The 110466-nt window shown below is 66.1% G+C and carries 108 protein-coding genes, 1 tRNA gene, 1 pseudogene and 1 riboswitch (2 of these 111 only partly in view); of the genes and pseudogenes, 42 read left to right on the top strand and 68 right to left on the bottom strand.

Annotation, left to right across the window (positions count from 1 at the left end):
• Window positions 1–61, top strand: partial view of a hypothetical protein gene (locus SIDU_RS16760; RefSeq protein ID WP_007681896.1) — the 3' end only. Its footprint begins 272 nt before the window's first position; only the last 61 of its 333 coding nucleotides appear in the window; its start codon lies beyond the left edge, outside the window; the stop codon is at window positions 59–61.
• Between the two features lie 51 nt (window positions 62–112).
• Here the strand turns inward: SIDU_RS16760 and SIDU_RS16755 are convergent, their stop codons facing one another.
• Complete coding sequence (locus SIDU_RS16755; protein ID WP_007681894.1) at window positions 113–430, bottom strand: hypothetical protein; 318 nt, start codon at window positions 428–430, stop codon at window positions 113–115.
• A gap of 524 nt (window positions 431–954) precedes the next feature.
• Window positions 955–1719, bottom strand: coding sequence for an IS6-like element IS6100 family transposase (locus SIDU_RS16750; RefSeq protein WP_001389365.1), 765 nt, complete (start codon window positions 1717–1719; stop codon window positions 955–957).
• Window positions 1720–1747: 28 nt separating this feature from the next.
• On the opposite strand from SIDU_RS16750, the gene SIDU_RS19885 reads away from it, so the two are divergent.
• Complete coding sequence (locus SIDU_RS19885) at window positions 1748–1906, top strand: hypothetical protein (protein ID WP_174550398.1); 159 nt, start codon at window positions 1748–1750, stop codon at window positions 1904–1906.
• Window positions 1907–1930: 24 nt separating this feature from the next.
• Here the strand turns inward: SIDU_RS19885 and SIDU_RS16740 are convergent, their stop codons facing one another.
• From SIDU_RS16740 to SIDU_RS16710, 7 genes are all read right to left on the bottom strand, one after another.
• Window positions 1931–2155 carry a DUF2188 domain-containing protein gene (locus SIDU_RS16740; protein WP_007682468.1) on the bottom strand — a complete coding sequence of 75 codons (225 nt, stop codon included), beginning with the start codon at window positions 2153–2155 and terminating at the stop codon, window positions 1931–1933.
• Window positions 2156–2217: 62 nt separating this feature from the next.
• A complete protein-coding gene (locus tag SIDU_RS16735) occupies window positions 2218–4587 on the bottom strand; it encodes a TOTE conflict system archaeo-eukaryotic primase domain-containing protein (protein ID WP_007682469.1) in 2370 nt (789 codons plus the stop codon).
• Between the two features lie 122 nt (window positions 4588–4709).
• Entirely contained in the window at window positions 4710–4895 is a 186-nt protein-coding gene (locus SIDU_RS16730; protein WP_007682470.1) for a helix-turn-helix transcriptional regulator, read from the bottom strand.
• A 237-nt stretch (window positions 4896–5132) separates the two neighbouring features.
• Window positions 5133–6284, bottom strand: coding sequence for a tyrosine-type recombinase/integrase (locus tag SIDU_RS16725; RefSeq protein ID WP_007682471.1), 1152 nt, complete (start codon window positions 6282–6284; stop codon window positions 5133–5135).
• Window positions 6285–6543: 259 nt separating this feature from the next.
• On the bottom strand, window positions 6544–6984 hold the full coding sequence (locus SIDU_RS16720; protein WP_025772784.1) for a hypothetical protein: 441 nt from the start codon (window positions 6982–6984) through the stop codon (window positions 6544–6546).
• The gene (gene thiC, locus SIDU_RS16715) at window positions 6985–8844 is read right to left on the bottom strand and encodes a phosphomethylpyrimidine synthase ThiC (RefSeq protein WP_025772785.1); all 1860 of its coding nucleotides are present in this window, start codon (window positions 8842–8844) and stop codon (window positions 6985–6987) included.
• An 11-nt stretch (window positions 8845–8855) separates the two neighbouring features.
• On the bottom strand, window positions 8856–9263 hold the full coding sequence (locus tag SIDU_RS16710) for a DUF2065 family protein (protein WP_025772786.1): 408 nt from the start codon (window positions 9261–9263) through the stop codon (window positions 8856–8858).
• Window positions 9264–9318: 55 nt separating this feature from the next.
• Window positions 9319–9429, bottom strand: a riboswitch (TPP riboswitch).
• An 83-nt stretch (window positions 9430–9512) separates the two neighbouring features.
• Here SIDU_RS16710 and SIDU_RS16705 point away from each other — a divergent pair.
• The gene (locus SIDU_RS16705; protein WP_007684383.1) at window positions 9513–9809 is read left to right on the top strand and encodes a hypothetical protein; all 297 of its coding nucleotides are present in this window, start codon (window positions 9513–9515) and stop codon (window positions 9807–9809) included.
• A gap of 281 nt (window positions 9810–10090) precedes the next feature.
• On the opposite strand, the gene SIDU_RS16700 is transcribed toward SIDU_RS16705, so the two are convergent.
• Both SIDU_RS16700 and acs read right to left on the bottom strand, forming a co-directional pair.
• Window positions 10091–10603, bottom strand: a complete 513-nt coding sequence (locus SIDU_RS16700) for a cytochrome b (RefSeq protein WP_007684382.1) — start codon at window positions 10601–10603, stop codon at window positions 10091–10093.
• A gap of 20 nt (window positions 10604–10623) precedes the next feature.
• Window positions 10624–12567 (bottom strand): acetate--CoA ligase, encoded by a 1944-nt coding sequence (acs, locus tag SIDU_RS16695; protein WP_007684381.1) that lies wholly within the window; start codon window positions 12565–12567, stop codon window positions 10624–10626.
• A 504-nt stretch (window positions 12568–13071) separates the two neighbouring features.
• Here acs and SIDU_RS16690 point away from each other — a divergent pair.
• Window positions 13072–13743: a glutathione S-transferase family protein gene (locus tag SIDU_RS16690; protein WP_007684379.1), complete on the top strand. Its 672-nt coding sequence runs from the start codon at window positions 13072–13074 to the stop codon at window positions 13741–13743.
• A gap of 42 nt (window positions 13744–13785) precedes the next feature.
• Here the strand turns inward: SIDU_RS16690 and SIDU_RS16685 are convergent, their stop codons facing one another.
• Both SIDU_RS16685 and SIDU_RS16680 read right to left on the bottom strand, forming a co-directional pair.
• Window positions 13786–14949, bottom strand: coding sequence for a GGDEF domain-containing protein (locus SIDU_RS16685; RefSeq protein ID WP_007684378.1), 1164 nt, complete (start codon window positions 14947–14949; stop codon window positions 13786–13788).
• Between the two features lie 77 nt (window positions 14950–15026).
• A complete protein-coding gene (locus SIDU_RS16680) occupies window positions 15027–15908 on the bottom strand; it encodes a LysR substrate-binding domain-containing protein (protein ID WP_013041435.1) in 882 nt (293 codons plus the stop codon).
• A 338-nt stretch (window positions 15909–16246) separates the two neighbouring features.
• Here SIDU_RS16680 and SIDU_RS16675 point away from each other — a divergent pair, with 338 nt between their 5' ends.
• The 3 genes from SIDU_RS16675 to SIDU_RS16665 all read left to right on the top strand — a co-directional run bounded on the left by SIDU_RS16675 (window position 16247) and on the right by SIDU_RS16665 (window position 20883).
• Window positions 16247–18538 (top strand): CDC48 family AAA ATPase, encoded by a 2292-nt coding sequence (locus SIDU_RS16675; protein WP_025772787.1) that lies wholly within the window; start codon window positions 16247–16249, stop codon window positions 18536–18538.
• 149 nt (window positions 18539–18687) lie between these two features.
• Window positions 18688–19332 (top strand): class I SAM-dependent methyltransferase, encoded by a 645-nt coding sequence (locus SIDU_RS16670; protein ID WP_007684375.1) that lies wholly within the window; start codon window positions 18688–18690, stop codon window positions 19330–19332.
• Window positions 19333–19617: 285 nt separating this feature from the next.
• Entirely contained in the window at window positions 19618–20883 is a 1266-nt protein-coding gene (locus tag SIDU_RS16665; protein WP_007684374.1) for a glutamate-5-semialdehyde dehydrogenase, read from the top strand.
• 109 nt (window positions 20884–20992) lie between these two features.
• On the opposite strand, the gene kdsA is transcribed toward SIDU_RS16665, so the two are convergent.
• Both kdsA and SIDU_RS16655 read right to left on the bottom strand, forming a co-directional pair.
• The gene (gene kdsA, locus SIDU_RS16660) at window positions 20993–21820 is read right to left on the bottom strand and encodes a 3-deoxy-8-phosphooctulonate synthase (RefSeq protein ID WP_037509538.1); all 828 of its coding nucleotides are present in this window, start codon (window positions 21818–21820) and stop codon (window positions 20993–20995) included.
• Window positions 21821–21825: 5 nt separating this feature from the next.
• The gene (locus SIDU_RS16655) at window positions 21826–22119 is read right to left on the bottom strand and encodes a hypothetical protein (protein ID WP_007684372.1); all 294 of its coding nucleotides are present in this window, start codon (window positions 22117–22119) and stop codon (window positions 21826–21828) included.
• Window positions 22120–22141: 22 nt separating this feature from the next.
• Between SIDU_RS16655 and SIDU_RS16650 the strand changes: the two genes are divergently transcribed.
• Together SIDU_RS16650 and SIDU_RS16645 are read left to right on the top strand one after the other, a co-directional pair.
• Window positions 22142–23269, top strand: a complete 1128-nt coding sequence (locus tag SIDU_RS16650) for a hypothetical protein (RefSeq protein ID WP_007684370.1) — start codon at window positions 22142–22144, stop codon at window positions 23267–23269.
• The gene (locus tag SIDU_RS16645) at window positions 23266–24654 is read left to right on the top strand and encodes a cytochrome P450 (protein ID WP_007684369.1); all 1389 of its coding nucleotides are present in this window, start codon (window positions 23266–23268) and stop codon (window positions 24652–24654) included. The genes SIDU_RS16650 and SIDU_RS16645 overlap by 4 nt, the downstream gene beginning before the upstream one ends.
• Before the next feature lie 41 nt (window positions 24655–24695).
• Here SIDU_RS16645 and SIDU_RS16640 read toward each other — a convergent pair whose 3' ends face one another.
• Together SIDU_RS16640 and SIDU_RS16635 are read right to left on the bottom strand one after the other, a co-directional pair.
• Window positions 24696–25904 carry an FAD-dependent monooxygenase gene (locus SIDU_RS16640; RefSeq protein ID WP_007684368.1) on the bottom strand — a complete coding sequence of 403 codons (1209 nt, stop codon included), beginning with the start codon at window positions 25902–25904 and terminating at the stop codon, window positions 24696–24698.
• A gap of 163 nt (window positions 25905–26067) precedes the next feature.
• On the bottom strand, window positions 26068–27159 hold the full coding sequence (locus SIDU_RS16635; RefSeq protein WP_007684367.1) for a branched-chain amino acid aminotransferase: 1092 nt from the start codon (window positions 27157–27159) through the stop codon (window positions 26068–26070).
• A 154-nt stretch (window positions 27160–27313) separates the two neighbouring features.
• On the opposite strand from SIDU_RS16635, the gene SIDU_RS16630 reads away from it, so the two are divergent.
• Both SIDU_RS16630 and SIDU_RS16625 read left to right on the top strand, forming a co-directional pair.
• Window positions 27314–28330: a threonine aldolase family protein gene (locus SIDU_RS16630; RefSeq protein ID WP_007684366.1), complete on the top strand. Its 1017-nt coding sequence runs from the start codon at window positions 27314–27316 to the stop codon at window positions 28328–28330.
• Window positions 28327–29211 (top strand): DMT family transporter, encoded by an 885-nt coding sequence (locus SIDU_RS16625; protein ID WP_007684365.1) that lies wholly within the window; start codon window positions 28327–28329, stop codon window positions 29209–29211. The genes SIDU_RS16630 and SIDU_RS16625 overlap by 4 nt, the downstream gene beginning before the upstream one ends.
• Here the strand turns inward: SIDU_RS16625 and SIDU_RS19840 are convergent.
• The 12 genes from SIDU_RS19840 to SIDU_RS16575 form a co-directional block, all read right to left on the bottom strand.
• Complete coding sequence (locus SIDU_RS19840; RefSeq protein WP_007684363.1) at window positions 29208–29363, bottom strand: hypothetical protein; 156 nt, start codon at window positions 29361–29363, stop codon at window positions 29208–29210. The two genes, SIDU_RS16625 and SIDU_RS19840, sit on opposite strands and share 4 nt — an antisense overlap.
• A 90-nt stretch (window positions 29364–29453) precedes the next feature.
• Window positions 29454–30251: a Rossmann-fold NAD(P)-binding domain-containing protein gene (locus SIDU_RS16620; RefSeq protein ID WP_025772789.1), complete on the bottom strand. Its 798-nt coding sequence runs from the start codon at window positions 30249–30251 to the stop codon at window positions 29454–29456.
• A gap of 14 nt (window positions 30252–30265) precedes the next feature.
• A complete protein-coding gene (locus SIDU_RS16615) occupies window positions 30266–30628 on the bottom strand; it encodes a HesB/IscA family protein (RefSeq protein ID WP_007684358.1) in 363 nt (120 codons plus the stop codon).
• Between the two features lie 34 nt (window positions 30629–30662).
• Window positions 30663–31127 (bottom strand): SUF system Fe-S cluster assembly protein, encoded by a 465-nt coding sequence (locus SIDU_RS16610; RefSeq protein ID WP_007684356.1) that lies wholly within the window; start codon window positions 31125–31127, stop codon window positions 30663–30665.
• Entirely contained in the window at window positions 31120–32403 is a 1284-nt protein-coding gene (locus SIDU_RS16605; RefSeq protein WP_007684354.1) for an aminotransferase class V-fold PLP-dependent enzyme, read from the bottom strand. Before SIDU_RS16605 ends, SIDU_RS16610 begins: the two co-directional genes overlap by 8 nt.
• Window positions 32400–33152 (bottom strand): SufD family Fe-S cluster assembly protein, encoded by a 753-nt coding sequence (locus tag SIDU_RS16600; protein WP_007684353.1) that lies wholly within the window; start codon window positions 33150–33152, stop codon window positions 32400–32402. The genes SIDU_RS16605 and SIDU_RS16600 overlap by 4 nt, the downstream gene beginning before the upstream one ends.
• A gap of 67 nt (window positions 33153–33219) precedes the next feature.
• Window positions 33220–33966, bottom strand: coding sequence for a Fe-S cluster assembly ATPase SufC (sufC, locus tag SIDU_RS16595; protein ID WP_007684352.1), 747 nt, complete (start codon window positions 33964–33966; stop codon window positions 33220–33222).
• Window positions 33967–33969: 3 nt separating this feature from the next.
• Window positions 33970–34425, bottom strand: coding sequence for a hypothetical protein (locus tag SIDU_RS16590; RefSeq protein WP_007684351.1), 456 nt, complete (start codon window positions 34423–34425; stop codon window positions 33970–33972).
• 13 nt (window positions 34426–34438) lie between these two features.
• Window positions 34439–34579, bottom strand: a complete 141-nt coding sequence (locus SIDU_RS19695; RefSeq protein WP_158514637.1) for a hypothetical protein — start codon at window positions 34577–34579, stop codon at window positions 34439–34441.
• 118 nt (window positions 34580–34697) lie between these two features.
• Window positions 34698–36182 carry a Fe-S cluster assembly protein SufB gene (gene sufB / locus SIDU_RS16585; protein WP_007684350.1) on the bottom strand — a complete coding sequence of 495 codons (1485 nt, stop codon included), beginning with the start codon at window positions 36180–36182 and terminating at the stop codon, window positions 34698–34700.
• On the bottom strand, window positions 36179–36643 hold the full coding sequence (locus tag SIDU_RS16580) for an RrF2 family transcriptional regulator (protein WP_007684349.1): 465 nt from the start codon (window positions 36641–36643) through the stop codon (window positions 36179–36181). The genes sufB and SIDU_RS16580 overlap by 4 nt, the downstream gene beginning before the upstream one ends.
• Window positions 36644–36746: 103 nt before the next feature.
• Window positions 36747–37577 (bottom strand): helix-turn-helix domain-containing protein, encoded by an 831-nt coding sequence (locus SIDU_RS16575; protein ID WP_007684348.1) that lies wholly within the window; start codon window positions 37575–37577, stop codon window positions 36747–36749.
• Window positions 37578–38046: 469 nt separating this feature from the next.
• Between SIDU_RS16575 and SIDU_RS16570 the strand changes: the two genes are divergently transcribed.
• Together SIDU_RS16570 and ggt are read left to right on the top strand one after the other, a co-directional pair.
• A complete protein-coding gene (locus tag SIDU_RS16570) occupies window positions 38047–39096 on the top strand; it encodes a quinone-dependent dihydroorotate dehydrogenase (protein WP_007684342.1) in 1050 nt (349 codons plus the stop codon).
• Window positions 39097–39144: 48 nt separating this feature from the next.
• On the top strand, window positions 39145–40845 hold the full coding sequence (gene ggt / locus SIDU_RS16565) for a gamma-glutamyltransferase (RefSeq protein ID WP_007684341.1): 1701 nt from the start codon (window positions 39145–39147) through the stop codon (window positions 40843–40845).
• Between the two features lie 117 nt (window positions 40846–40962).
• Here ggt and SIDU_RS16560 read toward each other — a convergent pair whose 3' ends face one another.
• From SIDU_RS16560 to SIDU_RS19835, 9 genes are all read right to left on the bottom strand, one after another.
• Window positions 40963–41457: a hypothetical protein gene (locus tag SIDU_RS16560; RefSeq protein WP_007684339.1), complete on the bottom strand. Its 495-nt coding sequence runs from the start codon at window positions 41455–41457 to the stop codon at window positions 40963–40965.
• A 64-nt stretch (window positions 41458–41521) separates the two neighbouring features.
• On the bottom strand, window positions 41522–41935 hold the full coding sequence (locus SIDU_RS16555; RefSeq protein WP_007684337.1) for a SufE family protein: 414 nt from the start codon (window positions 41933–41935) through the stop codon (window positions 41522–41524).
• A gap of 139 nt (window positions 41936–42074) precedes the next feature.
• Window positions 42075–42308, bottom strand: coding sequence for a hypothetical protein (locus SIDU_RS16550; protein ID WP_007684335.1), 234 nt, complete (start codon window positions 42306–42308; stop codon window positions 42075–42077).
• Window positions 42309–42336: 28 nt separating this feature from the next.
• The gene (locus SIDU_RS16545) at window positions 42337–42588 is read right to left on the bottom strand and encodes a hypothetical protein (RefSeq protein WP_007684332.1); all 252 of its coding nucleotides are present in this window, start codon (window positions 42586–42588) and stop codon (window positions 42337–42339) included.
• Window positions 42575–42757 (bottom strand): hypothetical protein, encoded by a 183-nt coding sequence (locus SIDU_RS20370; RefSeq protein ID WP_037509511.1) that lies wholly within the window; start codon window positions 42755–42757, stop codon window positions 42575–42577. The genes SIDU_RS16545 and SIDU_RS20370 overlap by 14 nt, the downstream gene beginning before the upstream one ends.
• A gap of 130 nt (window positions 42758–42887) precedes the next feature.
• On the bottom strand, window positions 42888–43262 hold the full coding sequence (gene pspC / locus SIDU_RS16535; RefSeq protein WP_007684330.1) for an envelope stress response membrane protein PspC: 375 nt from the start codon (window positions 43260–43262) through the stop codon (window positions 42888–42890).
• Between the two features lies 1 nt (window position 43263).
• The gene (gene pspB / locus SIDU_RS16530) at window positions 43264–43530 is read right to left on the bottom strand and encodes an envelope stress response membrane protein PspB (RefSeq protein ID WP_007684328.1); all 267 of its coding nucleotides are present in this window, start codon (window positions 43528–43530) and stop codon (window positions 43264–43266) included.
• Between the two features lie 3 nt (window positions 43531–43533).
• On the bottom strand, window positions 43534–44202 hold the full coding sequence (gene pspA, locus SIDU_RS16525) for a phage shock protein PspA (RefSeq protein ID WP_007684326.1): 669 nt from the start codon (window positions 44200–44202) through the stop codon (window positions 43534–43536).
• 38 nt (window positions 44203–44240) lie between these two features.
• A complete protein-coding gene (locus SIDU_RS19835) occupies window positions 44241–44414 on the bottom strand; it encodes a hypothetical protein (protein WP_007684324.1) in 174 nt (57 codons plus the stop codon).
• Window positions 44415–44589: 175 nt separating this feature from the next.
• On the opposite strand from SIDU_RS19835, the gene pspF reads away from it, so the two are divergent.
• Complete coding sequence (gene pspF, locus SIDU_RS16520) at window positions 44590–45606, top strand: phage shock protein operon transcriptional activator (protein ID WP_007684323.1); 1017 nt, start codon at window positions 44590–44592, stop codon at window positions 45604–45606.
• An 83-nt stretch (window positions 45607–45689) separates the two neighbouring features.
• On the opposite strand, the gene SIDU_RS16515 is transcribed toward pspF, so the two are convergent.
• Window positions 45690–46568: a 3-hydroxybutyryl-CoA dehydrogenase gene (locus tag SIDU_RS16515; protein ID WP_007684322.1), complete on the bottom strand. Its 879-nt coding sequence runs from the start codon at window positions 46566–46568 to the stop codon at window positions 45690–45692.
• Window positions 46569–46745: 177 nt separating this feature from the next.
• On the opposite strand from SIDU_RS16515, the gene ybgC reads away from it, so the two are divergent.
• From ybgC to pal, 6 genes are all read left to right on the top strand, one after another.
• Window positions 46746–47216, top strand: a complete 471-nt coding sequence (gene ybgC / locus SIDU_RS16510) for a tol-pal system-associated acyl-CoA thioesterase (protein ID WP_007684321.1) — start codon at window positions 46746–46748, stop codon at window positions 47214–47216.
• Window positions 47213–47932: a protein TolQ gene (gene tolQ, locus SIDU_RS16505; RefSeq protein WP_013041466.1), complete on the top strand. Its 720-nt coding sequence runs from the start codon at window positions 47213–47215 to the stop codon at window positions 47930–47932. The genes ybgC and tolQ overlap by 4 nt, the downstream gene beginning before the upstream one ends.
• 22 nt (window positions 47933–47954) lie before the next feature.
• On the top strand, window positions 47955–48413 hold the full coding sequence (gene tolR, locus SIDU_RS16500) for a protein TolR (protein ID WP_007684319.1): 459 nt from the start codon (window positions 47955–47957) through the stop codon (window positions 48411–48413).
• A gap of 18 nt (window positions 48414–48431) precedes the next feature.
• Window positions 48432–49352 (top strand): hypothetical protein, encoded by a 921-nt coding sequence (locus SIDU_RS16495; RefSeq protein WP_007684318.1) that lies wholly within the window; start codon window positions 48432–48434, stop codon window positions 49350–49352.
• A 104-nt stretch (window positions 49353–49456) separates the two neighbouring features.
• Window positions 49457–50791 (top strand): Tol-Pal system beta propeller repeat protein TolB, encoded by a 1335-nt coding sequence (gene tolB / locus SIDU_RS16490; RefSeq protein ID WP_007684317.1) that lies wholly within the window; start codon window positions 49457–49459, stop codon window positions 50789–50791.
• A gap of 214 nt (window positions 50792–51005) precedes the next feature.
• Entirely contained in the window at window positions 51006–51518 is a 513-nt protein-coding gene (gene pal, locus SIDU_RS16485) for a peptidoglycan-associated lipoprotein Pal (protein ID WP_007689541.1), read from the top strand.
• Window positions 51519–51677: 159 nt separating this feature from the next.
• Here pal and SIDU_RS16480 read toward each other — a convergent pair whose 3' ends face one another.
• The 7 genes and pseudogenes from SIDU_RS16480 to SIDU_RS16450 all read right to left on the bottom strand — a co-directional run bounded on the left by SIDU_RS16480 (window position 51678) and on the right by SIDU_RS16450 (window position 60220).
• Window positions 51678–53030 carry an efflux transporter outer membrane subunit gene (locus tag SIDU_RS16480; protein ID WP_007689538.1) on the bottom strand — a complete coding sequence of 451 codons (1353 nt, stop codon included), beginning with the start codon at window positions 53028–53030 and terminating at the stop codon, window positions 51678–51680.
• Between the two features lie 124 nt (window positions 53031–53154).
• Complete coding sequence (locus tag SIDU_RS16475; RefSeq protein ID WP_007689537.1) at window positions 53155–54069, bottom strand: efflux RND transporter periplasmic adaptor subunit; 915 nt, start codon at window positions 54067–54069, stop codon at window positions 53155–53157.
• Window positions 54066–54281: a DUF1656 domain-containing protein gene (locus SIDU_RS16470; RefSeq protein WP_007689534.1), complete on the bottom strand. Its 216-nt coding sequence runs from the start codon at window positions 54279–54281 to the stop codon at window positions 54066–54068. Before SIDU_RS16470 ends, SIDU_RS16475 begins: the two co-directional genes overlap by 4 nt.
• Window positions 54278–56337, bottom strand: a pseudogene (locus SIDU_RS16465) (FUSC family protein). Before SIDU_RS16465 ends, SIDU_RS16470 begins: the two are co-directional and overlap by 4 nt.
• A 1-nt stretch (window position 56338) precedes the next feature.
• Window positions 56339–56788 (bottom strand): MarR family winged helix-turn-helix transcriptional regulator, encoded by a 450-nt coding sequence (locus SIDU_RS16460; protein ID WP_007689529.1) that lies wholly within the window; start codon window positions 56786–56788, stop codon window positions 56339–56341.
• 235 nt (window positions 56789–57023) lie between these two features.
• Entirely contained in the window at window positions 57024–57326 is a 303-nt protein-coding gene (locus SIDU_RS16455; protein WP_007689527.1) for a hypothetical protein, read from the bottom strand.
• Between the two features lie 23 nt (window positions 57327–57349).
• The gene (locus tag SIDU_RS16450; RefSeq protein ID WP_007689525.1) at window positions 57350–60220 is read right to left on the bottom strand and encodes a M16 family metallopeptidase; all 2871 of its coding nucleotides are present in this window, start codon (window positions 60218–60220) and stop codon (window positions 57350–57352) included.
• A 131-nt stretch (window positions 60221–60351) separates the two neighbouring features.
• On the opposite strand from SIDU_RS16450, the gene SIDU_RS16445 reads away from it, so the two are divergent.
• Both SIDU_RS16445 and clpB read left to right on the top strand, forming a co-directional pair.
• A complete protein-coding gene (locus SIDU_RS16445) occupies window positions 60352–61986 on the top strand; it encodes a M28 family metallopeptidase (RefSeq protein ID WP_007689523.1) in 1635 nt (544 codons plus the stop codon).
• A gap of 197 nt (window positions 61987–62183) precedes the next feature.
• On the top strand, window positions 62184–64763 hold the full coding sequence (gene clpB, locus SIDU_RS16440; RefSeq protein ID WP_007689522.1) for an ATP-dependent chaperone ClpB: 2580 nt from the start codon (window positions 62184–62186) through the stop codon (window positions 64761–64763).
• Window positions 64764–64852: 89 nt separating this feature from the next.
• On the opposite strand, the gene SIDU_RS16435 is transcribed toward clpB, so the two are convergent.
• From SIDU_RS16435 to xseA, 4 genes are all read right to left on the bottom strand, one after another.
• Window positions 64853–67867, bottom strand: a complete 3015-nt coding sequence (locus tag SIDU_RS16435) for a TonB-dependent receptor plug domain-containing protein (protein WP_007689521.1) — start codon at window positions 67865–67867, stop codon at window positions 64853–64855.
• 320 nt (window positions 67868–68187) lie between these two features.
• A complete protein-coding gene (locus SIDU_RS16430; RefSeq protein ID WP_007689520.1) occupies window positions 68188–69015 on the bottom strand; it encodes a M23 family metallopeptidase in 828 nt (275 codons plus the stop codon).
• A gap of 15 nt (window positions 69016–69030) precedes the next feature.
• On the bottom strand, window positions 69031–69240 hold the full coding sequence (locus tag SIDU_RS16425) for a DUF2093 domain-containing protein (RefSeq protein WP_007689519.1): 210 nt from the start codon (window positions 69238–69240) through the stop codon (window positions 69031–69033).
• Between the two features lie 31 nt (window positions 69241–69271).
• Entirely contained in the window at window positions 69272–70771 is a 1500-nt protein-coding gene (gene xseA, locus SIDU_RS16420) for an exodeoxyribonuclease VII large subunit (protein ID WP_007689518.1), read from the bottom strand.
• A 7-nt stretch (window positions 70772–70778) separates the two neighbouring features.
• Here xseA and purD point away from each other — a divergent pair, with 7 nt between their 5' ends.
• Together purD and SIDU_RS16410 are read left to right on the top strand one after the other, a co-directional pair.
• Window positions 70779–72062, top strand: a complete 1284-nt coding sequence (gene purD / locus SIDU_RS16415) for a phosphoribosylamine--glycine ligase (RefSeq protein ID WP_007689517.1) — start codon at window positions 70779–70781, stop codon at window positions 72060–72062.
• Between the two features lie 64 nt (window positions 72063–72126).
• Window positions 72127–72609, top strand: a complete 483-nt coding sequence (locus SIDU_RS16410) for a hypothetical protein (RefSeq protein WP_007689516.1) — start codon at window positions 72127–72129, stop codon at window positions 72607–72609.
• Window positions 72610–72715: 106 nt separating this feature from the next.
• Here the strand turns inward: SIDU_RS16410 and SIDU_RS16405 are convergent, their stop codons facing one another.
• The gene (locus tag SIDU_RS16405) at window positions 72716–74884 is read right to left on the bottom strand and encodes an AsmA family protein (RefSeq protein ID WP_007689515.1); all 2169 of its coding nucleotides are present in this window, start codon (window positions 74882–74884) and stop codon (window positions 72716–72718) included.
• A 158-nt stretch (window positions 74885–75042) separates the two neighbouring features.
• Here SIDU_RS16405 and rpmI point away from each other — a divergent pair, with 158 nt between their 5' ends.
• From rpmI to SIDU_RS16370, 7 genes are all read left to right on the top strand, one after another.
• Window positions 75043–75246, top strand: coding sequence for a 50S ribosomal protein L35 (gene rpmI / locus SIDU_RS16400; RefSeq protein ID WP_007689506.1), 204 nt, complete (start codon window positions 75043–75045; stop codon window positions 75244–75246).
• A gap of 14 nt (window positions 75247–75260) precedes the next feature.
• Window positions 75261–75623, top strand: coding sequence for a 50S ribosomal protein L20 (rplT, locus tag SIDU_RS16395; RefSeq protein WP_007689504.1), 363 nt, complete (start codon window positions 75261–75263; stop codon window positions 75621–75623).
• A 197-nt stretch (window positions 75624–75820) separates the two neighbouring features.
• Window positions 75821–76441, top strand: a complete 621-nt coding sequence (locus SIDU_RS16390; protein WP_007689501.1) for a LysE family translocator — start codon at window positions 75821–75823, stop codon at window positions 76439–76441.
• A gap of 60 nt (window positions 76442–76501) precedes the next feature.
• Window positions 76502–76849, top strand: coding sequence for a GIY-YIG nuclease family protein (locus tag SIDU_RS16385; protein ID WP_007689499.1), 348 nt, complete (start codon window positions 76502–76504; stop codon window positions 76847–76849).
• Window positions 76850–76871: 22 nt separating this feature from the next.
• Window positions 76872–77975: a phenylalanine--tRNA ligase subunit alpha gene (gene pheS, locus SIDU_RS16380; protein ID WP_007689497.1), complete on the top strand. Its 1104-nt coding sequence runs from the start codon at window positions 76872–76874 to the stop codon at window positions 77973–77975.
• The gene (gene pheT, locus SIDU_RS16375; RefSeq protein ID WP_007689495.1) at window positions 77972–80386 is read left to right on the top strand and encodes a phenylalanine--tRNA ligase subunit beta; all 2415 of its coding nucleotides are present in this window, start codon (window positions 77972–77974) and stop codon (window positions 80384–80386) included. The genes pheS and pheT overlap by 4 nt, the downstream gene beginning before the upstream one ends.
• Entirely contained in the window at window positions 80383–81093 is a 711-nt protein-coding gene (locus SIDU_RS16370) for a DUF4386 domain-containing protein (protein WP_007689493.1), read from the top strand. Before pheT ends, SIDU_RS16370 begins: the two co-directional genes overlap by 4 nt.
• Here SIDU_RS16370 and SIDU_RS16365 read toward each other — a convergent pair.
• Entirely contained in the window at window positions 81041–81565 is a 525-nt protein-coding gene (locus SIDU_RS16365; RefSeq protein ID WP_007689492.1) for a hypothetical protein, read from the bottom strand. The genes SIDU_RS16370 and SIDU_RS16365 overlap by 53 nt on opposite strands.
• A gap of 161 nt (window positions 81566–81726) precedes the next feature.
• On the opposite strand from SIDU_RS16365, the gene SIDU_RS16360 reads away from it, so the two are divergent.
• The 3 genes from SIDU_RS16360 to SIDU_RS16350 all read left to right on the top strand — a co-directional run bounded on the left by SIDU_RS16360 (window position 81727) and on the right by SIDU_RS16350 (window position 84578).
• Window positions 81727–82617: an aldose 1-epimerase family protein gene (locus SIDU_RS16360; protein WP_007689490.1), complete on the top strand. Its 891-nt coding sequence runs from the start codon at window positions 81727–81729 to the stop codon at window positions 82615–82617.
• 61 nt (window positions 82618–82678) lie between these two features.
• Entirely contained in the window at window positions 82679–84244 is a 1566-nt protein-coding gene (locus tag SIDU_RS16355) for a peptide chain release factor 3 (protein WP_007689488.1), read from the top strand.
• Window positions 84245–84263: 19 nt separating this feature from the next.
• Entirely contained in the window at window positions 84264–84578 is a 315-nt protein-coding gene (locus SIDU_RS16350) for a hypothetical protein (protein ID WP_007689486.1), read from the top strand.
• A 37-nt stretch (window positions 84579–84615) separates the two neighbouring features.
• Here the strand turns inward: SIDU_RS16350 and SIDU_RS16345 are convergent.
• A tRNA-Ser gene (locus SIDU_RS16345) sits at window positions 84616–84707 on the bottom strand.
• A gap of 230 nt (window positions 84708–84937) precedes the next feature.
• Here SIDU_RS16345 and SIDU_RS16340 point away from each other — a divergent pair.
• Window positions 84938–85747: a DUF1134 domain-containing protein gene (locus tag SIDU_RS16340; RefSeq protein ID WP_007689483.1), complete on the top strand. Its 810-nt coding sequence runs from the start codon at window positions 84938–84940 to the stop codon at window positions 85745–85747.
• Between the two features lie 171 nt (window positions 85748–85918).
• Here the strand turns inward: SIDU_RS16340 and dinB are convergent, their stop codons facing one another.
• The 3 genes from dinB to SIDU_RS16325 all read right to left on the bottom strand — a co-directional run bounded on the left by dinB (window position 85919) and on the right by SIDU_RS16325 (window position 88118).
• Entirely contained in the window at window positions 85919–86998 is a 1080-nt protein-coding gene (gene dinB / locus SIDU_RS16335; protein WP_007689482.1) for a DNA polymerase IV, read from the bottom strand.
• Window positions 86999–87081: 83 nt separating this feature from the next.
• Window positions 87082–87606 (bottom strand): DUF177 domain-containing protein, encoded by a 525-nt coding sequence (locus tag SIDU_RS16330; RefSeq protein ID WP_007689480.1) that lies wholly within the window; start codon window positions 87604–87606, stop codon window positions 87082–87084.
• A complete protein-coding gene (locus tag SIDU_RS16325; protein WP_007689478.1) occupies window positions 87603–88118 on the bottom strand; it encodes a ubiquinol-cytochrome C chaperone family protein in 516 nt (171 codons plus the stop codon). The genes SIDU_RS16330 and SIDU_RS16325 overlap by 4 nt, the downstream gene beginning before the upstream one ends.
• Before the next feature lie 87 nt (window positions 88119–88205).
• Between SIDU_RS16325 and SIDU_RS16320 the strand changes: the two genes are divergently transcribed.
• Complete coding sequence (locus SIDU_RS16320; RefSeq protein ID WP_007689476.1) at window positions 88206–88772, top strand: outer membrane protein assembly factor BamE; 567 nt, start codon at window positions 88206–88208, stop codon at window positions 88770–88772.
• 182 nt (window positions 88773–88954) lie between these two features.
• Here SIDU_RS16320 and SIDU_RS16315 read toward each other — a convergent pair whose 3' ends face one another.
• The 11 genes from SIDU_RS16315 to SIDU_RS16265 all read right to left on the bottom strand — a co-directional run bounded on the left by SIDU_RS16315 (window position 88955) and on the right by SIDU_RS16265 (window position 101061).
• A complete protein-coding gene (locus tag SIDU_RS16315; protein ID WP_007689475.1) occupies window positions 88955–89827 on the bottom strand; it encodes an NAD-dependent epimerase/dehydratase family protein in 873 nt (290 codons plus the stop codon).
• On the bottom strand, window positions 89824–90807 hold the full coding sequence (locus SIDU_RS16310; RefSeq protein ID WP_007689473.1) for an ATP-grasp domain-containing protein: 984 nt from the start codon (window positions 90805–90807) through the stop codon (window positions 89824–89826). Before SIDU_RS16310 ends, SIDU_RS16315 begins: the two co-directional genes overlap by 4 nt.
• Window positions 90804–91520 carry a metallophosphoesterase family protein gene (locus SIDU_RS16305; RefSeq protein WP_007689471.1) on the bottom strand — a complete coding sequence of 239 codons (717 nt, stop codon included), beginning with the start codon at window positions 91518–91520 and terminating at the stop codon, window positions 90804–90806. Before SIDU_RS16305 ends, SIDU_RS16310 begins: the two co-directional genes overlap by 4 nt.
• Complete coding sequence (locus tag SIDU_RS16300; RefSeq protein WP_007689468.1) at window positions 91511–92647, bottom strand: glycosyltransferase family 4 protein; 1137 nt, start codon at window positions 92645–92647, stop codon at window positions 91511–91513. The genes SIDU_RS16305 and SIDU_RS16300 overlap by 10 nt, the downstream gene beginning before the upstream one ends.
• Window position 92648: 1 nt before the next feature.
• Window positions 92649–93506, bottom strand: a complete 858-nt coding sequence (locus SIDU_RS16295) for a sulfotransferase domain-containing protein (RefSeq protein WP_233431845.1) — start codon at window positions 93504–93506, stop codon at window positions 92649–92651.
• Window positions 93507–93508: 2 nt separating this feature from the next.
• Window positions 93509–94645: a glycosyltransferase family 4 protein gene (locus SIDU_RS16290; protein ID WP_007689465.1), complete on the bottom strand. Its 1137-nt coding sequence runs from the start codon at window positions 94643–94645 to the stop codon at window positions 93509–93511.
• A gap of 134 nt (window positions 94646–94779) precedes the next feature.
• Complete coding sequence (locus SIDU_RS16285; protein ID WP_007689463.1) at window positions 94780–96030, bottom strand: outer membrane beta-barrel protein; 1251 nt, start codon at window positions 96028–96030, stop codon at window positions 94780–94782.
• A complete protein-coding gene (locus SIDU_RS16280) occupies window positions 96030–96605 on the bottom strand; it encodes a polysaccharide biosynthesis/export family protein (protein ID WP_007689461.1) in 576 nt (191 codons plus the stop codon). Before SIDU_RS16280 ends, SIDU_RS16285 begins: the two co-directional genes overlap by 1 nt.
• Window positions 96606–96821: 216 nt before the next feature.
• Window positions 96822–97664 (bottom strand): sulfotransferase family protein, encoded by an 843-nt coding sequence (locus tag SIDU_RS16275; RefSeq protein ID WP_007689459.1) that lies wholly within the window; start codon window positions 97662–97664, stop codon window positions 96822–96824.
• A 16-nt stretch (window positions 97665–97680) separates the two neighbouring features.
• A complete protein-coding gene (locus tag SIDU_RS16270) occupies window positions 97681–98919 on the bottom strand; it encodes a DegT/DnrJ/EryC1/StrS family aminotransferase (RefSeq protein WP_007689457.1) in 1239 nt (412 codons plus the stop codon).
• A gap of 15 nt (window positions 98920–98934) precedes the next feature.
• Complete coding sequence (locus SIDU_RS16265) at window positions 98935–101061, bottom strand: polysaccharide biosynthesis protein (RefSeq protein ID WP_007689455.1); 2127 nt, start codon at window positions 101059–101061, stop codon at window positions 98935–98937.
• Window positions 101062–101462: 401 nt separating this feature from the next.
• On the opposite strand from SIDU_RS16265, the gene SIDU_RS16260 reads away from it, so the two are divergent.
• From SIDU_RS16260 to SIDU_RS16235, 6 genes are all read left to right on the top strand, one after another.
• Window positions 101463–102647: a glycosyltransferase family 4 protein gene (locus tag SIDU_RS16260; protein WP_007689450.1), complete on the top strand. Its 1185-nt coding sequence runs from the start codon at window positions 101463–101465 to the stop codon at window positions 102645–102647.
• Window positions 102644–103240 carry a sugar transferase gene (locus tag SIDU_RS16255; protein WP_007689448.1) on the top strand — a complete coding sequence of 199 codons (597 nt, stop codon included), beginning with the start codon at window positions 102644–102646 and terminating at the stop codon, window positions 103238–103240. The genes SIDU_RS16260 and SIDU_RS16255 overlap by 4 nt, the downstream gene beginning before the upstream one ends.
• The gene (locus SIDU_RS16250) at window positions 103203–104117 is read left to right on the top strand and encodes a formyltransferase family protein (RefSeq protein WP_007689446.1); all 915 of its coding nucleotides are present in this window, start codon (window positions 103203–103205) and stop codon (window positions 104115–104117) included. Before SIDU_RS16255 ends, SIDU_RS16250 begins: the two co-directional genes overlap by 38 nt.
• 3 nt (window positions 104118–104120) lie before the next feature.
• The gene (locus SIDU_RS16245) at window positions 104121–104804 is read left to right on the top strand and encodes a PIG-L deacetylase family protein (protein WP_007689444.1); all 684 of its coding nucleotides are present in this window, start codon (window positions 104121–104123) and stop codon (window positions 104802–104804) included.
• 344 nt (window positions 104805–105148) lie between these two features.
• The gene (locus SIDU_RS16240) at window positions 105149–105901 is read left to right on the top strand and encodes a LuxR C-terminal-related transcriptional regulator (RefSeq protein ID WP_013041516.1); all 753 of its coding nucleotides are present in this window, start codon (window positions 105149–105151) and stop codon (window positions 105899–105901) included.
• 27 nt (window positions 105902–105928) lie between these two features.
• Window positions 105929–107311, top strand: coding sequence for a lipopolysaccharide biosynthesis protein (locus SIDU_RS16235; RefSeq protein WP_007689437.1), 1383 nt, complete (start codon window positions 105929–105931; stop codon window positions 107309–107311).
• 216 nt (window positions 107312–107527) lie between these two features.
• On the opposite strand, the gene SIDU_RS16230 is transcribed toward SIDU_RS16235, so the two are convergent.
• Window positions 107528–110466: the 3' portion of a calcium-binding protein gene (locus SIDU_RS16230; protein ID WP_007689435.1), read on the bottom strand. It continues 799 nt past the right edge of the window; the window shows 2939 of its 3738 coding nt (coding positions 800–3738); its start codon lies beyond the right edge, outside the window; it ends in the stop codon at window positions 107528–107530.

Genomic DNA, 110466 nt, shown 5'->3' with positions numbered 1-110466 from the left:
ATGGTATGAGACCGACACCCGCCGCGCTTTGGCGGAAATATGGGAGACCTTGGCGCCTTGATGCTCCTCCGGGGTTCTAGCGTCCCCGGAGTGCTCTGAGATATTCAGCGGCTCAGGCAGCGGCCAACATTGCCGTTACGTCATTCGCGCCCAATACGACGCTCTGCGGTTTACCGTTGAGGCTGTTGGTCTGAAACAAACACCAGTAGCCGGCGCCCGCATACTCGGCTCGGCCGTCCTCTAGTTCCACTGAAAGAGACGGAACGGTCTCCAGGGTACTCAGGTCTTCCGAGCAAACCACTACGCTGTCTTCTGCGCTCCGCCCCGCGCCCTTCTGGAACACCACAAACATTCCCCCGCCCATGCGCTCGGCATAGCCCTCTTCGAGGTCCATAAGAAAACTGGCGGCGCCCGTACCTTTTACGTCCATCACTTTACTTCACTCTTTCTAACTGCTTGCCCCCCATGGGCTTGCCTGTGGTGCCGAGATCGCTTCAGGCGCTCGGCGGAATTTCTGTAGATGCTGGTGGAGGCCAAGGGCCTTCTGTCCACCCGAAGGTGACGCGGCAAAGGCCCCCCACGTGCCATTCTAAATCTATGGTTCCGGCAGGCCAGTTGATGATAGCCCGCTTGAAAATGCCCCGCAGAGCCGCGTTGGCGGCTACGCGATCTAAATCGCCGTCTTCGGTGGGCTGTAATGCCCCAACAGCCTTTTCAATTCGTGAACCGACCAGCGGCCCAGCCATAATGTCCCTGTGTTCTTTAAGGCCGGCTAGGTGGCTCTGCATTTCCGAAACGGCCCGCTCTTTCTCACGAACTCGGGCGGCCAAGGCAGGGGAAGGACCCTCAAGGAGTTCATCCACGAGGACATCAATGTCCTGCCGCTGGGCAAGTAGGACGGGCTCTGTTGCAAAGATTGGCGGCAGTCAGAGGTAGGCTGTCGCTCTGCGCCGATCAGGCGGCTGCTGCGAAATGGTGGTTGAGCATGCCCATGGCCTCCGTCAGCGCCGAGGGCCCAATGCCAAAAGCTCTCTCCACAAGGCGCACCTCGCCCCTGATGCCGGGCTGCAGGCACCAGGGGCGAGCCTGTCCTTTGCGCAGGGCTCGCATGACTTCGAATCCCTTGATCGTGGCATAGGCCGTGGGGATCGATTTGAAACCGCGCACCGGCTTGATCAGTATCTTGAGCTTTCCGTGATCGGCCTCGATCACGTTATTGAGATACTTCACCTGCCGGTGGGCCGTCTCCCGGTCCAGCTTTCCTTCGCGCTTCAATTCGGTGATCGCTGCACCATAGCTCGGCGCTTTGTCGGTATTGAGCGTGGCAGGCTTTTCCCAGTGCTTCAGGCCTCGCAGGGCCTTGCCCAGGAACCGCTTCGCTGCCTTGGCGCTGCGGGTCGGCGACAGGTAGAAATCGATCGTGTCGCCCCGCTTGTCGACTGCCCGGTACAGGTAGGTCCACTTGCCCCGCACCTTGACGTAGGTTTCATCCAGGCGCCAGCTCGGATCAAAGCCACGCCGCCAGAACCAGCGCAGCCGCTTCTCCATCTCCGGGGCGTAGCACTGGACCCAGCGATAGATCGTCGTATGGTCGACCGAAATGCCGCGTTCCGCCAGCATTTCCTCAAGGTCGCGATAGCTGATCGGATAGCGACAATACCAGCGCACCGCCCACAGGATCACATCACCCTGGAAATGGCGCCACTTGAAATCCGTCATCGTTCCGTCCGTCCAATCTCCGCCAAGCATGCTCAAGCTTCACGATTTTTGCAACAGAGCCGGCCGCGGCATTGTCGGCATTCTCCGGCGCGAGGCGGGGATGGAATCCGAGATCGGCGACGCAGAAGCAGATCGCCTGGAGGATGGGCGCAAACTCGGGATCGAACGGGCAGTTTACGAAGACTGACCGTTCAAAGGGCGGCGGCAAGGCCTATCCCTTCGGCGGATGCGGATCGTGGCCGTAGGAATTGCGCTCTCGGATGCGGCCGTCTCGGCCATGCACGTAAAGCTCAGTGCCTTCCTTCTTTGCCCGCTGCGTGCCTGCCTTGATGGCTTCGGCCTGTGTTTTGTGGGTGCTGCTGGCACGCGATGCGCCAGCAGTCTTCACACTCCACTTGCCGCCGTTCGGCACAACGTGCTGACCCTTCTTCGCCACAGCTGAAACTCCTTTCTCAAGGAAGATAATCATCCCCGGCGGCCAGCGCTAGGCAGCTTTCTTCAGAAAGTCGGCTGGATCGACGCGAACACCTCCTCGTCCGTGGCAACGCGCGGCGGAGACATGCGCCAACGCCGGTCATGCGAGTTCTGACTGATCTCGATGCCTTTCAGGTGACGAAGCGGCTCAATGATCCGGCGGACACGGTTGCTCATGCCCCGGGCGCTGGTCGGCGTGTCCGCTTGTGCAGCGATCACGGTCCCGGTCTTAATCTCGACGTGCAGCCGTTCGAGCAGCTCGGCCGAGCTGATCTCGAATCGGCGATCTTCGTTGGCGACGAGCATAACAAGCAGGTCGAAGACGCAATCGCCGCCAGCGGCTTCTTCCGCGCAAGCCGTCAGCATGTCGCCATACCGTTCGGCAAACCAACCTTCGTCGCGGCCGAGGTGCCGGGCGACGACTTCCCCAATCTTAGCGAAGCCGACCATCCGCATGCGAGGGTCGGTGACTTCGATCTGCTCATACTCAGGCAGCACAGCCGTTACGACGTCGAGCAGCCAGCCAAGTAGGCGCGGACGTGCCTCACTAACCATGGCAGCGAGCGTTTCATCGTCGATCCGTCGTTCGGGCCGATGCAGTTCGATCATGACCAGCCGCTCGATCAAGTCCTGCTGGTAAGCAGTCGGGTCGATCCCGGCGATGATCACAGGCCGGATCACGTCAATCGCCGTCACGTCCTTGTCGGTGTAGAGCGTCCGCTTTCGCAGCCCCCCGCCGGTCGCGAGGCGGCATAGCTCGTCCGACAACTTTGCGAGCGTGGAGGCATTGTCGAAGGACACAACTGCGCCCTGATGGGCAGCAACTACGAGGTCGTCTTCCTTGGTCGGCATGCCGGCGCGGAGGCCCGCCTTTGGATCGAGAAGATCAACCACGATCTGCAAGAGGGAGGACTTGGCCGATCCGGCGGGACCGGTGAGGATCGCGATTGGACACGCAAGGCCAGGTCGAATGAGGCAGTGCACCATCCACGCGAGCAGGAAGGGCAAGTTATCGTCGTCCACGTTCGCAAACGCGCGGAAATCGGCAAGCGTGCCGCCCTGCACCGGCAACGGCAGCGGACGATCTAGTCCCTGCCTGAACTGGACCGGAGGCTCCTCACAGATGCGCCAACCAGCGGCGTCGATCTCTATCACGGTCGCGGCCTCGTCGCCGAGGAATAAGAACCGCTTGTCCCGACCATGCGCCGCAAAGCGAAGCGCAAATTCCGTTCGAGGCTGGACGAGGGCCTGTGCATCGAGGGTTTCGATCACGGTGTTAAGGTCTTCCGCCTTCAACATGCGGCCAGCATCGAGGGCGGCACGGCGGATGCAGGCTTTGAACTCGCGGGACTTGATTGGGACGAAGTGGCGCGGCCCAATGCAGGCGAAAGTCTCGCTGTCCTGAGAGCGGTAGATCGGGAACGCGGCGGCGAAGTCGAGAACCTGATACTTATCGAGTTCGGGCTTCGAGAACGGGAGGTCGCCGGAGTAGCCATTATCGCGAGCCTCCAGCCAGAATGTGGCGGGCGACAGGCGAGAATTCCGGCACTGCTGCCACTTCTTCTCCTGCTCGTGCTCGCTGTCTGCTCCCGGCGCGGTCTGCGACCATTCGATCCATTTCGCCTTCGCCCAAGGATCATCGACACCGAAGGCGGCGATGAGGCGCATCGCGACATAGACCCAATGATCATAGTTGGCAGGGTCGCGGTTCGATACGAGCGCCACGAACGCCGCATCGCGGTCAGGCGACTTTGCCGTTTTGCCTTTCGGGCCGGGAGCGGCCTTCTTGATCAGCGGAAGTTGATGATCGTTGCCGTAGTGCGGCAGGGACAAGACTCCGTTCGAGTCCTTGAGGCGCACGAGAACGGACTTGCGGGCTAACGGCAACGCAATCGCGTTCTTGCCGCCGCTCCCGTCGCCTTTGGGGAAGATTTCGATCTGACCCTTCTCGACGCCATCTGTGCCTTCGGTGAAGGTCCGTTCCTGAAACTCGAACGAGGCGAGCAGCCTCTTCGCGCTGTCGCGTAAGACGTCCTTGCGCTTGGGAGAGTCGAAGACGAGCCAGACATGGTAGCCATGCCCGCCGCCCGATTGGACGACGGTGTGGGGAATCTTGCGCTTGCCGAGCATGGCGCAGAAGGCGGCGACCAACTGATCCATGCTTTTGAACGTGCCCGCGTGATCGTCGAAGTCGAAGACGATCACCTGACCCTTGTTCTCGTCGGGGTGCGACAAGACGTAGGCGGCAATCGGCTGCTCACCGGATAGGTGGCGGTCGATCACCTCCTGCGAAAGCGGAGCGTCGGCGGGAAGATACTTGGGCTTCGCCTTGCCCGTGAACCAAGCGTAGTTGCTCTGGTCCATCCGGGCGGCGAGTTCGTGAACCCACTGCATTTGTCGTTACCTCACAGATTGAGGCAACAGTCGGCGGAGCGGTTGTAGGGATCGGTATGACTCCCTTATGAAAACCGTGCTCATTCTCTTGCTGACTGTTGCGATCTGAGGGCGTGATGGGTTTACCGACCCGTCGCGCCCTCGTTTATTTCAGCCAGCCAGCTTTCCACGTCGGCGCGGCGATACCTGACCTGTCTGCCGATCTTGCAGAAAGCGGGGCCGCGGCCTTCGAGCCGCCAGTGTTCGAGGGTGGTGATAGCGAGGCGAAGATAGCCCGCCGCTTCACGGGTGGTCAGTAGTTCAGCCATAGCAAAGGTTTCCTTGAACCGATTTCTCGATCCCAAGCCGGTCGTTTGACTTTTCCTTTGCTATGGCTCGCTCACGCGTGGCGGCGGCCTGAGGGCTTAGGTGCCTCGATCCCCAAGGGCTTTGACCGTCACAGCAACCGCCTTGGAAAGCTACTGTGGTAGGGGTCCGCCAACTGCGACGGACCCCGATTCGATATTTCAGCTAGAGACAGGACGCAACAAGAAGTTTCCCTAAAATTAGGCAGCGAGCGGAAGTTCTTGCTGCTCCTCTTCGTCGGACGCTTCAGTCACTGCGTTTAAACGCTTCATCAGTTCGTCCACGATTTTCTGCATCGGTTCGCGAAGCGCCTCCACATCAACCGCGATGTAGCGACTCGTGATCTTCGAACTGCTGTGATTGAGCAGCCGCCCGATAATGTCGTCCGGGATGCCGATCTCAGCGCCGACGCTGGCGAACGTGTGCCGCAGGCTGTGCATCGTCCCCGGCACCTCCTCATGGCGCGGATCGACAGTCGGCCCGCTGTTCGAGCGATCGGGGAAGACCCACTGCTTGTGCATCCCCTTCATCGCCTTGATCACGGCGCGGTGCTCGTCGAGCAGCGGCAGGTAGAAGGGGCGATTGGCTTTGTTCTCGCGGATGAAGATGCGATCCGGGAGCACCCGATCCCATTCGAGGCGACAGGCCTCCGTCTTACGCAATCCTGTGAGCAGACAGAGCAGATAGATTTGCCGATGCGTCGGGTTTTCGAGCGCACCGACCGCCTTCTTCCATTCAGCAAGGTCGCGGATCGCGCCGTTCCGCTCGTTCGCCTCAGTGTACCATCTGCCGCGAAGGGCGATGGTCGGGCAGACCGGCAGGACAGCTTTCTCGTACTCGGCAAGGGCGTAGTTATAGACGGTGCGGAAAGCGCGCAGCGTGTCGTTTGCCATAGTCTTGCCCTCCTTGCCGAGTGTCGAGTGCTTCGTGCGGACCATGCCGCGAGTGAGGTCGCGCAACGGCTGTTCGAGCCAGTCCTTCAACCGAACCTCGCAAGCGCGCTTCACATAGGTTTTGTGCTGCTCGCAGGCGCTAGACGCCGCAATATATCCGTCGAGGGCGTGGCGCAGCGTCGGGTTCTCGCGTTCGAGGTATCGGGCTTCGCCGCGCCGCATTCCGTGGATAACGTCTTCAGCAGCTTTGCGCGCTTCCGGCACGTTGATGTCTGGATGCCGCCCGAGGAAGACCTTGTGCGTCTTTCCGCGAACGTCGCGCTGGGCATAAAAGGACCGAGACTGCTTGCCGACGACTACCGAGAAGCCCTTGAGCTTCGTGTCGGTGAAGACGGCGCGGCCAGAGGCGGGCGGAGCAAGTCGGCGCAACGACTCTTCGGTGATGTTAAGTGCGGGCATCTTGAGTTCTCCTGCGTAGGCATTGCGTAGGTTTTCCGTCGCAACGGCATACAGTTCGATACACCGCTGCAGACCATTTTGTGCAGGAAACTCAGGTACTTATACAACCAGCTACAACAGCAGACAGCCTATCAATTTAGGTTGCCAAGGTTGGGGTCGAGGGTTCGAATCCCTTCGCCCGCTCCAGTTTTTCCGAAATGGACACGAAGTTTCCCTGTAGCGACGGACGCATGTTCGCCCGCAGGCGGGCAGCCGCCCATTACCAGATCTGGATCGTCGGCTCGAAACTGCCGGGCTTGCTGCTGTGCCAGGCGCGCAGGGTGATCGCCGCCGGAACAAGGCTGCGCCCCTTATAGGCCGGCGTCACTTCCATCTTGTCTACGCTGCCCTCGCTTATCAGCCGGACGAGAGTCCCGATCACCAACTCCCGCGCCGCCGCCGCTTCGGGCGTGATATAGATCATATTCTCCCGGACTGCCCGCCCGCCGACCTCCGCGGGAAAGAGCAGCACCCGGACAAGCCGCCCTTGCGCTGCCAGCGCCTTCGCCGCGCCGGCGGTCTCGATGGAGGAAAAGTCCGGCTTCACCGTCTCCTCGCTGGCCCCCTTCCGGGGCGCAGCGTCAACCGGAGCGCTGGCCAGGAGCAGGAGCGCCCCGGCCAGCGTTGCGGTCAATCCATGCCCGGTCAAAGGCGGCCGCACTCAATCATGCTCCCGCCCACCGGCGCCCATGTAGAGCTCGCTGCCGGTCTGCCGGAAGATTTCGCTCATCTCGGCCATGCCCTTTTCGGCATCCTCCGCCGCGATGAAGCTGTCCGCAGGCTGGTTCTGCTTGGCGGCGAAATCGCGCACTTCCTGGGTGATCTTCATCGAGCAGAATTTGGGACCGCACATGGAGCAGAAATGCGCGCTCTTCGCGCCCTCCGCAGGGAGGGTCTGATCGTGATATTTCTCCGCCGTGTCGGGGTCGAGCGACAGGTTGAACTGGTCGCGCCAGCGGAATTCGAAGCGGGCGCGGGACAGCGCATCGTCGCGGACCTTGGCGGCGGGATGGCCCTTGGCCAGGTCGGCGGCGTGGGCGGCCAGCTTGTACGTGACCACCCCGACCTTCACGTCGTCGCGGTCGGGCAGGCCCAGATGCTCCTTGGGCGTGACGTAGCAGAGCATCGCCGTGCCGTACCAGCCGATCATCGCCGCGCCGATGCCGCTGGTGATATGATCATAGCCCGGCGCGATGTCGGTGGTGAGCGGCCCAAGCGTGTAGAAGGGCGCTTCGCCGCAGGCCTCCAACTGCTTGTCCATATTCTGCTTGATCTTGTGCATGGGCACATGGCCCGGCCCTTCGATCATCACCTGCACATCCTGTTCCCAGGCGCGCTTGGTGAGTTCGCCCAGCGTGTAGAGTTCGGCGAACTGCGCCTCGTCATTGGCGTCGGCGATGGAGCCGGGGCGCAGGCCGTCGCCCAGCGAATAGGCGATGTCATAGGCCTTCATGATCTCGGTGATCTCGTCGAAATGATCGTAGAGGAACGATTCCTTATGATGGGCGAGGCACCATTTCGCCATGATCGATCCGCCGCGACTGACGATGCCGGTGACGCGCTTCGCCGTCATCGGGATATAGGGCAGGCGCACGCCCGCATGGATGGTGAAATAGTCGACGCCCTGTTCGGCCTGTTCGATCAGCGTGTCGCGGAAGATGTCCCAGGTCAGTTCCTCGGCGATGCCGCCAACCTTCTCCAGCGCCTGGTAGATGGGCACGGTGCCGATCGGGACCGGCGAGTTGCGCATGATCCATTCGCGGGTGTCGTGGATGTTGCGGCCGGTCGACAGGTCCATCACCGTGTCGGCGCCCCAGCGGATCGACCAGACCAGCTTGTCGACTTCGCTCGCCACGTCGGAGGCGACGGCGGAATTGCCGATATTGGCGTTGATCTTCACCAGGAAGTTGCGGCCGATGGCCATCGGCTCCGATTCCGGGTGGTTGATGTTGCTGGGGATGATGGCGCGGCCGCGGGCGACCTCTTCGCGGACGAATTCCGGCGTCACATAATCGGGGATGGACGCGCCCCAGTCATGGCCGTCGCGGACATATTCGGCCAGGCGGGCGCGGCCCAGATTCTCGCGCTCCGCCACATATTCCATCTCCGGCGTGATGATGCCGCGCCGGGCATAGTGCATTTGGGAGACGTTCGCTCCAGCCTTGGCGCGCAGGGGACGCTTGATCGTGTTGGGGAAGGGCTGAACGCCGCCGCTGCGGTCGGGGCCTTTCAAGCCGTTATCCTCAGGCTGGATAGCGCGGGCGTCATATTCCTCGACATCGCCGCGACCGATGATCCAGTCTCGGCGCAGTGCGGGAAGACCGGCCATGATGTCGATGCGGGCGTTGGGATCGGTATAGGGACCGGACGTGTCGTAAACGCGGACCGGCGCTTCGCCGCTGCCGGGTTCCAGGTCGATTTCCCGCATGGCGACCTTGAGCGGGCCGACATGGATCTTGCGCGAACCACGGATGGGGCCGGTGGTGACGCGCATCTCTGTTCGTGCTGGTATGTCTGCCATTTGGGTTCCTTTCAGGCGATGACGGTGACGCGGCCCGTGAGACCGGCGAGGAAGAGGAGGACGCCGAGGACGATGCTGACCATCGCCCAGGCGCGGGTGAAGTTGAGCGACCAGCGGCCGATCTTGATGAGGAGGCCGGGAACGGCGAGCAGCAGCGCGCCTTCGACCAGCGCGGCATAGCCAATGACCGAGACGATGATGGACAGCGGGTCGCGCCAGATGCTGTGGATCAGCACCAGCGCCGCGCCGACCGCGAAGACCGGAAAGCCCAGCGCCATCACCAGGCCCGGCGAGCGTTCCAGATCGTCCATCACCTGCCGCCAGCGCCGGGGCGCGGTGAGGCCGCCCATGCCGACGACGATCATGTAGAGGCCGATGGCTTCGGCCAAGCGCAGGGTCAGAACGGAAATCGTGTCCATGTCGTGCCGTCCTCCTTTCGCGCTCTGGGGCGGAGGACGGGCGCGGGCTGCCGGATGCGGACGGCCCTTCCCTCCCTACGCCGGTCTTATCCGGATCAGGTTCAGCGGGTCGCGGCCACGTCAGCCGCCTCTCAACCGTCTGTGGACGGTCCCCCGGGGATGTCCCGCATGTAGCCGATGCCGGGCGCGAGCGAAAGCCCCGTTGTGGCGCTGGACAGCAGACGGGCTTTTCCGCTTTAACGGCCCGCGATGAAGCATCCCGATCTGTCGACGAAGGAAGGGCGCAAGGCGCACCGGCATGAGATGCGCATGGTGGCGGTCAGGCCGCGCCGATGGGGATTATGGCTGCTGACGGCGGGGTTCCTGCTGGTGCTGGCGCCTTCCGCCTTGAACCTGCACAGCCTGTTCGGACTTTGGCCGCCGATGTTGGGGGCGCTCTGCATCATCATGGGCGTTCCGTTGCTGGCGGCGAGCGTGGTGCTGAAGCGGCGCTATCTGCGGCAGAGGATGGCTGGGCAGGCGATGGTGGGGCGGATCAAGGGGTGAGATTTCGGCCGTTTTCCGCCGAAGTTCACACCATATGCGCGCGCGTGCCCGCGCGCGCGTGAGCATGGGCGCCATGCGTCCGGACGTTTCAAAGAGAGATGCCGCCTATGCCGGCCGGAGCGGGATAGGACAGGCTAAATCCGCCTGCGTTGGAAAAATAGGACGTTTTTTCAGGGGACTGTCGCCTTTGGGTTACGCATGATCCGGGTCTGCGATGAGGGGAGGAGAAGGCGGTTCCGGTCGGGGCGGGAAGAAGGTCGGCCGTCCGCCCATCGCCCCGTTCAGATCATCCGCCGCAGCACGCCATCCTTCAGGATGAAATGATGCCGCATCGCCGCCAGCCCGTGCAGGACCAGCAGCGCCGCCCAGGCGAAACCCAATATCTCATGCGCTTCGCCTGAAATTCCGACGATCGCGTCGCCCTTCGAAACGGCGAATTTCGGCACATCGAACAGGAAGAACCAGCTCAAGGGCCGGTCCCCGGCGGAGGTCATGATCCATCCGGTCAGCGGCAGGACGAGCATGAAGGCGTAGAAGGCGAAATGCGTGGCATGGGCCGCGCCCCTTTCCCAGGCCGGCATTCCGGCGGGCAGCGCCGGCGCCCTGCGGGTGAAGCGCCACAATATGCGCGCGACCGCCAATGCCAGGACGGTGAGCCCGATCGATTTATGGACGGGCATCACCTTCCAATCCCGGGGCAAGGCATCGTGCGCGAAGCCCAGGAACAGGTTGAAGAGGATGAGGATCGCCATGATCCAGTGCAGCGCGCGAGCGACCTTACCGTAGCGATCCATCCCTTACTCCTGTCTGATCGTTACCCCTGACGATTGGCGACCAGATTATCCACCACCGACGGGTCGGCAAGTGTACTAATGTCCCCCAGCGCCTGTGCCGACACCTCGCCCTCCGCGATCTTGCGCAGGATGCGGCGCATGATCTTGCCGGAGCGTGTCTTGGGCAGGCCCGGCGCGAACTGGATGACGTCGGGCGTCGCAATCGGCCCGATTTCGCCGCGCACCCATTTGACCAGCGCCTGGCGCAGTTCGTCGCTCGCTTCCTCCCCGCTGTTCAGCGTCACATAGGCGTAGATGCCCTGCCCCTTGATGTCGTGCGGGAAGCCCACCACCGCCGCCTCGGCCACCGCCTCGTGCAGCACCAGCGCGCTTTCGACCTCCGCCGTGCCCATGCGGTGGCCCGACACGTTGATGACGTCATCGACGCGGCCGGTGATCCAATAATAGCCGTCCTCGTCCCGCCGCGCCCCGTCGCCGGTGGTGTATTTGCCGGGAAAGGTGGTGAAATAGGTCTGGAAGAAGCGCTCATGATCGCCCCAGACGGTGCGCATCTGCCCCGGCCAGCTTTGTGCGATGACCAGATTGCCCTCCGCCGCGCCGTCCAGCACCTTGCCCTCCGCGTCGACGATCTGCGGCACGACGCCGGGCATAGGCAGAGTGGCGGAGCCGGGCTTGAGGTCGGTCGCCCCCGGCATCGGCGCGATCATCGCCGCGCCCGTTTCCGTCTGCCACCAGGTGTCGATGATCGGGCAGCGGTCCTCGCCCACGACATGATGATACCAGCGCCAGGCTTCGGGATTGATCGGCTCGCCGACGGTGCCCAGCAGGCGCAGCGACCGGCGGCTGGTGCGGGTCACGAACCCGTCGCCTTCCTTCATCAGCGCGCGCAGCGCCGTGGGCGCGGTGAAGATGGTCTGCACCTGGTGCCGGTCCACCACTTCCCAGATGCGGCTGGGCGTCGGCCAGTTCGGCACCCCCTCGAACATCAGCGTGGTCGCCCCGTTCGCCAGCGGCCCGTAGACGATATAGCTGTGGCCCGTGACCCAGCCGATGTCCGCCGCGCACCAGTAGATGTCGCCGGGCCGGTAGTCGAAGCACAGTTCATGCGTCAGGCTGGCCCAAAGCAGATAGCCGCCGGTCGAATGCAGCACACCCTTGGGCTTGCCCGTCGAACCGGAGGTGTAGAGGATGAACAGCGGGTCTTCCGCGTTCATCGGCTCGGCCGGGCAGTCGGCGGAGACCCTGGCCGCTTCTTCATGCAGCCACAGGTCGCGGCCTTCCTCCATGGCGATGGCGCCGCCGGTCGCCTGGACGACGATGACCTTGCGGACGCTGGTGCACAGCTTGAGCGCCGCGTCGACATTGGTCTTGAGCGGCACCTTCCTGCCGGCGCGGCAGCCCTCGTCGGCGGTGATGACCAGCGTCGAATCGCAATCGGCGATGCGCCCGGCCAGCGCCTCGGGCGAGAAACCGCCGAACACGACGCTGTGGATCGCGCCGATGCGGGCGCAGGCGAGTAGGGCGAAGGCGGCCTCCGGTATCATCGGCATATAGACGGTAATGCGGTCGCCCTTCTTCGCGCCCGCGGCCTTCAGCACATTGGCGAAGCGGCAGACCTGCTCATGCACCTCCGCATAGGTGAAGCGGCGCGGCTGCGCGTCCGGCGAATCCGGTTCCCAGATGATCGCGGTCTGGTCGCCCCTGGTGGCCAAATGCCGGTCGATGCAGTTGGCGCTGACGTTCAGCACGCCGTCGGCAAACCATTTCACGCCGAAATCGGCCTCGTCGAAGCTGCTCTCATTGGTCTTCGCGGGAAAGTTCACCCAGTCGAGCCGCCCCGCCTGCTCCAGCCAATAGACGTGGGCATCCTCGACCGACCGCGCATAATCCGCCGCGCGCCGATCCCGGTCGAACAGCGCGGAGGCCGCCCATTCGGCAGGAACCGGGAAAAAATCGTCAGACATGGAGCGCATCCTTTCCTTTGCGAAACCCTCGCTTGCGCAACTCCCTAGAACATCGCGCGGAAAAGTGGGAATTGGTTTTCCGCTTGAAACGACGCGACGCCAAAAAGGCGGAGCGCCACTTCCTGCCCCTTCGACATGCTCAGGACAGGCTTGATCCGGGGTTCCGCTGCCTTTTGGGCGCTGGGTTACAAGAAAAGCGGGACCCCGGGTCAAGCCCGGGGTGACGAATAGGGGCCGGGGTGACGAATAGGGGCCGGGCTGCGAATAGGGGCCGGGCTGCGAATAGGGGCCGGGTTGCGAATAGGGAAACGTCCGCCGATGGCCCGGATCACTCGGTCCGCCCCGTCTGGAATTTGTCCACGCACCCCAGCCAAGGGGGCAGCCGCAGGAAGATGGAATCTCGCTTCCCGCGCCGCGGTTTCGACCGTGGCCGGGCGGGATTTGAGCGGCATCCGCCATTTGCCGCTTTTCGCAAGGGCCTGCCCGGCCTAACAGGAGGGGAATATGTGGCAACTTTTCCAATTTCCGCTCTGCCCCTTTTCCCGCAAGGTCCGCCTGCTGCTCGGCGAGAAGGGCGTGGGTTACGACCTTGTGCGCGAATCGCCCTGGGAGGGGCGCGACGAATTCCTCGACCTCAATCCGGCCGGCACGACGCCGGTGATGGTCGATCAGGAAAAGGGCGTCACCCTGATCGACAGCCAGGCGATCTGCGAATATTTCGAGGAGACGGTGGAGAAATTCCCGCTGATCTCCGGCACGGCGGCCGGCCGGGCGGAGGTGCGGCGGCTGACCGCCTTTTTCGACCAGAATTTCTACGGCGACGTCGTCGGCCCGCTGCTGCACGAGCGGATGAAGAAGCGCCTGATCGAGCGCGCGCCGCCCGATGCCCGCGTGCTGCGGGAGGCGATGAAGCGGGCCAACGTCCATATGGACTATATGGACTATCTGCTCGACCATCGCGCCTGGATGGCGGGGGGAACGCTGAGCCTGGCCGACATCGCGGCGGCGGCCCATCTTTCCGTGGCCGATTATCTGGGCGGCATCGACTGGGCCGGGCATGAGACGGTGAAGCGCTGGTATGCCGGCTTCAAGTCGCGTCCGTCCTTCCGGCCCCTGCTGTCGGAGCGGATGGAGGTGATCACCCCGCCGCCCCATTATGAAAAGCCGGATTTTTGAGGCAGGCATTCCCCTCCCGCCCGCGGGAGGGGGAGAGGGCGGTCAATCCAGTTCGGCGGCCAGGTAGACCCGGTTGCGGCCATGTTCCTTGGCCAGGTAGAGCGCCCGGTCCGCCGCTTTGAGCGCGGCGCGGGGGTCTTCATAGGCCAGCACATTGGCGACCCCGGCGGAAAAGCTGACCCTTTCCATCCGCTCGCCATTGGAACGATTGACCAGGCTGCGGGTGGACAGATCCTGCCGCACGCCGTCCACCGCCTCGCAGGCTTCGGCCGCCGTCTTGCCGCGGAACAGCATGACGAATTCCTCGCCGCCATGGCGCGCCACATGGCATTGGTCGTTGCTCGCCTTCGACAACAGTCCCGCCACGAATTTCAGCACCCGGTCGCCGGTGTCGTGGCCATGGGTGTCGTTGATCAGCTTGAAATGGTCGATGTCGCAAAAGGCGACGGCCAGCGGCTGCCCCTCCTTCTGCGCCTGGGCCAGTTCCTCGCGCAGCGTGCCTTCGAAGGCGCGGCGATTGGGCAGGCCGGTCAGATGGTCGTGCTCGGCGGCGCGGCGCGCGCTTTCCAGATTGGATTTCAGGAGCTGCGTCTGCTTCTGATTGTCGCGAAGCTGTGTTTCGACCTGCCGGGTCTTTTCCACCATGGACCGGGTCAGCGCCACCAGGCGCGCCAGCACCGGCTGGCTGTCCGATCCGGCGGCCAGGCCCTTCACCTCTTCCTGCAACGCCGCGCCATAATCCTTGGCGGAATTGCGCGATTCGGTCATCAGGCCGGTGAATTGCGACAGATTTTCCTCGACCTTGTCGAGCATGGAGGCAAGCGCTTCGGGCGTGACTTCGTCGTTGCGCTGTTCGGCGGCGACATTTTCGACCCAGCCGTTGGTGATCTTGCCGCGTTCGGTCAGAACCGCCTTCACGGCCTTTTCCACGCCCATATGCGATCCGGTCAGATAATCATGGGCCACGCCGAAATTGAGCGGCGTCAGGTCCAGGTCATGGGCGAACAGGAAATCGCCTATATCCTCGTACAGCTTGCGGCGCCGGATGATTTCCCGGCTGGAAGCGCTGCCGTGCCGGGCGCGCTGCGGCTGCTCCGGCAGGTCCATGGCTTCGTCGTCGGCCTTGCCGGACAGGCCGCGGGCCCAGCGGGCCAGGCGGTCGGTCAGACCATGTTGCGCGTTTGCGGAAGATGATGCCCCAGTCATGTCCGCTAGAACGACCGGGAATAAACAAGGTTAAGGACGCCCCAAGCGAAAAGCGCCAAGGCCTTGATCGACCATGATTATATGTCCGCGCCGATCAGCCAGTCGCGGAAAATCCGCACCGCCCGGGTTTGCAGCGCGCGCGGGCGGCAGACGAAGAAATAGCGATAGGGGCTTTCGACCCGATGTTCGGGAAACAGCCGGACCAGCCGCGAATCCTGCGCTTCATTATAATGGCTGGCGTGCATGACGGCGATGCCCAGGCCCTGGGCCGCCGCCTCCAGCATCAACTGGCCGGAATCATAATTGTCGATCGCCAGCGGTTGCAGGTCGGGCAGGTGCACCGTGTCCTTCCACGCATCGAAGGCGAGCGCCATGTCGCGATGCAGCAGCACCGTGTGGTTGGCCAGCTCCTGCGGGGCGGTCAGCGCGTTCGGCGCCTCCAGCAATGCCTTGCGCCCGATCAGATAGACCTCGTCATGGTCCAGTTCATGGGCGTAGAGCGCGGGATCGATGTCCTTCGCCAGCACGATCGCCGCGTCCAGCCCCTCGCCCAGGCGGGCCACGGCATAGGGGGTGGTCTCTATGTCGATGTGAAGCTGCGGATGCCGCTGGCGCAGCGCGCCCAGGTGCGGAAACAGCCGCTGCGTCGCGAACAGCGGCATGACCGCCAGCCTGAGGCGCAACTGGTTGCCGCCGCTCTGGATATTCTCCAGCGCCTGGCTCAGCGAATCGAGCGCCGGGGCGATGTCGTCCAGCAGCCGCTGCCCGTCCGCGTTGATCTCCAGCGCCTGATGCTTGCGGTCGAACAGCGGGCGGCCGATGAACCGCTCCAGCGCCTGCACCCGCCGGCTGAGCGCGGGTGTCGAGAGCGCGAGTTCCTCCGCCGCCGCCTTGACCGATCCAAGGCGGGCGACCTGAACAAAGGCCTCCAGGGCCGTAAGGGGCGGCAATCTACGCATAAACCGTCATGTTCATCCGGCCGGTCCGCTGCGACGCGTCATTGCTTCTTTTCGAACGGCGCGCAAACCGGCTCCAAGCATCCTTCTTCCACTGAGCAGCAAAACAGGGTGGTTGGCAAGATGCAAAAATTGCAACTCCTCTATTCTTTTCGCACTTGCGAAAATACATCCCGCAGTGCACATAGAAAAGGCCTTTCAGGCATCCTCTCCTAGAAACTTTCAGGGCTGGCCTTCGGACCAGCCCTTTTTTTATTCGTCCCGGGGCTGTCCATGGCCCCTTTCCGTCCGCCGCGACGTTCCCTATCTCGTTACGCAGCGAACGGAACGGGGAAGGCGAAGTGGCCGAAGAAGACACCGCAGGACGCAGGATACAGGTGGCCAACGCCCGGCCGGAGGATGCGGGGCGCGGCCTTGCCCGGCTGCCGCTGGCGGTGATGGCGGAACTCCACCTTGCCGAAGGGGATGTGGTGGAGATCGCGGGCAAGCGGTCCACCCCCGCGCGCGTGGTCCGGCCCTACAAGGAGGATGAGGGGCTGGACGTCCTTCGCCTCGACGGGCTTCAGCGGGCCAATGCGGGCGTCGGATCGGGCGACTTCGTGGTCATCCGGAAGGTCGATCCCCGCCCCGCCCAGCGCGTCGTCTTCGCGCCTGCACAAAACAATCTGCGGTTGCAGGGCAATCCCGAAGCGTTGAAGCGGGTTTTCTTCCAGCGGCCGCTGGCGTCCGGCGATGTCGTCGCCACCGCCGGGCAGCAGCAGGTGCCCCCCGGCGACATGCCGCCCCAGTTGCGCCAGATGCTGGCCGCGCCGGCCTATGCCCTGCAGGAGATTCGCCTGGTCGTGGTGTCGACGGTGCCCAAGGGCGTCGTCCATATCGATGCGGAGACCGAGGTCGAACTGCGCGCCGAATATGAGGAGCCCCGCGAATCCCGCCGGGCCGACGTCACCTATGACGATGTCGGCGGCATGGCCGAGGCCATCGACCAGTTGCGCGAGATGGTGGAACTGCCGCTGCGCTATCCCGAACTGTTCGAGCGGCTGGGCGTCGATCCGCCCAAGGGCGTGCTGCTCCACGGCCCGCCCGGCACCGGCAAGACCCGGCTGGCCCGCGCCGTCGCCAATGAATCGGAAGCCGAATTCTTCCTGATCAACGGGCCGGAGATCATGGGGTCGGCCTATGGCGAATCGGAAAAGCAGCTTCGCGAGATTTTCGAGGCGGCGGCCAAGGCGGCCCCGTCGATCCTGTTCATCGACGAGATCGATTCCATCGCGCCCAAGCGCGGCAATGTGACCGGCGAGACGGAAAAGCGCCTCGTCGCGCAATTGCTGACGCTGATGGACGGGCTGGAGCCGCGCACCAACCTGGTCGTCATCGCCGCCACCAACCGGCCGGAGGCGATAGACGAGGCGCTGCGCCGTCCCGGCCGCTTCGACCGGGAGATCATCGTCGGCGTGCCCGACGAGCGCGGACGGCGGGAGATATTGGGCATCCACACCCGCGGCATGCCGCTGGCCGACGGCGTCGACCTGGGCGAACTGGCGCGCATGACCTACGGCTTTGTCGGTGCGGACCTAGCCGCGTTGACCCGCGAGGCGGCGATTGAAACCGTGCGCCGCTTCATGCCCCGGCTCAACCTGGAGGAGGGAACGATCCCGCCCGACGTGCTGGAGGAACTGTCCGTAGCGCGCGACGACTTCATGGCCGCGATCAAACGCGTCCAGCCCTCCGCCATGCGCGAGGTGATGGTGCAGGCGCCGAACATCGGCTGGGCCGACATAGGCGGGCTGGACGACGCGCAGATGCGGTTGAAGGAAGGGGTGGAACTGCCGCTGAAAGACCCTGACGCCTTCCGCCGCATCGGCATCCGCCCGGCCAAGGGCTTCCTGCTCTACGGCCCGCCCGGCACCGGCAAGACCTTGCTGGCGAAGGCCGTGGCGCGGGAGGCGCAGGCCAATTTCATCGCCACCAAATCGTCCGACCTGCTCAGCAAATGGTATGGGGAGAGCGAGCAGCAGATCGCCCGCCTCTTCGCCCGCGCCAGGCAGGTTGCGCCGACCGTCATCTTCATCGACGAACTGGACAGCCTGGTCCCGGCGCGGGGCGGGGGCCTGGGCGAACCGCAGGTGACGGAGCGGGTGGTGAACACCATATTGGCCGAGATGGACGGGCTGGAGGAATTGCAGTCCGTGGTCGTCATCGGCGCGACCAACCGGCCGACCCTGATCGATCCGGCGCTGTTGCGGCCGGGGCGGTTCGACGAGCTGATCTATGTCCCGGTTCCGGATCGGACGGGGCGCAGGCGGATATTGTCCATCCATACGGGCAAGATGCCGCTGGCCGACGATGTCGATCTGGACCTGCTGGCCGAGCGGACCGAGCGCTTCACCGGCGCCGACCTGGAGGATCTGGTCCGCCGCGCCGGCCTGGTCGCGCTGCGCCAGTCGCTGTCGGTCGACAAGGTCAGCCAGGCGCATTTCGAAGCCGCGCTGGAGGACACCCGCGCCTCCGTCACGCCGGAGATGGAGCGCGAATATGAGCAGATACAGGCGACGCTGAAGCAGAGCGTGATGCAGATCGATCCCATCGGCTTCGTGTCGCCGGGCATGCTGCGGGGGCGCGCCAGGGATTGACCCTGCGGTTCCCCCCGCACCACATGTTCCTGCGAAGGCAGGAACATGTGGCGCTTAACTCCTATCGATTTCAGCCCTCCCCCGCGAAGGCGCTTGCATGCCCGTGCGATTTTTGCGAGTCGACGGGCAAGGCAGACAGGCGAGAATGAATGGCCTCCATTCCTTTGAAGAAGAAAAATCGGGTTCTTCCCGGCAAGCGATCCTCCACCTTCCTGGGTCAATGGAGCATGTTCTTCCGGCAGTTCATCAAGCATCCGGGCATGATCGGGTCGGTCATCCCGTCATCGCGGCAGCTGGTCGACAGCATGCTGGAGGGGGTGGATTGGCAGCGGACCCGGCTGTTCGTGGAATATGGGCCGGGCGTCGGCACCTTCACGCGGCCCATATTGGACAGGCTGCATCCTGACGCGACGCTGCTCGCCATCGACCTCAATCTCGATTTCGTCGCCTATCTGGAGGCGGAGATCGCCGATCCCCGGCTGCGCATCGTCCACGGCTCCGCCGCCGACGTCCGCCGCTTCATCAAGGAAGCGGGCTATGCCCAGGCGGACTATGTCCTGTCCGGCATTCCCTTCTCCACCCTGCCCGACGGCGTGGGGCAGGCGATCTGCGCGGAAACCCGGTCGGTCCTGAAGGATGGCGGGGCTTTCCTGGTCTATCAATATTCCGGCTATATGCGCCGCCTGCTCTCCCCCCTGTTCGAGGAGATTCGGGAGCGGGTGGAATGGCGCAACATCCCGCCCTGCCGGATGTTCGTCGCGATGAAGCGGGAAATCCTGGCCCAGGCAGCCTGATGCTTTCGGCCTGATGCTTTTGCTTCCCCATTGAATTAACTATATTTTTGCGAATTTTTCGCGGCGTCGGCGCGCCTATACCCTGTTTGGGGTATGCGCCAGCCTGGGCAGGTCGCTAGGCGAGCAGAATAGGCAGTTCCTTCTGCCTGCTGGCAGCCGGGCCATATTGCGACCCATGGCCCGGTTGTCGGCTTCAGGCTTCATCGACCTGCCGCAGCCGCAACGACGGTTTCGCTTTGCCACGCTTCATGATAAGCCCCGGCGCGAAACACGGCGAGATAGTTGATGAACGACCTGACCCAGACTCCTGAAATGCTGATAGCGACCCTTGGCGCGCGCGCGCGCGCCGCGGCGGCGCAGCTTTCCACCGCCAGCGACGCGCAGAAGATCGACGCGCTGCGCCGCGCCGCGCAGGCGCTGAGGGACCAGGCGCCGCAGATCATCGCCGCCAATGCCCGCGACATGGAAAATGCCGCCGCCAACGGCCTGTCGCCCGCCATGCTCGACCGGCTGAAGCTGGACGAGGACCGCGTCCTCGCGACGGCGGCGGGCGTGGATCAGGTGGCCACGCTGGACAATCCGCTGGGCAGCGTGATCGACAGGCTGGTCCGCCCCAACGGCATGGAGCTTTCCCGCGTCCGGGTGCCGCTGGGCGTGATCGGCATCATCTATGAAAGCCGCCCCAATGTGACCGCCGACGCGGCCGCGCTCTGCCTGCGCGCCGGAAACGCCGTGATCCTGCGCGGCGGCAGCGAAGCGAAGGAAAGCAACCGCGCCATCCACGCCGCCATGGTGGAGGGCATCGTCGCCGCGGGCCTGCCCGCCGACGCGGTGCAACTGGTCCCCACCACGGACCGCGCCGCCGTGGGCGCGCTGCTGAAGGCCGCCGAGTTCATCGACCTGATCGTCCCTCGCGGCGGCAAGAACCTGGTCGCCCGCGTGCAGGAAGAGGCGCGGGTGCCCGTGCTCGCCCATCTGGACGGCATCAACCACAGCTATGTCGACGGCGCGGCCGACCCCGACATGGCGCAGAAGCTGGTGGTGAACGCCAAGATGCGCCGCACCGGCATTTGCGGCGCGACCGAGACGGTGCTGATCGACAAGGGCTTCGCGCAAGCGCCCTCCATCGTGAAGGCGCTGCTCGACGCCAAGTGCGAAGTGCGCGGCGATGACGCCGTGCAGGCGCTGGACAGCCGCGTGGTCGCGGCTTCGGACGAGGATTGGGATACGGAATATCTCGACGCCATCGTGTCGGTGCGGATGGTGGACGGGCTGGACGAAGCGCTCGCCCATATCGCCGCCCATGCCAGCCATCATACCGACGCCATCATCACCGAGGATGCGGAAAAGGCCGAGCGCTTCCTGAACGCGGTCGACAGCGCCATCGTGATGTGGAACGCCTCCACCCAGTTCGCGGACGGCGGCGAGTTCGGGCTGGGCGCGGAGATCGGCATCTCGACGGGCCGCCTCCATGCAAGAGGCCCGGTCGCGCTGGAAGGGTTGACGACCTACAAATGGCTGGTGCGCGGAACGGGTCAGGCGCGGCCTTAGCCTTGACCGCCTAACCTCACCTCCGTTCGCCCTGAGCCTGTCGAAGGGCAAGGCTGAGCGAAGCCGAAGCCTTCGCTGCGCTCAGCCCGAACGGAGGGGATTGGCTCGCTTACCCCTTCACCACCTCATCGATCGCCTTCAGCTTTTCCAGCAGCGGCCCGACCCACTCGATGGGCAGCATCACCGGCCCGTCGGATGGCGCGTTGTCCGGGTCGTCATGCGCCTCGGCAAACACCGCCGCGACGCCTGCCGCTACGGCGCTTCGCGCCAGCACCGGCGCGAATTCGCGCTGCCCGCCCGAAGCCGATCCCAGCCCGCCCGGCTGCTGCACCGAATGGGTGGCGTCGAACACCACCGGATAGCCGGTCTGCGCCATCACCGGCAGCGACCGCATATCGCTGACGAGCGTGTTGTAGCCGAAGCTCGCCCCTCGCTCCGTCAGCAGGATGCGCTCATTTCCGGTCGATGCGACCTTCTGCGCCACCGCGGCCATGTCCCAGGGGGCCAGGAACTGCCCCTTCTTCACATTGACCACCACCCCGGTCCGCCCTGCCGCCAGCAGCAGATCGGTCTGGCGACACAGAAAGGCCGGGATTTGCAGGATGTCCACGGCCTCTGCCGCCGCCCCGACCTGCCCGGCCTCATGCACGTCGGTCAGCACCGGGCAGCCGAAGGCCGCCTTTACCTCCGCCAATATCGCCAGCCCCGCATCGATCCCGACGCCCCGCCGCCCCGACACGGACGTCCGGTTCGCCTTGTCGAAGGAGGATTTGAAGATGAACGGCACCCCGGCTCGTCCCGCCGCGCCGGACAGCCGCTCCGCCATCATCATCGCATGGTCGCGGCTCTCGATCTGGCAGGGGCCGGAGATCAGGACGAAGGGCAGGTCGTTGCCGACCGTCAGCGACCCGATGGAAACATGCTTGGCTGTCATCATGCCGCTCACTTCGGCGCTTTCACGAAGCGGCGCAAGAGCTGCCCCCGCCACAGCCCCTTGCCGGGGTGATAATTCCAGCAGAACCAGCCGAAACACAGGCAGGCCAGCAGCGAAGGCAGGGCCATGGGATCGCCATTGTCGCGCATGTGCCGGTAAAAGGCGAAGTCCGCCCGCCACCGATCCCGCTCGCTGCCGCCGCCATTGATGCCATAGGCATTGTCATGGCGCCGACAGCCGATGTTTCGGTTGTATTTGCGGTGGTCTATGAAATAGCAGTAATCGCGTTCGGGTGTCGTCATGGCCCGATGTGGAACAGGGGCCATGGAAAAGTTCAAGCGCAAACTCTTCTATCTCGGCGGATTCGACCCGCGCGGGGTGCGTTTCTACCATCAGATGTATCGCGAGCAGGCGGAAAGCTACGCGCGCCTGTCGGGCGAAGCCGTGGAGGTGAGCGCCCGCCGCTCCGGCCCCGCCTCTTCAGCCCGCTGGACCGTCACCAACCATAGCGCGGGTGTGGAGACCGACTATGAATTCCTCCGTTGGGAGGATCTGGTCGGCAAGGTGTGGATTCGCAATCCGCTGCTGCTGGCATGGCGCTCCATCGCCACCTATGCCGCCCATGCCCGCCACATGCAGTTCCTGCGCATGCGAAAACTGCGTCCGGGGCCGGTCATCACCATCCTCTATCCGCCGCTGCTGGGGGTGCTGATCCCGCTGGCGCTGGCGCTGATCCCGGCGCTGTTGCTGTCGCTGCTGATGCCCTTCTGGGCCGCCGCTTTGATCGGCATCGGCATCAGCGCGCTTTTCTCCGGCCGCCTGCTCGACAAGCTGATCGTGCCCTGGCTGCTGCGCTTCATGGTCTACAACCACGGCGTCGCCGCCGACGGCCCCGGCGCGGAGATGGACGCCCGCCTCGACCAGTTCGCCGCCCGCATCGCGGAGGAAATGGACGGCCCCTGGGACGAGGTCGTCTTCGTATCCCACAGCAACGGCACCATCTATGCGATGAGCGTGCTGCGCCGCCTGTTCGAACTGCGCGGGGACAGGCAGTTGCCCGCCAATTTCACCGTCCTGACGCTGGGCCAGGTGGTGCCCGTCATCGCGCTGCGCAAGGATGCCCGCTGGTATCATGCCGACCTCAAGGCGCTGGACGACAAGCCCTTCCGCCTGGTCGACTTTTCCGCCCCGCCCGACGGCGCGGCCTATCATGGCGTGCATCCGATCCGGCTCGTCTCGGACCGATGCGCGGCCCGCGTGGACATGCTTTCGCCGCGCTTCCACCTCTTCTACGATCCGGAAAATTACCATGGCGGTTGGTCGAACAAATATGAGGCGCATTTCGACTATCTGCGGGTGGGCGACCGCCTCTCGCCGGTGGACTATGTCAGCCTGACCGCAGGCCGCCGCACCATAGACGAAGCCATAGCGCAGTTCAGGACCATCCCGTGACGCAGCCCTTCACTCCGCCCTATCCCGAACCGCCCCGCACCCGCCGCGGCCTAGTCAAGCGCTTCTTCCGAGGCTGGCATAGCTGGATCCATGTCCTGTTCGAGAAGAGCTACACGATGAAGCTGGGCGAAATCCGCATGCCCGGCCAGACCATGTATATCGCCAACGAACTGCCGCTGGTGGACCAGATATTGCGCGGCGGCACAGCCTATCCCAAGCATCGCGAGCTGGTGCGCAACCTGTCTCCCCTGATCGGCAATTCGGTCTTTTCCGCCAATGGGGAGGATTGGGAAAGCCAGCGCGCCATGGTGAATCCCGCCTTCGCCCACACCGCGCTCAACCGATCCATGCCGCTGATGGCGGCGGCGGCCGACGACCTGCTGGCCCGGCTCGACGCGGCGGACCGCTCGAAGCCGGTCGACATCGACCCGATGATGACCCATGTGGCGGCCGACATCATCTTCCGCACGCTGTTTTCGGAGGCGCTGGACGAGCGCCGCTCCAACATCATCCACACCGCCTTCGGGAAATTCCAACGGCTCGCCCACAGCGCCTCCATGCTGCGCCTCTACGGCTTTCCGGCGCGCTGGTTCGAGAAGCGGTCGCTTGGACCGGCCAAGGCGATCCACGACGTCTTCCGCCCCATTGTCGAGGCGCGCCACGAAGGCTTCCACCAGCGCGGGGAGGCTCCGCACGAGGACATACTCCAGTCGCTGATCGAGGCGAAGCATCCCGAAACCGGCGATCCCTTCACCTTGCAACAGGTGATGGACCAGGTCTCGACCATCTTCCTCGCCGGGCATGAGACGTCGGCCAGCACCATGACCTGGGCGCTCTACATGCTGGCGGAATGCAGCCATATCCAGAATGCCGCCCGCGCCGAAGTGACGGAAATCGCCGGGAATGCGCCGTTCGCCGCGACGATGCTCAAGGATATGGGCGCGATCCGCAACATCTTCCGCGAGACGCTGCGCCTCTACCCGCCGGTCGCCTTCTTCCCCCGCGAAGTGACCTGCCCGATGCCGATGCGCGACAAGCAGTTGGAGGAGGGTGCGATGCTGGTCGTCGCCCCCTGGCTCACCCAGCGCAACGAGGATAATTGGGCCTGCCCGCACAGCTTCGACCCTGCCCGCTTCGACGACCCCGCCAATGCGGAAATGGTGCGCCAGGCCTGGTTTCCCTTCGGCCGTGGCCCCAGGGTCTGCATCGGCGCCGGTTTCGCCCAGCAGGAGGTGATGACCGTGATCGCCGCCGTGCTGCGCCGCTATCGCCTGTCGGTGCCCGAAGGGTTCAAGCCCGAACCGATCAGCCGCCTGACCATCCGGCCGAGGACGGGAATGAAGCTGATATTCGACGCCGTCCCCGTGGATCGTCGCACCGCTTGAACCGCCCTCCCGCACGGGGCGCCTGACGTCGTCGAGCGGACCTAGACCATCTCGCCCGTCAGCAGGCGCGGCAGGGCGCCGGATTGACCGCGGGCTTCGGCCATGAATCGATTCTTGAGCAGGGAGGTGCGCTGCACCGCCGCCAGCCCGGCGCGGCGGACGAGCGAGGGGATGCGGCCCGGCACGTCGAACAGCCGCACCAGCCCATCCATCGCCACGCTGGTCATCATCGCGTCCAGCCCGCGCCAGCGCTGATAGCGTGCCAGCAATTGCGCGTCGCCCGGATCGAGGCCGAGCCGCATGCCCTCCACCAGCACCTCCACCAGCGCGGCGACATCGCGGAAGCCCAGATTGAGGCCCTGCCCGGCGATCGGGTGGATCGCATGGGCGCTGTCCCCGACCAGCGCGAGCCGCGTGCCGGTGATCCGCGCCGCATGGTGGAAGCCGAGCGGATAGCTGGAGCGCGGCCCCGCCAGCGCGATTTCGCCCAGGAAGCCGCCCATGCGCTTCTGCGCCTCCGCCAGCCAGGCGCGCTCGGACAGTTTGAGCATTGCCGGGGCCTGATCCGTCGGCACGGTCCAGACGATGGCCGACCGCGTGCCGGGCAGCATCGGCAGCAGCGCGAAGGGGCCGCCGGGGTAGAATATCTCATAGGCCGTGTTGGCGTGCGGCACTTCATGGTCGATGGCCGTCACCATCGCGACATGCCTGTAGTTCCAGCGCGTGGTGCGGATGCCCTCCACCTCGCGGGTCGGGCTGTTGCGGCCCTCCGCCGCGACCAGCAGCGCGCCGTGGATCGTCTCTCCGCCGGCCAGGGTCAGCGTCACGCCATCGGCATCCCGGTCGACATGCAGCGCCCGGTCGGGCTGGAAGCGGGTGAGGTTCTCCGCCTTTTCCGCCGTCTGCGCCAGGGCTACGCGCAGGTCGCGATTGGGGAACATGATCCCCATCACCCCGTCATCCGCGTCCGGCGCGAAGTCGAGCGCGCCCGGTTCCAGCCCGTCGCTGACCCAGATGCGGTCGATGGGGCACCCCTTGCCCTCCAGATGGTCGGCCACGCCTATCGCCGACAGCATGGCGTAGCTGGTCGAACTGATGGCCGAAACGCGACCGTCGAACCCGGCGGCGGTGGTCTCCACCGGGTTGGCCGGATCGATCACGGCGCAGCGCACGCCATGGCCGGAAAGCGCGATGCCCAGGGTCAGGCCGACAAGGCCACCGCCCAATATGACGACGTCGAAGCGTTGCATGGCGGCGGTTCTAGGCGGTTGCGAGGGGATTGGGAAGGGCATCCCATCCCCGTTCGCCCTGAGCTTGTCGAAGGGTTTTACTTTCTCCCCAGCACAACGCTTGAAAAGAAAAGTAAAGGGCTTCGACAGGCTCAGCCCGAACGGGGCGACGTGGTTTCGTCGTTTACAGCTTCCGCACCCAGTTCGCCGGGTCGGCCACCGTACCGCGCTGGATGCCGGTCAGGTCGGCGCGCAGCGCTTCGGTCACGATGCCGCCGTCGCCATTGCCGATGGTGAAGTCGCCATTGACGCTCTTCACCGTGCCGATGGCGGTGACGACCGCCGCCGTGCCGCAGGCGAAGGCCTCGCGCAGCTTGCCGCTGGCGGCGTCGGCGCGCCATTGGGCGAAGCTGTAGGGTTCCTCCCGCACCTCATGCCCCTTGGCGCGGGCAAGCGAAATGATGCTGTTGCGGGTGATGCCCGGCAGGATCGTGCCGGAGAGCGGCGGGGTGACGATCGACCCGTCGTCCATCACGAAAAAGACGTTCATGCCGCCCAGTTCCTCGACCCACTTGTTCTCCGCCGCGTCGAGGAAGACGACCTGGTCGCAGCCATGGCTGATCGCCTCCTTCTGCGCCACCAGCGAGGCGGCATAGTTGCCGCCGCATTTGGCCGCGCCCGTGCCGCCGCGCGCGGCGCGGGTGAAATGTTCCGACACCCAAAGCGTGACCGCCTTCTTCCCGCCCTTGAAATAAGCGCCGGCGGGCGAGGCGATGACGCAGAAAATATATTCGTTCGCCGGACGCACGCCCAGGAAGGTCTCGCTGGCGAACATGAAGGGGCGCAGGTAGAGGCTGCCCTCCCCGCCCGGAATCCAGTCGGCGTCGGTCTTCACCAGCAATTCGACCGCTTCCAGGAAGAGCTCTTCGGGCAGGACCGGCATGGCCATGCGTTCCGCCGATTCGGCGAAGCGGCGGGCATTTTCCTCCGGCCGGAACATGGCGATGCTGCCGTCCTCCAGCCGATAGGCCTTCATCCCTTCGAAGATTTCCTGCGCATAGTGCAGCACCGCGCAGGCGGGATCGAGCTGGAAGGGTTCGCGGGGACCGATGGCGTGGCTGTGCCAACCCTGCCCCTCCGTATAGCGAATCGTCACCATATGGTCGGTGAAGAGCTTTCCGAAACCGGGGTCCGCCAGCAGCACGGCGCGCTGGTCAGCCGGTACGGCCTTGCCGCTGCGGGTGACGGTGAAGCGCGATGTCTGCTGGACGTCCATGACGAAAAACTCCTTTGGGTTGGACGGGGCCGCCTATGTCACAGTTGGCGGTACGAAACAATCGGTCAATATTACTGACCCATGTGCATGGCCATAGCCGATCCCGTCAGGGTGGCATCTTGGCGCTGGACCCCGGCGCGGCTATCCCAGCCCCATGCACTTTTTTTCCGACAATGCGACGCCGGTCTGCCCGGAGGCGATGGCCGCCATCGCGGCGGCCGACCGGGCCGACCACGGCTATGACGGCGATGGCTGGAGCGCCCAGCTGAACGGCGCCTTTTCCGACCTGTTCGGGACGGAGGCTGTGGCGCTGTGGATCGCTACGGGCACGGCAGCGAACAGCATCGCGCTGGCCTGCCTCTGCCCGCCCTATGGCGGCGTGATCTGCCATGAGGAGGCGCATATCGTCGTCGACGAATGCGGCGCGCCCGGCTTCTACACCCATGGCGCGAGCCTGATGGCGCTGCCCGGCGCGGGCGCGAAACTGTCGCCCGACGCCGTGACCGAGCGGCTGAAGGCGATCCGCCCCGACGTGCATCAGGTGCCCGCAAAAGCGATCAGCATCACCCAGGCGACCGAATATGGGTTGGCCTATAGGCCCGACGAGGTCGCGGCGCTGGGCGATCTGGCGCGGAAGCATGGGCTGGGTTTCCACATGGACGGGGCGCGCTTCGCCAATGCCGTGGCGCATCTGGGCTGCCATCCGGGCGACGTGACCTGGCGGGCCGGGGTCGACATCCTCTCCTTCGGTTGCGTCAAGAATGGCGGGATGATCGGGGAGGCCCTGGTCTTTTTCGGGGACCGGGCGCAGGCGCGGGCGGCGGAGGCGGCGCGCTGGCGCAAGCGGGCCGGGCATCTGTTCTCCAAGGGGCGCTATCTGGCGGCGCAGTTGCTGGCGATGGTGGAGGACGACCTCTGGCTGCGCAATGCGCGGGCGGCCAATGCGGCGGCGCTGGCGCTGGCGGAGGGGGCGGCGGGACGGTTGCTGCATCCGGTCGAGGCCAATGAGCTGTTCCTGCGCCTCAGCGAAGCGGAAAGGGCGCGGTTGCGGGCGCAGGGCTTCGATTTCTACGACTGGGGCGCGGATGCGGCGCGGATCGTCACCAACTGGTCGCAGGACGCCGCCAGCGTGCGGCCCCTGGCCGACGCGCTGAGGGCGTTGCAGGAATGAGCGGGGGCAAGGGCATCGTCCTGCCCTTCATCCTCGTCACCTTGATCTGGAGTTCGACCTGGATCGTCATCCGCGACCAGTTGGGCAGCGTGCCGGCAAGCTGGTCGGTCTGCTACAGATTCCTGCTGGCGGGGGTGGCGATGGCGATCTTCGCCCGGCTGCGCGGCGTGCCGCTGAATATCGGCGGCAGGGGGATGGTCTTTGCCGGGCTGCTGGGGGTGGCGCAGTTCGTGATGAACTTCAACTTCGTCTATCGCGCCGAACATTATCTGACGTCCGGCGTGGTGGCGGTGGTCTATGCGATGCTGCTGATCCCCAACAGCATCCTCGCCTATCTCTTCTTCCGCCAGCCGGTGAGCCGGGCCTTCGTCGCGGGATCGGTGGTGGCGGTCGCGGGGATCGCGCTGATGCTGGCGCATGAGGCGGCGAGCGTGCGGTCGGACAGGGTGCTGCTGGGCGCGGCCTTGGCGGTCGCCGGGCTGATGAGCGCTTCGGTCGCCAATGTGATGCAGGGGATGGAGATCGCCCGGCGGCTGCCGATGGTGGCGGTGCTGGCCTGGGCGATGCTGATCGGCGCGGCGGTGGATGCGCTGTTCGCCTGGATCACGGCCGGGCCGCCGGTGGTGGAGGCGCGGTGGAGCTATCTGGCGGGGATCGCCTGGCTGGGGCTGGCGGGTTCCGTCGTGACCTTCCCGCTTTATTTCCGGCTGATCCAGAGGATAGGCGCGGGGCGGGCCGCCTATACCAGCGTGCTGATCCCGGTGATCGCGATGCTGATCTCCACGCTGGCGGAGCGTTATCGCTGGACGGCGCTGGCGGGTGCCGGCGCGCTGCTGGCGATTGCGGGGATGGTGGTGGCTTTGCGGAGCAAGCGGGTTTAGCGGCGGACGCCCTGCTGATAGAGGCGCTTGGCCGCGTTCACCCGGTCGATCAGGCTGGCGAGCGGGACCGGCGCGGATGCGGCGCGTTCAGGTGGGGTCAGGCCGTTGATGCGCTGGCCGAGGGCGGTGAAGGCATGATCGAAGCGGTCCATCTCTTTAATCCCCGAAAGCTGAGGGGACAGCCATCGGGCAGGGATGGTTAAGAAGGCGTTAGCGATGTTCGGGCTTTGCGGCAGGCCGAGTCAGAGGCAGGCGCGCAGTCCTTCCCGATAGGTCGGATAGCGGGGGGACCAGCCGAGCAGGCGCTTTGCCCGCCCGTTCGCGACCCGCCGGTTTTCGGCATAGAAGGACTGCGCCATGGGCGACAGCGCCGCTTCCTCCAGCGTCAAGAGCGGCGGGAGGGGCATGCCCAGCATGGCGCAGGCGGCTTCGACCAGCCGGTTCTGCGCGCAGGGCAGATCGTCCGAGAGATTGTAGATGCCCGGCGGCCCACGGTGCAGAGAGGCGGCGATGCCCGCGACGATGTCGTCGACATGGGCGCGGCTGAAGACCTGATCGGGCAGGTCGATGCGATGCGCCCGCCCCTGCCGGACGCGGTCCAGCACCGAGCGTCCGGGGCCGTAGATGCCGGGCAGGCGGAAGCGCCGCATGTCGGGGCGCAGTTCGCCCCAATCGGCATCGGCCTGCGCCCTGACGGCGCGGCGGCCCTGGCGGAGAGGGGTGGCTTCGTCCACCCATGCGCCCGCCGCATCGCCATAGACTCCGGTGGAGGAGAGATAGCCGGCCCAGATCGCGGGAGCAGCAGCTATGGCGCTGCCGTAGCGGGCGAGGACGGGGTCGGCATCGCCTTCGGGCGGGACGGAGGAGAGGATGTGGCTGGCCTGCGCGATGGCGGCGCGGACGGCGCTTTCGTCATCGAAGGCGAGCGCTTCGGCATCGGCGGCGCGGCGGATGCCGGTGACGTGCCAGCCCTCCGCGCGCAGGCGGGCGGCCAGGCGGGAAGCGGTGTAGCCCTGCCCCAGAATGAGCATATGGGGCATGAAACGCTATTCCCTCAGACCGTGAAGCTCTCGCCGCAGCCGCAACTGCCCTTGGCATTGGGGTTGTTGAAGACGAAACCGGCGGCGAAGTCGTCCTCCACCCAGTCCATGGTCGATCCGACCAGATAGAGGACCGACGCGCCGTCGATATAGAAGGTGCCGCCGGGAGTTTCGATCTTCTCGTCGAACTTGGCTTCTTCGCTTACATAGTCGACCGAATAGGCAAGGCCCGAACAGCCGCGGCGGGGCGTCGACAGCTTCACGCCGATGGCGCCTTCGGGAGCCTGCGCCATCAGGTCGGCAATGCGCCGTTCGGCGGCTGGCGTCAGGATGACGGCGGCGGGTCGGGTGCGGATCTTGGTCGTCGTTTCGGTCATTTCCGTTCCTTCTTCCCTGCGGGAGGGGAGAGCGTTACAACATCCCCAGTTCGAGCTTGGCTTCGTCCGACATCTTCTGCGGATCCCATGGCGGATCCCAGACCAGGTTTACCTGCGCGTCCCCCACGCCCGGCACCGCGCCGACGCGCAGTTCGACTTCGCCCGGCATGGACTCGGCGACCGGGCAGTGCGGCGTGGTCAGCGTCATGGTGACAACGGCATGGCCGTCCTCCGTCACGTCGACGCCGTAGACGAGGCCCAGATCATAGATGTTGACCGGAATTTCCGGGTCGTAGATCTCCTTGAGCGCATCGATGATCGCGTCGTAGAGGCTGCCGCCCGGTTCGCCGACCGGCGTTTCCGCGGGTTTTTGCGCAAGGAAGCCGTCGAGATAGTCGCGCTGACGAGGCTCTTCCTCGACACGCACCTTCGGGGGCGTTTCTACCACCTCGACCTCTTCTACTAATATCTTCCGCTCTTCGCGATTACCTTCAGTCATTGGCGAAGATTTTCCTTACCCGTTCTATGCCCTTGACCAGCGCATCCACATCGCTTTCGTCGCTGTAGATGCCGAAGCTGGCCCGCGCGGTCGCCTCGACGCCCAGATGGCGCATCAGCGGCTGCGCGCAATGATGCCCCGCCCTTATGGCAACGCCCGTTTCGTCCAATATGGTGCCGACATCGTGCGGATGAACCCCCTCCACCTCGAAAGAGAGGATGCCCGCCGAATCCTCAGGCCCGAAGACGCGGACGCTGTTGAGGCTTTCCAGCGCTGCCCGCGCTTTGCCGACCAGCGCGCATTCATGGGCGTGGATCGCGTCCAGCCCGATGGCCTGCACATAGTCGATCGCCGCCGACAGGCCGACGACGCCGGTGATGTGCGGCGTTCCCGCCTCGAACCGGGTCGGCGGGGGGGCGTAGGTGGTTTTTTCGAACGTCACCTTGTCGATCATCGATCCGCCGCCCTGATAGGGGGGCATGGCGTCCAGCAATTCCTTCCGCCCCCAGAGCGCGCCGATGCCGGTCGGGCCGTAGAGCTTGTGCGCGGAAAAGACGTAGAAATCGCAATCCAGCGCCTGCACGTCGACGGCGAGGCGCGGCACTGCCTGGCAGCCATCGATCAGGATTTTCGCGCCGACGCTGTGGGCGATGTCGGCGGCGCGGCGAACGTCGAGCACGCTGCCCAGAACGTTCGACACATGGGCCAGCGCCACCATCCTGTGCGCGGGGGTGATCATCGCCTGCATGGCGTCGAGATCGATCCTGCCGTCCGGGGTGAGCGGCACGACGTCGATGGCGGCTCCGACCTTCTCCGCCGCGATCTGCCAGGGGACGATGTTGCTGTGATGCTCCAGCATGGAGAGCAGGATGCGGTCGCCGGTCTTGAGTTGCGTGCCCGCCCAGCATTGCGCGACGAGGTTGATGCCCTCCGTCGCGCCGCGGACATAGACGATCTCGCTGTCGGAAGCCGCGCCGATGAACTGCGCGACCTTGCGCCGGGCGGCTTCATAGGCGAGCGTCATGTTGGCGGAGCGCTCATAGACGCCACGATGGACCGTCGCATAGTCCGGGCCATAGGCGCGGGCGATGGCCTCGATCACGGCGTTGGGCTTCTGCGCGGTGGCGGCGCTGTCGAGATAGTGCCAGTCGCCGACGCCGGGGAAATCGTGGCGGAGGTCCAGAAATCCGTTCGGGCTGAGCGAAGGCGCTTCGCTGCGCTCAGCGGAGGGCTTCGACAGGCTCAGCCCGAACGGGGGGGGAGCGGGTTCCGTCATACAAGCGTCTCCAGCTTGGCGAGCGCTGCGGCTTCGAGGCTGTCCTTTACAGCTTCGTCGGCCATATCGTCGAACACGCCAGCGACAAAGGCCTTCAGCAGCAGCGTCTTGGCCGTCGCCGGGTCCATGCCGCGGCTGGCCATGTAGAAGAGGGCCTGCTGGTCCAATTCCCCGACCGTCGCGCCATGGGCGCATTTCACGTCGTCGGCGTAGATTTCCAGTTCCGGCTTGGCATTGGCCGTGGCGGTGCGGTCCAGCAGCATCGCCTTCACCGACTGGAAGGCGTCGGTGCGCTGCGCGGCGCGGGCGACGTTGATGCTGCCGAGATAGCTGCCGGTGGCATGCTGGCCCAGTATGGAGCGGATCGTCTGGCCGCTGGTCGCGTCCGGCTGCGCATGGGTGACGGCGGTGACGATTTCCAGCACCTGGTCGCCGCCGCCGATGATCGCGCCGTTCAGTTCGAAATGCGATCCCTTGCCCAGCGTGACGGCGAAGGTCACGCGGCCCAGCTTGCCGCCGATATTGAGGATATGGAAATCGCAGCGCGCTCCATCCGCAACGGTTATCGCATAATCATGCACCGCCGCCGCGCCGTCCGCCGCGTCCTGCAACAGATGATGGCGCGCATTTTCCCCGGCGGCGACATCGATGCGCGTCGGCGCGGGCGTGGGCCAGATGGCGGCCAGCGCGTCGAGGTCGCTGTAGCGCCATTCCTCGGCCTTGCGCGTGGGAAGGGTGAGAGCGTTCATTTCCCGCCTCCGTTCGCTTCGAGCGAAGTCGAGAAGCGGCCAAGGAACGGCTGTTGTTGCCAGACCATCACGCGGCCACCACCTCCGCATAGCCTTCGCGTTCCAGTTCCAGCGCCAGTTCGGGGCCGCCCGACTTCACGATCCGGCCGCCGGCGAGCACATGGACATAGTCCGGCTTCACATAGTCGAGCAGGCGCTGATAATGGGTGATCAGCAGAACCGCCTTGTCGGGCCTGCGCATGATGGCGTTGATGCCCGCGCCCACGATCTTGAGCGCGTCGATGTCCAGGCCGGAGTCGGTTTCGTCCAGGATCGCCAGCTTCGGGTCGAGGATGCCCATCTGCACCATTTCGGCGCGCTTCTTTTCGCCGCCCGAAAAGCCGACATTCACCGGGCGCTTCAGCATCTCCATGTCAAGGCCGAGCAGGGCCGCCTTCTCCTTGGCGAGCTTGATGAATTCGCCGCCCGACAGCGGTTCCTCTCCCCGCGCCTTGCGCTGGCTGTTGAGGCTCTCGCGCAGGAATTGCAGGTTGGAGACGCCGGGGATTTCGACCGGATATTGGAAGCCCAGGAACAGGCCCGCGGCGGCGCGCTCGTGCGGGTCCAAGCTGAACAAGTTCACACCGTTGAAAGAGGCAGTGCCGCCGGTAACCTGATACCCTGGACGGCCGCCCAGCGTATAAGCCAGCGTGGATTTGCCCGCGCCGTTCGGGCCCATGATCGCGTGGATCTCGCCCGCCTTGATGGAGAGCGACAGACCCTTCAGGATCGCCTTGCCGTCGATTTCGTTGGTGAGATTGTCGATGGTCAGCATTGCTTATCCCTTATGCGCGCGCTGGAGCGTCCGCGCTGTCCAGAAGGCCATGTCCCGCACGTCGCCGGGCGCGGGGAACAGCGTGTCGATATGGCGCTTGATCGGCATATAGGGCCACCAGTCGGCGCCGGGTTCGGGCGCGCCCTTTTCCAATATGCCGGTCACGAATTCGGTCACCGGACCCATGCGGGCGAGATTGGGGGCCTTCGCCTTGTGGAAGGCCTTGTCTGTCTTGAGGCGCTCCGTGAAGGCGGCGTCGCCCTTGTCCAGCGCTTCGCGGCATTCGGCCTGATAGGCGTCCAGGTCGCCGAAATCCTTGACCGCGCGGGCCTGGAGTTCGCCCTCCTCCAGCTCATAATCCTCCGTCAGGATGCGGATCGCGGCGGTCCATGACTGGCCGTTGCCGACATCCTCCGCGAAATCGGCGAGGGCGTCCTGGATATCGTCTTCGTCGCTCAAGAGTCTTGGTCCTTCAACTTCTCGGTTCAGCGATGATCTCGCGAATTTCATCGGCATCCATCCAGCCGTCGTCTTGCTCAAGAAGAGGTTGACGGGACGGCTCCAGTTCGGGGCTCGCCTTCACGAAGCGCTCCGACACTTCCGCAAACTCCATCCTCGTCATCATTCGTCACCCCGGACTCGATCCGGGGTCCCGCTGCCCTCGACCGTCGCGCAGACAGAAGCGGGATGCCGGATCAGGTCCGGCATGACGTAGGGGGAGGACGCAAGGATCAACCGACCGACCCTTCCAGCGATATGCCCAGCAGCTTCTGCGCCTCTACCGCAAATTCCATCGGGAGTTGTTGCAGCACTTCGCGGGCGAAGCCGTTGACGATCAGGCTGACGGCTGCTTCCTGGTCCAGGCCGCGCTGCATCGCGTAGAAAAGCTGGTCGTCGCTGATCTTGCTGGTCGTGGCTTCATGCTCGATCTGCGCGGAAGGATTGCGGACCTCGATATAGGGCACCGTATGCGCGCCGCACTGGTCGCCCAGCAGCAGGCTGTCGCATTGGGTGAAGTTGCGCACGCCCTCCGCGCCCGGCGCGACGCGGACGAGGCCGCGATAGGTGTTGTTGCTGCGGCCCGCCGAAATGCCCTTCGACACGATGGTCGAGCGGCTGCCCTTGCCGTTATGGATCATCTTCGTGCCGGTGTCGGCCTGTTGCAGATTGTTGGTGAGCGCGACGGAATAGAATTCGCCGACGCTGTTCTCGCCGTTTAGGACGCAGCTAGGATATTTCCAGGTGATGGCGGAGCCGGTTTCGACCTGGGTCCAGCTTACCTTGCTGTTGCGGCCCTGGCAGAGCGCCCGCTTGGTCACGAAATTATAGATGCCGCCCTTGCCGTTCTCGTCGCCGGGATACCAGTTCTGGACGGTCGAATATTTGATCTCCGCATCGTCCAGCGCGACCAGTTCGACGACCGCCGCGTGAAGCTGGTTCTCGTCGCGCATCGGGGCGGTGCAGCCTTCGAGATAGGAGACATAGCTGCCCTCGTCCGCGACGATCAGCGTGCGTTCGAACTGGCCCGTATTTTCCGCGTTGATGCGGAAATAGGTGGAAAGTTCCATCGGGCAGCGGACGCCCTTCGGGATGTAGACGAAGGTGCCGTCGGAAAAGACGGCGCAGTTCAACGTGGCGAAATAATTGTCGTGCATCGGCACGACCTTCCCCAGCCATTTCTTCACCAGGTCGGGATATTCGCGCACCGCCTCGCTGATGGAGCGGAAGATGACGCCCGCTTCCTCCAGTTCCTTGCGGAAGGTGGTGGCGACCGAGACGCTGTCGAACACCGCGTCGACCGCGACCTTGCGGCTGTTCTTCACCCCGGCCAGCACCTCCTGTTCGGCGATGGGGATGCCCAGCTTTTCATAGGTGGCGCGGATTTCCGGATCGAGTTCGTCCAGCGACTCCAGTTCCGCCTTCTTCTTCGGCTCGGCGTAATAATAGGCGTCCTGATAGTCGATCGGCGGGATGTTGAGCTTGGCCCAGTCGGGCGCCTCCATCTGCTGCCACATCGCAAACGCCTTCAGCCGCCATTCCAGCAGCCATTCCGGCTCCTTCTTCTTGGCGGAGATGAAGCGGACCGTATCCTCGTTCAGCCCCTTGGGCGCGAAATCCTGCTCGATGGCGGAGGACCAGCCATGTTCATAGGCGGAGGCGCGCTCGGCCGCCTCATGCGCTTCCAGGTTGCGGACGGTGGTGGCTTCTTCGGTCATAGCGTCTGCTCTGCAACTCGTTTCTCGACCTCGCCCGAAACGAACGGAGGCGGGGTGACTTCTCTGGCAAGGCTGGCGATGGTGACGCCCGCGAGCGCCGACCGGATCGCATTGTTCGCCACATTCATATGCGGGCGGATTCGGCAATCCTGCTCCAGCGCGCAGTCATGCGCGCCCATTTCGCTGCACGCGGTCATGGCGATGGGGCCTTCCACCGCCTCCACCACATCGGCCAGCGTGATCGCGGCGGGCGGGCGGCTGAGGCGGACGCCGCCGCCGGTTCCCCGGCTCGATTCGAGCAGGCCCGCGGCCGAGAGGCGGCTCACCAGCTTCTGCGCGGTGGGCAGCGGGATTCCGGTTTCGGCGGAAAGCGTGGTCGCGTTCATCTTCGCCACACCGCAATGGCGGGCGGCGGCGGACATCAGCACCACGGCATAATCTGCGAAACTCGAAAGCCTCATGACCCTATGTCTTGCGAACCATTCTCAAATCGGATCGAATCAATCCGATTGCGCATGTGGTCCCGCCTGCGGGTGGAATCAAGGCATTTTTGCTGGAGGCGGCTTAGCTGAAACGGTTGATCACGGCCACGTCCCCGCCCAGCGAGCGGCGCAGCAGGGTAAGTTGCGCCACGGCGCTGGGTTCGGTCTGCAACTGGTGCGGGGTCAGGCCGATGAAATGCTTGATCTCCCGAATGAAATGCGACTGGTCGTAGAAGCGCCCGTCGTCGCACAGCGCCTGCCAGCTTTCATGGTCGAGCGCGATCCGCGCGCTGCACCGCAGCGCCCGGTATTTGCGCGCCAGCAGCTTAGGCGGGCAGCCATAATATTTGTTGGTGAGCCGGGCGAGCTGGCGCGGCGACAGGCCGGTGATGTCGGCCAGCGTCTCGATCCGCGGGGAGCCTTCGTCCATCAGCCAGCCGTCCACCGCCTCCAGCAGCCGCCATGTCGATTCGGGCAACGGCACCAGCCTTTCCAGCAGGAAGGGCCAGCAGAGCGCCGCCATCTCCTCCGCATCGTCGGTGGCGCGGAGCTGTTCGAGAAGATCCCGATAGCCGGGAAGGTCGACCATTTCCTGCACGCGGTCGGTAAGGATACTGGCATCGCCGCCATGCAGCGCGATCCACCCGGCGGGCAGCAGCGAAATGCCGACCACCCGGCCCGCCCCCCTCAGGTCGAAGCGCGTCGCGCCCATGGTCGGCCCCAGCAGGCACACCTCCGGCGTCGGCAAAATCGTTCCGTCATGGAAATGATAATCGCCGCTATTGTCCAGCATGAAGCGAAGTTGGGGCACGTCCGCGCGGGTCACGTCGGAATATTGGTCGGCCGTTTCAGTGAAGATGTAGAGCGAGCCGAAATAGGCGTTGAGTTGTTCGGGCGGCGCGAAATAGCGCAACCGAACGGACCCCTGCGCCGCGTCCACGGTATAGGACAGCGGAGCATGACCATCTCTTACCGTGATATTCGAAGCCCCCCCGGGCGCCTCGCCTTTATGCGACCCCATATTTCACCCCGGAATGCAATACTCGCCAACGGGGTGGGGGTGCAAGGGGCTATGCTGGACGGAACGCCATTTTCCGTCTCGTTCCAAGGCGATGAACAGGCGGTTCCCGGAAAAAAATGACCCGGCGGTTTTCACCGCCGGGTCAGGAAAAGGTCTCGTCAGCCAAATGGCCTAGAGCCTTCGGGTCGCGAGACTCTCTTACGTCCGAATCGGGGAAATTTTATTGGATGGATCGGACATCGGTCGGATCAAAACGGGACGAATCTCGGGGAATCTTGTTAAGAAATGTGGTTCCTTCCTTACTGTTGCCGCGCTGCAACAGCGACTCGACGGGACGGCCCTGCGCTGGCATAGCGCCGCCATGTCCTATCGCCTGATCCGCCCCCTTTTCTTCGCGCTGGATGCCGAGCGCGCCCATAACCTGTCCATCGCATTGCTGCGCCTGATGCCGGCGCCGCCCATGCCGGAAGCCGATTCGATGCTGGCGCAGACGGTGGCCGGCATCGCCTTTCCCAATCCGGTGGGCCTGGCGGCGGGTTACGACAAGGAGGGGCTGGTCGCGCACAAGATGCACGGCCTGGGTTTCGGTTTCGCCGAATTGGGGACGCTGACCCCCCTGCCGCAGCCCGGCAATCCCCTGCCCCGTCTGTTCCGCCTGGCCGAGGACCGGGCGGTGATCAACCGCATGGGGTTCAACAATGGCGGCCAGGCCGCGGCGGCGGAGCGGATCGCGACGCGCCGGCGGGCGGGCAGCAACGGACAAACTCCCGTCATCGGCATCAATATCGGCGCCAACAAGGACGCGGCCGACCGGATCGCGGACTATGCGACCGGCGTCGCCTGCATGGCACCGCTGGCCGATTATCTGACGGTCAACATCTCCTCCCCCAACACGCCGGGCCTGCGCGCGCTTCAGGACCGGGCGGCGCTGGACCAGTTGCTGGGCGCGGTCATGGCGGCGCGGGGGACGGATCGCACGCCGATCTTCCTGAAGGTCGCCCCGGACCTGGAGCCGGCCGATGTCGAGGATATTGCCGCCGCCTGCATCGACCACAGGATCGATGCGCTGATCGTGTCCAACACCACCATTTCCCGGCCTTCGCTGCGGTCTCCGCTGGCGGGGGAAGCAGGCGGCCTGTCGGGCGCGCCGCTGCACGATCCGGCGCTGCAAAGGCTGCGCGATTTCCGCAAGGCGCTGGGCACGCGGCTGCCGCTGATCGGCGTGGGGGGGATCGCCGATGCGGAACAGGCCTATGCCCGCCTCCGCGCCGGGGCCAGCCTGATCCAGCTTTACAGCGCGCTGGTCTATGAAGGGCCGTATCTGGCCAAACGGATCAATGCCGGCCTGAAGGCGCTGATGGCGCGGGATGGGGTGAAGAATATCAGCGAGATAGTGGGTATCGACGCTTGATCCGTCCTGTGGGTTGCAGACCGCAACGCAGCGATTAGGGTGCCGGACATGATTTCTCGCCTTTCCGGCCTGTTGGCTCCCCTCGCCCTTTTCGCCCTCCTTCCCGCCCCGCTCGCGGCGCGGGAGCCGGTTTCGGTCAACGCCACCGTGTCCGCCGCCGATCCCCGCGCCGCCGAGGCCGGGCAGGAGATATTGCGCAAGGGCGGCAGCGCCACGGACGCCGCCATCGCCATGATGCTGACGCTGAACGTCGTGGAGCCGCATAATAGCGGCATCGGCGGCGGCGGATTCATCATGCATCATGACGGGCGGACCGGCGTGCTGGAGTCGATCGACGGGCGGGAGGCGGCTCCGGCGGCGACGCGGCCCGACCGATTCATGGGGGCGGACGGCCAGCCTTTGCCCTTCCGCCAGGCGTGGCCGGGCGGCTATTCGGTCGGCGTGCCGGGCAATGTGCGGCTGGCCTGGGACGCGCACCGCAAATGGGGCAAGCTGCCCTGGGCCGATCTGTTCCAGCCGGCCATCCGCTATGCCGAACAGGGGTTCGAGGTGCGGCAGAGGCTCGACACGGCGATGAAGGCGGTGGCGGCGGTGTGGGCCGATTTTCCGGAAATCCAGAAATTTTTCTGGATCGACGGGAAGCCTGCACCGATGGGAACGGTCCTCAAGAACCCGCCGCTGGCCGCCCTGTTCAAGCGGATCGCGGCGGAGGGGCCGGACGCCTTCTATCTGGGCGAGAATGCCCGGATGATCGCGGAGACGGTCAGCAATGCGCCGAAAAATCCGGTGCCGATGACGGAGGCCGATCTGGCGGGCTATCGGGCCAAGCCGCGCAAGCCGGTCTGCGGCCCCTATCGCGCCTATACGGTCTGCGGCATGGGACCGGCTTCGGCGGGCGGGATCACCGTGCTGCAGGTGCTGGGCATGGTGGAGCGATTCCCGCTGGCGCAATGGGGCAAGGACGATCCCCGGTCCTGGCATGTCATCGGGGAGGCGATGCGGCTCGCCTATGCCGACCGGGAGACATGGCTGGGCGATCCGGAATTCGTGTCCGTGCCGATCAGCGGGTTGATCGACCGGGATTATCTGAAGCAGCGGTCTGCGCTGATTTCCATGGGCAGGGCGCTGAACGACTATCGTCCCGGCACGCCGCCGGGGGCGGAGAAGCGCACCGCCGCCCTGCCCCAGCCCGAATCGGGCACCAGCCATTTCGTTGCGGTGGACAGGAATGGCGACATCGCCGCCTGGACATCCACCATAGAGAGCTTCTTCGGCAGTCAGTTGATCGCCAATGGCGTGATCCTGAACAATGAACTGACCGATTTCAGCTTCACGCCGGAAAAGGACGGCGCGCCGGTCGCCAACCGGGTCGAGCCGGGCAAGCGGCCGTTATCTTCCATGTCGCCGACCATCGTCTATGACGCGGCGGGGACGCCGGTCTTCACTGTCGGCGCGGCCGGGGGGAAGACCATCATCATGCAGGTGGTGAAGGCGCTGATCGCGCATTTCGACTGGGGGCTGTCGGCGCAGGATTCGATCGCGCTGGGGTTCCAGTTCTTCGACAAGGAGGGGCTGGTGCTGGAGCAGGGCACGTCGCTGGAGGCGATGAAGGCGCCGCTGGAGAAGATGGGGCACAAGGTGTCGATCAGCCGCTTCGGATTGAAGGCCAATGCGGCGGAGCGGATGGCGGATGGGCATTGGGTCGGCGGCGCCGATCCGCGCAGTCCGGGGGTTTCGTTGCAGGAGTAAGAATATACTGTCATCCCCGCGGAGGCGGGGATCCATCTCCCATAAGAAGCCTCAAGCCGGACGGTCGGGAGATGGGTTCCCGCCTGCGCGGGAACGACGGGCGATTTTTATGGGGAATCACCCCTTCAAATCCAGCCCGGCGACGTTGAATATGAAGGGAAATGTCTTGTCCTTCGGGCCTATGACCAGATTGACCTTGAGCATCTTGCCGTCCTTGATCGCGTCATAGGGTCTGGCGGCGGGCAGGATTTCGATGCCATCCTTGTTCTCCGTCATCCGGCCTTTCCATTCATGGGTCTTGCCGTCATCCGTGATCGCCATGACCTTGCAGTCCGACAGGTCGCAGGTGAAGGGCGCGCCGACCAGCTTGACGGTGACGTCGGCCTCCCCCTTTTCCATCGGCTGGACCAGCAGGACGGAGAAAGTGTCGGCCGCCGTCATGGTCTGCACGCTGTTGGCGCTGCCGATATAGGCGACCTTGGGCTTTCCGCCCTCGCCGCCCTCATATTTCCAGACCTGGCCGATCCGGTCGCGCTGCGTCGGCGCCTTGTCCTCCGGCGAGGAGCAGGCCGCGACCAGTCCCATGGCGGCCAGTGCCCAAAGGGTGCGCATCTCTTCTCTCCTTGCCCGTCGTTACGGGAGGAGAACGCGTCGGCGCGGCGGGGTTTCCTTCCGCTCAGCGATAGCGGGCGGCGGTTTCCCGGATCAGCGCGATCATGTTGGGGATGCCCTGCGTCCGGTTGGAGCTGAGCTGGTTGCGCAGGTCGAACGGCGCGAGCGCGGATTCGATGTCGGTTTGGGCGATGGCGGCGGGCGGCTGGTCCTGCACGGTCAGCAGCACCAGGGAGATGATCCCCTTGGTGATCGCGGCGTTGCTGTCGGCCAGGAAATGGAGGCGTCCGTCCTCCAGCACGGTCGGATAGACCCACACCGCCGCCGAACAGCCGCGCACCAGCGTCGCATCGGTCTTGAGCGCGTCGGGCATGGGTTCCAGCGCCTTGCCCAGGTCGATCAGCAGGCGATAGCGGTCGTCGGCGTCGAGAAATTCATATTCTTCGACCAGATCGGCAAGGACGGGCGGTTGGCTCATGGCCGCCATATAGGGGGAAAATCGGGTGGGGGAAGCATTATCCCGCCGGGTGGGTGCTGTCCGGAGGGGGGGGATGGCTCGCTGCGCTCGCGCCCACCCCCTGGCCCCCTCCCGCTTGCGGGAGGGGGAATATTTGGGATTATAGATCGACGCCGGCGGCGATGGCTTCCAGCTTGCGGATGCGTTCCTTGAGGTCGGCCACCTCGATCCGGGTCGCGGTGGAGGGCGGCGCGGCGTCATCCGAACCGCGGGCGAGTTCCGCCCGCTTGAGGTCCAGCCAGCCGTTCCAGCCGCGCAGGGCGGTGGCAGCCACGATGGCAAGCCCGGTCAGGGCCGCGACCGCCAATGTCAAGGTGATGAGGGGGTCCTGCATATCGTCCTCCCTGTGATGATGGGCCGCGTCAGTCGCGGTCCCGAAGCCTGTCGAATTCGCGCTCCAGCGCGGTGCTGCTGTCCGTCGCCAGCCGTTCCAGTACGGCGACCCGGTCCTTGAGCGCCTTCACCTCCGCCCGGAGCCGTTCGGCTTCCGGATCGGGGCCGCGCTGGACCAGTTCCTCGCCCTTGTGGCGGCGGACGATGCCATATTTGGCGCGAACGACGCTGGCGATTGCCGCTATGGCGACGATGGCGACGACCATTTCAAACGGATTCATGACTTTTTTCCCTTGCTGAGCGGGGGGCCCTCCAGTTGGCGGGGCCGCGCAGACGCTCGATTTCCCTGTTCAATGCGTGACTTTCATCGGTCACGATGCGCTCGACCACGGCCAGCCTGTCCTTCATCGATCCGAGTTCGGCGCGAAGCCGGGCGTTTCGTTCCGGCATGGCAGACCTCCCTCCTTCCGCTCCCCCAATGGGCGCGGCCTATCAGATGTTCGATTTCTCAGACAAATCGGCCGATTTTTCGACGGGCTCCCCAGCCTGTTCGATAAACGGCGTGGGGCGCGCAATTCCGTCAGCGCAGGCTGTCGATCTCTTCCGCCAGCCGGGTGTTGCGGCTGGTGTAGTAGGTTTCGATGTCCGCCAGGCGCCGGTCGATGTCGCGGAACTTGGACCGCACGTCGCGGGTGGAGCGCGCCGGATTGGCGCGCACGCCCTGCCAGAATTTCTCGTCGTCCCGGTCGGCATAGAGGCCCGACGGCTTGTTGTCCGCGATCACGCCGATGGCGAAATAGGCGAGCAGCGTCCAGCCGATGATGAAGAAGGACAGGAACATCGCGACCCTGACCCAGACCACGTCGATCCCGGTATAGTCGGCGATTCCGGCGCAAACGCCCATGAACTTGCCGTTCTGCTTGTCGAGGTAGAATTTGGTGCGGCGGGCGCTCATGTCAGTTCCTCCGGTCGAAGCTGTAATCGTCCGTCTCCTGCGGACGCGAAGGGCGGAAATCGGGATTGTCGGCGGCGACGATCCGTTCGACCGTCATCAGCCGCTCCTCCAGCCGCCGGGCGAGCAGGTGAAGCTCGTCCAGCAGCCGCTCATCCTCATCGGTGATCTTGGGCGCCTGCTTCCACTTGGTGACATAGTGGAAGATCAGCCAGGGCATGCCGATGAACAGCATGCCGCAGATCATGATGGGCAGGAACACGTCCTCCATGCGTCATTCTCCCTTCTGCATGCTGGCTTTCAGGGCGGCGAGTTCGGCGTCGACCTTGTCGGACGCCTGCAACTCGGCAATCTCCTCCTCCAGCGTCTTGGGCTGCTGGCCCAGGGTCGCGGCATCGGCGCGGCCTTCGGCCATGTCGACCCGCCGTTCCAGCATGTCGAAGCGGGCGAAGGCGTCGTTCACCTTTTCTCCGGCATAGGCTTCGCGGACGCGCAGGCGATTCTGGGCGCTTTCCATCCGGGTCACAAGGCTGTTCTGGCGGGCGCGGGCCTCGCGCAGCTTGGCCTGGAGCTTGGCGATATCCTCTTCGGAGGCATGCAGGGCTTCGTCCAGCACCGCGATTTCGTGCGAAAGCTGTTCGGCCATGTCGGCCGCCTTCTGCTTTTCGACCAGCGCGGCCTTGGCGAGGTCTTCGCGGTCCTTGCTCAGCGCGAGCTGGGCCTTTTCCGTCCAGCTATGCTGCAAGCCCTCCAGCTTGGCGATGTGGCGGCGCATCTCCTTCTGGTCGGCGATGGTGCGGGCGGCGGAGGCGCGCACCTCCACCAGCGTCTCCTCCATTTCGAGGATGATCATGCGGATCATCTTCGACGGATCTTCCGCCCGGTCGAGCAGGTCGGTGACATTGGCGGCGATGATGTCGCGGGTGCGGGAGAAAATACCCATTTGAACTTCACTCCTGGTACGAACTTGTGTGGCGGGCCTTACGCCAGATAGTGCAAGGCCGCGGGGCATTCGGGGTTCACGAGCAGCGGCGTTTCGCTGGCGCGCGCCGGGCCGACCGCCGAAAGGATCAGGGTCGATCCGAACAGGACGGAGGCGATGGCGACGGACAGGAACTGGCCGATTTCGCGGACGCTGTTGCTTTGCTTTTCCATGATGAAACTCCTGAACCTTGGCCTTCATATCGTGCCGCTTGATCGATCAGCGGCTTCGGCATTCGATATTGCAGAAGCCGTGCCAATTTCTGGAAATGGCGGAATTTCGCGGTTTTTTACGGGCGTTCAAGAATAAGGCTTGCCGAAAGGTGGGAAATTTCACCATAAGTTGGGCATGGAGAAAAATACCCAGTTCGTCGGCCAGTCGCTGGCCTTTCTGGATGCGGTCGAGCAGGCCGGGCGCGCCGCCGAACTCAACCGGCCGGTGCTGGTCATCGGGGAGCGCGGGACGGGCAAGGAACTGATCGCCGAGCGCCTTCATCGCCTGTCGCCGCGCTGGGGCGAACCGCTGATCGTGATGAACTGCGCCGCCTTGCCGGAAACGCTGATCGAGGCGGAACTGTTCGGCCATGAGCAGGGCGCCTTCACCGGCGCGGCGCGGGCGCGGGCGGGACGGTTCGAGGAGGCGGACGGCGGCACATTGTTCCTGGACGAACTGGGCACGCTGTCCATGGCGGCGCAGGAGCGGTTGCTGCGCGTGATCGAATATGGGGAGGTGACGCGGATCGGCGCGTCCAAACCCATGACCGTCGACGTGCGGATCGTCGCGGCGACCAACGAAGACCTGCCCGCCGCCGCCGATGCCGGGCGGTTCCGGCCCGACCTGCTGGACCGGCTGAGTTTCGAGGTCATCACCCTGCCGCCGCTGCGGGCGCGGGAGGGGGATGTGGCGGTGCTGGCGGATCATTTCGGGCGGCGCATGGCGGCCGAGATCGGCTGGCCGCAATGGCCGGGCTTTTCCGCCGCCTGCATGGCCGAACTGGAGGCGCATGCGTGGCCCGGCAATGTGCGCGAACTGCGCAATGTGGTGGAGCGGGCCGTCTATCGCTGGAACGAGCCGGGGCGGCCGGTCGCGGCGATCATGTTCGATCCCTTCGCCTCGCCGTGGAAGCCGAGGCCCATGACGGTTGCGAAGGTCGAGATGGCTCCGGCGCCGTCATCGGTGGCGGCGGCGAACGGGCATGAGGCGGTCACGGACCTGAAATCGGCGGTCGACGCGCATGAGGCGGCGATCGTGCGGGCGGCGCTGGAGCGGTATCGCTACAACCAGCGGGCCACGGCGAAGGGATTGGGGCTGAGCTATGACCAGCTTCGCCATTGCATGAAGAAGCATGGGTTGAGCGCGGGGTAGCGCTACGTGCTCCTGCGAAGGCAGGAGCCCAGTCCTGCCCTCCGAACTGGGCTCCTGCCTTCGCAGGAGCACGTGGCCCTTCATCACCGCGTCGGCACGGGTTCTGCGCCGGAATAGTCGTAGAAGCCCTTGCCGGTCTTTCGGCCGAGCCAGCCTGCCTCGACATATTTCACCAGCAGCGGCGCGGGGCGGTATTTGGGGTCGCCGGTCGTGCCCTGAAGCACCTTGCAGATCTCCAGGCAGGTATCCAGGCCGACGAAATCCGCCAGCGTCAGCGGGCCCATGGGATGGTTGAGGCCCAGCATCACGCCCTTGTCGATGTCGACGACGCTGCCCACGCCTTCGCCCAGCGCGAAGATCGCTTCGTTCAGCATCGGCAGCAGGATGCGGTTCACCACGAAACCCGGCGCGTCGAATGCGTGGACCACCTGCTTGCCCAGGCTGGCGGCGAAGCCCTCCACCGCCGTCACCGTTTCAGGGCTGGTGGCGAGGCCGCGAATGACCTCCACCAGCGCCATCACCGGCACCGGGTTGAAGAAATGGACGCCGACGAAGCGGCCCGCATCCGGGGCGGCCTGCGCCAGCCGGGTGATCGGGATGGAGGAGGTGTTGGACGCCAGGATCGCGTCCTGCGCCAGCAGCGCGCCGACATTGGCGAAGATGGTGCGTTTGATCTCTTCCCGTTCGGTCGCGGCCTCTATCACCAACTGGCAGGCGGCCAGCGGGGCGATGTCGCCCGCCGGCGCGATCCGGGCGATGGCGGCGTCGGCGTCGGCCTGCGCCAGCTTGCCCTTCTCCACCGCCTTGGCGAGCAGGCGGATGATGTCGTCGCGGCCCTTTTGCGCGCGCGGCAGGTCGACGTCCGACAGGATCACCTCATATCCCGCCTGCGCCGCCACCTGCGCGATGCCCGCGCCCATCTGGCCCGCGCCGATCACGCCCACGGTCCGAATATCCTTCATCGCCGAAAACCCTCCTGCCGAATCCTCTTCGCCAGCCCCCTAGCGCCATGGCGGGCAGGCCGCCAGAGCTTCCGCGCGGCGGGAAAGCGGACGGAAAGCCCCGGACGGTCGGCGGAGTGCCGATTTCTGCGATTTCCCGCTTTGCGCCCTGCCTGCTTGATGGTTAAAAGCCCCGGCATGTCCGTTTCAGACCCGCTGCCCGCGCCGGCAACCGGAAGGTTCATCGCCGCCGAGCATCACTTCCCGCTGCGCGTCTATTTCGAGGACACCGATCTTTCGGGGCTGGTCTATCACGCCAATTATCTGCGCTATATGGAGCGGGCGCGGTCGGACATGCTGCGCATCGCCGGGATCGACCAGCGCGGCAATCTGGAGGGGGGCGAGGGCGTCTATGCCGTCACCGACCTGCAATTGCAGTATCGCCGCCCGGCCCGGCTGGACGACGACCTGATGGTGGTGAGCCGCGTCACGAAGGTGGGCGCCGCTTCATGCTCTATTCATCAGAGGGTCATGCGCGGTGAGGAATTACTGACGGAGGGCGATGTTTCCGTCGCCTTCCTGACGCCCCAGGGCCGCCCGCGCCGGCAACCCAAGCCCTGGATCGACATTTTCAGCCGTTTGATGAGAGGGGAAGACATCCGCCCATGAGCCTTTCGATGCCCGACGTTGGCCTTGCTGTCGGCAGTGCCGCGCAAGCCGCCACCATTTCGCCGCTGGCCCTGTTCCTTCAGGCCGACATCGTCGTGAAGGTGGTGATGCTGGGCCTGCTGCTGGCCAGCATCTGGACCTGGGCGATGATCATCGGCTTCAGCTTCACGCTGCGCAAGGCGAGCAGACAAAGCCGCGCCTTCGAACAGGATTTCTGGAAGGCGGAGGATATCGACCGCTTCTACGAGGCGCGGGGCAAGTCCGAATTCCCCGCCGCCAGGGTGATGGCCGCGGGCGTCACCGAATGGCGCCGCTCCACCGCGCAGAAGGTGATCGACCGGGAGGGCACCCGCGACCGGCTGTCGACCGCCATGTCCAGCACCATCGCGGCGGAGGTCGACCGGCTGTCGGACCGGCTGAACATATTGGCCACCATCGGGTCGGTCGCGCCCTTCGTCGGGCTGTTCGGCACGGTGTGGGGCATCATGCGCGCCTTCACCAGCATCGCGGCGGAGCAGAACAGCAGCCTGGCGGTCGTCGCGCCGGGCATTGCGGAGGCGCTGTTCGCCACCGCCATCGGCCTGTTCGCGGCGATTCCGGCGGTGATTGCGTACAACCGCTTCAGCCATGGCATCAACCGGATGGAATCGGGGCTGACGCGCTTTGCCGACGGCTTCTATTCGACGCTGAGCCGGGAACTGGAGGCGCAGCGGTGACGGGTGAAAGGGAAGCGCGCTGATGGCCATGTCCGGACCTCCCTCCGCGCGTCGCGGGCGCGGGCGCGCGCCGATGGCGGACATCAACGTCACGCCGCTGGTCGACGTGATGCTGGTGCTGCTGATCATCTTCATGGTGACGGCGCCTTTGCTGGTGACGGGCGTGCCGGTGAACCTGCCCGAAACCCGCGCCAAGGGGCTGGACCAGGACCAGAAGCCGACCGTCGTTTCCATCGACCGGGACGGGGGCGTCTTCGTCGACGACGCGCAGATCAGCGACGCGGAACTGCCCGGCCGTCTGGCGGAGATCATGTCCGCCAATGCGGGCAAGGCCGATCCGCCGCAGATATTCCTGCGCGCCGACAAGGGGCTGGACTATGGCCGGGTGATGCTGGTCATGGGCGAGTTGAACCGGGCGGGCCTGAACAAGGTCGCGCTGGTCAGCACCGGCTCCGACGCTGCAAGCAGCGGTTCAGAATAGGGGCCATAGGCTTTGGCAATGGATCGCGCGGAGAAAATCGGCCTGGGGGTGGCGACGGCGGGACATGTGCTGCTGTTCGGCCTGCTGTCGTCCGGTTTTCTGGCCACTCCCAACCCGCTGAAATTGAACTCGCCGCCGATGGACGTCAGCCTGGTGGACGAGGTGGCGCTGAAATCGACCGCGCCGCAGGTGTCGACGCAGCCACCGCCGCCCAGCGCCGCGCCGGAGCAAGGCCCGACCGAGGACGCCGCGCCCGCGCCGGAGCCTGAACCCGCGCCCCGGCCGACGCCCGCCCCGCCCGCACCCAGGTACGCGCCGCCCAAGCCGGTGGCGAAGCCTGCGCCCGCCAAACCGACGCCCGCGCCGCCGAAAAGGGACGTGCCCGCTGCCAAGCCCAAGCCCAGGCCGGCGCCGGAGAAACCGAAGCCCGCCGCCGCCGCGCCTGTCAAAGCGTCGCAAAAGCCCGCGGCCAAGCCCAATGCCCCCGCTCGCGCCTCGGGTCAGGGCAAGGCGGAAAAGCCCAGGGGTTCGCTGCTGGGCAAGGATTTCCTGAAAGGCATCGATACCGAGGCCGACGCGCCGCGCAAGCCCGCGCCGCCGCCCGCCGCCGCCATGGGACCGGCGCAGAAGGCCGCGCTGGACCGTTTGATCGGCGATCAGATATATCGATATTTGAACCTTCCATCTGGCGCGGACGTGGAATTGCTGGTGGCGTTTCTGGACGTCAAGCTGGACCGCAATGGCCGCGTGATCGGAACGCCTGAGGTCATCGACGTCCAGGGCATCAATGCCAGCAATCGGCCCCAGGTCTCGATCTACAAGGAACGCGCGGTTCAGGCGGTGTTGCGGGCGTCCCCGTTCAAGGGACTGCCGACTGAATATTATGAACAATGGAAGTGGCTCAGCCCACTGCGAGTCTATGCGAGGAAGGCACGATGAACAGCTTGAAGCTCTGGCTTAAGGGGAATCGTGCTCCTGCGAAGGCAGGAGCCCAGTTCGGAGTTCGGGACTGGGCTCCTGCCTTCGCAGGAGCACGAGGGAGGATGATCCGGTCGCGCCGCTTGCGGGGCCTCGCCTCGCTCGCGGCGGGGCTTCTTCTGGGAGCGACCCCCGCTCTGGCCCAATTGTCGGTCGACGTGACCGGGGACATCGACAGCAGCCTCAAGATCGTGGTTCCCGCGCTGCCCGCGCAGGCGGAGGTTTCCACGCCCGCCGGTTCCTCGACCGAATTGGGGCGCAAGATCGCGGAGGTGATTGCCGCCGACCTCAAGGGGTCGGGCCTGTTCGATCCTTCCGGGCCGAACGGCATCCCGACCATCGCCTTTCCCGAAGTCACCAACCCCGCCTATGAAAAATGGGGCGCCTATCAGGCGCTGGTGCAGGGTTTCGTGCGCACCACGGGGGGAGAAGCGGACATTACCGTCGGCTGCTATCTCTACGACGTGGCGTTGAAGCAGGAACTGACGCGGCAGGGCTATGTCGTCGCGCCCCGCGACTGGCGGCGGGCCGCGCATAAATGCGCCGACGCCATCTATGCGCGCCTGTCGGGCGAAAGCCCCTTCTTCGACAGCCGCATCGCCTATATCGCGGAGAGCGGACCCAAGGGGAACCGCACCAAGCGCCTGGCCATTATGGATTCGGACGGCGCAAACCACCGCTTCATCACCAATGGCCAGTCGATCGCGCTGACGCCGCGCTTCTCGCCCGATTACAAGTCGATCGTCTATGTGAGCTACCTGAACAACCGGGTGCGCATCTATGTCTACGACATCGGCACGGGCAAGCAGCGGCTGGTGACGGAGAGCAGCAATGCGACCTTCGCGCCGCGCTGGTCGCCCGACGGGCGCAACATCCTCTTTTCCATGGCCATCGCGGGCAATACCGACATCTATCGCGTATCGTCCGGCGGCGGCGCGCCGCAACGCCTGACCACCGCGCCGGGCATCGACGTCGGCGGCAGCTATTCGCCGGACGGCCGCCAGATCGTCTTCGAAAGCGACCGTTCGGGCAGCCAGCAAATCTATGTGATGAACGCCGACGGTTCGGGCCAGCGCCGGATCAGCCATGGCGGCGGCCGCTATGCGACGCCGGAATGGAGCCCGCGCGGCGACCTGATCGCCTTCACCAAGATTTCCGGCGACTTCAAGATCGCGGTGATGACCCCCAGCGGCGACAATGAGCGCATCCTGACCAATGGCTGGCAGGACGAACAGCCGAGCTGGTCGCCCAATGGCCGCGTGCTGCAATTCTTCCGCACCACGCCGGGCCGGGAGGGGAGCAGCCAGGTGTGGCAGGTCGACCTGACCGGGGTGAACGAACGGCGCATCCCGACGCCGCTCAGCGGTTCCGACCCGGCCTGGGGGCCGCTGCTGCCCTAGGATGCGCGGTCATCTAACTCAGGGCGGGCTGCAAATGGCGGACTTCTGCGCTTCCGGTGCTCACGTACTAAAGTACGCTGCGCGCCGGTTCTCGAATTCCACCATTTTCGCTCCACCCTGAGCCAGATGCCCACACATCCTAATCTGCATCAGATCGGAACCGAAACGTCCTGACTGCGTAACGACTTTAGACCCTGTGTTGAGGAGCAACCCGATGAAACTTTCCCGTCCCTTGCTGATGGCGACCGCCATCGTGGCTCTTGCCGCCTGCTCGAAGAAGCCGCCGCAGGAACTGCCGCCCGCGCCCGGCGGCGATGCTTCCGCGCAGACCGGCGGGCCGGCCACGCCCTCCGGCCCGGTCAAGGGCAGCCAGGAGGATTTCGTCGCCTCCGTATCGTCGGACCGCATCCTGTTCGACACCGACCAATATGATGTCGACGCGCAGGACCAGCAGATATTGCAGAGCCAGGCCGCCTGGTTGCAGCAGAACCCCAATGTCCGCGTGACCATCGAAGGGCATGCCGACGAGCGCGGCACCCGCGACTACAACATCGCGCTGGGCGAGCGCCGGGCCAATGCCGCGAAGAACTATCTCGCTTCGCTGGGCATCGACGCGGGGCGCATCACCACCGTCAGCTACGGCAAGGAACGCCCCGCCGCGCTGGGTTCGGACGAGGCCGCCTGGGCGCAGAACCGGCGCGCGGTGACGGTCACCGTCCAATATTGATCCTGTGAAGCATTGGGGTCGCGCCAGCTTCATGACCCGCCGGTCCCTGGGATCGGCGGGTTTTCTTTTTTTGGGGGAAGCGCGACATGCTCCTGCGCAGGTGGGAGTCCAGTTTCAACGTCGAACTGGGTTCCTGCCTGCGCAGGAACACGGCTCGATTCAGGACCAGCCGCCGCCAAGCGCGAGGAAGATCGCGATCTGGTCCTGCACCAGTTGCACCCGCGCCGCCGCCGCCGACGCCTCCGCATTGGCGAGCGAGCGTTGCGCGTCCAGCAGGGACAGGAAATCGCCGCGTCCGAAGCGGAACAGCTTGCCCGCCTGCGCCGCCGAGATGCCCGCGCTGTCCCGCGCCCGGTCGAGCGCCGCCGTCTGGTCGGCATGGCGGCGGTAGCTTTCCAGCGCGGTCTCGGTCTGGCGCAACGCCTCCAGCACCGTTCCGTCGAAGCGGGCGAGATCGGCCTGCACCTGCGCGTCGGCCTGCGCGATCCGCGCCCTGACGACGGGGCGGTTGGGGAAGCTCCAGCTCAGCAGCGGCCCCAGGCTCATGCCGAAGCTGGTGCCGGACCCGAAGCTCCTGAGCGGGCCGCCGATGCCCAGCGATCCGCCGATGCCGATCTGCGGATAGAGGTCGGCCGTCGCCACGCCGACGCGGGCGGTGTCGGCGGCGATGCCGCGTTCCGCCTGCCGGATGTCGGGCCGCCGCCGGATCAGCGCCGCGCCGTCGCCCATGGGCAGGGCCGCGTGCAGCATCGGGAGGGTCGTGCAATCCTCCACGTCCTTCGGATAATCCGCCGGGGCGCGGCCCAGCAGGGTCGCCAGCAGATATAGCCCGCCCTGCCGCTGCGCCGCGAAGGCGGGCAATCCCGCCTCGCTGGCGTCGACCGCCGCCTGCGCGCGGCTGACGTCGAAGGCGGTGCCGCGACCACCCTTGAACAGCCGCTGGGTGGCGTTGAGAGTTTCCCTTTGCAGGGCCACGACGCGGCGGTTGACGGCCAGCGAATAGTTGGCGGCGCAGACCTGCGCATAGGCCCTGGCCGTCGCCGCCGCCACGCCGACCCGCACATAGTCGCGCGCGGCCGCCACGGCTTCGACATCGGCGGCGCTCGCCTCTATGGCGCGCCTGATCCGGCCGTTGAGGTCGAGCGGATAGGAGGCGGAAAGGCCCAGATCATAGCCGACCACGCCCGGCAGGCTCTCCGCCGTGCCGGAGGGCCGGGCAAGAGTGGCTCCGCCGCCGAGGCTGGTGCCGACGGTCCGCCCGACCTGCGCCGCGCTGAGGTTGGCGTCGGCCACGCGCAGGTCGGTGTTCGCGGCGAGCGCCTGTTCGACCAGCGCGTCCAGCCGGGGATCGTCATAGAGCCGCCACCAATGGCCGGGCAGTTCGGCATTGCTGAAGCGGGCGTCCTGCGCCGACAGGAAGGCGCCCTGCGCGGCGGGGGCGGTTGCGGCGGATTTTTCCGGCGGGCGATAGTCCGGGCCTGCGGTGGCGCAGGCGGTCAGCGCGAGGGCCATCAGGGGCGCGCATATCTTTGTCCTGGGCCTGCTTTCTTCTGGTGAGGGCTGGCGGCTTCCCAAGAAAGGAAAGGGCTTCGACAGGCTCAGCCCGAACGGGGAAAAGGTGCCGGAAGAGGAAATGTTACGCATGGCGGCACTGTCCCGGCTTTGCGTTCTTCCGCGCCGGTTCGATGGTCACGGTGGCGGTGCGACCGGCGATCAGCTTCACCTCCGCCGGTATGTGGGTCAGCTTCACCCGCACCGGGATGCGCTGGGCCAGGCGCACCCAGGAGAAGGTCGGCTCGACGGTCGGCAGCAGATTGCCCGAATCCGAACGGCTGCTGTCGTTGATGCCATAGGCGATGCTGTCGACCCGCCCGTGCAGATCCTGCGCCTCGCCCATCAGCCGGACCGTCACCGGCGCGCCGATGCAGACCAGCGGCAGCTTGGTTTCCTCGAAATAGCCCTCGACGCGCAGGCTGTCGCGGTCGACCAGCGCCATGGCCTGCTGCCCCGCGGCGACGAAATCGCCCGGATGCAGGTCCAGGTTCGTGACCACGCCGTTGACCGAAGCCACCACCTGCGTCCGTTTCAGGTTGAGGGCGGCGGCGTCCCGCGCGCTCATCGCCTCGGCCAGCGCGGCCTGCGCCGTGGCGACGCGGGCGACATTCTGTTCATGCGCTTCCTTCGCCACCAGATCGCCCAGCGCGACGTCGCGGGTCGCCTCCCGCCGGGCCTGGCCCAAGGTCGCCTTGGCGCTGGCGATCCGCGCCTCCGCCTGCTCCACCGCCAGCGCATAGCGCGGCCGGTCGATCACGAACAGCAGGTCGCCCGCCTTCACCGCCTGATTGTCGTGCACGGCGACGGACGTCACCAGCCCGCCAATGTCGGGCGTCACCCGCACCACATCGGCGCGCACCCGCCCGTCGCGGGTCCAGGGGCTGCGCTCATAGTGATTCCACATCCATATGGCCGCCAGCAGCGCGGCGATGACGATGACGATGGTGGCGGCGCTGCGGCCCAGCGTGGCGGCCAATGTTGAAAAGCGGCGGTTCATAGGCGGATTCCAAGGGTGGGGACGAGGATGGCGAGCGCGCCCAGCATCAGCACGAAGATGCTGAGGTCGACCGCCGCCCGATAGGCGAGGAAACGGTAGAGGCCGAAGGCGCCGATCAGCCGGGTCACCCCCCAGCTCAGGACCAGCGCGACCAGCGCCAACAATAAAAGCGTCGGGACATAGACGCCGCCCAGGGCGATTTCTCCGGTCATGCAGTGGCCCTCCGATAGCCTTCGCTCTCCGGGAACAGGTTGCGGCGCAGGCTGACCAGCGCGAGGATCGCCTGCCGCCGGATCGCGGCGCTGCGATTGCGGGACAGGTCGCCGATCGCATGGTCGATGTCGGCGAGCAGGGCCGGGCGAGCGGGTGCCGGCGCGTCCGGGTCCAGCCCGCGATAATGCGCGCCCACCCCGGTCAGCACATCGGCCAGCGGCGCGGCTTCATCGGCGGGCAGGTCCAGCCGCAATTGCCGCAACTCGCCGATGGCGACCCCGGTCCGCAGGTCGCGCAACGCATCGTAGAGCGGTCGCCCGCTGTCCGACCGGGTCGCCGCCAGACGGGGGGCGAGCAAGGCGATGCGGTCCAGCATCCGGTTGATCCAGCCGCGCACGTCGGGCGGCGTCATCAGCGTGGCGCGATTGGCGATGTCGTTCCAGCCCGCCCGCACCGTGCGCCGGATCGCCCGCTCGACGCCCGCCGACTGCAACAGCCCGGCCATGACGATGGCGAACCAGAGGCCGACCAACTGCGCCACCGTGCCGTTGGCATAGGCGGCAAAGGCGTCCCGATAACGGTCCGACAGCAGCACCGGGCTGCCCAGCCCCAGCAATGTCGGCAGGGCGATGCCCATCCAGCGCGGCGACGCCATCATCGTGCCCAGCAGCAGCAGCACCGGCGCATAGGCAGCGGCCAGCATGGCGAACCCGTCCAGGCGCGGCATGATGACATAGCCATAGACCGCGCCGATCAGCGAAGCGGCGATGGTGCCGATCATGAAGCCCTTGAGCGGGGCCAGCGGATTGTCCGACCCGGCGAACAGGGAGAGGAACACGCCCGCCAGCATCACAGCCGTGCCGCCGTCCCTCCACCCGCTGCCGATCCACAGGGCGCAACCCAATGCGATGGTGACGAAGGCGCCGAAGGCGCCGCGCGCCGCCCCGGCATGATCCCTGTGCAGTTCGCGGTTGCGCCGTCCCTCCAGCAATTCGCCGACGCGGGGACTCACCGCCTCGCGCCTGTGCGTCACCATCTGGTCGTAAAGGTCGCGGCAGTCGCGATGCGCCGCGATCAGCGTGGCCAGCCGGGCGAACAGGCTGAGGCGCATCATCTCCGCCCAGCCCATCTCCTCCCGCGCCGCGGGCTCCAGCGCGGCGCAGCGGGCGATCAGCGCGTCCGCCGCCGCCGTGCGGGCGGCGATATCCTCGCCAGGGTCGACGATCCAGGCGCGGATGTCGGCGATCAGCTTCCGGACCGGCGGCGGCACCTTTCCGCCGCTGGCCGCCTTCAGCATCGCCAGCCGGTCCTCCACCGCCGCGCCCAGCGGCAGCAGCAGGGAAAGCTGGTCCTGCATCGCCCGCACCGTGCGCACGCGGGGGCCAGGCGGCTGATGTCGAAGGGCAGGTGCACCGACATCTGGTGCAGTTCGGTGATGTCCTGCGCCAGGCGGCGGCGTTCCTGCGCCAGCCCCTCCACCGGCTCCAGCGCGATGGCGTCATGGGACCAGCGTTCGGCGTCGCGCAGAATCGCCTGCACCCGCGCGAGCAGCAGGTCGGTGATGGAGCCGGGGAAGACGACGCCGTGGACCAGGCTGCCGCACAGGATGCCCAGGGTGATTTCCTGTACGCGCAGCGTGGCCACGGTGAAGATGGCCTGGGGCGTGTCGACGTCGGGAAAGACGATCAGGCAGGCGCTGTAGCCCGCCAGCACGAACATATAGGATCGCGGCGTCCGGTCGAGCAGGGAGATATAGACGCAGGCCGCCACCCATGAGGCCATGGCCAGCGACAGCAATTCGGGGGAATTGACCAGCGGCGGCACGACGGCGACCGAAAAGACCGCGCCGGTCAGCGTGCCGATGGTGCGGAACACCGCCTTGGAAATCACCGCGCCCGCCAGCGGCTGGGCGACGATATAGCTGGTGAGGAAGGCCCAATAGGGCCGTTCCAGCCCGATGCTGAGCGCCGCATAGAGCGCCAGCATCGCCGCCGCGAAACATTTGAGGGAGAAGAGCGCGGCCGGCCAGCCGATGCGCTCGCCAAAGGCCTTCATGTCAGCACTGCCCCCGCCGTTCGGCCATGCGCCGTTCCAGCAGGCCCAGCAGGTTGACGAGGATTTCGATGGCGGTGTCGGGCACGCCCTCCAGCAGTTCGCGCCGCAAATTGGCCAGCCGGGCCTCGATCTGGCCCACCAGTTCCTTCCCCTCCGCCGTGAAGGCGACGCGGTTAGAGCGGCGATCGTCGGGGTTGGGCACGCGCTCGACAAGGCCCGCCGCCTGCAACTGGTCCAGCGTGCGCACCAGCGAGGGCTGGGCGATGCCCAATTCCTCCGCCAGGTCGGCCTGCCGCGCATCCGGGCCGAGCCGGTCGAGATAGATGAGGCACCAGCCCGCGCTGTTGGACACGCCGAATTCCGCCAGCGCCAGATCGGCCAGTTGCCGCCATTGGCGCGATACCTGGGGCAGCTTGTGCGCGAGGATGCGCTTGAGTTCAGATCGGGACATTTTTCTTAGATAGCTAACTAATATTATGCGTCAAGGGATATTGTTATTCCTCCCCATCGGGAGATGGGGAGGGGGACCAGCCGAAGGCTGGTGGAGGGGAATGGGGCGCGACCTCCGAATTTCCCCTCCACCACCGCCTTCGGCGGCGGTCCCCCTCCCCATGCATGCATGGGGAGGAATAGGAAGGGGGCGGGGAAATTCTGTTCCCCGCCCCCTTCCTGTCGCTATCGAATCGTCAGGCCCGGCGCGTGCCGGAAAAGCCCGCTGCGCCGAAGGCGCCGAGCTGCATCGTGCCGGTGATGCTGTCGCCGCTCACCTCCGCCTCGCATTCCAGCGTCATCGGCATGGGGATGGTCATGTTCATCTTCCAAACCAGCCTGTTGCCGTCGACCTTGCCGTCCGCCACGTCGAGCGAACCCATCATGCCCGCGAAGGTGCCGTGGAAACTGTCCCCGGAACTGATGACGGTCAGCACGCCGTTCTGGTCGCCCATCGGGGTCTTCGCCACGCAATCATAGGCGCCGTCCACTGCTGCCATAGCACTTCTCCTTTACGTAACCGTCAATCGGCCAATGTGCCCATTTCCACCGGCAGGCCGACCGCGTCAAGCTGCGGCTTCACCAGTTTCGCGTCGCCCACCACGACCCAGATCAGCCGGGCGGGATCGATCGCCTCCCGCGCCGCCTTGTCCAGGTCCGCCGCCGTCATCGCCCGGTAGACGCCCGGAAGCGTCTCATAATAATCGTCCGGCCGCCCCAGCATCCGATTGCGCATCATCGCGGCCAGCAGGTCGGACGAGGTTTCGAAGCTGCCCGGCAGCGACAATATCTGGCTGTTGATCGTCTGGTTGCGTTCCGCCTCGGTCGTGCCCTTGGCGGTCAGGAAGTCGCCGATGTCCTTGCGCGCCGCGACGATGGATTCGCCCGTCTTGTCCGTCTGCACCGGGGCATAGACCAGCAGCGGGATCGTCTCCTTGACGCCCGGCAGCGCGCTGCCCGCATAATAGGCCCAGCCCTTCGTCTCCCGCAGGTCCATGATCAGGCGGGAAGTGGAACTGCCGCCCAGCACTTCGTTGGCCGTCAGCAGCGTCACCGGATTGTCGGTGCCCGCCTTGTTGGTGAGCAGGCCGGCGAGGATCATCGACTGCGGGCTTTGCGGCTTGTCGACCAGGATGATGCGGGAGGGCCGCATCATGCGGTCCATGCGGAAGAGCTTTGCGCCCTTCGCTGCCTTGGGCGCCTTCCAGTCGCCGAACCGCTTTTCCAGCAGCGGCATCACGTCGGCCAGCGTCGTGTCGCCGGTGACGAAGATGGTCGCATTGTCGGGCCGCAGCCATGTGTCGTGGAAGGCGACCAGATCGGCCCGCGTCACTGCCTTGACGCCGCTTTCCGTGCCGGAGCCGGTGAAGGGAATGCCATAGGGATGCGACTGCCCATAGAGAAGCGGCGGCAGCAGGCGCTGCGCGATGGGCATGGGTTCGGTCTTTTCCGCCGCGATGCGGGTCAGCACCTGGCCGCGCAGGCGTTCGACCTCCGCCGGGGCGAAGGCGGGGTTGCGGATCACGTCGGCCAGCAGGCCCAGCGAGGCGTCCAGATTGGGCTTCAGCGCATAGAGGCCGACATTTGTGGCGTCCATGCCGTTGCCCGCGCTGATCGAGGCGCCCAGCCTTTCCTGTTCCTCCGCGATCTGGATGGAGCTGCGCGTGGTCGTGCCCTCGTCCAGCAGCGCGGCGGTCAGCCCGGCCGTGCCCAGCTTCGCCTTGTCGTCGGCGGCGTTGCCCGCGTCGAAGGACACGGACACCCGCACCACCGGCACCGTGGCGCGGCGGGCGAAGACGATGGGGATGCCGTTTTTGAGCTTCGCATGCTCGACCGTGGGGAATTCCAGATCCTTCACCGGCTCTATGCCCGGTTCGGCGACCTTGGTCGGCGGCGGCGGGGTGGCGGCCACGGGAGCGGGCTTTTTGGGATCGCGGAAATAGGCGGGACGATGGGTAGCGTTGCCCGCCAGCGCATTATCCTCCGCCGAACGCTCGCCCGGCGCGACGGTCAGGCGGAACACCGGCCGCGACAGCCATTTGCGGGCCGCCTCGCTCACCGATTGCGGCGTGGCGGCGGCATAGGCGGCCAGATCCTTCTTATATTTGGCCGGATCGTTGGAATAGACCGCTCCCTCGGCCAGCGTCACCGCCTTGCCGCTGAAACCGCCCACCTTCTCCAGCCCGCCGATGGTGCCGGAAAGCTGCGCCGTCGCGGCGCGCTGCACCTCGTCCGCCGTCGGCCCCTTGGCGAGATAGTCGGCCAGAAGCTGGTCCAGCCGCCTGCCCACCGCCGCCGCGTCCTGCCCCGGCTTCACGTCCACGGTGATCTCCGCGATGGAGAGTTTCTCGAAGGGCTGGATGCTGGCCTTGGCGGCCACGGCGACCTTCTCCCCCCGCACCAATATATTGTCGAGCCGCGACGACCCCAGCCCGCCGAACACCGACATGGCGAGATCGAGCTGGGTCAGATCGTCCGAATTCACCCCCGGCACGATCCAGTTGCGGTAGAGCCGGGTGGCGGCGACATTGTCGTGCATCACCTTCTCGACATCCTTGTCGAGGGTGGGCACGGTCGCGTCGACATCCTGGGGCGCGGGACCGGCGGGGATAGCGCCGAACCATTTTTCGACCTTCGCCTTCGCGGTCGGCACGTCTATGTCGCCCGCCAGCACCAGCACGGCGTTGTTCGGGCCGTAATGCGTCCGGAACCATGTCTGCACGTCGGCCAGGCTGGCGGCGTTCAGGTCCGCCATCGAGCCGATGGTGGAGTGGCGATAGGGATGCCCCTCCGGCAGCATCGCGGCCAGTTGCGCATATTCGACGAGACCATAGGGCTCATTCTCGCCCATGCGCTTTTCATTCTGAACGACGCCGCGCTGCGTATCGAGCTTGGTCTGCGTCACGGCGCCCAGCAGATGGCCCATGCGGTCGGATTCCAGGAACAGCGCCCGGTCGAGCGCGCCGGTCGGCACCGTTTCGAAATAATTGGTGCGGTCGAACCAGGTCGTGCCGTTCCAGTCGGTCGCGCCGATATCCTCCAGCCGCCCGAAGAAGGGGCCGTCGGCATTTTCGGAGCCGTAGAACATCAGATGCTCGAACAGATGGGCGAAGCCGGTCTTGCCCGCCGGTTCGAAGCGGGAGCCGACATGATACCAGATCGACACGCCGACCACGGGGGCCTTGCGGTCGGTGTGGACGATGACGCGCAGGCCGTTCTTCAGCGAGAATTGTTCATAGGGGATGTCCACCGCCGACACGAGGCTGGAGAGCGGCGCGGGCGCGGCCGCGCTGGCCGCCCTGGGCGCCGCGACGGCCTGCATCGTGGGCACCAGCGCGAGCGAGGACAGGCCGAGCATCAGGGCCAAGCGGCGGGAATGGGGGGAGAAGGTCATGAGCGCCTCATGATGGTCATGGATCGGCAGGCAGCATAGCGGGGCGTTTTAGCCGTGCAATACGCTTTCCGCTGGACAGGCCGGGCGGGCGCGATAGGCTTGACCTTCAACCATAAGAGGTTTCGCACCCGATGCGCCTTCGTTCCTTCGCCTTCGCTTCCACCTTCGCCCTTGTCCTCGCCACCCCCGGCCTCGCCTTGGCCGAACCCTCGCCTGCCATCACCGGGGAAGCGATCCGCGCAGACATCGGCTTCCTGGCCGACGACCTGCTGGAGGGGCGCGACGCGGGCACACGGGGCTATGACATCGCCGCCCGCTATGTCGCCGCGCGGTTCGAGACGTTGGGCCTGCGGCAGGCCGTGCAGGATAGCTGGTATCAGCCCGTGACGCTGGCCGTCGCCCAACTCGACAAGGACTCCTCCCCCGCAATGACCATCGGCGGCAGGCGCTTCGCCAATGGCGATGACGTCGCGATCGCCGCCTTCGGCCGCGAGCCGAAGCAGAGCATCGAGGCGCAGGCAGTGTTCGTCGGCTATGGCCTGAAATCGGACCGGGAGAAGATAAACGACTATGCCGGGCTTGACCTGAAGGGCAAGTTCGCGGTCGCGCTGTCCGGCTCGCCCGTCGGCATGCCGAGCGAGATCGGCGCGCATCTGGCCGCCGAAAAGTCACTGGCGGCGCAGCAGGCCGGAGCCATCGGCCTGATCACCATTCCCACCACCAGCTATCTCAATCGCACTCCGTGGGAGAAGGTGCGCGACCGGGCGCAGCATCCGGCGGTGAGCTGGCTGGACAAGGAGGGGCAGCCCTATATCCGCACGCCCGCGATCCGGGGCACCGGCACGGTGAACGGGGCCGCCGCCGACGCGCTGTTCGCCGGATCGGGCAAGACCGTCGCCGCGATCCGCGCCCAGGCCGAGAAGGAGGGCGCCCGGCCCAGGGGCTTCGCGCTGAAGCCCGCCGTCCGCATCGACCGCGCCAGCAGCGTGGCGACCGCGCCCAGCCGCAACGTGCTGGCGGTGCTGCCCGGTTCCGACCCGGCGCTTTCGGATGAATATGTGCTGCTGATGGCGCATCTCGACCATCTGGGCGTCAGGGAAAGCGCCAAGGGACCGGACAAGGTCTATAATGGCGCGATGGACAATGCGTCCGGCGTGGCGACCATGCTGGCGGTGGCGAAAGCCTTTATCGAAAGCGGGGAGCGGCCGAAACGATCCATCCTGTTCGCGGCGGTGACGGCGGAAGAAGACGGGCTGTTGGGGTCGCAATATCTGGCGAGGAACCCGGTCCTGCCGGCCGGCGGCAAGCTGGTCGGCGTGGTCAATCTCGACATGCCGATCCTGACCTATGATTTTCAGGACGTGATCGCTTTCGGGGCCGATCATTCGACTTTGGGGCCTATCGTCGAGAAGGCGGCGAAGGCCGAGGGCGTTTCGCTTTCGCCCGATCCTCTGCCCGCCGAGGGGCTGTTCACCCGGTCCGACCATTACCGCTTCGTGCAGGAGGGGGTGCCCGCCGTGTTCCTGATGACCGGCTTCGCCGGGCCGGGGAAAGAGGCGTTCGAACATTTCCTGAAAACCGACTATCACCAGCCGTCGGACCAGATGAGCCTGCCCTTTCACTGGGAGGCGGCGGCCAAGTTCGCCAAGGTGAACTATGCCATCGCCCGCGAGATCGCGGACGAGCCGCAGGCGCCGCTCTGGTACAAGGGCGATTTCTTCGGGGATGCCTTCGCGCCGGATGCGCACAAGGCGGTGAAGCGGTAGGAACGGGATAAGCTCTCATCCGTTCGGGCTGGGCGTAGCTAAGGGCTTCGACAAGCTCAGCCCCGCCCCTTCGACTTCGCTCAGGGTGAACGGAGGAGCGCCCTAGGGATATTTGCGTAGGGCCTCTTGTGTTGCTTTTATGCAACATTACATCGTGACCAGCTTCACGAAGGGCCAAATTGCAAGAGAGGACTCTGATGAACCTCGAGAAATTCACTGACCGCGCCAAGGGTTTCCTCCAGTCGGCGCAGACCGTCGCGATCCGGATGAGCCACCAGCGCATCGGGCCGGAGCATCTGTTGAAGGCGTTGCTGGAGGACCAGCAGGGCATGGCGTCCGGGCTGATCAAGGCGGCGGGCGGCGATGCGGGCGTGGCGCTGCGCGAGACCGATGCGGCGCTGGCCAAGGTGCCCGCGGTGTCGGGCAGCGGAGCGCAGCAGACGCCGGGGCTGGACAATGACGCGGTGCGGGTGCTGGATTCTGCCGAGCAGGTCGCGGCCAAGGCGGGGGACAGCTTCGTCACGGTCGAGCGGCTGTTGCTGGCGCTGACCCTGGCCAGCACGACGGCGGCGGGCAAGGCTTTGGCGGCCGCTGGCGTGAAGGCGGAGGGGCTGAACGCCGCGATCAATGCTCTGCGCGGCGGGCGCACTGCCGATACGGCGGGGGCGGAGGATCGATACGACGCGCTCAAGAAATTCGCCCGCGACCTGACCGAAGCGGCGCGGGCGGGCAAGCTGGACCCCGTCATCGGCCGCGACGAGGAAATCCGGCGGACGATCCAGATATTGGCGCGGCGGACCAAGAATAATCCCGTGCTGATCGGCGATCCCGGCGTCGGCAAGACCGCCATCGCCGAAGGGCTGGCGCTGCGCATCGCCAATGGCGACGTGCCCGATACGCTGAAGGACCGGACGCTGATGGCGCTCGACATGGGGTCGCTGATCGCGGGGGCCAAATATCGCGGCGAGTTCGAGGAGCGGCTGAAGGGCGTTCTGGACGAGGTGAAGGGCGCAGAGGGGCAGATCGTCCTCTTCATCGACGAGATGCACACGCTGATCGGCGCGGGCAAGTCAGAGGGCGCGATGGATGCGGGCAATTTGTTGAAGCCTGCGCTGGCTCGCGGCGAACTGCATTGCATCGGCGCGACGACGCTCGACGAATATCGCAAATATGTGGAGAAGGACCCGGCCTTGCAGCGGCGGTTCCAGCCGGTCTTCGTGGGCGAGCCGACGGTGGAGGACACTATCTCCATCCTGCGGGGCCTGAAGGAGAAATATGAACTGCACCATGGCGTGCGGATCACCGACGGCGCGATCGTGTCGGCGGCGACGCTCTCCAACCGCTACATCACCGACCGTTTCCTGCCTGACAAGGCCATCGACCTGATGGACGAGGCGGCTTCGCGGCTGCGCATGGAGGTGGAGAGCAAGCCGGAGGAGATCGAGACGCTCGACCGGCGGATCATCCAGTTGAAGATCGAGCGGGAGGCGCTGAAGAAGGAGACGGACAAGGCTTCGCAGGACCGTCTGGCGGCGCTGGAGGAAGACCTGGCCAATCTGGAGCAGCAGTCGGCCGAACTCACCCAGCGCTGGCAGGCGGAGAAGGACAAGATTGCGGGCGAGAGCAAGCTGAAGGAGCAGTTGGACGCCGCGAGGGTCGAACTGGACCAGGCGCAGCGGGCGGGCGACCTCGCCAAGGCGGGGGAACTGGCCTATGGGCGGATTCCCGAACTGGAGCGCAAGCTGGAAGAGGCGCAGAACGTCACCCAGGGCGCGATGCTGCGCGAGGAAGTGACGCCGGAGGACATCGCTTCGGTGGTCAGCCGCTGGACCGGCATTCCCGTCGACAAGATGATGGAGGGTGAACGGGAGAAGCTGCTCGCCATGGAAGCGGAACTGGGCAAGCGCGTCATCGGGCAGGCGGAGGCCGTGAAGGCCGTGTCGACCGCCGTGCGCCGGTCGCGGGCGGGTTTGCAGGATCCGAACCGGCCGCTGGGGTCGTTCCTGTTCCTGGGGCCTACGGGCGTGGGCAAGACGGAGCTGACCAAGGCGCTGGCCGGATTCCTGTTCGACGACGACAGCGCGATGGTGCGCATCGACATGAGCGAGTTCATGGAGAAGCATTCGGTCGCCCGGCTGATCGGCGCGCCTCCGGGCTATGTCGGCTATGAGGAAGGCGGCGTGCTGACCGAGGCGGTGCGGCGGCGGCCCTATCAGGTCGTGCTGTTCGATGAGGTGGAGAAGGCGCATGGCGACGTGTTCAACGTGCTGTTGCAGGTGCTGGACGATGGCCGCCTGACCGATGGGCAGGGGCGGACGGTGGATTTCACCAACACGATCATCGTGCTGACGTCGAACCTGGGCAGCCAGTTCATCGCTTCGTTGGCCGATGACGAGCCGGTCGAGAAGGTCGAGGATCAGGTGATGGACATCGTCCGGGCGCATTTCCGGCCGGAATTCCTGAACCGGCTGGACGAGGTGATCCTGTTCCACCGCCTGGGCGCGAGCCATATGGCGCCGATCGTCGACATTCAGGTGGCGCGGATCGGCAAGCTGTTGAAGGACCGCAAGGTGACGCTGGACCTGACCGATGGAGCGCGGGCGTGGCTGGGGCGGGTCGGTTACGATCCGGTCTATGGCGCGAGGCCGTTGAAGCGGGCGGTGCAGCGCTATCTGCAGGATCCGCTGGCGGATTTGATCCTGCGCGGCGAGGTGCCGGATGGGGCGACGGTGAGGGTGGATGAGGGGGATGGGGGGTTGAAGTTGAGTTTGGGGTGATCGCCCTCAACCAGACCGGACAGGCCAAAAAGAAAGGGCGCTTCCTGAGGGAAGCGCCCTTTCCTTATACCCTTTCGGACCAGTGAAGATCAGTAATTGAACTTCGCACCGATGCGGAAATAGCGCCCGAGAATACCTTCCCCACCCTGAACCGGGTTGTAGGCATGGGCGCCATAGGTGATCGTGTCGATCGGCGGCAGCTTGTCGAACACGTTCAGCATGTTGGCGTAGAAAGTGAACTGATCCGTCACCTTGACCTGCGCGTTGAGATCGAAGGTGATATAGTCCTTCACCCGACAAGGCAGCGAACCGTCGTTCAGGCCGCAATCCTTGTAGCCCGTGCCTTGGTCCATCGCCGACGTGTCGTACCCGCCGAAGAAGTTGGCCGTACCGCTGAGTGCGAAGCCACCAAAGTCCAGCGTGTTGGTCCACGTGCCGCGCCATTTTGGCGTGCCCGAGCCGGCCGTCAGGTTGAAGTTGCCGAGAGTGCCGTCATAACGTTCCACCGAGCCGTCGGGGAATTCGGTTTCCAGCCGCATGATGTAGCTGGCCTCAAGCGAACTCGACCAACGGATGCCATCGCTGATCGGCAGGTCGACATTCGCGGCGAAATCCAGACCTTCCGACTTGATGGTGTTCGCGTTGATGAAGCCCGACTGCACGAACGCAACGCGCGGCTGGCGCGGATCGCCCGGCGCAATGGGCACGTCTTCGATGACGTTGAAGCCCGCCGGGATCGGCAGACCGGCATAATAGGCCTGCAGTGCCGGGGTATTGTCGGCGGTCGTGATCGCACCCGTCTTCTTGATATTGTAATAATCGACGGAGAAGGACAGGCCCCGCATCGGTTCGACAAGGATGCCCGCCGTGAAGCTGCGCGACTTTTCAGCCTTCAACTCCGGATTGGCAAGCGAGGTCTGACCATAGCTGCCGCTGCGGATATATTGGGGGCATGCGCTGAACGTAGCGACCGTGCAACCATATTGAGCCAGATAAGTGTCGTTGAACAGGCTCTGGTTGTTGGTCACGAAACCCGTGGTCGGGAAGGTTGCGTTGGCTTCACCGAAACTGGGAACGCGGAAACCGCGCGAATAGGTGCCGCGCAGCAACACTTCCTTGATTGGCTTCACCTTCACGCCGATCTTGGGCGAGAAATTGTCGAGGCCGCCGGAATAACGGTCGTAACGTCCCGATGCGTTGACTTCGAGCTGGTCGAAAATCGGCGCATTCAGTTCCGCATAGGCCGAATAGACGCGGCGATCGCCTTTCACGGCGAAGCCGTTCAGACGGTAATAGCGTTCCGTACCGCCGTTGATGTCGGAGTTGATCGACGGCGAGTCGATCGCCTCATAACGGAACGACACACCAACACCGAGCTGCAAGGGACCACCCGGCAGGTCGAGCAGATCACCGCTGGCGTTCGCCTGCACCTGCACCATATCCGACGTCGAATTGGCAATCGCCGTCGGCATCAGATAATCCATCGTCGCCTGGCTGTTGGCGTTCGGATTGAGGAAATTGAAGCTGCCGTCCGCGATCACGTCCAGCAGATGCTGGATGTAGACATAGCCGTCCGACTTACGACGCAGATCCATGTGCATCGCGGTCGCGTCGACCTGATAGTTCCACTTGTCGTTGATCGGCCCCTTGATGCCCAACGCGCCGCGATAGGCGCGGGTGCGCGATTCATCATGTTCGATCGAGTTGGGCAAACGGCCAATGAGCGCCGCATTCTGCCCGGATGCCGCGAACGGGTTGTTCGGGTTTAGCGTGCCATTGGCGGCCGTGCAGGCCACGGTCGTGCCGCGCGGGCAGACATAGACCGGTAGCTGCAGGATATTGTTGTTGCCATAATAGGCGACGTTGCCCGAGGTCGAATAGCGCGGGAAGTAAAAAGGCGCCGGCGCGTTCGCGCGGAGCGTGCTGGGCAGGCCGTCATAGGCGACCTTGGTCGTCAGGAAGTTGAATTCTGCATAGGCTTCGCTCGAATCGCCGACGCGGGCGGTGAAGCGGGCCGACAGGCCGTAACGTTCAATATCCGGGTTGATGACGCCATAATTCTTGGTCAGGTCTTCCTGGCAAACGGTGGTGGGCGCGGCAGCATTGGCCGCATCGGCCAGTTCAGCGGCGGTCAGATTGTAAAGGGAGCCGCGCTGGCAAGCGACGGCCGGATTGAGCAACTGATAACGGCCGCTCTGCGTGCCGGTCAGCGCATCGGCCGGACGCACGAACAGGGTGCTTCCGGTGTTGGTCACGACCGGGCTGAACCCCGGATAGGCGCCGTCGGCGTCCAGACCGTCAACGACATTGTTTGGACCGCACACGCCATCATGGCAGATGTTGCGATAATCGTCGCTGTTGTAGGGATAGCGGCGCTGGTCGTTCTTCAGCTGCTTGCTGTTGTAGTAGAAGCCGCTGACATAGGCGTTGTAGCCATTGTCCTCCAGATCGCCGGTGCCGGCGGTCAGCGACAGACGATATTGCTGGCCATCGCCGCGGCTGGAGATGCCACTTTCGACACGGCCGGAAATGCCCTTGAAATTCTTCTTGGTGATGACGTTGACCACGCCCGCAATCGCGTCCGCGCCGTAGCTGGAAGAGGCGCCGTCGCGCAGTACTTCAATATGGTCGACAATGTCATCGGGAATGGTGTTGAGGTCGACAAAGTTGCGCGTGCCGTCATCCGACAGCGGATAATAGGCCGCACGCAAGCCGTCGAACAGGACCAGAGTCGAGTTGGTCGACAGACCGCGCAACGACACGGCCGAAGCACCGGCAGCAAACGCGCCGTTGGCAGAGAAGCTGTTGGTCAGCGCCGGACCGTTATTGGCCGCGATGCGCTGTAGGCCTTCCTGAACGGTGCTGATGCCCCGCTTATCGAGACTTTCAACCGAGACGGTCGTAACCGGCGACGGCGTTTCTGCATCGGTGCGGCGGATGATAGAACCGGTGACGACGATGACATCGCCCTCATCCGCATTGGCACCCTGTGCAGCATCCTGTGCGAAAGCGGGTGCGGAGAAGGCCGCGAGGCCGGCGCTGACGAGCGTCAACGCCTGAAGAGCCGCGCCACCGCGCAGCCCGATCTTGGTTATGGTCTTCACTATCCAGTCCCTTGCTCTGGAGGTCCGCGGATTGCCCCGCGCACTTTTCTTGACGGGTGAAGAGGGCGAAAGGAGCCCGACAGCAAACCCTCTTCACACGTGCTGCGCGATACTCTGCGCAGTCGTTTTATGAGTGTAAAGCAGAGTGGAAGGTCGAAAATCGCATTTGACCGGCACTGTAGCAATTATGCCACAGACCGAGAAAAGGAGATTGAACGCCCGTTTAACAACATTGTTACAGGCCTGAGTTTTGGGAGAAAATTTTGCGTTTCGGCGCGGCGAAACGAACGAATAAAATTATAGTTCCGTGAAATATTGCTTCAACTTTGCGGCATCGGCCCCGCCAGCAGGAGGGGGTCGATCCGCGCATCATTCCATTTCATGCCCCAGTGAAGATGGGGCCCGGTGGCCCGGCCGGTGGCGCCGATCGCGCCGATGCGCTGTCCTTGGACCACATGTTGGCCGGGAATCACGTCGATCCGCGAGAGATGGAGGAAAGCGCTGTTCAATCCATGTCCATGGTCGATCATCAGCAGATTGCCCTCCAGCGTGAAGGGGCGGTCGGCGGCCAGGATCACTACCCCATCGGCTGGCGCGACGACGGGCTCGCCCGGCGCGCCGGCTATGTCGACGCCGCCATGATAGGCGCCCGGCTGGCCCTGATAGACGCGCTGCGATCCGAACAGGCCGGAGATGCGGCCGATGCGCGGCCAGATGAAGCGCTGGCGCCAGCCCTGCGCGTCCGTCACGACATTGCGCGCAGCGGCGATCCGTTCCAGTTCGGGCTTGCGCAGCGCGAGGAAGGCTTCGGTGCTTTTCGTCGGGCGCAGCGGCGCATTCACCTGCTCGATCCGCCAGTCGCGGGGCGCGACGGCGAGGGCGCGGTCGAGCGGGGTGCCGTCGGCCAGGCGTCCGGTCAGCCAGGCCTGCGGCTGCGCGTCGCGGTCGAAGGCGATCAGGAAACGGCCGTCGGCATCGACCGGCACCAGCTGTCCGTCGAGGCGCAGTTCGACTATTCCCTTGGGCGCCGTGCCCAGCAGGACGCCGCCCTGGACGGGCGCGCCAGTCAGCATCAGTTGCGCGGGAGGGGGAGCCTCAGCCGCCATGGCGATCGTCGCCAGCGCGGCGGCGGCGATCCAACCCTTCATGGACGACCCGGCATCTTACAGGCCACGCGCCTTTAATTCGGCCTGGGCGGAGATTTCGGCGCTGGCATAGGGTTCCTGCCGGGCGATGCTCCAGTAGCGCAGATCCTCCAGCGGGATTTTCCGCCCGCTGACGGCGCAGAGCACATGGTCGCCCGCCTGGAGCACGCGGAAGCTGTAGGCCATATAGTGCAGCCGGGCCGGGCGGTCGCGGTTGGACATCAGCATGGGATCACTCGGCCTTTCTTGCGCAGCGGCGTCATCGGGAAAACAGGTCCGGTTGGCCCGCTTCCTTGCCCTCGCGGGGTTTGCGCGGGGGGCGTGACGGGTTCGATATAGCTTCGGCGGGCGGCTTCTCAAGGGGCGTGCCGCCTTCGATGGTCGCGCCCACCGCGCCGTCGCGGAAGTGCAGGCTGACCGCCCCCGCCGCCTGCGCATCCGCCACGGATTTGACCAGCCGGTCGCCCGCCATCACCCGCGCGAAGCCGCGTTGCAGCGGCAGGTCGGGATTGACCGAGGTGAACAGCCGCGACACCCGGTCGAAGGCTGTCGCCCGGTCCCGATAGACGCGCTCCAGATAATCGGGGCGCAGTTGCAGCCGGGCCACGCGCTCGGCGGCGCGGTTGACATATTGGCGCAGCAGCGCGGGGCGCAGCGCGCCGCCCGCCTGGCCCAGATGCGTGCGGGCATCGGCGATGCGGTGCCGCAGGGCGCTGGCAATGCCATCGGACAATTGGTCGAGCCGTTGGCGCTGGGGCGCAAGCAGCGTGTCGGGCGTGGGCATCAGCCGCGCCTGCATGTCCAGCCGTTCGCGGGCCTGCGCCGCGCCGCGCCGCACGGCCCGGTCCATGCGCAGCCCCTGTTCGGTCAGCATCGCCATCAGTTCGGCGCGAACCGGCACGGCCATTTCCGCCGCGGCGGTGGGCGTGGGGGCGCGCATGTCGGCGGCATAGTCGCACAGCGTCGTGTCCGTTTCATGCCCCACGGCGGAGATGATCGGGATGGAGCATTCGGCCACGGCGCGGACGACGATTTCCTCGTTGAAGCTCCACAGATCCTCTATCGATCCGCCGCCCCGCGCCACGATCACCAGGTCGGGCCGGGGAATGGGGCCGCCCGGCTGCATCGCGCTGAAGCCGCGCACCGCCCGCGCCACCTGTTCCGCCGCGCCCTGCCCCTGCACCAGCACCGGCCAGAGCAGCACCTGCGTCGGGCAGCGATCCTCCAGACGGTGGAGAATGTCGCGGATCACCGCGCCGGTGGGCGACGTCACGACGCCGATGACGCGGGGCATGAAGGGCAGGCGGCGCTTGGCGGATCGGTCGAACAGCCCTTCGGCGGCGAGTTTCTGCTTCAATTTTTCCAGCAGCGCCATCAGCGCGCCTTCGCCCGCCAGTTCCATCCGATCGATCACGATCTGATATTTGGAGCGGCCCGGATAGGTGGTGAGCTTGCCGGTGGCGATCACCTCCACCCCGTCCTGCGGCGCGAAGGGCAGGCGCGCCGCCCCGCCCTTCCACATCACGCCGTCGATCACGGCATTGTCGTCCTTAAGGCAGAGATAGATGTGGCCGGACCCGGCCCGCTTGAACCCGGAAATCTCGCCGCGCAGGCGGACATGGCCGAAACGGTCCTCCACCGTGCGCTTCAGCAGGGCCGACAATTCGCTCACGCTGAGCGGCGGCGCGTTGTCCCCTGAGCGTTCCTCGGCTAACAGGCGCCCCGACACATCATATCCAGCTTCATATTCCGGGGACATGGGCGAAATGAACATCCTTCTGTTGGGCGGCGGCGGCCGCGAACATGCGCTGGCGTGGAAGCTGGCGCAATCGCCCGCCCTTGCCACCCTTTATGCCGCGCCCGGCAACCCCGGCATAGCCCAGCATGCGACATTGGTCGACCTGGATGCCACGGATCATCGCGCCGTCGTGGATTTCTGCCTGCGCCACAGCATCGGGCTGGTGGTGATCGGGCCGGAAGCGCCGCTGGTCGACGGGCTGGCGGACAATTTGCGGGTCAAGGGCTATCCTGTGTTCGGTCCCGGCAAGAAGGCGGCGCAACTGGAAGGCTCCAAGGGCTTCACCAAGGATCTGTGCAAGCGCGCCAATATCCCCACCGCCGCCTATGAGCGCGTCGCCAGCAAGGACGGCGCCATCGCCGCGCTGGACGATTTCGCGCTGCCGGTGGTGATCAAGGCCGACGGGCTGGCGGCGGGCAAGGGCGTCATCATCGCGGAAACGCGTGAACAGGCGGTCGAGGCGATCGAGGACATGTTCTCCGGCGCTTTCGGCGCGGCGGGCGCGGAAGCGGTGCTGGAGGAGTTCATGACCGGGGAGGAGGCCAGCTTCTTCGCCCTGACCGACGGGAGCGCGATCCTGCCCTTCGGATCGGCGCAGGATCACAAGCGGGTCGGCGACGGCGACACCGGCCCCAATACCGGCGGCATGGGGGCCTATAGCCCGGCCCGCGTGCTGACCCCGAAACTGGAAGCGGAGGTGATCGAGAAGATCGTCCGCCCCACCGTCGACACGCTGGCGGCCGAGGGGACGCCCTATAGCGGCGTTCTCTATGCCGGGTTGATGCTGACCGACGAGGGACCGAAGCTGATCGAATATAATGCCCGCTTCGGCGATCCCGAATGCCAGGTGCTGATGATGCGTTTCGACGGCGATCTGGTCGAATTGCTGCTGGCGGTGGCGGAGGGGCGGCTGGCCGGTCAGGGGCCGGTGCAACTGGCTGAGCGCGCCGCGCTGACCGTCGTCATGGCGGCGAACGGCTATCCCGGCACGCCGGAGAAGGGCGGCGCGATCACGGGCATCGACGCGGCGGAAGCCGCAGGGGCGCGGGTTTTCCATGCGGGGACGGCGGACAAGGACGGCGCGATTGTCGCCAATGGCGGCCGCGTGTTGAACGTCACCGCGACCGGCGACACGGTAAAGGCGGCGCAGCAGGCAGCCTACAAGGCGGTCGACGCCATCGGCTTCCCGACCGGCTTCTGCCGCCGCGACATCGGATGGAGGGAAGTCGCGCGGGAGGAGGAGGCGCGCTGATCCCCTTGCGGCGCGCGTTCAACCATCTTTAAATAGGGCGAATTCGGACAGGGAGGGACGAGCGATGCAGGAATTTTTCATGGACTATGGCCTGTGGCTGCTGATCGCGCTGCTGGTCATCATAGGCGTCATATTCCTGCTGTCCGGGCGCAACCGGGCGGGCGAGCCGGCCGCGCCCGTGGAGACGAAGAAGCCCGCCGCTCCCGTTGCCGCTCCGCCCGTTGCCGACCCAGCAGAGCCGGCCGCTCCCGGACCTGTCGCCGCTGCCCCTATTTCGGCGCAACCTGCGGCCCCCGCGTCGCCCGGCGATGCCGACGACCTGCTGAAGCTGAAGGGCGTGGGGCCGAAGCTCAACGCGTTGCTGCTCGATCTGGGCGTCACCCGCTATGCCCAGATCGCCGGCTGGAGCGATGCCGACATAGCCGCCATCGATGCCAGGCTAGGCAATTTCAAGGGCCGCCCGGTGCGCGACCAGTGGATCGACCAGGCCAAATATCTCGCCGCCGGAGACCTGGCCGGTTTCGAAGCGAAATATGGCAAGATTTGAACGGTCAGGCCGGTAGGGGCGCCGTCGCCACCGCTCTCCTGCCTCTCATGACGATCACGCCCATGACCAGCGGGTGCCAAAAAAAGGCAGCGGTTTTGAGGGCGGGTCAGAAGATGCCCAGGAATTTCTTTTCCTGGCTCCTGTTTTCGCGGGCGGTGCCCCTGCCGGCCTCGTCCTTGGCCGTGGTGCCGCGGCCGACATCGTCGCGGGGCTTGCCGCCCCTGGTGCGCTGGGCGGCGGCGGTCGCGCCGGCGAGGACCGGGCCGCAGGCGGCGCTCTTGGCGTCGCCGACATCGACGAAGGCAAGCACCGAGGCGAGCGGCGTGGCCGCGATGCCGAGCGCCGCCGCCGCGCCGCCGCGCGCGACCAGTTCGGGGCTGATCACGTCGATGCCCGGCCTGGCGAAAGTGCCGCCGATGCCGACAGGCGACTGGCCGGAAAACAGGCTGAACTTCTTGCCGTCGGCGCGGAAGGCGAGGTCCAGGCTCTCGTTGCGGAAGGAAAAGCCGCCCCGGCCCAGCATCACATTCTTGCGCGTATCGATGATGATCGGATCGGCGGCCGCCACGCCGTCGCGCACGGTGAAGGCGATCAGGCCGCAATTGATCTCCACCGGATCCTTCAGCTTCTTCTGGAACATCTTGGTGATGAAGGTGCCGATGTCGAGTTCCGACAGTTGCACATTGCGCGCCCACATGGAGCCGGCCGGCAGGATCACCGCGATGCGGCCGTTGGACGCGCCGAGCGAATCGTGCAGCGTGTTGCCGAGGCCTGTCATCTGGACCCGCGCCTTGATCGTGCCGGTGGTGCCGGATTCCTCGACGCCCCAGCGGGCGAGCAGCTTTCCCATCGGCGTGGGCGACAGGCGGATGTCGTAGACGGTGCGGACCGGCTGCACGCGGGCATCGATGCTGATGTCGGAACTGACATGGCCGCCCGACATGTCGAAGGTCAGCGGCGACAAGGTGAGCAGGCTGCGGTCCAGCGAAAGCGTCAGGCCGATGTTGGACACAGGCAGATTGTCGGCGCGGATGCGGCGGACGTCGTAGCGGACCCGCGCATCGAAATTGCGCAGCGCCTCCACCCGCAGCGGCGCGTCGGGCAGGATGCGCGGCGCGCCGCCGACCGTCCGGATCGCGCCCGCCTTGCCCTGCCGCGCCAGCCGTTCGGGATCGTAGCCGATGAAGGGACCGACATCGATTATGTCGAGGCTTTGGGTGGCGAGGTCGGCCTTCAGCAACAGCCGATCGTCGGGCAGCGACACGGTCAGGCGGCCAGCCAGGTCGCTGTCGCCGAAGCGGCCCTTGAGATGGGTGAACCGCCATTCGCCGCCCGCCTTGGTCAGGGCGGAGGTGAAGCGATAGGCGCGGGTTTCGGGAATGGCGACGCCCAGGAAATCGAACAGCCGGGCTAGATTGGGGCCGTGGGCCAGCAGGCGCAGGTCCGCGCCCTCGATCTCGGTCGCGCCGGGCAGCGTGCCGCTGACCTCCAGCACGGTCGCGCCCGCCTCCGCTTGGAGGGCAAGCTGGTTCCTGCCGCCCGTCACCGTTTCATCGGGCGAAAGCAGGCCGCCGCGCAGCGTGAAGGGACGGGCCCGCATCGTCCCGGTGCCGGAAAAGCGCACGTCGCCGGCGAAGCGGGTGTCCCGCGCCTTCACCGTCTCGAAGCCCAGGTCGGCGGCGAGTTGCATGCGGGGATCGCGATAGCGCAGCGTCGTGCCGGCCAGGAGAGCGCGGCGGATCAGCGGCAGGTTGAGCGGTTCGCCCTTCCTGTCCGGATCGCCGAAGGTCCACGTGTTGCTCCTGCCGTCCCGCGACCATTCGAGGTCAACGGCGGCGTTGCGCAGTTCCAGCCAGCCCAGCTTGTATTTGTCGCCGAACATCAGGCTGAGCGGCGCGATGCGGCTGTCGATCAGGTCGGCGCGGAAAAAGTCGGGGCGGCTGGCCCAGGGCGTATTGGCGATGGCCATATGTTCTGCGCGGAACTTGATGGCGATGGGATCGAAATAAAGCTGGAAATCGCCGCCGACGCGCACGGTGCGTTCCAGGCGGCTGCCGAGCATCCGTTCGAAGGGATGCTTGAGGAAGCGGCCCTTGGTGATGAAGAGGATCAGCCAGAGCGCGAAGAGGATGCCGACGATCCAGAGCAGGATGCGCACCGGCAGGGGCAGCCTTCGCCAGCCCTGGCGCATGCGTTGGACATGGTGGCCCGCGCCGCGAGGATGCGGCGGCTCGCTCGCCGGCCTATCCGGCCGGAGGGGATCTGCGTCGGCCATGGCGGTTGAACGCCGGTCCGCCTTTTTGGGTCCGAATCGCTTGCGTTCCGGGATGCTTGCGACTATGGGCCGCCCTTCGCGATATTCAAGAAGGACCGCCCGGCTATCTAGGGCTGCCGTGGCTGTCCGTAATCGTCGCGCTGTAAAAGGAGACGAAAATGCCCAAGCTCAAGACCAAGAGCGGTGTGAAAAAGCGCTTCAAGTTCACCGCTTCCGGCAAGGTCAAGCACGGCGTCGCTGGCAAGCGTCACCGCCTGATCAGCCACAATGCGAAATATATCCGCCAGAATCGCGGCACCTCGGTCATGTCCGACGCCGACGTGGCCCATGTGCGCCTCTGGGCGCCCTATGGCCTGAAGTAAGGGAGGGCTGACCAATGGCACGTGTCAAGCGTGGTACGACCACCAAGGCGAAGCATAAGAGGATTTTGGATCAGGCGAAGGGCTATTATGGCCGTCGCAAGAACACGATCCGCATCGCCCGCCAAGCCGTCGAAAAGGCCGGCCAGTATGCCTATCGCGACCGCAAGGTCAAGAAGCGGACCTTCCGCGGCCTGTGGATCCAGCGCATCAACGCCGGCGTCCGCGCCGAGGGCCTGACCTATTCGCAGTTCATGCACGGCCTGAAGCTGGCCGGCGTGGAACTGGACCGCAAGGTTCTGGCCGACATCGCGATGCACGAGGGCGAGGCGTTCAGCGCCATCATCGCCCAGGCGAAGGCTGCGCTGCCCGCGGCCTGAACTTAGAACGATCGCAAGATCGTCCAAAGGGGCGCCGGGGCAGATGCCTTCGGCGCCCTTTTGTTTTTGCCTGGAATTGGCGCCAATCGCCCTTCATCCGTTCGCTTCGAGCGCAGCCGGGAAGCAGGGGCGTCCGTGTCTCGACCACGCTCGACACGAACGGAAGGTTGTGCGCTGGCCTGCAAAGGAGAAAACCCATGTCGCTGCATGTCTGGTGGCTCTACGTCACGGCGGTTTTCCTGATCTCGGCCACGCCGGGACCGAACATGCTGCATGTGATGACGCAGAGCATCCATCATGGTCCGCGCCGCGCGATCGCCACCATGGCGGGGCTGATGAGCGCGATCCTGCTGTGCCTGATCGCCTCCGCGCTGGGGCTGGGGGCGTTGCTGAAAGCCTCTCCGCGCCTGTTCGACGGGCTGCGCTATGCCGGCGTCGCCTATCTGATCTGGCTGGGCGTCAAGGCCTGGCGCGCGCCGGTGGGCGAAGCAGGCGAGGTGGGCGCCACGCGGGCGCGGTCGCTGCGGGCGCTCTATGGCACGGGATTGCTCACCGGCCTCAGCAATCCCAAGCTCATCATCTTCGCGGCCGCGCTGTTTCCGCAGTTCATCGATACCGGCCGGCCCTTTGCGATGCAGTTGGGCATATTGGTAGCGAGCTTCGTCGCCATCGAATTCGGCTGGCAGTGCGTCTATGCGCTGGGGGGCGCGAAGCTCGCCCGCTGGCTGGCGCCCGCGAACCGGCAGCGGTTGTTCAATCGGGGAACGGGGCTGATGTTCATCGGCTTCGGCGGGGCGTTGCTGGGGGCGCGGGCGTAAGTCCCCGCTTTTCCGCCTCGTCATTCCCGCGAAAGCGGGAACCCATATCCCGAGGAATGCATGAAACGCGAAATCAGCCCAACGGTCTATATATTGGCGAGCCGCCGAAATGGGACGCTGTACACCGGCGTTACCTCCGACCTCGTAAAGCGTCTATACGAACATCGAAACGGCTTGATTGAAGGCTTCACGAGCGACTACGGCGTCAAGCGCCTCGTCTGGTTCGAAATGCATGACGCGATCGATGGCGCGATATTGCGGGAAAAGCGGATCAAGAAATGGAACAGGCAATGGAAGATCGAGCTGATCGAGGCTGGAAATCCCGAATGGGATGATCTGGCCCTGGCTTTCGGCTTTGAACCCCTCCGCGAGAGGGCAGGAGATGGGTTCCCGCTTTCGCGGGAATGACGGGAAAGTGGAACGACGTTCGATGACTGAGATTGCCAATCTGAAAGCCGGCCTGATCGCGGATATTGCCGCCGCCGACACGCTCGACGCGCTGGAGGCGCTGCGGGTCGGCACCTTGGGCAAGAACGGCGTGGTGACGGGGCTGCTCAAGACGCTGGGTCCGATGAGTCCGGAGGAGCGGCTGGAGAAAGGCCCGCCGATCCAGGATTTGCGGGAGAGCGTGACGGCGGCGCTGGCGGAAAGGAAGGCGGCGCTGGAGCAGGCGGCGCTCGATGCGAAGCTCGCGGCCGAGAAGATCGACATGACCCTGCCCGCCGACATCGGTCCGCAGGGGTCCGTGCATCCGGTCAGCCAGGTGATGGACGAGCTGGCGGAGATTTTCGCTGACCTCGGCTTCTCCGTGGCGACGGGACCGGAGATCGAGGACGACTGGCATAATTTCACCGCGCTCAACATTCCCGAGACGCATCCGGCGCGGGCGATGCACGACACTTTCTACTTCCCCGACACAAGCGATGAGGATGGGGACGGGAAGAAGATGCTGCTGCGCACCCACACCTCCCCCGTGCAGATCCGCACGATGAAGAACCAGGAACCGCCGATCCGCATCATCGCGCCGGGCCGGGTCTATCGGTCGGACAGCGACGCGACGCATACGCCGATGTTCCATCAGATCGAGGGGCTGGTGATCGACAAGGGCATCACGCTCGGCCATCTCAAATGGACGCTGGAGACCTTCCTGAAGGCCTTTTTCGAGCGCGACGACATCGTCCTGCGCCTGCGGCCCAGCTATTTCCCCTTCACGGAGCCTTCGGTGGAGGTCGACGTCGGCTATACGCTGGCGGGCGGCCAGCGGGTGATCGGCGGCGACGGCGACGCGCCGGGCGGCGGCTGGCTGGAGGTGCTGGGCAGCGGCATGGTCAACCGCCGGGTGATCGAGGCGTGCGGGCTCGATCCGGACGAATGGCAGGGCTTTGCCTTCGGCACCGGCGTCGACCGGCTCGCCATGCTGAAATATGGGATGAACGACTTGCGCGCTTTCTTCGACGGCGATCTGCGCTGGCTCAAACATTACGGCTTTTCGGCGCTGGACGTGCCGACGCTGAGCGGAGGAGTGGGCGCATGAAGTTCACGCTGAGCTGGCTCAAGACGCATCTCAATACCGATGCGGACCTGCCGACGGTCCTCAAGGGGCTGACGAACATCGGGCTTGAGGTCGAGGGCGTGGAGAATCCGGCGGAAAAGCTGGGCGCATTCCGCATCGCCAGGGTGCTGACGGCGGAGCGCCATCCGCAGGCGGACAAGCTGCAGGTGCTGACCGTGGATGCGGGCGAGGGCGCCATCCAGGTCGTCTGCGGCGCGCCCAATGCGCGGGCGGGCCTGGTCGGCGTGTTCGGGACAGAGGGCGCGGTGGTGCCGGCCAACGGCATGGTGCTGAAGAAGACCGCGATTCGCGGCGTCGAATCCAACGGCATGATGTGTTCCTTCCGCGAACTGGAACTGGGCGAGGATCATGACGGGATCATCGAACTCAGCGCCGACGCGCCGGTGGGGCAGTCCTATGCGGCGTGGGCCGGGCTGGACGATCCGGTCATCGACGTGTCGATCACGCCCAACCGGCAGGACTGCATGGGCGTGCGCGGCATCGCGCGCGACCTGGCGGCGGCGGGGCTGGGCACGCTAAATGCGCTGATCGTGCCGGTGATCGAGGCGGCCGGGCCGGGACCGGACGTGCGGATAGAGGATGCCGAGGGCTGTCCCGCCTTCTTCGCGCGGACAGTGCGCGGCGTGAGGAACGGCAGTTCGCCCGAATGGATGGCCAAGCAGTTGAAGGCCATCGGGCAGAAGCCGATCAGCACGCTGGTCGACATCACCAATTACATCATGATCGATCTGGGCCGGCCGCTGCACGTCTATGACATGGCGACGCTGAAGGGCGGGCTGGTGGCGCGGCGCGGCAGGCCGGGCGAGCAGGTGCTGGCGCTGAACGGCAAGAGCTACGCCGTCGACGAGAGCATGACCGTGATCGCCGACGACGAGGCAGTCCACGACATTGGCGGCATCATGGGCGGCGAGCATTCGGGCGCCACCGAAGCCACGACCGACGTGCTGATCGAATGCGCCTATTTCACGCCGGAGCGGATCGCGGTGACGGGGCAGAAGCTGGGGCTGACCAGCGACGCCCGCGCACGGTTCGAACGTGGGGTGGACCCCGCCTTCCTGGACGACGGCCTGTCGATCGCGACCTATCTGGTGACGCATCTGTGCGGCGGCAGCGCGAGCGAGGCGACCCGCGCCGGCAGTCCGCCGGCGGCCGCGAAGACCGTGACCTACGATCCGGCGCAATGCCTGGCGCTGGCCGGCGTGGACGTGGGGGATTCCGAGCAGAAGCGCATCCTGGAAAGCCTGGGCTTCGCGGTGGAGGGCCATGACGCCACCTTCGAATATCAGGACGGCGTGCCGGTCACCACCCCGGCCAACTGGACCGTGACGGTGCCGAGCTGGCGGCGTGACGTCGACGGTTGGCCTGACATCGTGGAGGAGGTGGTGCGCATCGTCGGGCTGGATCAGGTGCCCTCCACCCCCCTGCCCCGCGCCCCCGGCGTCGCCAAGCCGACCGCCACGCCGGAACAGGCCGTCGAGCGGCGCGTGCGCCGGACGGCGGCGGCGCGCGGGCTGGCCGAAGCGATCAACTGGTCCTTCATTTCGGAGAAGGAGGCCGCCGCGGTCGGCGGCGGGGCATGGACCCTCGCCAACCCGATTTCGGAGGATCTGAAGGTCATGCGGCCTTCCCTGCTGCCCGGCCTGCTTTCGGCCACGCGGCGGAACGCGGATCGGGGCGCGGCGGCGGTGCGGCTGTTCGAGCTGGGCCGCCGCTATCTGGCGGACAGGGAGCGGGCGACCGTCGGCTTCGTGCTGGCGGGCGAGAAGGTGGCGCGGGGCTGGCAGACGGGGAAGGCGCAGCCCTTCTCCGTCTTCGACGCCAAAAGCGAGGTGATCGCGCTGCTGGCGGCGGCGGGGGCGCCCGTCGCCAATCTGCAGAGCTTCGGCGAGGCGTCTGGCGCCTATCATCCGGGCCAGTCGGGCACGATGCGGCTGGGGCCGAAGACCGTGCTGGCGGAATTCGGCGTGCTGCATCCGAGCCTCGCCAAGCAGTTCGGGCTGACCGGCACGGTGGTCGCGGGAGAGGTCTTCCTGGACGCGATCCCCGCAAAGCGGGCCAGCGGCTTCATGCGCGCGCCCTATGCGCCGCCGGCCTTGCAGGCGGTGAAGCGCGACTTCGCCTTCGTCATCGATGAGGCCGTCGAAGCCGAAACGCTGGTCCGGGCCGTCAGGAACGCGGACAAGAAGGCGATCGTCGATGCGCGGCTGTTCGACCTGTTCGTCGGGCCGGGCGTTGAGGAGGGCAAGAAGAGTCTTGCCGTCGAGATCACGCTGCAACCCGGCGAAAAAAGCTTTTCCCAGGAAGAACTGGACGCGATCAGCGCCGCGGTGGTGAAGGCGGCGGAAAAGCTGGGCGGCACGCTGCGCGGATGAGGCTGTTCGCCGGGATCCAGGGGAAGGCGCGGCTCGCCGGCCTCTTCCTTCTCGGCGGAATGGCGCTGCGCGGCGTGGGTGAGGCCATGATCCGCGCCGCTCTGGTCGTGCCCGGTTCCGGGCGGGAGACGGCGCGGAACATAAGGGACTTCCCCTGGGCCTATCGCGCCGCGGAGGCGAGCGATCTGGCGATGATCTGCGCCATGCTGGGGGCGACCGTGCTGCTTTACGCGCTGTTCGCGCCGGTCGGGAGGCATGTTGCGCGGATGGCGGCACTGCTTTCCGTCATCGGCATCGCGACGCTGGCGGCCAGCGGCCTTCCGGCCATGGCGCCGCTGGTCCTGCTGGACGGCGCGCCGCATCCGGGCATCGGCATGGCGCAGACCTATTCCCTCGTGGAACTGGCGCTGCTGCTGCGGGATCAGGTTCAGGGCATAGCCCGCATCTTCCTGGCGCTGTACCTGCTGCTGACCGGGCTGCTGGTTTTCCGTTCGCGGCGGTTTCCCCGCGCTCTGGGCGCGGCGCTGATCTTCGGCGGCTCTCTGCAAGCGGCCGTGCGCCTGGTGGCCCTGACGGCGCCGGACCTGGCCGATGCGACGGTGATTCAGGCAGACATCGTGGCGGTGACGGCGGAGGCGGCCTTTGCCCTATGGCTTATTTTTTCGCCTCATCCGACTTCTCCTGCGCGGTCGGAGGCGGACTCGTGATCTTGCAGCCCCTGGCGTCGGCCAGGCCGCGCAGATAGCCGCGCCGGGCTATGCCGGCGGTGACGGCGGCTTCCAGACGGCGCTCGGCGGGCGCCGCGCCGCTGATCTCCCGCACCAGGCCGCGAAAGGGGATGATCGAATTGACGATGGTCTTGCCGACCGCTTCGGCGATCTTGCCGGTGCGGTTCTCATTGGCCTTCTGCCCCACGGTGAAATCGGGGCCGAGCACCGCGTCAAGCTCCTCGAGCGAGGTCTTGAGCGCCTTGCAGCTCCGCACCGGCGGGCGCCGATAGGGGTCTTCGACCGCCTTCTGGAGCACGTCGGGAATCTTGTCCTTGTCGATGCCGACGTCCCGCGCCGGCTGGGTGGCGATGGTGCCCGCCTTCTTCAGCGTGTCGTCCTTCTTCTCCTGTTCCTGCGCCAGGGCGCCCGTCGAACAGAGCAGCAGCGCAGCCACGCCAATCCATTTCATCCGATTTTCTCCCTGCTGCTCCTTCAACCCGTTGAGACAGGGCGTGGTTCCGCGCCTGGTTCGCCGCCCCTGATTCTTTGCTTTCCGCGATTTCCTGACCAGCGATCGGTTCCGATCGCCTGGAAATCGCTCTATGCCGGACGGCAAGGAGATTGCAGCGCATGGCGGACGAATTCATCACCATCGGTTCGGGCGACCTCAGCGCCGGCATCAACCCGCTGGGGGCGGAGCTATGGTCGCTGAAAGACGGGCAAGGGCGCGAACTCATGACCGATGCCGATCCGCGCTGGTGGACGGGACATGCGCCTCTTCTCTTCCCCTTCGTCGGGCGGTCGCGGGGGGACGCCTATCGCTTCGAGGGGCGGGACTATCCCATGCCGCAGCATGGCTTTGCGCGGCGCAGGGTCTTTGACGTGGTCGAACGCAGCGACGAGGCCACGACCTTCCGGCTGGAGGCGGATGCGGAGACGCGGGCCGTATATCCCTTCGACTTCCGGCTGGACATGCGCTTCGCGGTCGAGCGAGCGGCGCTGCGGATGACCGCGACGGTGGTCAATCGGGGGACGGGCGACCTGCCCTTTTCCTTCGGCTATCATCCTGCATTCGCCTGGCCGCTGCCCTATGGCGGAGCGGCGGAGGATCACCGCGTGCTGTTCGAAAAGGCGGAGCCCGCGCCGATCCGCAAGGTGGGGGACGAGCCGGGACTGATCGCGCTGGAGAGCGCGCCCTCGCCGGTCGAGGGCCATGTGCTGGCCCCCACCCCTGCGACGTTCCGGGGCGACGCGCTGATCTGGGACCGGCTGGAGAGCCGCAGCCTGTTCTGGGGCGTGCCGGGCGGCAGGGGGCTGAGGATCGACTTTCCCGATACGCCCTGGCTGGGGCTGTGGCAGAAGCCGGGCGCGCATTATCTCTGCGTCGAACCCTGGGCGGGAATGGCCGACCTGGTGGGTTTTGCCGGAGACGTTTGGGAGAAGCAGGGGATCATGCGGCTGGCGCCGGGGGAGGAACGGGCCTTCCGGATGGACGTGGCGGTGGTGGACGGCTGGATTTGAGGCGCCGCGCCAAAAACGGCCTTACTGGCGCGGCAGCGAAGAATCGCTATATGGGCCGCCCATGACCATTCCTTCCCGCCGCACCTTCGCCATCATCTCGCACCCCGACGCGGGCAAGACCACGCTGACCGAGAAGCTGCTGCTGGAAGGCGGGGCGATCCATCTGGCGGGCGAGGTCAAGGCGCGCGGCGCGAACCGGCGGGCGCGGTCCGACTGGATGAAGATCGAGCAGCAGCGCGGCATTTCCGTGACAAGCTCGGTCATGACCTTCGAGCGGGACGGGATCACCTTCAACCTGCTCGACACGCCGGGGCACGAGGATTTTTCCGAGGACACCTATCGCACGCTGACGGCGGTGGACTCCGCGGTGATGGTGATCGACGCCGCCAAGGGCATCGAGCCGCAGACGCGCAAGCTGTTCGAGGTATGTCGGCTGCGCAACGTGCCGATCATCACCTTCGTCAACAAAGTGGACCGGGAGGGCCGCGACGCCTTCGCGCTTCTCGATGAAGTGGCGGACGCGCTGGCGCTGGACGTGTGCCCGATGAGCTGGCCGGTCGGCATGGGCGGCGAGTTCGAGGGGATCTACGATTTCGCCCGGAACCGCCTGCGCCAGCCTTCGGGCGCGAGCAAGGAATTTGAGGGGAAGGAAGCCTTCTTCTCCGGCATCGACGACGACGCGCTGGCCGGGCACCTTTCCGGACAGGGGCTGGCGCGGCTGCGCGAGGAGGCGGAACTGGCGGTGGGCGGCTATGCCGATTTCGATCTTGCCGCCTATCGCCATGGCGACCTGACGCCGGTCTATTTCGGGTCCGCGCTCAAGCTGTTCGGCGTCACCGAGTTGATCGACGCGCTGGCCGCCCACGCGCCGCCGCCCCGCGCCCAGCCCGCCGAACCCGCGCCGGTAGAGCCGGAGAACAGCGAGGTCACCGGCTTCATCTTCAAGGTCCAGGCCAATATGGACCCGCAGCATCGCGACCGGATCGCCTTCATGCGGCTTTGTTCGGGCAAGTTCAGGCGGGGCATGAAGCTGACGCCGAGCGGCAGCGGCAAGCCGATCGCGGTGCATTCCCCTATCCTCTTTTTCGCGCAGGACCGCGAGATCGCGGACGAGGCCTTTCCGGGCGACATCATCGGCATTCCCAACCATGGCACGTTGCGGGTCGGGGACACGCTGAGCGAGAAGGCCGGGGTGCGCTTCACCGGCCTGCCTAACTTCGCGCCGGAAATCCTGCGGCGCGTGGCGCTGAAAGACCCCACCAAGACGAAGCAGCTTCGCAAGGCGCTGGACGACCTGAGCGAAGAGGGCGTGATCCAGGTCTTCTATCCGGAGATCGGGTCCAACTGGATCGTCGGCGTCGTCGGGCAGTTGCAGCTCGACGTCCTGATCTCCCGGCTGGAGGCGGAATATAAGGTGGCGGCCGGGCTGGAGGCTTCCCCCTTCGACACGGCGCGCTGGATTTCCGGCGATGACGCGGCGATCAGGGATCTGGTGTCGTTCAACGGCGCTAACATGGCCAAGGATCGCGACGGCAATCTGGTCTTCATGGCGAAAAGCGCCTGGGACATCGGCTATCAGCAGGAACGCCACCCCAAGGTCAAGTTCAGCGCGACCAAGGAGCGGTGAGGAAAAGGGGCGGCGGCAGATGGCCTGGGACTTGCGCCGCGCCTTGCTGAAAAAGGGCGAGTTCGAATCCGCCCGGCTGATCGACTTCGAATTTCGGGAGCGGGCGCGGACGATGAAGCTGCTTGCGCCGCGGGTGTCGGCGGCGCTGGAGCCGCAAGCCCTGGCCGGGGAAATCGCGCTGGGGGACGATGAATCCATCCTGCGCCGGTTGCTCGATCGCTTCCCCGACCTGGAAGAGGCGGCGCTGCGGCGGGACTATGCCGAATGCAGGGCGCAGGCGCGCAAGGAACTGATCGCGGAACTGGGCGACCCCACGCCCTATCGCCTGGGCTGACCTTCAGCGGTGGGCCCGGTTGTGAGCGAGGGAAAGGTGGCGGAGACGGAGGGATTCGAACCCTCGGTAGCCCCTTAAGGCTACGACGGTTTAGCAAACCGCTGGTTTCAGCCACTCACCCACGTCTCCGCACGAATTTGCCCACCGGATAAGGTGAGCAGTGGCTAGATGTCGGCCTATAGCGGCGGCTTTGATGCATGGCAACGGTTCGCGGCGGAGAAAAATCACCCCAATTTCGAAAAGCGGATTCGGACTGGCGCGGAATCGACTCGGGTCGCCGTTCGTTCATTGTCGTTTCAGCTTGTTCCCCGATAATCTGAAATATGGTTCAAGAGCGGGTTCTTTGGGGAGTAGCGGACATGATCGGGATTTTGCGGCGGTTTTCGGGCCGCGCCGCATGGGCGGGCGCTTTGGCGGTCGCCCTGGGCGGCATGACGCTGGCGCCCGTCGCCGCGCAGGCGCAGGTGCGCACCGTCGATCCCAATACCGCCATCGATGCCGACCTGGCGCCCGTGCCGCAGCAGGGGGGCACGCCAACCGATCCCGGCGTGGACCCCAGCGTCCCGTCCGGGAACGGCGCGCCCTATGATCCGCCGCCGGCCGGTTCGGGGTCTACGGCGACCGGATCGACCGCGACCGGCGCGCCGGTGACGGCCAATTCTCCCCCGGCGGCGATCTCCCCCAGCGATTCCTATCAGGAAGACGATCTGATCGGCGCGGCCGAAGGGGTGTTCGGCAAGGGCGCGGAAGGGCTGGCCGGCATCATCGAGAAGATATTGAAGGATCAGGGCCGCCCCAACGCCTATATCGCCGGGCGCGAGGCGTCGGGCGCTTTCGTCGTCGGCCTGCGCTACGGGTCCGGCACGCTCAATCACAAGGTGGAGGGAAAGCGGGAAGTCTATTGGACGGGGCCGTCCATCGGCTTCGACGTGGGCGGCAACGCGGCCAATACCTTCGTGCTGGTCTACAACCTCTATGACACGCAGGATCTTTATCACCGCTTCCCGGCGGCGGAGGGCACCGCCTATCTGGTGGGCGGCTTCACCGCCAGCTATCTGCGCTGGGGCAGCGTGGTGCTGATCCCGATCCGGCTGGGCGTCGGGTACCGGCTGGGCGTCAACGCCGGTTACATGAAGTTCACCGAGAAGCGGAACTGGCTGCCCTTCTGAGGGACTTGGAGCGCGGGCCTGAAAATCCTCCCTGCGCGAAGCGTGGGGAGGGGGACCATTTGCGAAGCGAATGGTGGAGGGGAAATTCGGAGGTCGTGCCCCATTCCCCTCCACCAGCCTGCGGCTGGTCCCCCTCCCCATCTTGCGATGGGGAGGATTTTTAAGCCGTGCCTACAGGGAGAGGTTGAGTTGACCGTTGGCCTGCTCCGGTTCCTCATGGTCCAGATTATGGACGCCCAGCCCCAATAGCCGCGCCCCCATGCGCAGCGGCAGTTGGGCGCGCAGCAGCGCCCGGCCGGTCTCCGCCAGCAGATCGGGCGAGCGCAGCGGGGCGGCGAAGCTCCTGGAGCGGGTGATGATCCGGAAATCCGCGAACTTGACCTTGAGCACCACTGTCCGGCCATAGGCGCCGCTCTTTTCGATGCGGCCCCAGAGATTCTCCGCGATCCGGTCCAGTTCCACGATCAGCGCATCCTCCGCCGTCAGATCGTCGAAGAAAGTATCCTCGACGCTCACCGACTTGCGTTCCTGCCGTTCATGGACTGGACGGTCGTCCTCGCCCCGCGATGCGCGATAGTAGAACAGCGCGGCGCTGCCGAAATGATGCTGGAGGAAGGGCAGGTCGCGGGCGCGCAGATCCGCGCCCGTCTCTATGCCCAGCGCCTGCATCCGCTTGGCTGTCACAGGCCCCACGCCATGGATGCGCCGCACCGGCATCTTCGCGATGAAGGCCGCGCCTTCCTGCGGCCGGACGACGCAGATGCCGTCGGGCTTGTTCTGGTCCGACGCCAGCTTGGCGATCAGCTTGTTGTAGGAGACGCCCGCCGATGCGGTGAGGCCGGTTTCCTCCCGGATCAGGCGGCGGATTTCCTCGGCTATGCGAGTGGCGGAGGGGATGCCGGGCTTGTTCCGCGTGACGTCCAGATAGGCTTCGTCCAGCGACAGCGGCTGGATGATGTCGGTGAAGCGCGAGAATATCTCCCGCACCTGGGCGGACACGGCGCGATAGACCTCGAACCGGGGGCGGACGAACAGCAGGTCGGGGCAGAGCCGCCGCGCCCTGGCGCCCGGCATGGCGGAGCGGACGCCATATTTGCGCGCCTCATAGCTGGCGGTGGCGACCACGCCGCGAGGACCGCCGCCGCCCACCGCCAGCGCCTTGCCCCGCAGGCTGGGATCGTCGCGCTGTTCGACCGACGCGTAAAAGGCATCCATGTCGATATGGATGATCTTGCGCGGCGGGCTTTCCATGGGCGCGCTTATGCCACAGGGCGAGCCGGAAGGCAGCCCTCAGCGTGGCAGCAGGCGCAGGCTATCGGGCGCCCGCGTCAGCCTCATTTCTTGTCCTTCAGCGACAGCAGCGCGGCGAAGGGGCTGGTCTGCTCCTCGCTCAGCACGCCCGCTTCGCGCAGGACGCTGTCGGCTTCCGGAGCGCGCGGATAGGGCGTCATGGCCAGCGCCACCGTTTCGGCCACCGCCTCGCCCATGTCGAGGACCAGGCCGTCATAGCCGATGGTGTCGCAATCCTCGGCATCCAGCTCCAGCTCGTCGCCTTCGGGCGCATCCTCCCCTTCCCTGACGAAGCGGAGGAGGAAGTCGGTATCGACCCTTTCAGGAACCGCAACGCCGGTCGCGACGCAGGGCTGGGCAAGGTCCGCCCGCACCCGCCCCCTGGCGTAGATCGCGCCATTTTCCTCGCTCAGCGCATAATCCGCCTCCAGCCGGTCGAGCGCGAGCAGGTGGAAGCGCCTGGCCAACGCCTCGCGCTCGGCGGCATCGGCAGTGATGGTCACTGGCTGGGCATGGCGGGCAAGCTGGTCAACACGGACCGGCCGGGAAAATTCGGGGGTCGTGCTCATCCAAGGTCTCCAGCCATCAGGGCGTCGCGGCCGATGCAGCCAAGCCTGACCCAGCGCGACCGCAGATGCGATTCGACATGCGCCAGCGCGTCGGCGGACGGCGCCGCGCCGCGATAGAGGTTGCGGGCGATCGCTTCATCCAGTTCCGCTTCGCCCGACAATGCGGCGCGGTATGCCGCCAGCCGCCCGCCCAGCGCGCTCACCATGCGGCCGATATGCTTGCCGACGACGACGTCGCCAATCCCTTCCTGCCGCAACTGGCCGTCCATGTCGTCCACGAACAATTCGGTCAGCCAGACGCTTTCCTGCGCAGCGCCCAGCGCCTCCAGCCGCATCAGCGCCTGGGCGAGGATGGCGACGATCATGTCGAAACGCCCGTCCATCGTGTCGGGAACCCGCCCCTCCACATACCAATGGGGCCGGCGGCCCTCCGCGACGATGGCGTTGTAGAGGGGGCGCATCGCGTCCTTGGGATCGCTCGGCGCGAACAGGCGCTGGAAGATGCTGGGCATGACGAATGAGTTTCCTGGCTGGACCGAAAGGCGGCCCCTTGCCGAGGCCCACGCATTTCCATATTGATCGGCCAGCCGCCCGATGCAATGGCGGCTTTGTTTTTCGGCAAGGTCCGGGGCATGTCCCCGCAGGAGAAGTTCATGCGCCAGTTCAGCCGCCAATCCCGCAGCGGGCGGATTTTGCTTGGCGCAGGCCTTTGCGCGCTGTTGCTGGGCGCGTCGGGCTGCTCGCGCATCCGCACCCACCAGGGTTATCAGGTCGACAAGCTGCTGGTGGATTCGATCCAGCCGGGCATCGACAACCGCGCCTCCGTGGAAGGCACGCTGGGCCGGCCGAGCTTCGTCGCGCAGTTCGGCGACCAGGACTGGTATTATGTGTCGCGCGACATGCGATCGCTGGCCTTTTCCAGCCCCAAGCCCGTGTCGCAGACCGTGCTGCACGTCCGCTTCGACGCGGCGGGCAATGTCGTGGCGGTGGACCGCATGGGGCTGGAGCAGGTGGCGAAGATCTCCCCCTCTGGCGACAAGACGCCGACTTTGGGCCGCCATCGCAGCCTGTTCGACGAGATTTTCGGCAATATCGGCGCGGTCGGCGCCGGCGGCATGGGCGGCGCGGGCGGCGGCAGCAACACCGGCGGCCCGAACGGGAGCTAGAGCGGGTTTCGGGTCGGGTAGACCTATCCTATTCCTCCCCATCGAGAGATAGGGAGGGGGACCAGCCGAAGGCTGGTGGAGGGGAATGGGGCACGACCTGCGTATTTCCCCTCCACCATTCGCTTCGCGAACGGTCCCCCTCCCCACGCTGCGCGTAGGGAGGATTAACAGCCACGCCGCTGCTACAGCTTCAAGCCGTCAGCCAGGCGCATCGGCCGATAGCCCAATGCCCGCAATCGATCGATATTGAGGGCGGGGAAGCCCCAATCCTCTCCCCCCTCGCCGTCGTCATGCACGACCGGCGCGCCCGTTCGCTCCGCCAGCAGTTGCGCCAGTTCCGCAATCGTCGTGCGCACGCCGCTGCCGACATTGAAAGCCCCCGCATTCTCGCTGCCGAGCAACAGCAGCATGGCCCGCGCCACATCGTCCACATGGATCAGGTCGGCCCCGAACCCGCCGCCGCCACGCACCCGGATCGGCCCGCCGCTCGCGGCTGCCTGCGCCATCGCGGCCAGCGCGCCGCTCCGCTGACCCGGCCCATAGACCGACGCCAGCCGCAGCGTCTGGAGCAGCACATCCTCCTCCCGGCAACGTTCCGCCGCGTAGATTTCCTGACAGACCTTCGAACCGAGATAATAGCCCCTGCTGCCGGGAAAGAGAGGCGCTCGCTCGTCCGGAGGCTGGCCAGTCGGCGCATAGGCGTTGGCGCTGCTCGCCTGCATGATCCGCCCCACCCCTGCCCGGATCGCCGCGTCGACCAGCCTCAGCGTGCCGAGCGCGTTGATCCGCCAGCAACGCTCCGCTTCGGCCGGGTCGCCATGGTCGGTGGGGATATGGGCAGCGAGATGCACCAGCGCCGCGCAGCCGGAAAGGTCCGCATCCTCCACTGCCGCCAGGTCCAGGAACCCCCATTCGTCCGCCGGATCGGCATCGGGCGGCGGACGGCGGCCGAGATGGCGGATGCGCCAGCCCGCCCGCCGCACCGCAGGCCGGAAAGCGCGGCCGACAAAGCCCGAACCGCCGGTCAGGGCCAGCAGGGGGCCGACGCCGTTCATCGCACCGCGTCGATGCGCTCCTGCGGCACGAACATCTCGTCCCAATAGCGCAAGATGACCCCCGGCCGGACCGGCGGCTGCACGATGGGAGTGGCGTGGAGCAGTTTCCGCACGCACATCTCCACCTCGTTGAAGCCCGCCATGGCGCGCAGCGGCGTCGTGCCGGAAAATCGGGCGTTGATCTCGAACACGCAGGGGGTGCCGTCGGCATCGGTGCGGAACTGGAAGTTGGCGGGGCCATGGGGTTGCAGCGCCCGGCCCAGCATCCGCACCTGATCGTTCAGTTCCGGATAGTCGGCGACATAAGCGCGATAGGTGTTTCCGTCGCGCAGGTCGCGGCGCATCACGATGGACGCCTGCACTTCGCCATCGAAGACGAGGGTGGAGGCGGTATATTCGCAATCGGCGCTGCCCACGCATTGCTGCACGACAAGCCCGCCGCGCCCCTCCAGCGCCGACGCCAGTCCGGCGCGGCCATGCACCACCGATACGCCGACCGAACGCGCGCCGATCCGGGGCTTCACCACCAGCGGAAAGCCGACCCTGTCGATCAGCGCCTCGACCGCTTCCTTATCCTCGCCGGCGGCGGAGGCGGGGTGAGGCAGGCCGACGCTTTCGAAGAAGCGCGCCGTCTCCAGCTTGTCGTCCGCAATGGCGACGACGCGGGGATCGCTGACCAGCACATGCGTGCCGAACAACGCCTCCAGCCGGTGGCGCTCGGCGGCGAACCAGGACAGTTCGACATCGGTTCCGACCAGCACGGCGTCGGGCCGTTCCCGGTCCAGCAGTTGGTGAATGCGGTCGCCAAAGGCCGGGTCATCGGCGAAGGGCAGGCGATAGGCGCGGTCCGCCCAATAGAGGCCGGCGGAAAGCGGATTGGGGTCGGCCGCGATGACCTGGCACTCCAGCGCCGACTGCCGCAGCGCCTTGACGATGCCCTGTCCCAGCACCGCGCCGGCTCCGGTGACGAGGATCTTCATGCGAAGAACCGGCAGAGCCGCTCCTGCGTGGCGGCGGACAGCGTGGTGGCGCGGATGGCGTGCATCTGGTCCTCCGGATCGAAATCGATGTCGCGGCTTTCGATGGTCACAGAATCTCCCCTGATGTCGATCATCGCCCATTTCGGCGTCCGGTCGCCGTCGTCTCGCGGCTGGCCGAGCGAGGCGAGGGTGAAGATGGTGGCGGCGTCGCAATCATAGCGGCGATGCCGGTGGACATGACCGAACAGGCCGTAGAGAAAGCCCCGCGCCGCGACCGCGGCGGCGGCTTCCTCCGCCTCCTGCGCCGAGCGGATGTAGCGCCAGTCGCCATAGTCGAAGGGATTGGCATGGGCGGCGAACAGCGGCCCCAGCGACCAGCTTTCGCGCCAGTCGAACGCCGTCATGCTGTCGGACGGGATATGGGCGGCGGTCCAGTCGACGCTTTCGCGCAGCCAGTCGGGCAGGGCGGCGCGATAGGCCTCCGCCGCCGCCGACCCCCGGTAGAGCATGTCGTGATTGCCGCTGATCAGGATCGCCCCGTCGCGAACCGCCGCGCCCTGCACCAGTTCCAGCGTTTCCAGCGGCTGCACGCCATAGGTCAGCAGGTCGCCCAGGATGAGCATCCGGTCGAACCCCTCTCGCCGGGCGGCGGTGAGCGCGAGTTGCAGCGGATCGCTGGCGGCATGGATGTCGGTCAGCGCGGCTATTCGCATGGCGACACCGGGCGGGCCAGAGGGGACGGAGCGAAGCGGGAGCGGCGGGACTGGGTCAGTTCCCGATACAGGTCGAGATGCGCCGTCGCGCAGCTTTCGAGGGAAAAGCGCCGGGCGGCATGCAGCGCGCCCCGCGACAGGGCGGCATATTGGGAGTCGTCGCTCAGCGTCTCCACGACCGCCCGCGCCAGCGCGGCGGGGTCGGAAGGGGGGACGAGCCGGCCGTTGACGCCGGGCAGGACCATTTCCCGATTGCCCGCCACCGCGGTCGCGACGATGGGCAGGCCGCTCATCGCCGCCTCGATCATGGCGATGGGAAAACCCTCCCACAGCGAGCAGTTCACGAACAGGTCCGCCTGCCGCATCAGCGCGTCGACGCCGCTGCATGCGCCCAGCAATTCGACGGGTTCGCCAGCGGCCTGCACCTGAAGCCGGCCGAATTCCGGTCCCCCGCCCGCTATGCGGATGCGGGCGGAGCGGCCCTGCGCCGCCAGCGCCTCCACCAGCGGGCGGGCGGCGCGGAGCAGGGTGGGATAATCCTTCTGCGCCGACACCGTGCCCACGGCGAGGATCGTCGGATCGCGCCCGGCGGCGTCGCGCGGCCGCCCGGCCTGGAAGCGGGCGCTGGCGGCGTTCAGGATCATGCGGATCGGCTTGCGGGCATGGTCGCGCAGCATCGCCTCGCACTGGTCGCTAATCGCGACATAGCCGTCGACGATGCAGTCGAAGAGGGCGAAGGCCGACGGCGGAAAGGAGAGGCGGCTGTTATGGTGGGTCAGCACCACCGGCAGGCCGGGCATGGCCAGCGCAAGGGGGAAGAGGGCGCGGGCCGTGTGGGCGTGGATCACGTCCGGCCGGATCGCGCGCAGGGCGCGGCGCAGCGCCAGCGCCCCGCCGGGCAGATTGTTGCGGTTGGCAAGGCCCAGGGAAAGGGCGGTGGCGCCGTCCGCCCGCACCCGCGCCATCATCGCCGCTTCGGTATCGGGCGCATTGCCCACCTGCGCCGCGTCGCTGAGCGAGAGGACTGTCGCCTGATGGCCCGCCTGCGCAAAAGCCTCCGCCAGATTGCAGACCAGCATTTCCGCCCCGCCCGACGTGAAGCTGGTGATGATCGAACAGATGCGCATCTCAGCGGGCCAGGTCGACGCCGGTGGCGGCCAGCAGCGCCAGGGCGCGGGGCGACAGGTCGGACCGGCAGCGTTCCAGCACCAGATCGGCCTGATCGGGCCTCAGCCACTCGCCGAAGGCGCCCGCCTTGCCGCTGCGCATGCGCAGGCTCTGGTCGTCGTTGCGGTCATAATCATGGCCGGGAATGCCGCCGTCGCGTTCCTTGTCGCGCATCCGGTCGAATTGCGCGGCGGCGACGGCGCGGGCGAGCATTTCGGGCTGAGGCTCGACGCCCAGAAAGGCGAGGATGCCCGCCACGGCAGGCATCGGTTCGGCCAGCATATGTTCATAGCTGATCAGGTGATGCGGCCGCCCCGCCAGCCCTGCCGCCCAGCCGTTCAGATAGGCGGTTAGCGCCGCCATCCCATATTTGGGTTCGTCCAGGAAAGCCGCCATGTCGCCGGAAAAACTCTTCTTGTGCCGGGTCGCGTGGAAATAGGCGGACACGATCACGTCGCGAGGATCCCGGACCAGGAAAAGGACCGGCCGGTCGAGGAACAGCCGCTCGCGATAGGGCAGGTGACTGACCAGGATCAGCGGCAGCCCCGCCTCGCCCGTCCGCCCGATGAAGGCGTCGATGCCGCGCACGGGATCGCGGTCGAAATTGGGCAGGATGCGGAAGGTGCTGGTGAGGTCGGGCTCGAAGCCCAGCTTCGCGCTTTCCGCGAAATAGCAGGAGAGCAGGTAACGCAGCCATGTCCGCCCGCTCTTGGGGTAGGAAACGAGGAAAGCGTCGGCCCGCGCCGCCGCCAGCCGCAATGGCGGTTCGTCCCGCAGCCGCCGCCGCATCGCCCGCGCAACGCCCTTCAGCGACATCATGTTCATGATCCTGCCCTCACGCGATGATGGTCGAGAATGCTGGTGATGACCGACTGCCAGCGGGCGAGCACCTGGTCATGGCCGAAATCCGCCATCCGATCCCGCGCCGCCTGCCCCAGGGCAGCGCGCCGCGCCGGATCGTTGCAGAGCGCGACGATCGCTTCCCCCAGCGCCGCGCCGTCGCCATTGGGCACCAGCAGGCCGCTGCGGTCATGCTCGATCATTTCGGCCGGACCCCATTGGCAGTCGAAGGAAACGACCGGCAGGCCCGCGCCCATGGCCTCCCCCACGACGATGCCCCAGCCTTCGAAGCGGGAGGAGAGGACGAAGATGTCGGTTTGGGGAATCCAGTCGCCCGGCCTTTCCGTCACGCCGGGCAGGCTGACCCGATCCGTCAGGCCCAGCCGGTCGCGCTGCCGCTCCAGCGCGACGCGCTCCGGCCCCTCGCCCCAGATCGCCAGCTTCCAGTCAGGTATGCGCTGCGCCACATGGGCGAAGGCGTCCAGCAGCAGGTCGAATCCCTTTTGCGGCACCAGCCGCCCCACCGCGCCGATGGTGCGGCCGTCCGACCGTCGGTCCGGCGCGGCGCCGGCGGGCGGCACCGGATTGGGGATCACCCATCCCTTCACGTCCATGGCGCCCTGGAACCAGTCCATCGCCCCCTGGGTCATGGTGATGAGGCCCAGGGCGCGCGGATAGGTCATCCGCCGCAGCCGGCTCCACACCGGCCCCACCGTCTGGAGCGCGGGATTGTTGCGTTCCGACACGATCACCGGAATGCGGAGCGGCCATGCGGCAAGCACGGACAGGATGTTGGTGCGGGTGAGGAAGCTGACCACCAGTTCGGGCTGCGCCGCCTTCAACGCCCGCCGCAGCAACCTGTGCCGCCGCAGCATCGCCAGCGCGCCGGTCGCGGCGGCGCGGCGGCGCGACTTCATGCCCAGCCTGACGATCCGCACATCGGGACGATAGGGGTAATAGGATGGAGCGGACGGCTCCTCGAACGCGATCAGGCTGATCGCCCAGCCCTGCGCCGCGAAATGGTTGCAGAGCAGGCTGACGATATGTTCCGATCCGCCCGCGCCCAGCCCCGGAAGGACGAACGCGAGTCTGGGTGGCCTGGATGCTCTTACCAGCATGGCGGCGGGGTTCCTGTATGATCACGCTGTTATGCGGGCCAGTGTCCTTGGCGGGCGATCCCAAGTCCATTGCGCGAAGGGGTTAGGGGGCGGCCCTTTGGATCAGTCCTGTCCCGCCCCGGCACGGCTGCGCGTCAATAATGGATGCGCAGTTCGATGCCCCCCCGGACGCGGTCGAATTCGTCCAGCGGGACGCTGCTGTCGCGTTTGGAAAAGCGCGCTATCCCCGCGACGGCGACCCGGCGGTTGACGGCATATTCCAGCTCGCCGGTGACGCCGTAGAGATGGTCGGTGTCGTCGACCCCGAAATATTTGCTGCGGCGGTAGAGAATGCCCAACCGGCCCGTCAGATTATGCCGGATTTCCTGGTTTATTCCCAGGCGGAAGCGCATGTCCTCACGGGACTGCACGCCGGTCCGGTAGGTGGCGACATTGCCGACGAAGCCGTCCAGCGTGATGGTCGTGCGCGGGCGAGGCGCATATGTCAGGCCGATCTGCACCGACATGCGGGTCTGGGATTCGATCAGCTTGTCCTTGGCGTCCAGGCGATAGACGCCCACCGCGGCATCGCCGCGCAGCGTGCCGCCCGGATCGATGGCGATGCCCACCCGTGCGCCATAGGTCGACGCATCGCGGTTGAACTGGCCTGGCGCGGGGGCCAGCCGGAAATCGCGATGCGCCGCGACGCCCTCCACGAAGACGCTCGTCAGCGGCGACACGCGCAGCATCACCCGCGCCAGGCCGCCCACCGCATCCAGGTCGCGCTCCTCGTCGATGGCGCGGGTGTAGCGCATCCGCGCGCCGGTCGCCTTGAACAGAAATCCGATGCGCGAACCCTGATGCAGATAGGACAGGTCGCCATCCACCAGATTGAGTTCGCGCGGGCCGATATTGGGCAATGTGTTGCCCTCCGGCTCGCCCCGATCCTCTATCAGGTGCTGCCAGCTTGCGCCGACGTTCAGCCGGTCGGCGGCCGACGGGTTCCAGTTCAGCCCGGCGGCGACGCGCCCGCCGGCCGCATCTTCCTTCTCATATTGGAAATATTTGCGGAAATCCCCCTCCGCCCGGGCGGTCAGTTCCAGCGCGCCGCCCTTGCGCAGCAGGTCGACATAGGGGCGGAACTGGAGCCGGAAATCGTCCTTCTCGCCAAAGGCCTGGGCATAGATGTTGCTGTCATATTCCAGGCGCGCGCTGCCGCCGATCCTGACGGTCGCGCTGCCCAGCGACAGCGGCGTCGGTTCGAACAGCGCGGCCGGTTCCCCCTGCAAGGGTTCGGAGGCGTCCATATCCTGCGCATGGGCGTCGGGCAGCGCCGTCATCAGCAACAGGGCGGCCGCTCCCCCGGAGGCCCGACCCAGGACCGGGCCGAAGACCGGGCGGGCCATCAAAACCACTTCTCATAGATGCGCAGCGTGTCGCCCGGCTGGATCATGTCGCGCTCGCCCGCCCGGCCGACCACCTGCCGCCCGTCGACCATGCGGGTGATGGCGACGCTGCCCTGTTCGGCGCGAAAGGTATATCCGCCCGCCACCGACACCGCCGCCAGCACCGACATGCCCGCGCGATATTGATATTCGCCGGGACTCTTCACCTCGCCCAGCACATAAAAGGGACGCAATCTCACTGGCTGGACGCTGACGGTCGGGGCATTGAGCAACTGGCGCTGGGTCAGTTGGCTGGCGATGCTGGCCTGCAATTCCGGGACCGTCTTGCCGCCCGCGTCGACATCGCCCAGCACCGGCAGCGAAATCTGGCCGCGATCGTTGATCGTGTAGCTGCCCTCGCCGGAATCGGCCCCGCTGAGGCCCGGAATCGCCACCCGCACCTCGTCCCCCGCGCCCAGGCGATAGGCGACGGTCGGGGCAGGCGGCAGGCTGGCGAGGCCGGACAGCCCGCTCGAACAGGCGGTGCTCAGGGCGAAAAAGCCAAGGAAAATGCCATGGTGAAGCCGGTTGCGCATCTGCGTCCCCTCTCGATGGATAGGGCGGAAGTTTAAGCCCTTAGGCTGATTCAGGGGCGGGCAATAACGGATCGCGGGCGGGCAAAAAGGGGCGAGGGGCGGGGCGCTTTGGGGGTGATTCGAAGGAGGCGTTCCTGACATGTCGTGCTCCTGCGAAGGCAGGAGCCCAGTTCGGACGGTGGGACTGGGCTCCTGCCTTCGCAGGAGCCCATACCGTCAAGCCGCCAGCCGCCTGTCCTGCCGCCAATGGCTGAGATCTCGTCCGATCAGCTCCTCCAGATCGGCAATGTCCCGCGCATAATAGTCGACCATGCGCCGGCGCAGCGCCGGGGCGAGCGGCGGATAGGCGATCTGCCGCGCGAACGCGCCGCGCACCCGTTCGAACACCGCATTGCCGCGCAGGGGCCGCACCGCCTCCTTCAGCGGCGCCAGCGCGGTGCGCACCGGCAGGGGCAGAAATCTTTCGCTGCTGTCGTTGCGGGGATCGGCGCCCACCTGCGTCGAATAATGGCAGGGCGCGCCGATATGGTCGCTGACGATGGCGACGCTCGCTTCCGGCGCGGCCTTCACATCCTCGAACAGCAGCACCTTGATCTGCTCCGCATCGAAATGGGCGAGCCAGCGGCGCAGATGCTTCGCGTAAAGCCCATCCTCCAGGAAGCGCGGGTGGTCGCTGGGGCGGCCGTCCAGATAATGGTCCGGCCCCTTCGTCACCGTGCCGCGCCGGAACAGCATCTTGTAATCGGAATAGGCCCGGTCGACCGGGTTGCGAAGCTGCACCACCAGCCGCGCCCTGGGCAGGACGGCGGCAAGGCGGGCGGGCGCGTCCGGATGGGCGAGATAGTCGGCCGACTTTTCCCCCAGCATCTGGTCGGGCCGCGCCCCGTCGAAGAAACGGCGATAATGGTCGAGGCCACGATCGAAATCCTGGCTGAAGAAATGCGGTTCCGGCGCGGGCAGGTAGATGGCCGGATTGTCCTGAAGCTGGTTGTGGATCCAGGTCGTCGCGCCCTTGACGGCGCCGATGATGACGAAATGCGGCAGGCGGTCGTTGGTCATTGTCTCTTCCCTTTCGTCAGCGATCCTGTTCTGCGAGGGCGATCGCAAGGCAGTTGGCGAGCCGCTGCATGTCCGCATCGTCCAGCAGATGGTCGACCGGGAAAGCGATGCTGCGGCGGCCCTGATCCTGCGCAACGGACAGCATGCCGTCCCGGCGCACATCCATGGCGGCAAAGGCAGCCTCCCGCGTCATGTCGGCGCAGGAACCGCTGCCGACCGGCATGCCCATGCGCGCCATCCGGTCGATGACCGGCGCGGTCCCGCCTTCGCCCAGCCGGTCGGCGGTGATGGTGACGTAAAGCCGGTAGAAGGCATGGCCCACATGGCCCGGTATCTCCGGCACCTCCACGCCCGGAACGGCGCGCAACAAAGGCATCAGCGCCTGCGCGTTGCGGCGGCGGCGGACGAGCCAGCCGGGCAGCTTGGCAAGCTGCGCCCGGCCGATGGCGGCCTGCATTTCGGTCATCCGCCAGTTGCTGCCGAAACTGTCGTGCAGGTAGCGGAAGCCGCTGGCCGGGGCGGGCGCGAAGAATTTGTCGGGATTCTTGCCATGATCCTTATAGGCCCAGGCCCGCTTCCAATGCGCTTCGTCGCGCAGCAGCAGCATGCCCCCTTCCCCGCCGGTCGACATGATCTTGTCGGTGCAGAAGGAGAAGGCGGCGGCATCCCCGAAGCCGCCCACGGGCCGGCCGCGCAGCGTCGCGCCGTGCGCCTGCGCGCAATCCTCGACCAGCCACAGCCCCTTTTCATCGGCCAGCGCCCGAAGCGCATCCATGTCGCAGGGCCAGCCCGCCAGATGCACGCATATTATCGCCCGGCTGCGCGGCGACAGCATGCGGCGGACCGACGCCGGATCGATATTGTTGCTGACCGGATCGATGTCGGCGAAGACCGGCGTGGCGCCCACCGCGACGATGCAGGCCGCGCTGGCGAAGAAGCTGCGCGAAGGCAGGATCACTTCGTCGCCCGCGCCGATGCCCAGCGCCCGCAGCGCCAGTTCCAGCGCCACCGTGCCGTTGCTGACCGCAATGCCGTGGGGCATGCCGCAAAAGGCCGCGAACTCGGCTTCGAAGGCGCGACCCTGCTCGCCATGGACCATGGAATTCACCCGCCCGGTCTCCAGAACATGCGTCGCCGCCGCGATCTCGTCGGCCTCATGCTGCGGCCAGCGCAGCGTCGGATGGTCGAGCGGGCTGAGGCGGGTCGGGCTGGCGCGGGGCGCGATCCGGGCTGGGGCTGGCGCGGCTTGCATCATGGTTCCTCCGGAAGGTCAGGCGACATCGCGCGGCAGCGGCGAGGACAGGGCGGCCGGAATGTCCGCCGGGCGCGGCGGCATCATCAGCAGCGTGTCGGAACTTTCCGCCGCCAGCCGCCGCAATATCTCCGCCCAGCGCGAACTGGCCGAGGCAGCGACCATCTCGTGCGTCAGCCGCACCAGCTCGTCCGCGTCGCCCGCCGCGATCAGCCGGGCGAGCTGGGCGAAGCCCTCCACCAGCATCTCCAGCGGGATGGGCGAGGGCATCGCCTCGAAAATGCCGGGAATGGCGCTTTCGATCTTGTCCTCGCTGCTGTCGAACAATTCCTCGAACAGCTTTTCGCCGGGACGCAGGCCGATGAACCTGATCGGCACGTCGATCTCCGGCCGCAGCCCCGCCATGCGGATGACGCGGCGGGCGATCTCCACGATCTTCACCGGCTCCCCCATGTCGAGGACGAAGATGGTACCGCGTTCCGAATCCGTCTCCAATGCGCGGGCGCTGCTTTGCAGGATCAGCAGCACCGCCTCCTGCACGGTCATGAAGAAGCGTTCGATGTCGGGATGGGTGACGGTCAGCGGCTTGCCGTTCGCCAGTTGCTGCTGGAACAGCGGGATCAGCGATCCGCTGGACCCCAGCACATTGCCGAAGCGCACCGTCAGGAAGCGCGGACTGTCCGGATCGCAACTGCCGATCAGGTCCAGCGCCTGGCAATAGAGTTCGCCCAGCCGCTTGGTGGCGCCCATCAGGCCGACGGGGTTCACCGCCTTGTCGGTCGACACCTGGATCATCGCCCGCGCCTCGAACTCGCAGACCGCGTCCGCGACGTTGCGGGTGCCCAGCACATTGGTGTGCACCCCGGCGCAGGGATTGGCCTCCACCATCGGCACGTGCTTCAGCGCGGCGGCGTGGAAGACGATCTGCGGCCGCCGCCGCTCGAAAACCTGCCAGAGGGCGGGGCGCTGGCGGATGGAGCAGAGTTCGGCGTGGAAGCGGATATGGGGGAATTTCTCCCGCGCCTCCATCTCTATGGCGTAGAGATTATATTCGCTGTGATCGAGCAGCACGATCTCCGCCGGGGAATAATAGGCAAGCTGGCGCACCAGTTCGCCGCCGATCGTGCCGCCCGCGCCCGTCACCATGATCCGCGCCCCGGTGACGACCCGTTCCAGATAGCTGTGCTGCACGGTGATTTCCGGACGCCCCAGCAGTTCGGCGAGCGGCATCTTCTCTATCGCCATGCGGTCGCCGTCCATGGATTGGGCGCTGGTCCAGGGATTGCGGAAGCGCGAGACGACCAGATTTTCCTGCTCGGCCAGGCTGGCGATGCGCAATATCTGCTGCCGGTCGAGCCGCTCGCTGCTTTCCTGCACCACCAGGCTGACCGGACGCTTGCCCGCGCGGTCGAGGTCCGCCACGATCCGGGGCAGCATCTCCGGCGATCCCAATATCGGCAGGCCGCCGACATGCAGCCGCCGGTCATGCCCGTCGAAGGAGATGACGCCGACGATCTCCAGCCCCGAATGCGCCTCGGTGGGGACAAGATCCGCCATCACGCGCGCCCAATCCAGTTCGCCCAGCAACAGGATGCGGCGGCGCGCCTGCACCGTCCGGCGCAGCCGCGCCGCCCGGACATGCTTGAAGAACTGCCGCCGCAGCACGCGCACCGCCAGCAGCGCCGCGACGGTCAGCGGCACGTCGACGGTCAGGAAGACGGTCATCGGGCCGCGCATCATCTTCTGCGGCGCCAGCAACCCGGCGGTGATCATCCAGATGAGCCAACTGCTGGCGAGCAGGCTGGCCGCCAGCGACAGCGCGTCCCCGATCGACAGGAAGCGCCAGCTTTGTCGATAGGTGCCGACGACGAACAGCACGCTGAGGTTCACGCCGACGAACAGCGCCATGAACCAGGGGTCCAGCAGCGTCCGGGGCATGGGCAGGTCGGACAGGATCAGGCGGGAAAGAACGAAGCTGCCCAGCATGATGAGCGCGTCCAGCGCCAGGATGACGGCCAGCCTGATCGCCCAGAAGCGCGTGGCGCCCCGCGCCGCGAAAGCGCGGACGGCGGCATCCAGCCGCAGGAGGGGCGTTTCCGCAGCGGCTTCCGCCCCATTCTGCCCGGCTGGCGCGATATTCGGCATTCGCTTGTCTCCGATTTCGGGCGCTTGTCTACGAACCCTTGGTCCGCCGGTTGCGATGGAAGAGGGTTGCCTGGAGGCGTTGCCCTGCATGCCCGCCGCAACCGACGGTAGGCATCAGGCTATCGAAACAGGGGCTTCCCGGTAATCGATCGACCGGACATCATCCTTTATCCCTTGCGCGGCGCGGCCGGTGCGGGCGATCTCCCCTTATGGCTATGTCGCCAGTGCCGTCGTGCCACCGCGGGGCCGCGCCGTGCGCGGAGGGGATGCCGCCTGCCTCAAAGGGGTATCTACCGATGCACCGCAAAATGTGGCGACAGGGCGTGCTATCCCACCCAATGATGTGTTCCTGCGCAGGCAGGAACGCGAAAAGTCAGGCCAGCCAGAGAGGCATATGCGCCATGAAAGTCGTGATCCTCTCCAGCCTGTCCTGGTCGCTGGTCAACTTCCGCGGGGCGCTGATCGCCCGGATGATCGAGGAGGGGCATGAGGTCGTCGCCTGCGCCCCGGACGAGGAACCGGAGGTGCTGGCCAGGCTGGCGGGCATGGGCGTGCGCTTTCGCCGGACGCCCATGGCGCGGGCGGGCACCAATCCGCTGCATGACCTGCGCACCCTGCTCCATTACCGGCGGCTGATGCGGGCGGAGCGGCCCGATGTCGTCATCGCCTATACGCAAAAGCCGATCATCTATGGCGGGTTGGCCGCCCGCCTGTGGAGCCGGGCGCGCTATTTCGCGATCATGAGCGGCCTTGGCTATGTCTTCAGCGAGGAAGCCGACGGCCGCCGCTGGCTGCGGGCCGTCGTGTCGCGGCTTTACCGGATCGGCGTCTCCCGGGCGCGCTGCATCTTCGTGTTCAACGGCGACGATCATCGCCTGATGCGCGAAAGCGGGATCGTCTCGCCGGCGCAAAGGGTCATGCAGGTTGCCGGTTCCGGCATCGACATCCGGCACTTCGCCGAACGGCCCCTGCCCGAAGGCCCCTTCACCTTCCTGATGATGGGCCGGTTGATGCGCGACAAGGGCGTGGGCGAATATGTCGAGGCCGCCCGGATCGTCCGCGCAAGCCGCCCGGAGGTCCGCTTCCTGCTGCTGACCCGGCCGGAGGCGGAAAATCCGACCGGCTATACCGCGGCCGATCTGGAGCAATGGCGGCAAGCCGGGCTGATCGAATTCCTGCCCGAAACCCGCGACGTGCGGCCCTTCATCGCGGCCGCCCACGCCTTCGTTCTGCCGTCCTTCTACCGGGAGGGCCTACCCCGCACGATATTGGAGGCGCTGGCGACCGGACGGCCGGTCATCACCACCGACATGCCCGGCTGCCGGGAGCCGATCCGCCACGGCGTCAACGGCCTGCTCGTGCCGCCCCGTGACGGGCCTGCGCTGGCCGCCGCCATGGAAAGGATGATCGCCCAACCGGAGCGCGTCGCCGCCATGGCCGCAGCGGCGCGGCGGACGGCGGTCGACATCTATGATGTGGACAAGGTGAACGCCATGCTGCTGGACGTCATGCAATTGCGCTGCGCGGCCAGCGCGACGCCCGTGCCCGCGCCTCCACCCGCGCTGCTGGTGCCGGAAGGCGCATGACCGCCCGCCTGCGCCCGGCGGGATTGCTGGCGATCGCCCTTCTCGCGCTGTTGTCCCCGCTGCTGCTGCTGCTGTCCCTGCTGGTGCTGATCGGCCTGGGGCGGCCGGTGCTGTTTCGCCAGGCCCGAAGCGGCCTGGGCGGGCGGCCCTTCGCCATGATCAAGTTCCGCAGCATGCGCGACCTGCGCGACGGCCAGGGCGCCCTGCTGCCCGATGCGCAGCGGATCACGGCGGTGGGGCGGTTCCTGCGGCGCTCCCGGCTGGACGAGTTGCCCGAACTGATCAACATCGCGCGCGGCGAGATGGATTTCGTCGGCCCCCGGCCCCTGCTGCCCCACAGCATCGCCGCCATGGGCCGCGACGGCGTGGAGCGGGGCAAGGTGCGGCCGGGCCTGACCGGCCTGGCGCAGGTCAGCGGCAACACGCTGCTGAGCGTCGAGGAAAAGCTGCGCTTCGACCTCTGCTATGTGCGCCGCCGCAGCGCCCGCCTGGACGCGCAGATCATCGCCCGCACGGTGCTGGTCGTGATCGGCGGCGAAAAAAGGATAGACTGGCATGCCGACGAAGCGCGCCCTCCTCATCGGGGCGGTTGAAACCACGCGGATCGCCTTCGAGGCGATCGCCCGCCATCCGGCATGGGACATGGCCGCCATCGTCACGCTCGATCCCGCGCTGGCCGGGCGCCATTCCGATTATGTCGACCTGGAGCCGGCGGCGCGGGAGCGGGGCTGCCCGGTCATCCATGTCGACAATATCAACCGGGAGGAAGCGCTGGCCGCGATCCGCGACGCGGGCGCCGACATCGCCTTCGTCATGGGCTGGTCCCAGATTTGCGGGCCCGCCTTCCGCGCGCTCTTTCCCGACCGGGCGATCGGCTATCATCCCGCCGCCCTGCCCCGGCTGCGCGGCCGGGCCGCCATTCCTTGGACGATATTGCAGCAGGAACCGATCACCGCCGGAACCCTGTTCTGGATCGATGCGGGCACGGACACGGGCGACATAGCCGATCAGCAATTCTTCCATGTCGCGCCGGACGAAACGGCGGCCACGCTCTATGCCAAGCATATGCGAGCGCTGGCCGTCATGTTCGACCGCATGCTGGAGCGGATCGCGGCGGGGGAGATGCCGCGCACGGCGCAGGACGAAGGCTGCGCCACCTGGGCGGCGCGCCGGACCCCTGCGGACGGGCTGATCGACTGGCGGCGGCCGGCCGGCGACGTGCTGCGCCTGATCCGCGCCGCCGGCCATCCCTATCCCGGCGCCTTCACCCGGCTGGACGGCGCGGACCTCAGGATCTGGGCGGCGGCGCCGTCCGACATGGGCTGGCGTCATGCGGCCCTGCCGGGACAGGTCGTGGCGCGAACGGCGGAGGGCTTCACCATCCTCTGCGGCCAGGCCACCGCCCTTGCCGTCACGCAATGGAGCGGTCCTGACAAGCCGCCGAAACTCCACGCCATTTTGGGGGAATAGCCGATGTCGCTGCCTTTCAACGCCCGACGGGTCGCGGTGGTCGCGCCCCATCCCGACGATGAGATATTGGGTTGCGGCGGCACCATGGCGCGGGCGGCGGCAGCGGGGGCCGAGGTGCATGTCGTCGTCGTCACCCGCGGCCAGCCGCCGCTGTTCGACGAGGAACTGGTGCGGCGGATACGCTCCGAAACGCTGCAGGCGCACGGGACGATCGGCGTGGCCGACACCTGCTTCCTGGATTTCCCGGCCGCCGGGCTGGACCAGGTCAGGCGCAGCGAGCTGAATGCGGCGCTGTCGGACGCGCTGTCGCGGATCGCGCCCGACCTGCTGCTGATCCCCTTCATCGGCGACATCCATCTGGACCATCAGATCGTCTTCAACGCCGCGCTGGTCCACGCCCGGCCGCGAGGGCCGGGCGGGCCAAGCTGCGTCCTGGCCTATGAGACTCTGTCGGAAACCAACTGGCTAGCCCCCGGCGTCACGCCCGCCTTCATCCCCAACATGTTCGTCGACATCAGCGAGACGATAGAGCGCAAGATCGCCGCCTTCCAGGCGTTCCGGAGCCAAGTGAAACCCAGCCCCGACGAACGGTCGATAGAGGCCATTCGCGCCCTCGCGACGCTGCGCGGCGCGACGGTCTATCGCCAGGCGGCCGAAGCATTTGTTCTGGTGCGACAAATAGATTAACCTGGATTACTTTCCGCCCGAATCGATCCGGATGCGAAACGGCGCGGGCGATTCCCGGCTAGACCATTCGCGATAACACCAAAGTAGTAAGCTGGGCTGCCGCAGGTGCGGCATATTTTCGCAATGGCGTGAAAAATTCAGCAGATTAACAATATGTTAACGCCTTATTGCGCGCACCCGAAATTTCCATTGAACATATCGGGACTCTCGCGGCAAAAATATGCTACTGATAAGTTGTTGAAACAAAAAGAAAGGGTCGCACTACAGGCATTTGATTACTGGTCTTCTACATTCCGTTTGGGGCCTGCTTACGGGGGTAGAGGAGATCATGAGGGGACTACCCAATGTCTTACCCAGTTAATGTGCGTCTGTTGTGCGGTAATGCAATCGTTCGGGAGGGGCTCAGCCGCATCCTGATTGAACGGGATTTCCGCGTAACCCAATATCCCAATATCGCCGCGGCGCTTCAACAGGTTGAGGTGCCGGAGGAGGATACGGGCCCGTCCCTGTTGCTGATCGACGACGGGACCGAAGCGATGGACATAGAAACGCTTTCGGTTCTGCAGAAACGTTTTCCCTGTTCCTATCTCGTCCTGCTGTCCGACAGGTTCGATTTCCAGATCATGCTCAAGGCTTTCCGGCTCGGGGCGCTGGCCTATATCGTCAAGGAAATCTCCTGCGACCGGCTGGTGGCGACGCTGCGGCTGGTGGCCATGGGCGAGCGCGTCCTTCCTCCGCAACTGGCGGACGAGCTGCAATCCCGGCCCAGCCTGACCGACGCGCTGGAGGTCGAACGCCCGGTGGACGCGGCCTGCCTGTCCGACCGGGAACTGGAAATCCTGCGCTGGCTGATCATGGGATGCCCGAACAAGGTCATTTCCAAGCGGATGGACATCAGCGAGGCGACCGTGAAGGTCCATGTGAAGGCCGTGCTGCGCAAGCTGCGCGTCAAGAACCGGACCCAGGCGGCGATCTGGGCAGCCAATCACGGCATGCGCGGACGCGTGGCGGAGGTCGAACCCGAACTGCCCGTCGCCATCCCCCATCCGACGCAATTGCCTGTCCTGGAACTGGCGGGGCTGGCCAGCCGCGCCTGATCTTCACGACCCCATGGGGGGATCGTCATGGCATATGATGTGAAGGGCGCGCTCGCCGCACGCGCCTTGCCGATGCTGCGCGGCCGGTTCGCGGGTTTCCTGGTCAAGGGAAGCCGGGGCCGGCTGATCGCGGTGGGACATTTGCTGTCGGGCAATTTCCTGAACGCGCTGATCATGCTGGTCAGCGTGGCGATGGCGGCCCGATCGCTGGGACCGGCGACCTATGGCGTCATGGTTCTGGTCCTGTCCTATAATCGCGTGGTCGAACGAATCCTGCGCTTCGAATCCTGGCAGCCGCTGATCCGCTTCGCGGTGGAGGAAGAAGCCAGGGGTTCGCCGCGACGGATGCAGCGGCTGTACTGCTATGGCCTGATGCTGGACATGGGCGCCGCTGCGGTGGCGGCGTTCAGCGCCGTCGGGCTGGCATGGCTGTTCGGGCCGCTCTTTGGCCTTCAGCCCCTGCATGTCGAGCTGGTGGCGATCTATTCGGTCGCGACCCTGTTCAACATCGCGGGCGTGCCGACCGCCGCGTTGCGCCTGTCGGGCCAGTTCAAGATGCTGGCCTATGCGCAGGTGGCGGGCAATGTGCTGCGCATCCTGCTCGCCTTCCTCTGCATGGTGACGCATGCCGGCCTGGTCGGCTTCATGGTGGCGTGGACGGCGTCGCAGGCGCTGGGTTCGGTCCTGGTCTTCTGGGTCGGATTCCGCGCCTTGAGAAAGATGGGGATACCCAATCCGCTGCATGCCCGGCTGAAGGGCCTGGCAAGGGATTTTCCGGGCTTCTTCGGTTTTGCCTGTTCGACCAACCTTTCGCTGACCCTGCGCGTCATCACCACGGAAGCGGACTCGCTGTTCGTCGGCGCGGTGGCGGGCAGTTCGGCCGCGGCGGTCTATTATCTCGCCAAGCGCATCGCGAAGGTCGCGACGCAGGTGGGCGCGCAGGTGCAGGCGGTCGTCTATCCCGATGTCGCGCGCATGTGGGCGAACGGCAGTGTCCGGACCTTCCGGGCGGCGACGCTGCAGGTGCAGATGGCGCTGGCGGCGGTCGGCCTCGCCATGCTGGCGGGCGCCTGGCTGCTGGGGCCGCTGCTCATCCGGGTCGGGCCGGGCGCGGCCTATTCGGAAACCTATATCCTGCTGCTGACGCAGTTGGTCGCCGTGATGCTGATGCTGCATGCCGCGCCGTCCCGCTCGGCGATGCTGGCGATGAACCGGAGCTGGGCGGTCCTTGCGATCTCCGGCTTCGGCACGGCGCTGTTCGTGGCGGTCGCGGCCTATGCCGTTCCCCGTTACGGACCCATTGGCGGGAACATGGCCCATGTGATGCTGGGCGTGGTGACGGCGGTGCTGCTGGACGTCGCCTGGTTGCGGCGGGCAAGGGTGCGGCCGGTCGCGGCGAGCATGGGCTGAGCCGGATCGGGCGTCGACCGGCCCGGCACATTTCCATCCCCACAAATCCTAGGACCGATCGACATTCAGTTCAGGGCGAGCCGAAAATGGTAGTTTTCTGTGACCCGGAGCGCAGCGTACTTAAAGTACGTGAGCACCGGAAGCACGGGATTGAAGCGAGGCACGTGACTCGCTTCAACCATTTGCAGGCCGTTATGGGCTGAATGTCGATCGGTCCTAGAAGAAACTGGTCGAATCCGCCCCGGCCAGGCTGTTGACGCCCACTAGCTGAACGCTTTGGTCGAAAGCGCCGTCGCCATTGGCGTCGTAGAAGATCCAGCCATCGCTCGTCCCGGCGACGAACGCCACGTGATTGACGCCGGCGGTGGTGTTGGCCGCCGCCAGCGCGTCGGCGAAATTGTTGGTGGCGATCGTCCGTTCGGCATAGTCGGCAGCGGGCAGGGAGCCGTTCAGGAAGTCGAGGTCGATGCGGTCGCCCTCGATCGCCTTGAAATCGGTGATGCGGTCATAGCTTGCCGTGTTGAGCGTCGTGTCGCCGCGGTTGAAGACGAAGACGTCCGCCTCCGCGCCGCCGGTCAGCGTGTCCTTGCCCGCGCCGCCGATCAGCATGTCGCTGCCTGCCCCGCCCTTCAGCGTGTCGCCCGCCGCGCCGCCGTCCAGCAGGTCGTTGCCAGCGCCGCCGTCCAGGCTGTCCTGCCCGTCCTCGCCATAGAGCCGGTCGTCGCCGCCATTGCCCAGCAGGGTGTCGTTGCCCAGCCCGCCCCACAGGCCGTTATTGCCGCTGTTGCCGGTCATCGTGTTGGCGATGTCGTTGCCGATGCCGTCGATCGAGTCCGTGCCGGTCAGAACCAGCTTCTCGATCTCGGCCGCCATTTTGTAGCTGACGGAGGCGCTCACCTGATCGGTCCCCTCGCCCGCCAGCTCGACGATCAGGTCGTCATTGGCGCTGTTGCCGTCGTCGGACCAACTGTCGACGATATAGCTGTCATTGCCCAGGCCGCCGGTCATGCTGTCGGCGCCCGCGCCGCCGTCCAGATAATCGTCGCCCAGCCCGCCGACCAGCATGTCGTCGCCGTCGCCGCCGAAGAGGGTGTCGTTATCGTCGCCGCCGTCCAGCGCGTCGGCGCCGCCCATGCCGTAGAGGATGTCGGCGCCCAGGCCGCCCGACAGCATATTGGCCGCATCATTGCCGGTGATGGTGTTGGTCAGTTCATTGCCCATGCCGTTGATCGCCGCCGCGCCGGTCAGCGTCAGCTTCTCGACATTGGCCGCGAGGCGGTAGCTGACGGACGCATAGACAAGGTCGCTGCCGCCGCCCGCCAGTTCGATCACCTGGTCGTCATTGCCGGCAAAGCCGTCGTCCGACCATGTGTCGACATAGAAGCTGTCGTTGCCCGCGCCGCCGTCCATATAGTCCGCGCCCGCTCCGCCATCGATGACGTCATTGCCGGCAAGGGCGTAGATGGTGTCGTTGAGCGCCGTGGTCTGATAGGCGAGCACGGCGGTCGTGGGGCTGATCGTGTTGTTGCCCGAAGATCCCGTGATCGTCTTCCCGTTTTCCGCGACGTCAGTGACGGTGATCGACAGAAGCTGGTCATCGGCGTTGCTGCCGTCGGTCGCGCGCACCGTCACCTGGTAGACGCCATCGCCATCGGCATCGAGCCGGTTCTCGAAATCCGGGGCGTTGATGAAGGAAAGGGCGCCCGTCACCGGATCTATGGTGAACAGCGCGGCGTCGGCTCCCCCGGAAATGGCGAAGCCGGGCGCGGTCCCGTCCGCGTCGCTGGCGGTGACGACGGTCACGGCGCCCGCATTCTCCGCCATGCTGATCGACGCCGACGCGCCGCCGCCGTTGGAGGTGATGATCGGCGCGTTGTCGTTCACATTGGCGACGCTGATGGCCAGGGTCTGCGAGACGCTGGTGCTGCCGTCGCTGGCGCTGACGATGACATGGTAGAGGCGGTCGCCATTGCTGTCGTCGGGCGCTTCGAAATCGGGCGCCGTCTTGAAGCTCAGCGCACCCGTCGCCGGGTCTATGGTGAACAGCGCCGCGTCGGCGCCCCCGCCGATGCTGTAGCTGAGCGCCGCGCCGTCGGCATCGCTGGCCTGGACCGTCGCGGCGAGCAGGCTGTTTTCGGCGACGGAAAGGGCGACGGAAGCCGCCCCGGCATAGGAAGTCAGCACCGGCGCGTTATCGTTGAGATTGGCGACGGTCACCGCCAGCATCTGCTGGTCCGCATTGGCGCCGTCGCTGGCCTGCACGATCACGTCATAGACATTGTCATGATCGGCGTCGGCAGGGGCTTCGTGGTCCGGCGCGGTCTTGAAGCGGAGCGCGCCCGTCACCGCATCGATCTCAAAGAGCGCCGCATCCGCTCCGCCGATGATGGCGAAGCCGATCGACGGGCTGTCGGCATCGGTGGCGGTGACGCTGGTCACAGCCGTCCCATTCTCGTCAATGGCGATCGCCGCGCTGGCGCCGCCGCCATTGGAGGTGATGACCGGCGCGAAGCCGTCCGGCACGTCGTTCACGGTCACGGAAAGCGCCTGCGTGTCCACGCCGCCATTGCCGTCATTGGCGGCGACGATCAGTTGGTAGACATTGTCGCGGTCGGCATCGGCCGGGCTTTCGAAATTGGGCGCGGCGAGGAAGCGCAGCTCGCCCGTCAGCGCGTCGATCGCGAACAGCGCGGCGTCTGCGCCGCCGACGATGGAAAAGGCGACCGCCTGCCCCATGTCGGGATCGGTCGCGGTGACGATGGTGACGGCGGTGACATTCTCATCGACGGTCAGGGACGCGCTGGAGCCGCCGCCGTTGGACGTGATGACCGGCGGCGCATTCAGCGCGGTGGAAGGGGTCGTCATGTCCGCGAACTGGAAATATTCGACGTTGCGGATCGTCTTGCTACCCTCCGGAGAGCCGGCGCGCTGGTCGACCGCGACATGGCTGCCGTCGGCCTGGAGCGTGAAGACATAGTCCATCCGGTTGCCCGAAAAGACCAGCGTGTCGACGTCCGCGCTGCCGTCTATCACGTCGTTGCCCGCGCCCGCGAGGATCGTGTCGTTGCCCGCGCCGCCATGCATGTAATCGTTGCCGCTGCCGCCATCCAACAGGTCGTCGCCGGTGCCGCCATAGAGTTCGTCGCTGCCCGCGC

Origin of the sequence: Sphingobium indicum B90A (genome assembly GCF_000264945.2) — a bacterium.
In the GTDB taxonomy this organism is placed as follows: Bacteria; Pseudomonadota; Alphaproteobacteria; order Sphingomonadales; family Sphingomonadaceae; genus Sphingobium; species Sphingobium indicum.
Note: the sequence above shows the minus strand (reverse complement) of the source record. Positions and strands in the feature narration are given on the sequence as shown.

Excerpts from the sequence above, each read along its gene's own strand:
- SIDU_RS16755 (WP_007681894.1), bottom strand. The coding sequence starts at position 430 with ATGGACGTAAAAGGTACGGGCGCCGCCAGTTTTCTTATGGACCTCGAA.
- SIDU_RS16605 (WP_007684354.1), bottom strand. The coding sequence starts at position 32,403 with ATGACGGAACCCGCTCCCCCCCCGTTCGGGCTGAGCCTGTCGAAGCCC.
- SIDU_RS16305 (WP_007689471.1), bottom strand. The coding sequence starts at position 91,520 with ATGCGAATAGCCGCGCTGACCGACATCCATGCCGCCAGCGATCCGCTG.
- SIDU_RS16300 (WP_007689468.1), bottom strand. The coding sequence starts at position 92,647 with ATGCGCATCTGTTCGATCATCACCAGCTTCACGTCGGGCGGGGCGGAA.
- pheT (WP_007689495.1), top strand. The coding sequence starts at position 77,972 with ATGAAGTTCACGCTGAGCTGGCTCAAGACGCATCTCAATACCGATGCG.
- pspC (WP_007684330.1), bottom strand. The coding sequence starts at position 43,262 with ATGAGCGCCCGCCGCACCAAATTCTACCTCGACAAGCAGAACGGCAAG.
- SIDU_RS16270 (WP_007689457.1), bottom strand. The coding sequence starts at position 98,919 with ATGATGCAAGCCGCGCCAGCCCCAGCCCGGATCGCGCCCCGCGCCAGC.
- SIDU_RS16390 (WP_007689501.1), top strand. The coding sequence starts at position 75,821 with ATGTCGCTGCATGTCTGGTGGCTCTACGTCACGGCGGTTTTCCTGATC.
- SIDU_RS16580 (WP_007684349.1), bottom strand. The coding sequence starts at position 36,643 with ATGAGGCTTTCGAGTTTCGCAGATTATGCCGTGGTGCTGATGTCCGCC.
- SIDU_RS16515 (WP_007684322.1), bottom strand. The coding sequence starts at position 46,568 with ATGAAGGATATTCGGACCGTGGGCGTGATCGGCGCGGGCCAGATGGGC.
- pspF (WP_007684323.1), top strand. The coding sequence starts at position 44,590 with ATGGAGAAAAATACCCAGTTCGTCGGCCAGTCGCTGGCCTTTCTGGAT.
- SIDU_RS16455 (WP_007689527.1), bottom strand. The coding sequence starts at position 57,326 with ATGGCAGCAGTGGACGGCGCCTATGATTGCGTGGCGAAGACCCCGATG.
- SIDU_RS16545 (WP_007684332.1), bottom strand. The coding sequence starts at position 42,588 with ATGAATCCGTTTGAAATGGTCGTCGCCATCGTCGCCATAGCGGCAATC.
- SIDU_RS16330 (WP_007689480.1), bottom strand. The coding sequence starts at position 87,606 with ATGAGCACGACCCCCGAATTTTCCCGGCCGGTCCGTGTTGACCAGCTT.
- SIDU_RS16315 (WP_007689475.1), bottom strand. The coding sequence starts at position 89,827 with ATGAACGGCGTCGGCCCCCTGCTGGCCCTGACCGGCGGTTCGGGCTTT.
- SIDU_RS16470 (WP_007689534.1), bottom strand. The coding sequence starts at position 54,281 with ATGACCGGAGAAATCGCCCTGGGCGGCGTCTATGTCCCGACGCTTTTA.
- ggt (WP_007684341.1), top strand. The coding sequence starts at position 39,145 with ATGATTTCTCGCCTTTCCGGCCTGTTGGCTCCCCTCGCCCTTTTCGCC.
- pspA (WP_007684326.1), bottom strand. The coding sequence starts at position 44,202 with ATGGGTATTTTCTCCCGCACCCGCGACATCATCGCCGCCAATGTCACC.
- SIDU_RS16710 (WP_025772786.1), bottom strand. The coding sequence starts at position 9,263 with ATGGACACGATTTCCGTTCTGACCCTGCGCTTGGCCGAAGCCATCGGC.
- SIDU_RS16430 (WP_007689520.1), bottom strand. The coding sequence starts at position 69,015 with ATGAAGGGTTGGATCGCCGCCGCCGCGCTGGCGACGATCGCCATGGCG.
- SIDU_RS16260 (WP_007689450.1), top strand. The coding sequence starts at position 101,463 with ATGAAAGTCGTGATCCTCTCCAGCCTGTCCTGGTCGCTGGTCAACTTC.
- tolB (WP_007684317.1), top strand. The coding sequence starts at position 49,457 with ATGATCCGGTCGCGCCGCTTGCGGGGCCTCGCCTCGCTCGCGGCGGGG.
- SIDU_RS16350 (WP_007689486.1), top strand. The coding sequence starts at position 84,264 with ATGGCCTGGGACTTGCGCCGCGCCTTGCTGAAAAAGGGCGAGTTCGAA.
- rpmI (WP_007689506.1), top strand. The coding sequence starts at position 75,043 with ATGCCCAAGCTCAAGACCAAGAGCGGTGTGAAAAAGCGCTTCAAGTTC.
- SIDU_RS16445 (WP_007689523.1), top strand. The coding sequence starts at position 60,352 with ATGCGCCTTCGTTCCTTCGCCTTCGCTTCCACCTTCGCCCTTGTCCTC.
- xseA (WP_007689518.1), bottom strand. The coding sequence starts at position 70,771 with ATGTCCCCGGAATATGAAGCTGGATATGATGTGTCGGGGCGCCTGTTA.
- SIDU_RS16275 (WP_007689459.1), bottom strand. The coding sequence starts at position 97,664 with ATGACCAACGACCGCCTGCCGCATTTCGTCATCATCGGCGCCGTCAAG.
- SIDU_RS16450 (WP_007689525.1), bottom strand. The coding sequence starts at position 60,220 with ATGACCTTCTCCCCCCATTCCCGCCGCTTGGCCCTGATGCTCGGCCTG.
- SIDU_RS16280 (WP_007689461.1), bottom strand. The coding sequence starts at position 96,605 with ATGCGCAACCGGCTTCACCATGGCATTTTCCTTGGCTTTTTCGCCCTG.
- SIDU_RS16705 (WP_007684383.1), top strand. The coding sequence starts at position 9,513 with ATGAAGCATCCCGATCTGTCGACGAAGGAAGGGCGCAAGGCGCACCGG.
- SIDU_RS16635 (WP_007684367.1), bottom strand. The coding sequence starts at position 27,159 with ATGGACGTCCAGCAGACATCGCGCTTCACCGTCACCCGCAGCGGCAAG.
- SIDU_RS16690 (WP_007684379.1), top strand. The coding sequence starts at position 13,072 with ATGTGGCAACTTTTCCAATTTCCGCTCTGCCCCTTTTCCCGCAAGGTC.
- SIDU_RS16610 (WP_007684356.1), bottom strand. The coding sequence starts at position 31,127 with ATGACTGAAGGTAATCGCGAAGAGCGGAAGATATTAGTAGAAGAGGTC.
- SIDU_RS16665 (WP_007684374.1), top strand. The coding sequence starts at position 19,618 with ATGAACGACCTGACCCAGACTCCTGAAATGCTGATAGCGACCCTTGGC.
- SIDU_RS16370 (WP_007689493.1), top strand. The coding sequence starts at position 80,383 with ATGAGGCTGTTCGCCGGGATCCAGGGGAAGGCGCGGCTCGCCGGCCTC.
- SIDU_RS16355 (WP_007689488.1), top strand. The coding sequence starts at position 82,679 with ATGACCATTCCTTCCCGCCGCACCTTCGCCATCATCTCGCACCCCGAC.
- ybgC (WP_007684321.1), top strand. The coding sequence starts at position 46,746 with ATGTCCGTTTCAGACCCGCTGCCCGCGCCGGCAACCGGAAGGTTCATC.
- SIDU_RS16325 (WP_007689478.1), bottom strand. The coding sequence starts at position 88,118 with ATGCCCAGCATCTTCCAGCGCCTGTTCGCGCCGAGCGATCCCAAGGAC.
- SIDU_RS19695 (WP_158514637.1), bottom strand. The coding sequence starts at position 34,579 with ATGGAGTTTGCGGAAGTGTCGGAGCGCTTCGTGAAGGCGAGCCCCGAA.
- SIDU_RS16550 (WP_007684335.1), bottom strand. The coding sequence starts at position 42,308 with ATGCAGGACCCCCTCATCACCTTGACATTGGCGGTCGCGGCCCTGACC.
- SIDU_RS16245 (WP_007689444.1), top strand. The coding sequence starts at position 104,121 with ATGTCGCTGCCTTTCAACGCCCGACGGGTCGCGGTGGTCGCGCCCCAT.
- sufB (WP_007684350.1), bottom strand. The coding sequence starts at position 36,182 with ATGACCGAAGAAGCCACCACCGTCCGCAACCTGGAAGCGCATGAGGCG.
- SIDU_RS16460 (WP_007689529.1), bottom strand. The coding sequence starts at position 56,788 with ATGTCCCGATCTGAACTCAAGCGCATCCTCGCGCACAAGCTGCCCCAG.
- SIDU_RS16700 (WP_007684382.1), bottom strand. The coding sequence starts at position 10,603 with ATGGATCGCTACGGTAAGGTCGCTCGCGCGCTGCACTGGATCATGGCG.
- SIDU_RS16265 (WP_007689455.1), bottom strand. The coding sequence starts at position 101,061 with ATGCCGAATATCGCGCCAGCCGGGCAGAATGGGGCGGAAGCCGCTGCG.
- kdsA (WP_037509538.1), bottom strand. The coding sequence starts at position 21,820 with ATGATGACAGCCAAGCATGTTTCCATCGGGTCGCTGACGGTCGGCAAC.
- pal (WP_007689541.1), top strand. The coding sequence starts at position 51,006 with ATGAAACTTTCCCGTCCCTTGCTGATGGCGACCGCCATCGTGGCTCTT.
- thiC (WP_025772785.1), bottom strand. The coding sequence starts at position 8,844 with ATGGCAGACATACCAGCACGAACAGAGATGCGCGTCACCACCGGCCCC.
- SIDU_RS16240 (WP_013041516.1), top strand. The coding sequence starts at position 105,149 with ATGTCTTACCCAGTTAATGTGCGTCTGTTGTGCGGTAATGCAATCGTT.
- SIDU_RS16640 (WP_007684368.1), bottom strand. The coding sequence starts at position 25,904 with ATGCAACGCTTCGACGTCGTCATATTGGGCGGTGGCCTTGTCGGCCTG.
- SIDU_RS16255 (WP_007689448.1), top strand. The coding sequence starts at position 102,644 with ATGACCGCCCGCCTGCGCCCGGCGGGATTGCTGGCGATCGCCCTTCTC.
- SIDU_RS16290 (WP_007689465.1), bottom strand. The coding sequence starts at position 94,645 with ATGCTGGTAAGAGCATCCAGGCCACCCAGACTCGCGTTCGTCCTTCCG.
- clpB (WP_007689522.1), top strand. The coding sequence starts at position 62,184 with ATGAACCTCGAGAAATTCACTGACCGCGCCAAGGGTTTCCTCCAGTCG.
- SIDU_RS20370 (WP_037509511.1), bottom strand. The coding sequence starts at position 42,757 with ATGCCGGAACGAAACGCCCGGCTTCGCGCCGAACTCGGATCGATGAAG.
- SIDU_RS16680 (WP_013041435.1), bottom strand. The coding sequence starts at position 15,908 with ATGCGTAGATTGCCGCCCCTTACGGCCCTGGAGGCCTTTGTTCAGGTC.
- purD (WP_007689517.1), top strand. The coding sequence starts at position 70,779 with ATGAACATCCTTCTGTTGGGCGGCGGCGGCCGCGAACATGCGCTGGCG.
- SIDU_RS16725 (WP_007682471.1), bottom strand. The coding sequence starts at position 6,284 with ATGCCCGCACTTAACATCACCGAAGAGTCGTTGCGCCGACTTGCTCCG.
- SIDU_RS16285 (WP_007689463.1), bottom strand. The coding sequence starts at position 96,030 with ATGGCCCGCCCGGTCTTCGGCCCGGTCCTGGGTCGGGCCTCCGGGGGA.
- SIDU_RS19840 (WP_007684363.1), bottom strand. The coding sequence starts at position 29,363 with ATGGACCGCTTCGATCATGCCTTCACCGCCCTCGGCCAGCGCATCAAC.
- SIDU_RS16360 (WP_007689490.1), top strand. The coding sequence starts at position 81,727 with ATGGCGGACGAATTCATCACCATCGGTTCGGGCGACCTCAGCGCCGGC.
- SIDU_RS16235 (WP_007689437.1), top strand. The coding sequence starts at position 105,929 with ATGGCATATGATGTGAAGGGCGCGCTCGCCGCACGCGCCTTGCCGATG.
- SIDU_RS16600 (WP_007684353.1), bottom strand. The coding sequence starts at position 33,152 with ATGAACGCTCTCACCCTTCCCACGCGCAAGGCCGAGGAATGGCGCTAC.
- pheS (WP_007689497.1), top strand. The coding sequence starts at position 76,872 with ATGACTGAGATTGCCAATCTGAAAGCCGGCCTGATCGCGGATATTGCC.
- SIDU_RS19835 (WP_007684324.1), bottom strand. The coding sequence starts at position 44,414 with ATGGAAAAGCAAAGCAACAGCGTCCGCGAAATCGGCCAGTTCCTGTCC.
- SIDU_RS16405 (WP_007689515.1), bottom strand. The coding sequence starts at position 74,884 with ATGGCCGACGCAGATCCCCTCCGGCCGGATAGGCCGGCGAGCGAGCCG.
- SIDU_RS16365 (WP_007689492.1), bottom strand. The coding sequence starts at position 81,565 with ATGAAATGGATTGGCGTGGCTGCGCTGCTGCTCTGTTCGACGGGCGCC.
- SIDU_RS16650 (WP_007684370.1), top strand. The coding sequence starts at position 22,142 with ATGGAAAAGTTCAAGCGCAAACTCTTCTATCTCGGCGGATTCGACCCG.
- SIDU_RS16425 (WP_007689519.1), bottom strand. The coding sequence starts at position 69,240 with ATGCTGATGTCCAACCGCGACCGCCCGGCCCGGCTGCACTATATGGCC.
- SIDU_RS16310 (WP_007689473.1), bottom strand. The coding sequence starts at position 90,807 with ATGAAGATCCTCGTCACCGGAGCCGGCGCGGTGCTGGGACAGGGCATC.
- SIDU_RS16385 (WP_007689499.1), top strand. The coding sequence starts at position 76,502 with ATGAAACGCGAAATCAGCCCAACGGTCTATATATTGGCGAGCCGCCGA.
- SIDU_RS16560 (WP_007684339.1), bottom strand. The coding sequence starts at position 41,457 with ATGCGCACCCTTTGGGCACTGGCCGCCATGGGACTGGTCGCGGCCTGC.
- SIDU_RS16735 (WP_007682469.1), bottom strand. The coding sequence starts at position 4,587 with ATGCAGTGGGTTCACGAACTCGCCGCCCGGATGGACCAGAGCAACTAC.
- SIDU_RS16480 (WP_007689538.1), bottom strand. The coding sequence starts at position 53,030 with ATGGCCCTCGCGCTGACCGCCTGCGCCACCGCAGGCCCGGACTATCGC.
- SIDU_RS16730 (WP_007682470.1), bottom strand. The coding sequence starts at position 4,895 with ATGGCTGAACTACTGACCACCCGTGAAGCGGCGGGCTATCTTCGCCTC.
- SIDU_RS16555 (WP_007684337.1), bottom strand. The coding sequence starts at position 41,935 with ATGAGCCAACCGCCCGTCCTTGCCGATCTGGTCGAAGAATATGAATTT.
- SIDU_RS19885 (WP_174550398.1), top strand. The coding sequence starts at position 1,748 with ATGCTCAAGCTTCACGATTTTTGCAACAGAGCCGGCCGCGGCATTGTC.
- SIDU_RS16570 (WP_007684342.1), top strand. The coding sequence starts at position 38,047 with ATGTCCTATCGCCTGATCCGCCCCCTTTTCTTCGCGCTGGATGCCGAG.
- SIDU_RS16320 (WP_007689476.1), top strand. The coding sequence starts at position 88,206 with ATGGCGGCTTTGTTTTTCGGCAAGGTCCGGGGCATGTCCCCGCAGGAG.
- tolR (WP_007684319.1), top strand. The coding sequence starts at position 47,955 with ATGGCCATGTCCGGACCTCCCTCCGCGCGTCGCGGGCGCGGGCGCGCG.
- SIDU_RS16625 (WP_007684365.1), top strand. The coding sequence starts at position 28,327 with ATGAGCGGGGGCAAGGGCATCGTCCTGCCCTTCATCCTCGTCACCTTG.
- SIDU_RS16495 (WP_007684318.1), top strand. The coding sequence starts at position 48,432 with ATGGATCGCGCGGAGAAAATCGGCCTGGGGGTGGCGACGGCGGGACAT.
- SIDU_RS16670 (WP_007684375.1), top strand. The coding sequence starts at position 18,688 with ATGGCCTCCATTCCTTTGAAGAAGAAAAATCGGGTTCTTCCCGGCAAG.
- tolQ (WP_013041466.1), top strand. The coding sequence starts at position 47,213 with ATGAGCCTTTCGATGCCCGACGTTGGCCTTGCTGTCGGCAGTGCCGCG.
- SIDU_RS16655 (WP_007684372.1), bottom strand. The coding sequence starts at position 22,119 with ATGACGACACCCGAACGCGATTACTGCTATTTCATAGACCACCGCAAA.
- pspB (WP_007684328.1), bottom strand. The coding sequence starts at position 43,530 with ATGGAGGACGTGTTCCTGCCCATCATGATCTGCGGCATGCTGTTCATC.
- acs (WP_007684381.1), bottom strand. The coding sequence starts at position 12,567 with ATGTCTGACGATTTTTTCCCGGTTCCTGCCGAATGGGCGGCCTCCGCG.
- SIDU_RS16630 (WP_007684366.1), top strand. The coding sequence starts at position 27,314 with ATGCACTTTTTTTCCGACAATGCGACGCCGGTCTGCCCGGAGGCGATG.
- SIDU_RS16620 (WP_025772789.1), bottom strand. The coding sequence starts at position 30,251 with ATGCCCCATATGCTCATTCTGGGGCAGGGCTACACCGCTTCCCGCCTG.
- sufC (WP_007684352.1), bottom strand. The coding sequence starts at position 33,966 with ATGCTGACCATCGACAATCTCACCAACGAAATCGACGGCAAGGCGATC.
- SIDU_RS16340 (WP_007689483.1), top strand. The coding sequence starts at position 84,938 with ATGATCGGGATTTTGCGGCGGTTTTCGGGCCGCGCCGCATGGGCGGGC.
- SIDU_RS16475 (WP_007689537.1), bottom strand. The coding sequence starts at position 54,069 with ATGAACCGCCGCTTTTCAACATTGGCCGCCACGCTGGGCCGCAGCGCC.
- SIDU_RS16295 (WP_233431845.1), bottom strand. The coding sequence starts at position 93,506 with ATGATGTCGCTGAAGGGCGTTGCGCGGGCGATGCGGCGGCGGCTGCGG.
- rplT (WP_007689504.1), top strand. The coding sequence starts at position 75,261 with ATGGCACGTGTCAAGCGTGGTACGACCACCAAGGCGAAGCATAAGAGG.
- SIDU_RS16750 (WP_001389365.1), bottom strand. The coding sequence starts at position 1,719 with ATGACGGATTTCAAGTGGCGCCATTTCCAGGGTGATGTGATCCTGTGG.
- SIDU_RS16410 (WP_007689516.1), top strand. The coding sequence starts at position 72,127 with ATGCAGGAATTTTTCATGGACTATGGCCTGTGGCTGCTGATCGCGCTG.
- SIDU_RS16250 (WP_007689446.1), top strand. The coding sequence starts at position 103,203 with ATGCCGACGAAGCGCGCCCTCCTCATCGGGGCGGTTGAAACCACGCGG.
- SIDU_RS16615 (WP_007684358.1), bottom strand. The coding sequence starts at position 30,628 with ATGACCGAAACGACGACCAAGATCCGCACCCGACCCGCCGCCGTCATC.
- SIDU_RS16685 (WP_007684378.1), bottom strand. The coding sequence starts at position 14,949 with ATGACTGGGGCATCATCTTCCGCAAACGCGCAACATGGTCTGACCGAC.
- dinB (WP_007689482.1), bottom strand. The coding sequence starts at position 86,998 with ATGGAAAGCCCGCCGCGCAAGATCATCCATATCGACATGGATGCCTTT.